Annotated in this window: 102 protein-coding genes, 1 pseudogene and 2 riboswitches (1 of these 105 cut by a window edge); of the genes and pseudogenes, 33 read left to right on the top strand and 70 right to left on the bottom strand. The window is 69.4% G+C overall.

The features are described from left to right. Positions 1–586, top strand: the 3' end of a protein-coding gene (locus K7G19_RS16015) for an AAA family ATPase (RefSeq protein WP_226108093.1). It extends 3,488 nt beyond the left edge of the window; the window shows 586 of its 4,074 coding nt (coding positions 3,489–4,074); its start codon lies beyond the left edge, outside the window; it ends in the stop codon at positions 584–586. Positions 587–957: 371 nt separating this feature from the next. Beyond that, positions 958–2,280: an MFS family transporter gene (locus tag K7G19_RS16010; protein ID WP_149317186.1), complete on the top strand. Its 1,323-nt coding sequence runs from the start codon at positions 958–960 to the stop codon at positions 2,278–2,280. A gap of 99 nt (positions 2,281–2,379) precedes the next feature. Here the strand turns inward: K7G19_RS16010 and K7G19_RS16005 are convergent, their stop codons facing one another. The 6 genes from K7G19_RS16005 to K7G19_RS15980 all read right to left on the bottom strand — a co-directional run bounded on the left by K7G19_RS16005 (position 2,380) and on the right by K7G19_RS15980 (position 11,301). Beyond that, entirely contained in the window at positions 2,380–4,581 is a 2,202-nt protein-coding gene (locus K7G19_RS16005; protein WP_226108091.1) for a TonB-dependent receptor, read from the bottom strand. 197 nt (positions 4,582–4,778) lie between these two features. Next, on the bottom strand, positions 4,779–5,108 hold the full coding sequence (locus tag K7G19_RS16000; protein ID WP_149317188.1) for a four-helix bundle copper-binding protein: 330 nt from the start codon (positions 5,106–5,108) through the stop codon (positions 4,779–4,781). 175 nt (positions 5,109–5,283) lie between these two features. Further along, complete coding sequence (locus K7G19_RS15995) at positions 5,284–6,939, bottom strand: tannase/feruloyl esterase family alpha/beta hydrolase (RefSeq protein WP_226108090.1); 1,656 nt, start codon at positions 6,937–6,939, stop codon at positions 5,284–5,286. Between the two features lie 32 nt (positions 6,940–6,971). Continuing rightward, entirely contained in the window at positions 6,972–9,113 is a 2,142-nt protein-coding gene (locus K7G19_RS15990) for an alpha/beta hydrolase domain-containing protein (protein ID WP_226108185.1), read from the bottom strand. Between the two features lie 161 nt (positions 9,114–9,274). Then, positions 9,275–10,504, bottom strand: a complete 1,230-nt coding sequence (locus K7G19_RS15985) for a CaiB/BaiF CoA-transferase family protein (protein ID WP_150082791.1) — start codon at positions 10,502–10,504, stop codon at positions 9,275–9,277. 23 nt (positions 10,505–10,527) lie between these two features. Beyond that, positions 10,528–11,301, bottom strand: a complete 774-nt coding sequence (locus K7G19_RS15980) for an enoyl-CoA hydratase/isomerase family protein (RefSeq protein WP_226108089.1) — start codon at positions 11,299–11,301, stop codon at positions 10,528–10,530. Between the two features lie 224 nt (positions 11,302–11,525). On the opposite strand from K7G19_RS15980, the gene K7G19_RS15975 reads away from it, so the two are divergent. After that, complete coding sequence (locus K7G19_RS15975) at positions 11,526–12,503, top strand: LysR family transcriptional regulator (RefSeq protein ID WP_226108088.1); 978 nt, start codon at positions 11,526–11,528, stop codon at positions 12,501–12,503. 10 nt (positions 12,504–12,513) lie between these two features. Here the strand turns inward: K7G19_RS15975 and K7G19_RS15970 are convergent, their stop codons facing one another. From K7G19_RS15970 to K7G19_RS15960, 3 genes are all read right to left on the bottom strand, one after another. Beyond that, a complete protein-coding gene (locus K7G19_RS15970) occupies positions 12,514–13,497 on the bottom strand; it encodes a tripartite tricarboxylate transporter substrate binding protein (protein ID WP_223819537.1) in 984 nt (327 codons plus the stop codon). 176 nt (positions 13,498–13,673) lie between these two features. Then, positions 13,674–14,807, bottom strand: coding sequence for an acyl-CoA dehydrogenase family protein (locus K7G19_RS15965; protein WP_226108087.1), 1,134 nt, complete (start codon positions 14,805–14,807; stop codon positions 13,674–13,676). Beyond that, positions 14,804–15,955: an acyl-CoA dehydrogenase family protein gene (locus K7G19_RS15960; protein WP_150082787.1), complete on the bottom strand. Its 1,152-nt coding sequence runs from the start codon at positions 15,953–15,955 to the stop codon at positions 14,804–14,806. The genes K7G19_RS15965 and K7G19_RS15960 overlap by 4 nt, the downstream gene beginning before the upstream one ends. A gap of 336 nt (positions 15,956–16,291) precedes the next feature. On the opposite strand from K7G19_RS15960, the gene K7G19_RS15955 reads away from it, so the two are divergent. Further along, positions 16,292–17,251 carry a tripartite tricarboxylate transporter substrate binding protein gene (locus tag K7G19_RS15955; RefSeq protein ID WP_226108183.1) on the top strand — a complete coding sequence of 320 codons (960 nt, stop codon included), beginning with the start codon at positions 16,292–16,294 and terminating at the stop codon, positions 17,249–17,251. A gap of 134 nt (positions 17,252–17,385) precedes the next feature. Here the strand turns inward: K7G19_RS15955 and K7G19_RS15950 are convergent, their stop codons facing one another. Further along, positions 17,386–18,204: an aminotransferase class IV family protein gene (locus tag K7G19_RS15950; protein WP_226108086.1), complete on the bottom strand. Its 819-nt coding sequence runs from the start codon at positions 18,202–18,204 to the stop codon at positions 17,386–17,388. A 225-nt stretch (positions 18,205–18,429) separates the two neighbouring features. On the opposite strand from K7G19_RS15950, the gene K7G19_RS15945 reads away from it, so the two are divergent. Continuing rightward, complete coding sequence (locus K7G19_RS15945) at positions 18,430–18,735, top strand: zf-TFIIB domain-containing protein (protein WP_149317196.1); 306 nt, start codon at positions 18,430–18,432, stop codon at positions 18,733–18,735. 251 nt (positions 18,736–18,986) lie between these two features. Here K7G19_RS15945 and K7G19_RS15940 read toward each other — a convergent pair whose 3' ends face one another. The 5 genes from K7G19_RS15940 to K7G19_RS15920 all read right to left on the bottom strand — a co-directional run bounded on the left by K7G19_RS15940 (position 18,987) and on the right by K7G19_RS15920 (position 26,352). After that, on the bottom strand, positions 18,987–20,423 hold the full coding sequence (locus K7G19_RS15940; RefSeq protein ID WP_226108085.1) for an ABC transporter ATP-binding protein: 1,437 nt from the start codon (positions 20,421–20,423) through the stop codon (positions 18,987–18,989). Further along, positions 20,420–21,256, bottom strand: coding sequence for an ABC transporter permease (locus K7G19_RS15935; RefSeq protein WP_370639553.1), 837 nt, complete (start codon positions 21,254–21,256; stop codon positions 20,420–20,422). The genes K7G19_RS15940 and K7G19_RS15935 overlap by 4 nt, the downstream gene beginning before the upstream one ends. Beyond that, positions 21,253–22,122, bottom strand: coding sequence for an ABC transporter permease (locus K7G19_RS15930; RefSeq protein WP_226108181.1), 870 nt, complete (start codon positions 22,120–22,122; stop codon positions 21,253–21,255). The genes K7G19_RS15935 and K7G19_RS15930 overlap by 4 nt, the downstream gene beginning before the upstream one ends. Before the next feature lie 185 nt (positions 22,123–22,307). Further along, on the bottom strand, positions 22,308–23,882 hold the full coding sequence (locus K7G19_RS15925) for an ABC transporter substrate-binding protein (protein ID WP_226108084.1): 1,575 nt from the start codon (positions 23,880–23,882) through the stop codon (positions 22,308–22,310). Between the two features lie 232 nt (positions 23,883–24,114). After that, positions 24,115–26,352 carry a TonB-dependent siderophore receptor gene (locus K7G19_RS15920; protein ID WP_370639552.1) on the bottom strand — a complete coding sequence of 746 codons (2,238 nt, stop codon included), beginning with the start codon at positions 26,350–26,352 and terminating at the stop codon, positions 24,115–24,117. Positions 26,353–26,529: 177 nt separating this feature from the next. Here K7G19_RS15920 and K7G19_RS15915 point away from each other — a divergent pair, with 177 nt between their 5' ends. After that, a complete protein-coding gene (locus K7G19_RS15915) occupies positions 26,530–26,940 on the top strand; it encodes a Fur family transcriptional regulator (RefSeq protein ID WP_149317200.1) in 411 nt (136 codons plus the stop codon). 138 nt (positions 26,941–27,078) lie between these two features. Here the strand turns inward: K7G19_RS15915 and K7G19_RS15910 are convergent, their stop codons facing one another. The 6 genes from K7G19_RS15910 to K7G19_RS15885 form a co-directional block, all read right to left on the bottom strand. Further along, a complete protein-coding gene (locus K7G19_RS15910) occupies positions 27,079–27,819 on the bottom strand; it encodes a GntR family transcriptional regulator (protein ID WP_149317201.1) in 741 nt (246 codons plus the stop codon). A 265-nt stretch (positions 27,820–28,084) separates the two neighbouring features. After that, positions 28,085–29,083, bottom strand: coding sequence for a tripartite tricarboxylate transporter substrate binding protein (locus tag K7G19_RS15905; protein WP_149317202.1), 999 nt, complete (start codon positions 29,081–29,083; stop codon positions 28,085–28,087). Between the two features lie 115 nt (positions 29,084–29,198). Continuing rightward, positions 29,199–30,410 (bottom strand): Ldh family oxidoreductase, encoded by a 1,212-nt coding sequence (locus tag K7G19_RS15900; protein WP_226108080.1) that lies wholly within the window; start codon positions 30,408–30,410, stop codon positions 29,199–29,201. Then, positions 30,407–31,345, bottom strand: a complete 939-nt coding sequence (locus tag K7G19_RS15895; RefSeq protein WP_226108078.1) for a hydroxyacid dehydrogenase — start codon at positions 31,343–31,345, stop codon at positions 30,407–30,409. The genes K7G19_RS15900 and K7G19_RS15895 overlap by 4 nt, the downstream gene beginning before the upstream one ends. Beyond that, the gene (locus K7G19_RS15890; protein WP_149317205.1) at positions 31,345–32,520 is read right to left on the bottom strand and encodes a UxaA family hydrolase; all 1,176 of its coding nucleotides are present in this window, start codon (positions 32,518–32,520) and stop codon (positions 31,345–31,347) included. The genes K7G19_RS15895 and K7G19_RS15890 overlap by 1 nt, the downstream gene beginning before the upstream one ends. Positions 32,521–32,644: 124 nt before the next feature. Further along, positions 32,645–32,926 carry a UxaA family hydrolase gene (locus K7G19_RS15885; RefSeq protein ID WP_006575911.1) on the bottom strand — a complete coding sequence of 94 codons (282 nt, stop codon included), beginning with the start codon at positions 32,924–32,926 and terminating at the stop codon, positions 32,645–32,647. 284 nt (positions 32,927–33,210) lie between these two features. Here K7G19_RS15885 and K7G19_RS15880 point away from each other — a divergent pair, with 284 nt between their 5' ends. The 3 genes from K7G19_RS15880 to K7G19_RS15870 all read left to right on the top strand — a co-directional run bounded on the left by K7G19_RS15880 (position 33,211) and on the right by K7G19_RS15870 (position 36,187). Then, positions 33,211–33,948, top strand: coding sequence for a GDSL-type esterase/lipase family protein (locus tag K7G19_RS15880; protein WP_187829128.1), 738 nt, complete (start codon positions 33,211–33,213; stop codon positions 33,946–33,948). Positions 33,949–34,227: 279 nt separating this feature from the next. Then, positions 34,228–35,184, top strand: coding sequence for a helix-turn-helix domain-containing protein (locus K7G19_RS15875; protein WP_226108076.1), 957 nt, complete (start codon positions 34,228–34,230; stop codon positions 35,182–35,184). 256 nt (positions 35,185–35,440) lie between these two features. Beyond that, a complete protein-coding gene (locus tag K7G19_RS15870) occupies positions 35,441–36,187 on the top strand; it encodes a dienelactone hydrolase family protein (RefSeq protein WP_226108074.1) in 747 nt (248 codons plus the stop codon). 92 nt (positions 36,188–36,279) lie between these two features. Here K7G19_RS15870 and K7G19_RS24970 read toward each other — a convergent pair whose 3' ends face one another. The 3 genes from K7G19_RS24970 to K7G19_RS15860 form a co-directional block, all read right to left on the bottom strand. After that, complete coding sequence (locus K7G19_RS24970) at positions 36,280–36,411, bottom strand: hypothetical protein (protein ID WP_255650794.1); 132 nt, start codon at positions 36,409–36,411, stop codon at positions 36,280–36,282. Between the two features lie 257 nt (positions 36,412–36,668). Continuing rightward, positions 36,669–37,733, bottom strand: coding sequence for a copper resistance protein B (locus K7G19_RS15865; protein ID WP_226108072.1), 1,065 nt, complete (start codon positions 37,731–37,733; stop codon positions 36,669–36,671). A gap of 47 nt (positions 37,734–37,780) precedes the next feature. Beyond that, positions 37,781–39,751: a copper resistance system multicopper oxidase gene (locus K7G19_RS15860; RefSeq protein WP_226108071.1), complete on the bottom strand. Its 1,971-nt coding sequence runs from the start codon at positions 39,749–39,751 to the stop codon at positions 37,781–37,783. A 451-nt stretch (positions 39,752–40,202) separates the two neighbouring features. Between K7G19_RS15860 and K7G19_RS15855 the strand changes: the two genes are divergently transcribed. After that, positions 40,203–40,889 (top strand): heavy metal response regulator transcription factor, encoded by a 687-nt coding sequence (locus K7G19_RS15855; RefSeq protein WP_149317211.1) that lies wholly within the window; start codon positions 40,203–40,205, stop codon positions 40,887–40,889. After that, positions 40,889–42,337, top strand: a complete 1,449-nt coding sequence (locus K7G19_RS15850) for a heavy metal sensor histidine kinase (RefSeq protein ID WP_226108070.1) — start codon at positions 40,889–40,891, stop codon at positions 42,335–42,337. The genes K7G19_RS15855 and K7G19_RS15850 overlap by 1 nt, the downstream gene beginning before the upstream one ends. 129 nt (positions 42,338–42,466) lie before the next feature. Here the strand turns inward: K7G19_RS15850 and glmS are convergent, their stop codons facing one another. Both glmS and glmU read right to left on the bottom strand, forming a co-directional pair. Beyond that, the gene (glmS, locus tag K7G19_RS15845) at positions 42,467–44,305 is read right to left on the bottom strand and encodes a glutamine--fructose-6-phosphate transaminase (isomerizing) (RefSeq protein ID WP_149317213.1); all 1,839 of its coding nucleotides are present in this window, start codon (positions 44,303–44,305) and stop codon (positions 42,467–42,469) included. Between the two features lie 125 nt (positions 44,306–44,430). Beyond that, positions 44,431–45,804: a bifunctional UDP-N-acetylglucosamine diphosphorylase/glucosamine-1-phosphate N-acetyltransferase GlmU gene (gene glmU, locus K7G19_RS15840; RefSeq protein ID WP_149317214.1), complete on the bottom strand. Its 1,374-nt coding sequence runs from the start codon at positions 45,802–45,804 to the stop codon at positions 44,431–44,433. 290 nt (positions 45,805–46,094) lie between these two features. On the opposite strand from glmU, the gene K7G19_RS15835 reads away from it, so the two are divergent. Beyond that, the gene (locus K7G19_RS15835) at positions 46,095–46,991 is read left to right on the top strand and encodes a DUF6279 family lipoprotein (protein WP_150082773.1); all 897 of its coding nucleotides are present in this window, start codon (positions 46,095–46,097) and stop codon (positions 46,989–46,991) included. Positions 46,992–47,134: 143 nt separating this feature from the next. Here K7G19_RS15835 and ttcA read toward each other — a convergent pair whose 3' ends face one another. From ttcA to K7G19_RS15820, 3 genes are all read right to left on the bottom strand, one after another. Continuing rightward, positions 47,135–48,112 carry a tRNA 2-thiocytidine(32) synthetase TtcA gene (ttcA, locus tag K7G19_RS15830; protein ID WP_226108069.1) on the bottom strand — a complete coding sequence of 326 codons (978 nt, stop codon included), beginning with the start codon at positions 48,110–48,112 and terminating at the stop codon, positions 47,135–47,137. A gap of 161 nt (positions 48,113–48,273) precedes the next feature. Then, positions 48,274–48,666, bottom strand: a complete 393-nt coding sequence (locus K7G19_RS15825; protein ID WP_006575896.1) for a dihydroneopterin aldolase — start codon at positions 48,664–48,666, stop codon at positions 48,274–48,276. 109 nt (positions 48,667–48,775) lie between these two features. Continuing rightward, positions 48,776–49,621: an SDR family oxidoreductase gene (locus tag K7G19_RS15820; RefSeq protein ID WP_149317217.1), complete on the bottom strand. Its 846-nt coding sequence runs from the start codon at positions 49,619–49,621 to the stop codon at positions 48,776–48,778. Between the two features lie 15 nt (positions 49,622–49,636). Between K7G19_RS15820 and K7G19_RS15815 the strand changes: the two genes are divergently transcribed. Beyond that, the gene (locus tag K7G19_RS15815) at positions 49,637–50,833 is read left to right on the top strand and encodes a class I SAM-dependent methyltransferase (protein ID WP_226108068.1); all 1,197 of its coding nucleotides are present in this window, start codon (positions 49,637–49,639) and stop codon (positions 50,831–50,833) included. 15 nt (positions 50,834–50,848) lie between these two features. Further along, positions 50,849–51,043, top strand: coding sequence for a DUF2905 domain-containing protein (locus tag K7G19_RS15810; protein WP_053820940.1), 195 nt, complete (start codon positions 50,849–50,851; stop codon positions 51,041–51,043). Here K7G19_RS15810 and K7G19_RS15805 read toward each other — a convergent pair. The 6 genes from K7G19_RS15805 to K7G19_RS15780 form a co-directional block, all read right to left on the bottom strand. After that, positions 51,038–53,164 carry a hypothetical protein gene (locus K7G19_RS15805; RefSeq protein ID WP_226108067.1) on the bottom strand — a complete coding sequence of 709 codons (2,127 nt, stop codon included), beginning with the start codon at positions 53,162–53,164 and terminating at the stop codon, positions 51,038–51,040. The two genes, K7G19_RS15810 and K7G19_RS15805, sit on opposite strands and share 6 nt — an antisense overlap. 46 nt (positions 53,165–53,210) lie before the next feature. Beyond that, complete coding sequence (locus K7G19_RS15800; protein ID WP_226108066.1) at positions 53,211–55,511, bottom strand: hypothetical protein; 2,301 nt, start codon at positions 55,509–55,511, stop codon at positions 53,211–53,213. A gap of 283 nt (positions 55,512–55,794) precedes the next feature. Further along, entirely contained in the window at positions 55,795–57,039 is a 1,245-nt protein-coding gene (locus tag K7G19_RS15795) for a multifunctional CCA addition/repair protein (RefSeq protein WP_226108065.1), read from the bottom strand. A 25-nt stretch (positions 57,040–57,064) separates the two neighbouring features. Next, complete coding sequence (locus K7G19_RS15790) at positions 57,065–57,754, bottom strand: glutathione S-transferase family protein (RefSeq protein ID WP_226108063.1); 690 nt, start codon at positions 57,752–57,754, stop codon at positions 57,065–57,067. A 186-nt stretch (positions 57,755–57,940) separates the two neighbouring features. Further along, positions 57,941–58,963, bottom strand: a complete 1,023-nt coding sequence (locus K7G19_RS15785; protein WP_150082767.1) for a complex I NDUFA9 subunit family protein — start codon at positions 58,961–58,963, stop codon at positions 57,941–57,943. A 138-nt stretch (positions 58,964–59,101) separates the two neighbouring features. Then, the gene (locus K7G19_RS15780) at positions 59,102–61,072 is read right to left on the bottom strand and encodes a lytic transglycosylase domain-containing protein (protein ID WP_149317224.1); all 1,971 of its coding nucleotides are present in this window, start codon (positions 61,070–61,072) and stop codon (positions 59,102–59,104) included. Between the two features lie 149 nt (positions 61,073–61,221). Between K7G19_RS15780 and K7G19_RS15775 the strand changes: the two genes are divergently transcribed. Further along, positions 61,222–61,854 carry a 5-formyltetrahydrofolate cyclo-ligase gene (locus tag K7G19_RS15775; RefSeq protein ID WP_226108061.1) on the top strand — a complete coding sequence of 211 codons (633 nt, stop codon included), beginning with the start codon at positions 61,222–61,224 and terminating at the stop codon, positions 61,852–61,854. Positions 61,855–61,966: 112 nt separating this feature from the next. On the opposite strand, the gene K7G19_RS15770 is transcribed toward K7G19_RS15775, so the two are convergent. From K7G19_RS15770 to ahcY, 4 genes are all read right to left on the bottom strand, one after another. Beyond that, entirely contained in the window at positions 61,967–62,737 is a 771-nt protein-coding gene (locus tag K7G19_RS15770; RefSeq protein WP_226108059.1) for a Mut7-C ubiquitin/RNAse domain-containing protein, read from the bottom strand. Between the two features lie 58 nt (positions 62,738–62,795). Further along, the gene (metF, locus tag K7G19_RS15765) at positions 62,796–63,626 is read right to left on the bottom strand and encodes a methylenetetrahydrofolate reductase [NAD(P)H] (protein ID WP_149317227.1); all 831 of its coding nucleotides are present in this window, start codon (positions 63,624–63,626) and stop codon (positions 62,796–62,798) included. Between the two features lie 49 nt (positions 63,627–63,675). After that, positions 63,676–64,029: a phage holin family protein gene (locus K7G19_RS15760; RefSeq protein WP_150082763.1), complete on the bottom strand. Its 354-nt coding sequence runs from the start codon at positions 64,027–64,029 to the stop codon at positions 63,676–63,678. Between the two features lie 162 nt (positions 64,030–64,191). Then, complete coding sequence (gene ahcY, locus K7G19_RS15755; RefSeq protein ID WP_149317229.1) at positions 64,192–65,610, bottom strand: adenosylhomocysteinase; 1,419 nt, start codon at positions 65,608–65,610, stop codon at positions 64,192–64,194. A gap of 121 nt (positions 65,611–65,731) precedes the next feature. Further along, positions 65,732–65,826: riboswitch (S-adenosyl-L-homocysteine riboswitch) on the bottom strand. A 119-nt stretch (positions 65,827–65,945) separates the two neighbouring features. On the opposite strand from ahcY, the gene thiD reads away from it, so the two are divergent. After that, positions 65,946–66,785: a bifunctional hydroxymethylpyrimidine kinase/phosphomethylpyrimidine kinase gene (thiD, locus tag K7G19_RS15750; RefSeq protein ID WP_226108057.1), complete on the top strand. Its 840-nt coding sequence runs from the start codon at positions 65,946–65,948 to the stop codon at positions 66,783–66,785. A 114-nt stretch (positions 66,786–66,899) separates the two neighbouring features. Here thiD and K7G19_RS15745 read toward each other — a convergent pair whose 3' ends face one another. Genes K7G19_RS15745 through K7G19_RS15730 form a run of 4 tightly spaced genes read right to left on the bottom strand, consistent with a single transcriptional unit; the run spans position 66,900 to position 70,070 of the window. Further along, entirely contained in the window at positions 66,900–67,340 is a 441-nt protein-coding gene (locus K7G19_RS15745; protein ID WP_370639562.1) for a PaaI family thioesterase, read from the bottom strand. Between the two features lie 28 nt (positions 67,341–67,368). Continuing rightward, on the bottom strand, positions 67,369–67,581 hold the full coding sequence (locus K7G19_RS15740; protein WP_006580124.1) for an acetyl-CoA carboxylase biotin carboxyl carrier protein subunit: 213 nt from the start codon (positions 67,579–67,581) through the stop codon (positions 67,369–67,371). 15 nt (positions 67,582–67,596) lie between these two features. After that, positions 67,597–69,027, bottom strand: a complete 1,431-nt coding sequence (locus K7G19_RS15735; protein ID WP_226108055.1) for an acetyl/propionyl/methylcrotonyl-CoA carboxylase subunit alpha — start codon at positions 69,025–69,027, stop codon at positions 67,597–67,599. Further along, positions 69,024–70,070, bottom strand: coding sequence for an acetate--CoA ligase family protein (locus tag K7G19_RS15730; RefSeq protein WP_226108053.1), 1,047 nt, complete (start codon positions 70,068–70,070; stop codon positions 69,024–69,026). Before K7G19_RS15730 ends, K7G19_RS15735 begins: the two co-directional genes overlap by 4 nt. 67 nt (positions 70,071–70,137) lie before the next feature. Here K7G19_RS15730 and K7G19_RS15725 point away from each other — a divergent pair. Next, positions 70,138–70,557: pseudogene (locus K7G19_RS15725) on the top strand (helix-turn-helix domain-containing protein); the annotation flags it as partial. Between the two features lie 39 nt (positions 70,558–70,596). On the opposite strand, the gene K7G19_RS15720 reads toward K7G19_RS15725, so the two are convergent. The 7 genes from K7G19_RS15720 to thiC form a co-directional block, all read right to left on the bottom strand. Then, positions 70,597–70,926, bottom strand: a complete 330-nt coding sequence (locus tag K7G19_RS15720) for a nucleotidyl transferase AbiEii/AbiGii toxin family protein (protein WP_255650792.1) — start codon at positions 70,924–70,926, stop codon at positions 70,597–70,599. After that, positions 70,919–71,677 carry a type IV toxin-antitoxin system AbiEi family antitoxin domain-containing protein gene (locus K7G19_RS15715; protein ID WP_149317236.1) on the bottom strand — a complete coding sequence of 253 codons (759 nt, stop codon included), beginning with the start codon at positions 71,675–71,677 and terminating at the stop codon, positions 70,919–70,921. Before K7G19_RS15715 ends, K7G19_RS15720 begins: the two co-directional genes overlap by 8 nt. 166 nt (positions 71,678–71,843) lie before the next feature. Then, positions 71,844–73,013, bottom strand: a complete 1,170-nt coding sequence (locus K7G19_RS15710; protein ID WP_226108049.1) for a thiamine phosphate synthase — start codon at positions 73,011–73,013, stop codon at positions 71,844–71,846. After that, positions 73,010–73,837 (bottom strand): thiazole synthase, encoded by an 828-nt coding sequence (locus K7G19_RS15705; RefSeq protein WP_149317238.1) that lies wholly within the window; start codon positions 73,835–73,837, stop codon positions 73,010–73,012. Before K7G19_RS15705 ends, K7G19_RS15710 begins: the two co-directional genes overlap by 4 nt. Positions 73,838–73,841: 4 nt before the next feature. Next, a complete protein-coding gene (gene thiS / locus K7G19_RS15700; RefSeq protein ID WP_006579970.1) occupies positions 73,842–74,039 on the bottom strand; it encodes a sulfur carrier protein ThiS in 198 nt (65 codons plus the stop codon). 178 nt (positions 74,040–74,217) lie between these two features. Then, positions 74,218–75,420 (bottom strand): FAD-dependent oxidoreductase, encoded by a 1,203-nt coding sequence (locus K7G19_RS15695; RefSeq protein ID WP_226108047.1) that lies wholly within the window; start codon positions 75,418–75,420, stop codon positions 74,218–74,220. Positions 75,421–75,577: 157 nt separating this feature from the next. Then, positions 75,578–77,476 carry a phosphomethylpyrimidine synthase ThiC gene (gene thiC, locus K7G19_RS15690; RefSeq protein WP_149317240.1) on the bottom strand — a complete coding sequence of 633 codons (1,899 nt, stop codon included), beginning with the start codon at positions 77,474–77,476 and terminating at the stop codon, positions 75,578–75,580. Positions 77,477–77,580: 104 nt separating this feature from the next. Then, positions 77,581–77,682: riboswitch (TPP riboswitch) on the bottom strand. 317 nt (positions 77,683–77,999) lie between these two features. Here thiC and K7G19_RS15685 point away from each other — a divergent pair. Then, entirely contained in the window at positions 78,000–79,667 is a 1,668-nt protein-coding gene (locus tag K7G19_RS15685) for an acyl-CoA dehydrogenase family protein (RefSeq protein WP_226108045.1), read from the top strand. A 21-nt stretch (positions 79,668–79,688) separates the two neighbouring features. Here K7G19_RS15685 and K7G19_RS15680 read toward each other — a convergent pair whose 3' ends face one another. From K7G19_RS15680 to K7G19_RS15670, 3 genes are all read right to left on the bottom strand, one after another. Continuing rightward, positions 79,689–80,150, bottom strand: coding sequence for a hypothetical protein (locus K7G19_RS15680; RefSeq protein WP_226108043.1), 462 nt, complete (start codon positions 80,148–80,150; stop codon positions 79,689–79,691). Between the two features lie 136 nt (positions 80,151–80,286). Next, a complete protein-coding gene (locus tag K7G19_RS15675) occupies positions 80,287–81,846 on the bottom strand; it encodes a GMC family oxidoreductase (protein WP_226108041.1) in 1,560 nt (519 codons plus the stop codon). Between the two features lie 281 nt (positions 81,847–82,127). After that, on the bottom strand, positions 82,128–83,081 hold the full coding sequence (locus K7G19_RS15670) for a Kdo hydroxylase family protein (RefSeq protein WP_226108039.1): 954 nt from the start codon (positions 83,079–83,081) through the stop codon (positions 82,128–82,130). Positions 83,082–83,310: 229 nt separating this feature from the next. Between K7G19_RS15670 and K7G19_RS15665 the strand changes: the two genes are divergently transcribed. Together K7G19_RS15665 and K7G19_RS15660 are read left to right on the top strand one after the other, a co-directional pair. Beyond that, positions 83,311–83,865, top strand: a complete 555-nt coding sequence (locus tag K7G19_RS15665; protein WP_226108037.1) for an Hsp20/alpha crystallin family protein — start codon at positions 83,311–83,313, stop codon at positions 83,863–83,865. Between the two features lie 31 nt (positions 83,866–83,896). After that, complete coding sequence (locus K7G19_RS15660; RefSeq protein ID WP_149317246.1) at positions 83,897–84,325, top strand: Hsp20/alpha crystallin family protein; 429 nt, start codon at positions 83,897–83,899, stop codon at positions 84,323–84,325. A gap of 87 nt (positions 84,326–84,412) precedes the next feature. On the opposite strand, the gene metK is transcribed toward K7G19_RS15660, so the two are convergent. Continuing rightward, positions 84,413–85,576: a methionine adenosyltransferase gene (gene metK / locus K7G19_RS15655; protein ID WP_226108034.1), complete on the bottom strand. Its 1,164-nt coding sequence runs from the start codon at positions 85,574–85,576 to the stop codon at positions 84,413–84,415. A gap of 27 nt (positions 85,577–85,603) precedes the next feature. On the opposite strand from metK, the gene K7G19_RS15650 reads away from it, so the two are divergent. The 6 genes from K7G19_RS15650 to K7G19_RS15625 all read left to right on the top strand — a co-directional run bounded on the left by K7G19_RS15650 (position 85,604) and on the right by K7G19_RS15625 (position 90,528). After that, positions 85,604–85,825, top strand: coding sequence for a hypothetical protein (locus K7G19_RS15650; RefSeq protein ID WP_149317247.1), 222 nt, complete (start codon positions 85,604–85,606; stop codon positions 85,823–85,825). 38 nt (positions 85,826–85,863) lie between these two features. Beyond that, on the top strand, positions 85,864–86,718 hold the full coding sequence (locus K7G19_RS15645) for a lysophospholipid acyltransferase family protein (protein WP_226108032.1): 855 nt from the start codon (positions 85,864–85,866) through the stop codon (positions 86,716–86,718). A 9-nt stretch (positions 86,719–86,727) separates the two neighbouring features. Next, complete coding sequence (locus K7G19_RS15640) at positions 86,728–87,705, top strand: lysophospholipid acyltransferase family protein (protein ID WP_226108030.1); 978 nt, start codon at positions 86,728–86,730, stop codon at positions 87,703–87,705. After that, on the top strand, positions 87,702–88,595 hold the full coding sequence (locus K7G19_RS15635; protein WP_226108028.1) for a lipid A biosynthesis lauroyl acyltransferase: 894 nt from the start codon (positions 87,702–87,704) through the stop codon (positions 88,593–88,595). The genes K7G19_RS15640 and K7G19_RS15635 overlap by 4 nt, the downstream gene beginning before the upstream one ends. Positions 88,596–88,702: 107 nt before the next feature. Next, positions 88,703–89,575, top strand: a complete 873-nt coding sequence (gene dapF, locus K7G19_RS15630) for a diaminopimelate epimerase (RefSeq protein ID WP_226108026.1) — start codon at positions 88,703–88,705, stop codon at positions 89,573–89,575. 134 nt (positions 89,576–89,709) lie between these two features. Beyond that, positions 89,710–90,528, top strand: coding sequence for a polyphosphate kinase 2 family protein (locus K7G19_RS15625; RefSeq protein WP_226108024.1), 819 nt, complete (start codon positions 89,710–89,712; stop codon positions 90,526–90,528). Between the two features lie 123 nt (positions 90,529–90,651). Here K7G19_RS15625 and pyrE read toward each other — a convergent pair whose 3' ends face one another. Further along, complete coding sequence (gene pyrE, locus K7G19_RS15620; protein WP_149317253.1) at positions 90,652–91,335, bottom strand: orotate phosphoribosyltransferase; 684 nt, start codon at positions 91,333–91,335, stop codon at positions 90,652–90,654. A gap of 28 nt (positions 91,336–91,363) precedes the next feature. Between pyrE and K7G19_RS15615 the strand changes: the two genes are divergently transcribed. Then, positions 91,364–92,140, top strand: coding sequence for an exodeoxyribonuclease III (locus tag K7G19_RS15615; protein WP_053820911.1), 777 nt, complete (start codon positions 91,364–91,366; stop codon positions 92,138–92,140). 102 nt (positions 92,141–92,242) lie between these two features. Then, positions 92,243–93,190 (top strand): N-acetyl-gamma-glutamyl-phosphate reductase, encoded by a 948-nt coding sequence (gene argC / locus K7G19_RS15610; protein ID WP_149317255.1) that lies wholly within the window; start codon positions 92,243–92,245, stop codon positions 93,188–93,190. 153 nt (positions 93,191–93,343) lie between these two features. On the opposite strand, the gene K7G19_RS15605 is transcribed toward argC, so the two are convergent. Continuing rightward, the gene (locus K7G19_RS15605) at positions 93,344–94,324 is read right to left on the bottom strand and encodes a M48 family metallopeptidase (protein ID WP_223819532.1); all 981 of its coding nucleotides are present in this window, start codon (positions 94,322–94,324) and stop codon (positions 93,344–93,346) included. 147 nt (positions 94,325–94,471) lie between these two features. On the opposite strand from K7G19_RS15605, the gene K7G19_RS15600 reads away from it, so the two are divergent. Then, a complete protein-coding gene (locus tag K7G19_RS15600; protein WP_226108022.1) occupies positions 94,472–95,803 on the top strand; it encodes a muropeptide transporter in 1,332 nt (443 codons plus the stop codon). Positions 95,804–95,880: 77 nt separating this feature from the next. On the opposite strand, the gene K7G19_RS15595 is transcribed toward K7G19_RS15600, so the two are convergent. The 6 genes from K7G19_RS15595 to argB form a co-directional block, all read right to left on the bottom strand. Further along, entirely contained in the window at positions 95,881–96,705 is an 825-nt protein-coding gene (locus K7G19_RS15595; RefSeq protein ID WP_149317256.1) for an acyl-CoA thioesterase II, read from the bottom strand. A gap of 261 nt (positions 96,706–96,966) precedes the next feature. Beyond that, a complete protein-coding gene (gene metW / locus K7G19_RS15590; RefSeq protein ID WP_006577582.1) occupies positions 96,967–97,590 on the bottom strand; it encodes a methionine biosynthesis protein MetW in 624 nt (207 codons plus the stop codon). Then, on the bottom strand, positions 97,587–98,816 hold the full coding sequence (locus K7G19_RS15585) for a homoserine O-acetyltransferase (RefSeq protein WP_149317257.1): 1,230 nt from the start codon (positions 98,814–98,816) through the stop codon (positions 97,587–97,589). The genes metW and K7G19_RS15585 overlap by 4 nt, the downstream gene beginning before the upstream one ends. Before the next feature lie 356 nt (positions 98,817–99,172). Beyond that, positions 99,173–99,847, bottom strand: coding sequence for a nucleoid occlusion factor SlmA (slmA, locus tag K7G19_RS15580; protein WP_149317258.1), 675 nt, complete (start codon positions 99,845–99,847; stop codon positions 99,173–99,175). Then, on the bottom strand, positions 99,844–100,935 hold the full coding sequence (locus K7G19_RS15575; RefSeq protein WP_226108020.1) for a pyrimidine 5'-nucleotidase: 1,092 nt from the start codon (positions 100,933–100,935) through the stop codon (positions 99,844–99,846). Before K7G19_RS15575 ends, slmA begins: the two co-directional genes overlap by 4 nt. A 53-nt stretch (positions 100,936–100,988) precedes the next feature. After that, a complete protein-coding gene (gene argB / locus K7G19_RS15570; protein ID WP_226108018.1) occupies positions 100,989–101,906 on the bottom strand; it encodes an acetylglutamate kinase in 918 nt (305 codons plus the stop codon). 199 nt (positions 101,907–102,105) lie between these two features. Between argB and K7G19_RS15565 the strand changes: the two genes are divergently transcribed. Continuing rightward, complete coding sequence (locus K7G19_RS15565) at positions 102,106–102,351, top strand: cysteine-rich CWC family protein (RefSeq protein ID WP_226108017.1); 246 nt, start codon at positions 102,106–102,108, stop codon at positions 102,349–102,351. Between the two features lie 109 nt (positions 102,352–102,460). On the opposite strand, the gene K7G19_RS15560 is transcribed toward K7G19_RS15565, so the two are convergent. Beyond that, entirely contained in the window at positions 102,461–102,967 is a 507-nt protein-coding gene (locus K7G19_RS15560) for a DMT family transporter (protein ID WP_149317261.1), read from the bottom strand. A gap of 100 nt (positions 102,968–103,067) precedes the next feature. On the opposite strand from K7G19_RS15560, the gene K7G19_RS15555 reads away from it, so the two are divergent. Then, positions 103,068–104,003, top strand: coding sequence for a LysR family transcriptional regulator (locus K7G19_RS15555; protein WP_149317262.1), 936 nt, complete (start codon positions 103,068–103,070; stop codon positions 104,001–104,003). A 362-nt stretch (positions 104,004–104,365) separates the two neighbouring features. On the opposite strand, the gene K7G19_RS15550 is transcribed toward K7G19_RS15555, so the two are convergent. Continuing rightward, positions 104,366–104,836 carry a copper chaperone PCu(A)C gene (locus K7G19_RS15550; RefSeq protein ID WP_149317263.1) on the bottom strand — a complete coding sequence of 157 codons (471 nt, stop codon included), beginning with the start codon at positions 104,834–104,836 and terminating at the stop codon, positions 104,366–104,368. Positions 104,837–105,125: 289 nt separating this feature from the next. Here K7G19_RS15550 and K7G19_RS15545 point away from each other — a divergent pair, with 289 nt between their 5' ends. Both K7G19_RS15545 and K7G19_RS15540 read left to right on the top strand, forming a co-directional pair. Further along, positions 105,126–106,505, top strand: a complete 1,380-nt coding sequence (locus K7G19_RS15545; RefSeq protein WP_226108016.1) for an ATP-binding protein — start codon at positions 105,126–105,128, stop codon at positions 106,503–106,505. Then, positions 106,502–107,125 (top strand): response regulator transcription factor, encoded by a 624-nt coding sequence (locus K7G19_RS15540; RefSeq protein ID WP_187829130.1) that lies wholly within the window; start codon positions 106,502–106,504, stop codon positions 107,123–107,125. The genes K7G19_RS15545 and K7G19_RS15540 overlap by 4 nt, the downstream gene beginning before the upstream one ends. 226 nt (positions 107,126–107,351) lie before the next feature. Here K7G19_RS15540 and K7G19_RS15535 read toward each other — a convergent pair whose 3' ends face one another. From K7G19_RS15535 to K7G19_RS15510, 6 genes are all read right to left on the bottom strand, one after another. Further along, positions 107,352–107,684, bottom strand: a complete 333-nt coding sequence (locus K7G19_RS15535; protein WP_149317265.1) for a hypothetical protein — start codon at positions 107,682–107,684, stop codon at positions 107,352–107,354. Between the two features lie 133 nt (positions 107,685–107,817). Continuing rightward, the gene (locus K7G19_RS15530) at positions 107,818–108,021 is read right to left on the bottom strand and encodes a CsbD family protein (protein ID WP_023264984.1); all 204 of its coding nucleotides are present in this window, start codon (positions 108,019–108,021) and stop codon (positions 107,818–107,820) included. Between the two features lie 118 nt (positions 108,022–108,139). Then, positions 108,140–108,724, bottom strand: coding sequence for a hypothetical protein (locus tag K7G19_RS15525; RefSeq protein ID WP_226108015.1), 585 nt, complete (start codon positions 108,722–108,724; stop codon positions 108,140–108,142). 256 nt (positions 108,725–108,980) lie between these two features. After that, positions 108,981–110,312, bottom strand: a complete 1,332-nt coding sequence (gene hslU / locus K7G19_RS15520; protein ID WP_149317266.1) for an ATP-dependent protease ATPase subunit HslU — start codon at positions 110,310–110,312, stop codon at positions 108,981–108,983. 115 nt (positions 110,313–110,427) lie between these two features. After that, entirely contained in the window at positions 110,428–110,964 is a 537-nt protein-coding gene (hslV, locus tag K7G19_RS15515; protein WP_053820902.1) for an ATP-dependent protease subunit HslV, read from the bottom strand. A gap of 282 nt (positions 110,965–111,246) precedes the next feature. After that, complete coding sequence (locus tag K7G19_RS15510) at positions 111,247–112,233, bottom strand: tripartite tricarboxylate transporter substrate-binding protein (RefSeq protein ID WP_149317267.1); 987 nt, start codon at positions 112,231–112,233, stop codon at positions 111,247–111,249. Positions 112,234–112,467 lie beyond the last annotated feature (234 nt).

The following is a 112,467-nucleotide window of genomic DNA, read 5'->3' as shown; positions in this document are numbered from 1 at the left end:
CGATTTCACGCTGCGCCGCGACGACGAGCGGCGCGCGCAGGCCAGCGACCTGATCGCGCGCATCGACCGGCAGCAGGCCGCCGCGCACACCTGGCAGGTGCTCAACGAACTGATCGGTTCGGCCGACGGCAAGAAATTCCGCAACCATGCCCAGCAGATGACGCTGGACATCCTGCTCGGCTACGCCAACCGGCACCTGGCCACGCTGTCGCGCCGCTACCGGCTCGAACGCGTGCGCCAGAGCCTGGCGCTGCTGGTGATCGACCAGGACATGGCCGACGAGGCCCGCTCGGTGCATTCGCTGTCCGGCGGCGAGTCGTTCCTGGTGTCGCTCGCGCTCGCGCTGGGGCTGGCATCGCTGTCCTCGCATCGCGTGCGGGTCGAATCGCTGTTCATCGACGAGGGCTTCGGCAGCCTCGACGCGGACACGCTGCGCGTCGCCATGGACGCGCTCGACAGCCTGCAGGCCCAGGGCCGCAAGGTCGGCGTGATCTCGCACGTGCACGAGATGACCGAGCGCATCGGCACGCGCATCGAGGTGCGCAGGCTCTCGGGCGGACAGAGCCGGGTCATGGTGGGCTCGTAGCGGTGTAGCGGGGCCCTGCCCTTTACCCTCTCCCCCGGCCCTCTCCCGCGCGCGGGAGAAGGCCGGGGGAGAGGGCCGGCGCCCGCCCTTGCGCAGACGCTCCACCAGACACTGTGTTCGCGATCCCGAACAATCGCGCGCCATCCCGCGCCATGCCTGGGCTCGCCATCGCCCCTTTCCGACGGCCGCACCGCCGTGCCGTGCAGGATCACGCCCTAGGGGTTACCCTTATACCGCCCTGCCGTCCGCCCGTCAGCTCCCTGGCCGCGGGCGGCCTCTGTTGCAGCGGCGGTGCCCCGCCGCGCGCTTCGCCCGACGCCGGCGCACGCGTGTCCACGCCTGAGCGCCGGCGTCCTACTCAGCGATCTCCCATGACAGAACTGACCAGCACCACCATTCCGGCCGGCAAGACGGACCATGACCGGGAACATGACAGCCGCCGCCGCGTGTTCGCGATCGTCGCCGCGTCGTCCGGCAATCTCGTCGAATGGTTCGACTTCTATATCTACGCGTTCTGCGCGATCTATTTCGCGCACTCCTTCTTCCCGCAGTCCGATCCCACCGTGCAGCTGCTCAATACCGCGGGCGTATTCGCCGCGGGCTTTCTGATGCGGCCGATCGGCGGCTGGGTGTTCGGCCGCATCGCCGACCGCCACGGGCGCAAGAGTTCGCTGCTGATCTCGGTGGTGATGATGTGCACCGGCTCGCTGATGATCGCCTGCCTGCCGACCTACGACAGCATCGGCATGTGGGCGCCCGCCCTGCTGCTGCTGGCGCGCCTGCTGCAGGGCCTGTCGGTCGGCGGGGAATACGGCACCACCGCCACCTACATGAGCGAGGTCGCGCTCAAGGGCCGGCGCGGCTTCTTCTCGTCGTTTCAGTACGTGACGCTGATCGGCGGCCAGTTGCTGGCGGTGCTGGTGGTCGTCGTGCTGCAGCAGCTGTACACCGAGCAGGAGCTCAGGACCTGGGCCTGGCGCATTCCCTTCGTGATCGGCGCGATCACCGCGGTGGTGGCGCTGCTGCTGCGCCGTACGCTGCATGAAACGTCCAGCGCCGACACGCGCAACACCAAGGACGCCGGCAGCGTGGTCGCGCTGCTGCGCGACCACAAGGCGGCCTTCTTCACCGTGCTTGGCTACACCGCCGGCGGCTCGCTGATCTTCTATACGTTCACCACCTACATGCAGAAGTACCTGGTGAACACCGCCGGCATGCCGATCAAGACCGCCAGCTACGTGATGACGGGCGCGCTGTTCGTCTACATGTGCATGCAGCCCGTGTTCGGCGCGCTGTCGGACCGCATCGGCCGGCGTACCAACATGATGCTGTTCGGCGCGCTCGGCGCGCTGATCACGGTGCCGGTGCTGACCGCGCTGCATACCATCACCAATCCGGCGGTCGCCTTCGTGCTGATCACGCTGTCGATGGCGGTGGTCAGCCTCTATACGTCGATCAGCGGCATCGTCAAGGCCGAGATGTTCCCGCCCGAAGTGCGCGCGCTCGGCGTGGGCCTGGCCTATGCGATCGCCAACGCCATCTTCGGCGGCTCGGCGGAATACGTCGCGCTCGGCCTGAAGTCGGTCGGCCACGAGTCCGCCTTCTACTGGTACGTGACCGCGATGATGGTGGTGGCCTTCCTGGTCAGCCTGCGGCTGCCGCGCCAGGCCAAGTACCTGCATCACGAACACTGAGCAGGCCGTCGCCCCGGCGGCACGGCGGCGACCCCGCGGCCTGCCGGGCCGCTGGGGTGCCCCGCGGGAACGGCGTCGCGCTGGCTGCGCGCCGCCGCTTCAGAAGCGATATTGCAGCCCGGCGTAGATGGCCCGCCCGCTGCCCGGGTAGAACACCGCGGTGTTCGCGCTGCGCGCGTCGGCCACCGTGCCGAAGTCGCTGACATAGCGCTTGTCGCCCAGATTGCGGGCATCGACGAACAGCGTCACGCCGCCGCCGAAGCGGTAGGACGCCTGCAGGCCGAACAGCGCGTAGCCCGGCGCGCGCATCGTATTGGCATAGTCGACCCAGGCGCCGCTCGGCACCCAGTCGAGCGTGCCGGCAATGCGCCAGCGCTCGCCCACGCCGTAGGTCAGCGTGGTACGCAGGACATGCTCCGGCACGCCGGCGATGCGGTTGTTGCCGTAGCGCCGGTCGTTGTCGAAGCGGAAATCGCTGTAATTCCATAGCTGCGCCACGTTGAGGCGATCGCCCGGGGTCAGCACGCCGCGCAGCAGGTCGGCATCGACGCCCAGCTCCACGCCCTGCAGCGTGGTGCGGCCGGCGTTGAACGTCGAGGCCGGGATGTCGGGGCCGGTGGCGAACTGCAGCATCTGCTCGCGCACCAGCGAGCGGTAGGCGGCGACATCCCAGCCGAAGCGCTCGCGCCGCCCCCGCGTGCCGATCTCCAGCGTCCAGCCGCGCTGCACCGCCAGCGCCACGAAGCGCTGGGCGCTGCCGATGGTCTGCAGCAGATCCGAAAAGTCCGGCACGTCGGCGCTGCGCGTGATATCGACGAAGGCCTGCACCTCGGGGACCGGTTCCCACAGCACGCCGATCTTGGGGTTGATGCCGCTGAAGGTATCGCGGTCGGACTTGGCCACCGGATTGGCCGCCAGGCCACCGTGGTCGGTATAGCGCCGCTCGGCGCGATAAGCCTTGGCCCCGGCCATCAGCGCCACCGTGGGCAGCAGATACAGCCGGTTTTCCAGATACGCCTCGTAGTTGGCCGCCTGCTGGCGTGCGTTCAGCGTCTGCGCGCCCCGGCTTCCGCCCTGGTTCAGGTAGTGGCGGGAATCGCCGGTGCCGCCGAAGAAACGGCCGCCGACGATCAGCTCGTTGCGCATGCCGCCGACGCTGCCGCGCCCGGTATAGCGCGGCGCGAAGCCATAGGTCCAGCTGTCCTGGTCGATCACCTGGAAGATCGGGTGATGCAGGTCCTTGTGGATCACCCAGCTGCGCAGGTCCAGCTGCTGCCCTTCCCCCAGCCGGATGGTCGTCACGTTGGCCAGGCGCTCGGTGCGCGTGTCGCGGGCCTGATCGAGCGCCAGCGCGCCGGCCGAGGCGCGGCGAGGCTGGTTCAGGGCGTCGGCCAGCGACAGCGTGCCCGGCAGGTCCTGGTCGACCACATAGACGCCGAGATAGAAGCGCGTCTCGACATCCGGGCTGAGGCGATAGCCGAAGTTGGCATTGAACTGCTGGTACTGGCCGCGCTGGTGCTCGCGATAGCCGTCGGCGCGATTGACGCTCAGGTTGGCGAGGAAATCGAAGGCGCCGAACTGGCGCGACACCTGCGCGCCGGCGCGGGCGGTGCCGAAGCTGCCACCCTCGAGCCGCAGCTGGTTCGGCGCCGGCGCGGTCAGCGCGGCGGGCGTGGTGAAATTGATCGCGCCGCCCAGCGTGGTGCTGCCATAGGCCAGGCCGTTGCCGCCCTTGTACACCTCGGTGGCCTGCAGCGCGAGCGGATCGATCTGATAGAAGTCGCCGCTGCCGTCGGCGAAGTTGGTCGGCACGCCGTCCTGCAGCACGTCGATGCCGCGGACGTGATAGCCACGCGCGATGCCCGAGCCGCGAATCGACAGCCGCAGCTCCTGGCCATAGCGCTCCTGTACGTAGACGCCCGGCGTGTCCTTCAGGACATCGCGCACATTGCTGGCATAGCTGTCCGCATGGGACTGCGCATCGACGAAGCCGACCGAGCCGACGGTGCCGAACAGCGTGGCGCGCTGCCGGACCACCGCCGGCACCGTCGGCGAGCCGGGAGCGGCCGCCGTGACGGTCGCGGTGGGCAGCGTGACGGTGCCGTCGGGCGCCCCGTCAGTGGCGCCGCCGGTGGCGCGGTCGGTGGCGCGGTCGGCGGGACCGTCAGTGGCCCGGTCGGCCGTCTGCGCCAGCAGCGGGAATGTCCACGCCAGCGACGCCGCCGTCAGCGCCGCGGAAACGGCATGGGATGCGCGGTAGCGCGAGGTCGGTCCAGGGCAAGGCGGAGCGGCGCGGGGCATGAGGTTCTGACGGAATGGCGAGTCGCGGACGCGAAACCGGTGCGCGACGATATACCGCCACGCGCCGGTGCACTATGTGACACAGTGCCGCATCATGGGTGACATCGGCCATCGCTCCACTCCCTGGCGGCAGGTTCCGCCGGCTCTGCAAGGTCCCGCAGCCCCGCAAACCGCAAACCGCAAACGGCAAGCCGCCGTCACGCCGCCATCTGCCGGCACGCCTGCGCGCAATCGCGGCAGGCCTGTGCGCATTGCTGGCAATGCTGGGCCTGATGGCGCGCGCACTCCTCGGCGCAGCGCTCGCAGATCTGCGCGCACAGCGTACATAGCTGGCGCGAATGCTCGCTGCCGCGCGACATATAGGCCACCGAAAGTTCGCAAATGCCGGCACAGTCCAGGTCCAGCCGGATGCACTCGGTCATCTTCTGCACATCGTGTTCCTGCAGGCAGGACGCCGCACAGTGACGGCAGGCCTGCGCGCAGCGCGTGCAGGCATCGATACAGGCTTGATATTGCTCGTGAGGCATGACATCCCTCCTCGGTCGGTCGACGCCGGATCGGCGCCAGCCGACATGCAGCAAGGCGCGGACCACGGCGGCGGGGCGTTGTCGACCCCGCCGGTCGCGATCCGTGCCTTGTCCCGGCCCGGAACGGTCTTACATGCCTTGCAACTTCTGCCTCCCTTCCAGCGGACGCTGCCCGCTAGCGGCACGTGAAATTGGCCGCATCGTCGGTGCTGCCGCTGCCCTGATAGACCGCCTTGCGCGGATACGGGCACAGCGGCCGGGTGCGCGTCACGGCGCCGCCGCTGACCGCGGAAGCGACGATGCGCTCCGGCGCCGTCCCGCGCGTGACCCAGGCATCGAGCGCCTCCAGGATGTCATGCTGCGCATCGACCACCGGCGCCGGCGTATCGCCGTTGCCGAACTGCGTGGTACCCGGCCCGCCCGAGCAGTGCCCCATGCCGGGCACCATGAAGAGCCGGAAGAACGCGTCGGTGGCGGCTTGGGAGCCCTGCGCCGCCTTGACGCGATCGTAGTAGGCGATGGTATCGACCGCGTTGACCACCGGGTCCTGCCAGCCGTTGTAGACCAGCAGCTTGCCGCCGCCGGCCTTGAAGGCCGATAGATCGGCGTTGGTCTGATCGACCATCGTGCCGACCTTGGCGTCGGCATAGGCCAGGTCGCGATCGAAATCGAAGGTCCACCAGTTCCATTGCGGATTGTCGAAGACCCAGTAGCGCCAGAAATCGGCGCGCGTGGGCTCGGTCGTGCCCCAGTAGGAGTTCCAGCCTACCGGTGCGCCGGCCACCGTGAACAGCGCCTCGCTGGTCTTTGGCCAGCCGGGATAGACCTGCTCCCCGGTGCGCGGATTGCGCGGCCCTGCGTACATGGCCTTCAGCGCCGACACCTGTTCGGCGGTCAGGCAATTGTCCGCATCGGCGCCGCTGCATTGCAGCGTTGCCGGATCGAAGCCGCATTGCCGCGGATCGTCGACCACGCCGTCGGTGACGCCATCGTCGGCATCGCAGGCCGCCACCGCGGCGCGCGTCACCATCGTCAGCTTGGCCGCCGGGATGATTGGCGACAGATTGTCGTTGGGACGGTGGTTGGCGAGGAATTGCCACAGGAAGCCGGCATTGAGCCGCACCCGGTTGTTGCCCGGCGCGCCGGCGATGATGCCGTCGAAATCGTCCGGATAGCGCTGCGCCTCGGCATAGCCCTGGTGGCCGCCGGTCGAGCAGCCGTAGAAGTACGCGCGCTCGATGCCGCGCGCGTGCATGTCGGCGACCAGCCGTTTGCTCGGCACCGTGATGGCATGGATCGAGCGCGTGCCCCAGTCGACGATCTTCTCCGGATGGTTGACGCCGAACAGCATGTCGTTCGGATTGGCCGACTGGTGGCCGGTATCGCCGCCGACGGTGGCGTAGCCGCGCGCGAGCCCCATCGCCATCGCACGGTAGCCCAGCGCCGGGCTGTAGCCGCCATTGCCGGTCACCAGCAGCTTGCCGTTCCATTGCGCGGCGGCCGGAATCCACACTTCGAAGCGGATCTCCGAATCGCTGCTGGGCCGCGCCACCGCCTGCACGCGGCAGAAGGCGGGCACGGTCAGCGTGGTGCCGGCATTGGGCGAGAAGCTGCCGGCGGCGACCTCGGTGGCCGACTGCACGGCGGCGCCGTCGAGCACCGCTGCCGCCATCTGCGCGCACGATCTGGGCTGCGGATTGCCGGCCTGCGGCGGCTCAGGCGGCTCAGGCGGCGGATCGTCGCCCCCGCCGCAGGCAGCCAGCGTCACGGCCGCCGCGGCTGCCGCGGCCAGCGCGGCCGCATGGACACGCCAGGGTCCTGGCTTGGTCATGATGTCTCTCCTTCCGTTGCGCCGGTGCCGCTTCACGGCAGCACCGGATTGGCCTGGGCGCGCGCGATCGCGCGCTGTGCGTCGGCGGGCAGCAGGAAGCGCTGCGACACCAGCGCGTCGGCGGCCGTGCGCAGCTTCGCCAGATAGCCGGCCTGGTCGCCATACAGCGCCTCCAGCGAGGGCCGCTGGTCGCCGGCCGCGGTGCGCGCGGCCTCGGTCTTGTGGAAGGGGATGTAGCTGCCGCCCAGATTGACGAGATCGACGATGCCGGGCGTGGCCACGTAGTTGAACTCGAGGCTGGTGCCGACCGGCGCCTGCACGTCGAGCGCGCGGATGCCCGCCTTCGCCAGGCCGGTGGTGGGATCGAGCTGCGGCACCAGGATCGCGTAGTCGCGGCCCAGATAGGCGGGCGGCAGCACGGTCGCAATGCCGGACTCGTCCTGCGGCCGGTACTGCGGGCCGTAGTCGAGCAGCGGGAAGCCGTTGTAGCGGCCGAGGTACTGGAAGTCGGGGATCGGCACCGTTCCGCTCGGGCCGGCGAAACCGACACCCTTGATCACCGGCACCTGCAACTGGTCGGGCCGCACCAGCGTGCCGTCGGCGATGCGCGGCACCTGGCTGTCCGGCGGCGCGATGTCGCGCGCGACCCAGTCCTCCAGCGCGATGAACAGCGCGCGGAAGGTATCGGCGAAGTCGATCATCGAGCCGGCCGGATAGACCGTCTGCGCGGGGTTGTAGTTGATCTGCGCGGAGCGGCCGCCGTGCTGCGTGCTGGCGTAGTAGTAGATGCGCGCATTGTCCGGCTGCTTCAGGTCGGTGAAACCGTAGGCGTCGGTCAGCACCGGCGAGCCCTGCAGCTGCCAGAACTCGGTGCCCGACAGGCCGAGGAAGAAGCGCGGGCAGGTCCGCGTCTCGCTGCAGCGCTTCATCACGCCGCCGGTGCGGCCCGCGACCGCGTCCTCGTAGTCGGCCGCCAGCCCGCGCGGCGCGGTCTGGCCGAAGGCGCGATGGTCGGTGCGCAGGCCACCGCCGCCGCCCGGCACCGCGAAGCGCGTGTTGATATTGGTCTGGCGCGCGGCCACATGCGCGAAGATGCCGTCGAACACCTTGCCGCCGTCCAGCGCCGCGTTGAAGCCCAGATGCAGGAAGGTCTTCATCGCATTGCCCGACTGCGAGGTGCCCTGCCCGATCGCGTAGCGGATCGCGCCGGCGATCGGATTGGGCGTGCCGGCCGCGTCGGCGCTGCGATGGCGGAAGAAGGTCACCGTGTCGCGCAGCGCCGCCAGGCCCACGCCCATCACCTTCGGATCCTTGGCCACGTAGGTGATCTCGTACAGATAGCCGGGCTGGAAGCCGTCCTTCAGGCAGACCTTGCTGCCGTCGGGCTTGCCGGGAAACGGCGCGCCGCCGGGGCCGCAGTCGGCGAACTTCCATTCCGACGGCGCGATCGGCACGCGCGGATCGGTCTCGTTGACGCGGCGCGTCAGCGTGTAGCCGGGCTGGGTATTGTCGAGGCTGGCCGGCGCGTAGGGAATCATCGAGCCGTTGAAGACGCCGCCGGGCAGGCTCATGGTCGAGGTCGCCACGCTGGGCACCAGCTCCGCGGCGTATGGGCCGGTGATGCTGCTGCCGTCCTTGTTGCGCGCCACCGGCACGCTAAGCGTCAGCCGCGCCGGCGAGCTCTTGGGCACGTCGCCCTGCCACGCCGCGTACAGGAACACATAGCCGCGCTCGAAATAGACCGCATCGCCCGGCACCGCGGCCGGGTTCGGCATGGTCAGGATATTGCCGCGATTGGGGGCGTCATAGCGCAGCACGCCGCCGGCCTTGCCGATGTCCTTCGGCTTGAGCATCACGAACTCGGTGGTGTACTCGACCATGCCGCGCGCATTGACCGGCGCGAGCTCGAGGTCCTGGATCACCGCGTTGCGCGGGTCCTTCGGATCGACCTCGCCGTGCAGCGAGCCGGTCAGCTTCTCGTAGGCGCCGACGCTGCCGAAGCTGCCGGGAAAGTCCTCGCGCGCGGAAATCGTCAGCGTGATCGCCGGGGTCGCCGCCTGCCCGCCGCCTCCGGGCGGGCCGCCGGTCGACGGACCGCCATCGTCGTCGCTGCCGCAACCGGCCAGCAGCGTTGCCGCGGCGACCGCGGTCACCGCAGCCAACCGCCATCCCATCGCCCGCGCCGTGCCGACGCGGCGAGCGTGCCTGATCTCCATGTCTTCTCCTGCCCTGGTGGTTCTTCTTCGGGTCGCTTGTCTTCACGCCCACTGACGGAGCGTTGGCGCCAAGTCTAGGAAGCGAATTGATTCAGGAGAAATGGATAATCTCGATGGATTCAGCGGGGTTTTGGCTTAATGGGCTCCAGCAGCGCGGCGATCCGCTCCGGCGCGACGCCGGCCTCGCGCAACACCTCCTCGGTATGCTCGCCCAGCGATGGCGCGGGCCGGCGGATCGCGGTCGGCGTGCGGGCAAAGCGCGTGGTCGGGCGGACCTGGCGGATCGGCCCGACCGCCGGATGCACCGATTCCTCGAACAGTCCCACCGCCGACAGATGCGGATGGCCCGGCAGGTCCTCGAGCCGGTAGATCGGCGTGGCGGGAATATCGAGCCGCTCGCACAGCGCCATCCATTGCGCGGTGGTCCGCAGCGGCGCCAGCTCGGCCAGATGGCCGTACAGCGCCTTGATGTTCGCGTTGCGCTCGCGCCGGCTGGCGATCTGATAGCGCTCGCCCAGGTCGTCGCGTCCGAGGTCGTGGAAGAACGCCTTCCAGTGCCGTTCGGTATAGGGCAGCATGCTGATCCAGCCATCGGCGGTGCGCACCGGCTTGCGGCCGCCTTCGAGCAGGCGCGCATAGCCTGCCTTGGCGGTAGAAGACGGGAACATCATGCCGCCCATGTGCTCGGTCAGCACGAAGGCCGCCATCGTCTCCAGCATCGGCACCTCGACGTACTGGCCCTCGCCGTGCCGCTCGCGCCGGAACAGCGCGGCCAGCACCGCGTTGGCCACCGCGAGCCCGGTGGTCTTGTCGGCGATCAGGCTGGGCAGGTAGTCGGGCTCGGCACCGGCCGCGCTCGCCGCGCCGACGAAGCCGCAGGCCGCCTGGATGATGTCGTCGAACGCGGGCTTGTCGCGGTCCGGACCGTCCTGGCCGAAACCGGGCGCGGCGCAATAGACGATATCGGGCCGCAGGCGCGCGACCGCGTCGTAGCCGAAGCCCAGCCGTTCGATCGCGCCGATCCGCATGTTGTGGACCAGCACGTCGCAGGTCGGGATCAGTGCGCGCAGCGCGGCCGCGCCCTGCTCGTCCTTCAGGTCCAGCACCACCGAGCGCTTGTTGCGGTTCAGCGCGAGGAAGATCGAGCTCATGCCCGCGTGCTCGACCACGCCATTGGCGCGCATCAGGTCGCCCTCTGGCGCCTCGATCTTGATCACGTCGGCGCCCATGTCGGCCAGCACCTGCGTGCCCATCGGCCCCAGCACCACCGACGACAGGTCCAGTACCCGCACGCCGTCCAGCGGCCCCGCCACGGCGGTCTTGCCGCCGCTCTGCTTGTGTTCGTTCACTGACGCACTCCTGTGATGCCGCATCAGCGGCGCTGGAAATTGGGTAGGCGGCGCTCGGCCATCGCGGCCACGCCTTCGCGGAAATCTTCGGTCGGGAACTGCGTCAGCTGGACCTGCAGCTCGTGCCGGTTGATCTCGGCGACGCGGTCGGCAAGTCCGGCGCGCAGCGTGGCGCGCGTGCTTTCGACGGCCAGCGGCGCAGACAGCGCGATTTCGCAGGCGAGCGCGTGGGCGCGAGCCCGCACGTCGGCCTGTTCGACCAGCTCGTCGGCCAGCCCCATCTCGACCGCGGTCGCGCCGTCGATGCGGCGGCCGGTGTAGAACAGCAGCGCCGCACGCTGCTCGCCGATCAGCCGCGGCAACGTCAGGCTCAGGCCGAAGCCCGGATGGAAGCCCAGCCGGTTGAAATTGACGCTGAAGCGCGCCTCGCGGCAGGTCACGCGAAAGTCCGCGACCAGGGCCAGCCCCACGCCGGCACCGATCGCCGCGCCATGCACCGCCGCCACGATCGGCTTGCGCGTGCGGAACAGCCGCATCGCCTGCCGGTAGAACGGGCTGGGATCGCGCCGGATCGACGGATCGCTGGCGCCGAAGTCGGCGCCGGCGCAGAACGACTTGCCGTCGGCCGCGAGCACGATGGCGCGGCAATCGTCGTCGCGATCGAGCTGTTCGAGGGCATCGGCGAGCGCCGCCATGCAATCGGCGTCGACATGGTTATGGGGCGGGCGCTGCAGCACCACGTGCGCGACGTGGTCCTGCGGCATCCGGAGCAGCGAGACAGGGGATGAAGTATCCATGGCGGTAGAAGGTCGGTGGTGGTAGCGGTGACAGAAGCAGCGGCGCGAACAAGCGGCGTAAATGGGCGGCGTGGGAAATTGCCGATGGATCGCCGGGAGCCGCGCCCGGATAATGGAGCCCGTGTGTCCGGCACCTCGCCGGACGGATTCATCGGCCAATCGAAAGCGGGCGCCGGCATCTGGCCGGCAACACCCGCTCACCAGGAGCGCAACGCGAATCGACGATGCATAGCGGAGACCATCGAGAGGGCGAGCCGACGCCCGCCAACGACCGGCGGCGGCTGCCGCTGGCCGAACTGCGGCACAAGGACCTGAACCTGCTGGTCGTGCTGGCCGCGCTGCTGGAGAGCCGCAGCGTCAGCGAGGCGGCGCGGCGGCTCGACAGCAGCCAGCCGTCGACCAGCCGCATGCTGGAGCGGCTGCGCGAGGAGTTCGGCGATCCGCTGCTGATCAAGAGCGCGGCCAGGATGCTGCCGACGCGCCGCGCGCAGGAATTGCAGCAGGCGCTCGACGCCGCGCTGCGCACCATCGAGAGCATCTACACGCAGAGCGAGCGCTACGATCCCGCGCAGGAGACCGGCTCCTACGCGATCGGCATCAACGACTCGCTGCAGGCGCTGATCGCCCCGGCCTTCCTGGCCCGGCTGCGCGAGGTCGCGCCGCGCGCGCGGGTGCGCATGCATCCGGTGCCGATGCCCAGCGGACTGAGCGCGATGACCAGCGGCGCGATCGACGTGATGGTGGCCTTCTATCCGGTCGAATCCGAGGCGCTGCGTTCCGAGCTGCTGTTCTCGGCGCCGTTCGGCTGCCTGTGCGATGCCGGCAATGCCCATCTCGGCAACACGGCGGGCGCGGCCGAACTGGCGCCGCTGCCCTGCCTGGACATCTCGCAGTTCGGCGTGGTCACGCGCATGGTCGACCGCTACTTCGCCAAGCACGGCGAGCAGCGCCATATCGCCTGCACGATGACCAGCTATCTGGCCGTCGCCGACGCGATCACCGGTACCGACATGTATGCGATGGTGCCGCGCTATCTGGCGCCGGTACTGTGCCGGCATCCGGGCGTGCGCTTCATTCCGATCGACGACCCGGCGCTGGCCATTCCGGTCCATCTGTGCTGGCACAACAATGTCCATACCCATCCCTTCGTCTCCCTGCTGCGCGCGCTGCTGACCGAGGTCGCGCGCGGCCTGCCGGTGTAGCTTCACGCCATCATTCCGGCTGGATGCCGGCCGCCTGCGCCACGCGCCGGAAGCGCGCGATTTCGGCCTGGTGGAAGGAGCGCATGGTCTGCGGGGGATAGGGCATCGGGTCGCTGCCCTTGGTCGCCAGGAAGGCGGTCGACTCGGGCGTCTTCAGGATCGACTGCATCGCGGTCGCGAGCTTGCCGGCGATGTCGTCCGGCGTCTGCGCCCGCACGTAGAACGACACCCAGCTGTACTGCACGTAATCGGGATAGCCGAGCTCGCGCACGGACGGCACCTCGGGCAGTTCGTGATGGCGCTTCTCCCCGGATACCGCCAGCGCGCGCACCTTGCCCTGCCGGATCAGCGTCAGCGCGCCGCTGGTGTCGACCACCGCCAGATCGAGCTGCCTGCCGATGATGTCGGTCATGATCTGCGCCTGGCCCTTGTAGGGAATATTGACCAGCTTGATGCCGGCCAGATTGCCGAACCAGGCGGCCGCGAGCCGGTAGCCCGCCGAATAGGTGCCCACGCTGAGCGGCTTGGCCTTGCCCGCGGCGACCACATCGGCCAGCGTCTTCCAGGGCGAATCGATCGGCACGAGGAAGACATTCATGTTTCGGCTCAGGCCCGCGATCGGACGCAGATCGGCCAGCGGATCGTAGGGCAGGTTCTTCAGCACGATCGGATTGACCGACAGCGGCGAATTGCTCGCCAGCAGGATCGTGTAGCCGTCGGCCGGCGCGTTCTTCAACGCCTGGATGCCGATCACGCCGTTGGCGCCGGGGCGGTTCTCGACCACCACCGGCTGGCCCAGCGCGCGGCCGAGCGCTTCGCCGTAGTAGCGGGCCGACGAATCGGAGCCGCTGCCCGCGGTGAACGGCACGATGATCCGCAGCGGCCGCGAAGGAAACTCGCTGGCCGATTCGGCGGCGGCAATGCCGCTCGCGACGGCGCTGGTGAAGGCGGCGCTGGCCAGCAGCAGCGCCCGAAACAAACCCGGTACTCGCATCGATGTCTCCTGTCGTGGGAGGGCTCGTTTGCCCTTGTTATCCCTGTGTTCCTGCGCGATACGCCGCGCACGTGGTGGTCACGCACGTGGTGGTCACGCACGTGGTGGTCGCGCGCGCGGTGGTCACGTGCACGGTGGTCACGTGTACGTGGCCGCGTGCGTGCACGCCACGCGCCTCAGGCGGCCTGCGGCGCGGTGACCCGCGGCCAAAGCGCGGCGCCGCCCTCGCGGATCGCGCGCGTGCCGATCTCGCGCGCCCAGTGCGCCTCGCTGCCGTACTCGGCGCGCCAGCTCCATAGCCGACGGGTGGACCAGTGCAGCGAGTGCTCGTGCGTGAAACCGATCGCGCCATGGACCTGGTGCGCGATCGCGGCGGCGCGGCCGGCGGCATTGCCGCAGATCACCTTGGCCACCATCGCCTGGCTGTCCCAGCCGGGCGCGCGCATCGCCGCGCAGGCGCTGGCCACCGCCATGCGCGCCGCCACCACTTCGTTGGCCAGCATCGCCAGTTGCTGCTGGATCGCCTGGAACTTGGCGATCGGGCGGCCGAACTGGATGCGCTCGGTGGCGTATTGCACGGTCTGGTTCAGCACGCGCTCGAGCACGCCGGCGATCTGGATCGAACGCATCAGCGCGCCGAGCGGGGAAGGTGACGAGGGCTGCGACGTTGCCGCGCCGGCGCCAAGCATCGCCTCGTCGGCCGGGCTCTCGACCACCACCGCGGCGGCGGCCGGCGCGTCGTCGAAGCGCAGCCGGTCGCGCGGTTCGCCGGCCAGATTGGCGCCGGTCTCGATGCGGCAGCCGGCGGTCGGCACCAGCAGCCATACCGCACGTCCGAACGGCTGCCGGTCCACCGCACGCACCACCACATGGCGCACGTGCCGGCCCCAGGGCACGTCCACCGTGCCATCGAGACGCCAGCCTTCGGCGCTCGAGCGCGCCACCGCCCGCTCCGACTCGGTGCCGGCGTGCGCGGCCAGTGCCATCGGTCCGTCCGGCATCGCGATGCCCAGGCGCGCCAGCACCCATCCGCACGCGGCGGTATCGACGAAGGGAACCGGCGCCAGCGTGCGGCTGGCCGCCAGCAGCGCCGGCAGGCCCTGCTGCCAGTCGGCCGCGGCGCCGCCGTCGTCCTCGCCGGCGAACAGCCGCGTCAGGCCGCTGTCCTCGACGGTGCGCCACAGGTCCGCCTGCCATTCGCCGCGCTCGGCCGCTTCCAGCTGCGCGGTGGTCACTTCGTTGCCGAACAGCCGTTGTGCGCTGTCGGCCAGCATCTGCTCGAGTTCGAGCTCCAGTTCGCGTTCGTTCATCGGACCCCCAGGCCTCTCGCAATGATTCCCCGCAGGATTTCGCGCGTGCCGCCCCGCAGGGAGAACGAGGGCACGGTCTGGGTCAGATGGCAATGGGTGGCGACGAAGGGCGAGCCGTCCGGCCGCAGCTCGTGGCCGAACAGCTGGTGCGCGACCTCGGGAATGCGCTGCTCGAACAGCGCGCCGAGATCCTTGACGTTGGCCGCCGCCAGCTGCGGGTTCTCGCCGCGATGAAGCATCGCCGCGATGCCGCGCGACATCTGCCGCAGATTGCTCAGCTCGGCCACCAGGTAGCCGAGCTCGACCGCGTGCCGCGCGTCGTCGGCATCGGCGTGATCCACCATCTCGGCCAGCAGCGCATAGCTGCTCAGATAGCGCTCCGGGCCGCTGCGCTCGAAGGTCAGCTCGGCGGTGACCTGCGCCCAGCCCTGCCCCGGCTCGCCGATCACCATGCGGTCGGGCACGAAGACGTTGTCGAACACCACTTCGTTGAAATGCTCCTCGCCGGCCAGATTGCGGATCGGCCGCACCTGCAGCCCTTCGGAGCGCATGTCGATCAGCAGCTGCGACAGGCCCTTGTGCTTGTCGTCGGCGCTGCGGTCGGTGCGCACCAGCGCGATCATGTAGTGCGAGCGATGCGCATTCGAGGTCCACAGCTTGGTGCCGTTGACGACCCAGCCGCCGTCGACGCGATCGCCGCGCGTGCGGATCGATGCCAGGTCCGAGCCCGAATCGGGTTCGCTCATGCCGATGCAGAAGCGCACCTCGCCGCGCGTGATGCGGGGCACGATCTCGTGCGCCACTTCCGGGTCCGCGTAGCGCATCAGCAGCGGACCGCTCTGCCGCTCGGCGACCCAGTGGCCGCCCACCGGCGCGCCCGCCGCCAGCAGTTCCTCCAGCACGACATAGCGCTCCAGCATCGAGCGCTCCTGTCCGCCGAAGGCCTTCGGCCACGTCATGCCGATCCACCCCTTGGCGCCCAGCGCGAGGCTGAACGCGGGGTCATAGCCGGACCAGCTCTGCGCGCGCTTCTGCGGCGGCCGGTCGCCGACGGTGTCGGCGAGAAAGGCGCGCACCTGCGCCCGCAATGGCGCCAGGTCCCCATCGGGCTGCGCCGGTCGAATCACGATCTGGCTGGCCGTGTCCATTTCCCCTCCTGTCGATTGGTGTGCTGCGTTCGTCGATGCAGCGATGGGAGGCAGCTTAGCGACGCGGACAGGGGCCGCCCATCGCGGCGGCGGCATAACAAAAATCCGGTGGGCCCTTGTGCACGCCCGCGCGTTCGCAAGCGGAGAAGCGTTCCATACGTCCCGCGCATAAGCGATATGTCCGCGGGACAGTTGCCCTCGCTGCCGCTCGGCGCTTAGGCTGTGGCCTGGTTCGACAGGGCGGGGTCACACCGTCCGCAAGGAGACAGAGCGATGCGTGATGATTCGATGAACAAATGGACCGTTGCGCGGCTGGTGTCGCTGGCCACGGGCTCGATGGCCGTGCTGGCGATGCTGTTGCCCTCGCCGGCGCGGGCCGCCGATGCGGCGGCCGATGCCGCCGGCTATCCCGCCAAGCCGGTCAAGATCGTGGTGTCCTTCCCGCCCGGCACCGGTTCGGACAGCACCGCGCGCTTCCTCGCGCAGAAGCTCGAGGCGCGCTTCGGCCAGCCCTTCGTGGTCGAGAACCGGCCGGGCGCCAACAGCTTCATCGCGGCGCAGGCGGTGGCGCGCGCGGACCCGGACGGTTACACGCTGTTCGTCGCCAGCAACTCGCCGATGGCGACCAACGCGGTGCAGTTCAAATCGCTGCCCTACGATCCGGTCAAGGACTTCGCGCCGGTGGCGCGGCTCTATTACGGCGCGATGGTGCTGTCGGTGCCGGCCAGTTCGCCGTACCGCACGGTGCAGGACCTGATCCGCGACGGCAAGGCGCGGCCGGGGAAGCTGAGCTACGGCTCGGGCTCGGCCTCGTACCAGATCGCCACCGAGCTGTTCCTGAAGCAGGCCGGCGTCAAGGCGGTGGCGATTCCGTACAAGGGCGCGGCACCGGCGGTGGCGGACCTCGCCGGCGGCCAGGTCGACTTCGCGCTGTCGGACTACACCGCCGCGGCGGCGCTGGCGCAGACCGGCAAGACGCGCATCCTGGCGGTCACCGGCGACAAGCGGCTGGACGTGCAGCCCAATGTGCCGACGCTGCAGGAACTAGGCTTCAAGGACTACTACATGATCAACTGGGTCTCGCTGTTCGCGCCGGCCCATACGCCCAAGCCGATCGTCGACAAGCTCAGCCGCGCCGCGGTCGAGATCTTCAACAGCAAGGAGGCCGCGGAGTTCATCGGCCGCACCAACGGCCAGATCTTCGCCGGCGGCGCCGAGGTGCTGCGCAAGTTCCAGCTCGACGAGATCAAGCGCTGGTCGGCGGCCGCCACGCTGGCGGGGATTCCGAAGCAGTGAGCCGATGCATTGAGCTGAGGCATTGAGCCGGTGCATTGGACCGGCGCATTGAACAAGGGCGTCGGCGGAGCGGTGAGCCGGAGCAGTGTGGCTGCTGCAACGGCCCGAGGCACAGGCCGAAGCGGTGAGACGCCTCACGGCGCCACCGCGTACTCCATCTCGTAGGCCCGATGCAGCAGCGCGACGAATTCCGGCGCAGCGGCGATCGGCACCTCGCCGATGCGCCGTACCGGCACGCCGGGCGTCCATGAGTTCATCACGACCGCGCCGCCGAGCGAAGGCAGGTCGGCGAGCCTGACCTCGCGCGTGCGCTGCGCGATGCCGAGGCGGTCCAGCTGACGCCGAAGGATGCCCATGGTGGTGCCGGTCAGCATCCGCGCTTCCGGCCACACCACCGCCTCGCCATCCCAGAACGCGAGGTTCCAGATGGTGCCCTCGCTGAGCCGCCCCTGGCGGTCGACGAAGGCCGCATCGTCGAAGCCCTGTTCGACGGCCTGCCGCAGGTAGTACGTCTTGGCGATTTCGCCGACGTGCTTGATGCCGGGAAGCACCCGCTCATGCTCGACCGTATCCAGCGCGAGCGGTCCTGTCGGCCCGGACGAAGGCGGCCCGGTCCGGATCAGCAATCGGGGCGCGCCGATGCCGCGCGCCGTGAATTCCCCTTCCGGCGAATACACCGTCGCCGTCAACGACAGATCGGCGGGGCTCGCCCGCAGCGCCGCCCGCAAGCGGTCCCGCACCGCTTCGTCGGACAGCGCCGTGCCGAACAGCGCCATCGATGCCGCTCGCAGGCGGGACAGATGCAGGTCCAGGCCGCGAATCCGGCCGCTTCGCACCTGCATGGCGGTGAAGTGGGCATAACCGGCGAAGGCAAGCGGCGCCAGGTCCGCCGCCGAGGCGGGCCGGCCGTCGAGGTGGGCAATGTGTGACTTCGATTTCGATTCGGCTGACATGCCGCGCTCCTGTATGTGATCGTCAAGCAGCGCAAACTATCGCCCAGCGGCCGGGCCTTCCGGAAACGAAAAGTTCTGTACGAATCATCAAGCCGAACTTGAAGATTCAGATGAGCCCCATACGGCCCGTCAAGCGGGCAGCGGGAATCCGTGCTGCCGAACCAAGCCGCCGGGCGACGGTCTGACAGGCGTTAGCCGTTGAACACGCAATCAAGGAGAGCTGCGATGCAATGTCCCGTCTGTACCGAGACCACGCTGGTGATGGCCGAACGCCAGGGCGTCGAGATCGACTACTGCCCGAAATGCCGCGGCGTGTGGCTCGATCGCGGCGAGCTCGACAAGATCCTGGAGCGTGCCGCGGCCGAACAGGCGCCGGTCGCGCAGGCGCCCCAGGCCGCCGCGCCGCAACGGCCGGTCGATCCGCGCGGCTACGACCGCGGTTATGACCAGCGCGGCTACCGCGACGACGATCGCTACCGCGAGCAGAAGCACTATCGCAAGAAGAGCATCTGGCACGAGATCTTCGATTGACCGGCTTCGAGTGACCGGCTTCGAGTAACCGGCTTCGAGTAACCGGCTTCGAGTGACCGGCTTCGATCGCCCGCTTCGAATGACCGCGTAGATCGACCCGCTTCGATCGACCGCTTCGATCGACCGCTTCGATCGACCGCTTCGACCGACCGCTTCGACCGACCGCTTCGATCGACGATCCTCGACGCAGATGTGACCGCACGGCGCCCCTCGGGGCGCCGTATTCGTCAAGACGCGCGTCGGAATGCCCGTCAGAACGCCAGCGTGCGCGCCGCCACGTTGGCGGCGAGATCGGGATCGTGCGTGACCAGCATCAGCGCGCAGTCCGACTCCTGCGCCGCCTCGACGATCAGGTCGATGGTATTGCGCTGCGTGACCGGATCGAGCCGCGAGGTCGGCTCGTCGGCGAACAGGAAGGCGGGCCGCAGCAGCAGCGCGCGCAGCAAGGCGAAGCGCTGCAGTTCGCCGCCGGACACCGCGCCCGGCAACCGTTCCAGCAGATCGGGGGAAAGTCCGAGCCGTTCCATCCAGGGCCGCAGCGGCGCGCGTTCGAGCCGGTGCAGCGCGATCAGGTCGTGCAGCGCGCGGCCCAGCGGTACGTGCGGCGCGAACGCGCCGGCCGGGTCCTGGTAGAGCTTCTGGTAGCGAACCCGCGCGATGCCGTCGGCCCGGCGCACGCTGCCGCGATCCGGCCGCGCAAGGCCGAGCAGCACATTGCCCAGCGTCGATTTGCCGCTGCCGCTCGGTCCGGTGACCGCCACGCGTTCGCCGGCGTGCAGCGTCAGGTCGAGTCCGTCGAACAGCAGATGGTCGCCGAAACGCTTGCTCAGGCCGCTGGCGCGCAGCACTTCACCACCCGTGGCAGGCATCGCCCGGCGCGGCCATGCCGCGGGCTCGGCGGCGATCAGCGCGCGCGTGTACTCGTGCGACGGCGCGCCCAGCAACGCGTGGGTCTGGCCGCGCTCGACCACGCGGCCATCGAGCATCACCATCGTGTCGCCGCCCAGCGCCCGCGCCACGCCGATATCGTGCGTGATGGTCAGCACCGCGCAGCCCTGCTCCAGCGCCGCGCGCAGGCGCGCCACCAGGTCGTCGCGCCAGATCCGGTCCAGGCCCTTGGTCGGTTCGTCGACGATCAGGATCGGCGCATCGCCGGCCCGGGTGATCGCGAACGCCGCGCGCTGCGCCATGCCGCCGGACAAGGCGGTCGGCCAGGCACGCGCGGCGTGCCCCAGCCCGACCGCACGCAGCGCCTGCGCGGCGTGGTGCGCGGCGCGCTGCCGCGATTCGCCGGCGACCCAGCGATAGGTCTCCGCCAATTGCGCATCGACGCGCATCAGCGGGTCCAGCGCGAACCACGGCTCCTGCGGCAGCAGCGCCAGCTCGCGGCCCCATAGCGGCCGGCGCGCGCGCATGTCGTTGGCCTCGCAATCCCAGCCGTGCCCGGCAAGGCGGCCGCTCGCGCGCAGGCCCGGCGGCAGCGAACCCATCACCGCATGGGCCAGCAGGCTCTTGCCCGAACCGGTCTCGCCCAGCAGCGTCAGCGCGCGGCCGGCCTGCAGCTCGAACGACACCGGCTGCAGCAGCACGCCGTCGGCGCTGGCGACCGACAGGTCCCGCACGCCGAGCAGGCGGCCGACGCGCTCGCCATGCAGGTCCTCGATGACGAGGTCGTTGCGCGCGTTCATGGCGACACCCCCGCACGCGGGCGTTCGTTCAGCAGCGCCAGCGCGTGGATGGCGATCGCCAGCACCGCGATCGGGCTGGCGATCGCCCACGGCGCCTCCGCCGCATACGGCAGCAGCTCGGTCATCATCAGGCCGAGCTCGGCCATCGGCGGCTGCACGCCCATGCCGACGAAGCCCATCGCGGCCAGCGCCAGCACCGCCGCGCCGAGGCCGAAGCTGCTCAGCGTGCCGAGCACCGGCGCCAGCTCCGGCAGCAGGTGCCGGCGCGCGATATGGAGCGGACCGAAGCCGAGCAGGCGCGCGGCCTCCACATGGTGGCTGCGCAGCACGATCTGCGCGCTCGCCCGCGCGACGCGGAAATACTCGACCCACAGCACCAGCGACAGCCCCAGATACAGCGGCCACATCGCGCCCGGCGCCAGCGCCGCCAGCAGCAGCACCAGCAGCAAACCCGGCAGCGCCAGCACCGCGTCGGCCAGTGCACCGGCCACGCGATCGGCCCAGCCGCCGCGCCACGCGGCAAACAGGCCCAGCAGCGTGCCGGGCAGCGCGGCCGACAGCACGCACAGCAGCGCGAGGCCAAGCGACAGCCGCGTGGCATGCGCGGTGCGGGCCAGCACGCTGCGGCCCAGATGGTCGGTGCCCAGCGGCTCGGCCATCGTCGGCGCCTGCAGCACGGCGTACAGGTCCTGCTCGAAGGGCTGGCGCGGCGCGGCCAACGGGCCGGCGATGGCGAACAGGGCCAGCAGCACGATCAGCAGCAAGGCGATGCGCCGGCGCGGCGTGGCGACCGTCAATGCGCCCTTCCAGGTCGGGCTTGCCATCTCGCTCATCGCCCGACCCTCGCGCGCAGCCGCGGATCGATCGCCATGCAGGCCAGGTCGACCGCGGCGTTCAAGGCGACGAACAGCAGGCCCATCGTCAGCGCGGTGCCCTGGATCATCGGCACATCGCGGCCGAAGATCGCGTGCACCAGCGCATGGCCGATGCCGGGCCAGGCGAACAGCGTCTCGACCACCACCACGCCCTCGAGCAGATAGACCAGCTGCACGCCCAGATAGGCGACCACCGGCACCGCGGCATTGCGCACCCCGTGCCGCGCCATCGCGACGCGGTCCGACAGGCCCTTGGTGCGGGCGAACAACCAGTACGGCGCGGCCACCACGCCGGCCATCGCATCGCGCGCGACGCGCATCGCGGTGGCGGCCAGGCCCAGTCCCAGCGTCAGCGCCGGCGCGACCCAGCTGCCGTGTTCGCCGTGGCCACCGGCGGGCAGCCAGTCGAGTTCGACCGCGAAGGCCAGCACCAGCAGGATGCCCAGCACGAACGGCGGCAGCGCGCGCAGCAGCACCGACAGCGCCAGCGTGGCGCGATCGGTGTGGCCGCCGGCGTGCCTGCCGGCGGCAAAGCCCAGCGGCAGCGCGATCAGCGTCGACACGGCCAGCGCGGCGAGCGCCAGCCACAGCGTGTGGCCGAGCTGATGCGCGATCTCGGCGGCGACCGGCGCGCCGGTCACGGTCGAGGTGCCCAGGTCCAGATGCAGCAGCCGCGACCACCACGCCAGCAGGCCGTCGAGCCAGGGGCCGTCGAGCGCCAGTTCCGCGCGCACCGCATCGGCGGCCTGTGCGGTCACCATGTCGTAGCCATAGCGGCCGGCGGCGATGCGGAAGGCCATGTCGCCCGGCAGCAGCCGCATCATCAGGAAGCTGAGGCTGCCGACCAGCGCGGCGACGACCGCGGCCTGCAGGCCGCGTTGCAGCAGCACGCGGGCGATCAGCCGTGCGGCGGGGTTGGCCCGCGGTGGGCGCTGCGCATCGCGCGATGCCGATACGGATTCGCCGACGCTTGCCGCGGCGAGTCGGGTGGCCTGGGGGTTCGGTGGCGTCATCGGGTCCATTGCAAGTCGGTGAGCCGGTAGCTGCGTTCGAAGGGGTCGATCGACACGCCGGCCAGCTGCGGGCTGGCAGCCAGCGTCTGCTGGTACCAGAGCACCGGCACCAGCGGCAGGCCGTCATGCAGCGCGCCGGCGATCTGCTCGCGCAGCGCCTGCGCACGCGCGGCGTCGGCGGTCGACGACATCGCGGCCAGGGCTCGCGTCAGCGTCGGCGACGACCAGCCCATCGCGCCCCAATCGCCGCCGCGCTTGTCACCGCCCTCGCCGCCGCTCTTATCGCCGCTCTTGCCGCCGCCCTTATCGCCGTCCTTATCGCCGCCCTTATCGCCTTCCTCGCCGGCCTTCCCCTCCGCCGCGCCGAAGTCCTGCGCGATCGCGCCGAACGCATCGGGCACCGCGCCATAGTTGCGCGCGATCAGGCCCATCTCCAGCGAGCCGTCGCGATGGCCAAGCGGAATCTCGCTGGAGTTGCCCACCGCCACGCGGATCTGCACGCCGACCAGGCGCAGCTGCTCCTGGATCGCGGCGGCGATCACCGGCAGTTCGGGACGATCGGGGAAGGTCTGCAGCGTCAGCGCGAAACGCTTGCCGTCGCGCGCGAGCACGCCGTCGGTGCCGCGCCGCCAGCCGAGTTCGGCGAGCAGCGCACGGGCGCGTACGGGATCGTGGGCGAGCGCGGGCAGATCGGCGCGATGCCAGCCGGCCAGCGTCGGCGGAAACAGTTGCGTGGCGGCGAGCGACGGCTCGCGCAGCACCGCCTGCGCGATGCCGCGCCGATCCAGCGCCAGCGACAGCGCTTGCCGCGCGCGCGGGTCGGCGAGCAGCGGATGGCCGGCGTTGAGCTTCAGGGCGGTGGTGCGCGGAATCGGCTGCTGGTGCACGCGCACCGCGTCGCCGCGCCGCAGCCGCGCTACGCTGCCCGGGTCGAGGCCGTAGGCCAGCTCGGCCTGGCCGGCCTCGGCCATCAGGGCCCGCATCTCCGCGCGGCCGACCGCCAGATAGCTGGCGCGGCGCACCGCCGGGGCCGGCCCCTGCCAGCCATCGAAGGCCGCCACCGAGAAGCGCTGCGGCGGCTCCAGCGTGACGATGCGGTACGGCCCCGAGCCGACGATCGCGCGCACGGCGCCATCGGCGCCAAAGGACGCGGGCGCGAGGATCTGCGTGCTGCTGTGCGACAGCAGGGCCGGCAGGGCCGGAAACGGCCGGCGCAGGCGGATCCGGACTACCGCGCCGGACTTCGCATCGGTCGCGGCATCGGACACTGCATCGATCGCGGCGATCGGCGCCTGGCCCAGTACGCCGGCCGGATGCAGGGCGCGTCGCAGCGCGTTCACGACGTCCGTGGCGCGCACCGGCGAGCCGTCATGAAAGCGCGCGCCCTCGCGCAGTGCAATGCGCCATGCGAGCCCGTCGCCGGACACCTGCCAGCGCGATGCCAGCCCGGCGATGGGCCGCGCCTGCGCGTCATAGTCGACCAGCGTCTCGGCGACCTGCATGCGGGCGAACAGATAGCCGCCGCGCAGCGGGTCCAGGCTCGACAGCTCCCACGGGCCGATCACGCGCACGGTGCGGTCGGCCGCAGTCTTCGTGGCCGAGCCAGAGCCAGAGCCAGAGCCTGAGCCTGAGCCTGAGCCTGAGCGCGAGCCAGAGCCAGAGCCCGTGCCGGCGCCTTGCGCCAGCGCTGGCGACAGCAGCGCGGCCGCGCCGGCGCCCAGCAGCCGGCGGCGGCGTGGCGAACGCGGTGAACCGGGTGGCGTCGATTCGATCGGGAGCATCGCAGCAGGCCGTCGCATCGCGTCAATAGCTCAGCCGCAGCCCGAGCCGCACCGTGCGCCCTGCCCCGGGCGCGATCCACAGCGCGCTGTAGGAGCTGGCGTAGTAGTCGCGGTCGAACAGGTTGTGCACGTTCAGCGTCAGCCGGGCCTGCTTGCTGAGCTGCCAGTAGGCGAGCAGATCGACCAGCGTGTACGACGGCAGCGTGAAGCTGTCGGCGGCATCGCCCGAGCGTTTGCCGATGTAGCGCACGCCGGCGCCGACACCATAGCGTTGGCCCCACGGCGCCGCATCCTCGTAGACCGCGAGCGCGCTGGCGCTGGTGCGCGGGATATTGCGCAGCGGCGTGCCGGCCGGCAGCCGGGTATCGGCGGTGATCTCGGCATCGGTCAGCGCCACGCTGCCCGACACGCGCCAATGCTGGCCGACGCGGCCGGCCACATCGAGTTCGAGGCCGCGGCTGCGCGCTTCGCCGGCGGTGGTCGAGAACGAGGGATCGGCCGGATCGGCGGTCAGCACATTGCGCTTGTGGATCGAGAACGCACTCAGCGTCGCGCCGAGGCGGCGATCGTCGGTCTCGAACTTCAGGCCGGCCTCGACGGCGCGGCCGCGCTCGGGCGTAAAGGGCTCGCCGGCGGCGCTGCTGCCGGGATTGGGACGGAACGAGCGGCTGGCATTGGCGAACAGCGTCACGTTGTTGCTGGCCAGGTAGGCCAGGCCAAGGCGCGGCGACACCGCGGTCTGGTCCTGCTCGACGCGGGTGCCGCGCAGGCGGTTGTCCAGCGTCTGGCGATACGAGTCGACCCGCAGCCCGCCAAGCACGCGCCAGCGCTCGCCGATGGCGATCTGGTCCTGCGCGTACAGGCCGATATTGGTCTGCCGCTCGTGCGTATCGGTGTTCGGCAGCAGCGGCGGCGGCGCCGACCCGTAGACCGGCTCGTAGATGTCGATCGGGTACGGCATCGCGGCGGTCGGATTGCCGCGCAACTGCACCTGGCTGCTGCTGAAGCGATAGGCGTCGAAGCCCACCAGCAGCGTGTGCGACAGCGGCCCGGTGTCGATGCGGCCGGTCAGGTCGGCCTGCAGCGCGGTGTCGTCGGACTGGTAGTCGCGGTATCGGCGCTGGCGCCGCAGCGTGCGATCGTCGGCGGCCAGCGCGAACGGCTCGGTCGAATACCCTTCCAGCGAACCGCCGCGATAGGCCAGCGACAGCCGGCCCTTCCAGCCCGGCGAGAACTGGTGCTCGATGCCGAGCTGATGCGACTGACTGTCGAGGCGAATGTCGCCATCGCTCGGTTCGCCGAGGAAGGTCTTGCGGCCCACCGCATCGAGCCGGCCGTCGACCGCGACGATGCCGCGGTCCAGCGGCGTCGAGAAGCGCTGCCATTCGCCGGCGTACTGGATCACCGTATCGGCGCCCAGCGTCCACGTCAGCGAGGGCGCCAGCAGATAGCGCTGGCTGTCGACGAAGGCGCGCTGGCTGCCCTGATGGTCGCCCACCACGATCAGCCGGCCGGCGACGTTCTCGCCCAGCGGTCCGGTGATATCGGCCGCGGCACGGTAGCGGTCGCGGTTGCCGACCTCCAGCTCGTAGTTCTGCGCCGGCTTGAACTGCGGCTGCTTGGTGACCAGGTTCAGCGTGCCGCCCGGCTCGCCGCTGCCATACAGCGACGAGGTCGGACCCTTCACCACTTCGACGCGCTCGATGGTGGCGACGTCGCGCGGCGCGGTGAAGCCGCGATTGGCGACGAAGCCGTTGACCAGATAGCCGGTGCCGGTGTTCTCGTTGCCGGCAAAGCCCCGCACCGCGAAGTTGTCCCACAGTCCGCCGAAGCTGTCCTGGCGCGCGATGCCGCTGACGTAGTCAAAGGTCTGCTCCAGCCGCGTCGCGCCGATATCGTCGATCATCGCGCGCGGCACAACGCGCACCGCCTGCGGCACCTCGCGCAGCGGCGTGTCGGTGCGGGTCGCGCCGCTGGCCTCGTCGAGGTTGTACGATGCGGCGCCGGAGGTGACCACCGCGACCTCGGGCAGCATGGCTTCCTCGCGCTCGGCGGCATTGGCGGTCTCGGCGGACTCGGCGAGCGCCGGGACGGCGAACAGACCGGCGGCGAACACGGCGGCGGCAAGAGGCGGCAGCGAGTGCGCCGCGCGCAATGGTCGCGCACTCAGAGGCGCCGGCGGGGCTGCAGACAGGGCTGCGGGCAGGCGCGCAAGCAGACGCGCGTGCAGCCGCGCGGGCGATGAAGTCGGCGTGGACATGATGGACGAAGGGTGAACAACGACGCGCGACCACCGCGACCGCCATGCCGCGCCGCGTGCGCGAGCAGGCAAGGGAAGCCGCAAGCATGGCAATAAGCGGCGACAATACGGTCTGCGGTGACGCTGCCGAGCGACGGCGCGCCTTATTGAGAACGAATTTTCATTATCATTCTAGCTATGGAACGCATGACCCGTCAACGCGAGGCCGTGCTGGGCGCGCTGCGCGAGGCCGCCCGGCCGTTGAGCCCTGCCGAGATCCTGGCCGCCGCGCAGCGCACGGTGCCGACGCTCGGACTCGCGACGGTCTACCGCAATATCCGCGCCATGCTGCAGGAAGGCGGCCTGGTGGCGGTGCCGCTGCCGGGCCAGGCCGACCGCTACGAGGTCGCGGCCGCGCCCGACGCGGTCGTGCACAAGCACTACTTCCAGTGCCTGACCTGCGACCGCGTGTTTCCGCTGGAAGGGTGCCCCGGGCACCTGGAAGAGATCACGCCGCCCGGCTTCGTGGTCGAGCAGCACGAGCTGACGCTGCGCGGCCGCTGCATCGAATGCGCGACGAAGAAGACGGGCAAGCGCCGGACGAACTGAGCGGCAGGAAAAGGCGTTGTCCCCGTGAAGGCGGGGACCCGGCGGCTTGCAGGGTCGGAGTCGCTGAATGCCCGCGGGCGCGGGAACGACGTGGTGGTGTGTTGACGCCTGCTGCGGCTGCTGCGGCCGCCGCGCCTGCTACGGCTGCGAGATCGCGAACTCGTGCGCGGTGGTGTCGAGCCGCGAGACGCGACGCTCGACGCGCCGGTCGTGATAGGACGAGGCGATCCGCGTGATCTGCAGCAGCGGGCCGCCCACCGGCACCTCCAGCAGCCGATGGTCGTCCTCGTCGGCCAGCACTGCGCGCAGGCGCTCCTCGGTGCGGATCACGTTGATCCCGAAGGCGTCCTGATAGAAGTTGTACAGCGTGTTGGGCCGCTCGCGCAGCATGGTCTCGGTCAGCCCTTCGAACAGCGCCTCGGGCACCGTGATCGCATCGGTCATCACCGGCCTGCCGTCCAGCGACAGCACGTTGGTGAAATGGAAGACCCGCTCGCCCGGCGCGATGCCCAGCGCCAGCGCCTCCTCCTTGCTGGCCTTGCCGCGCCGGAATTTGGCCAGCCGCACGCTGGGAAAGGCCCGATGCCCGTCCTCGCGCACCACGCGGAAGAAGCGGAAGAAATGGTCCTCCTGGCGGTGGGTCGCGACGAAGGTGCCGCGCCCCTGATGGCGGATCATGATGTTCTCCGCCACCAGTTCGTCGATCGCCTTGCGCAGCGTGCCGATCGACACGCCGAAGCGCTCCACCAGCCGGCGTTCGGCCGGAATCGCCTCGCCCGGCTTCCACTCGCCCGCGGCGAGCGCGGCCAGGATGGCCCGCTTGACGTCCTTGTACAGCACGCCGCCGATTGCCGCGCCTGCTTCGAATTCTGCGCCCACCTTCAACGATCTCCCTGGACGGATGGATTGGCACGATGCCGGTTCCGCGCCGCCGCTGCTTGCCCGGCGGCGCTGGATCGGAACGTCTATATAACATGGATGACTGCCGTCACCCGCCCCCCCGCCGTGTTGAAAATCGCTTCGAACGCCTGGGCCGGGCCCTTCGGTTCGGTGCCCGCGCTCGCACGCCCGCGCGTCGCCCCCTGCGATCAACGCCTGCGGTCGGCGCATACGGCCGGAGCAGGCGATCGACGCTCGAATCGACCTACTCGGCCCGGATGCCCTTCTGGTCGATCAGCTTGGCCCAGCGCGCGACCTCGCCCTGGAAGTAGTCGGTAAAGGGCGCGCTCGCCTGCGGCGCGGGCGAGAAACCGGCGGCCACGATACGGTCGCGCACCGACTTGATCTCGACCATCTTCGCCACCGCCGTGCCGACCTTGTCGATCACCGGCTTGGGCGTGCCGGCCGGCATCATCAGGCCGGTCCAGTTCTCGACCAGCAGGTCGGGAAAGCCGACCTCGCCGACCGTGGGCACATCCGGCAGCAGCGGATGGCGCTCGCGCGTGGTCACCGCCAGCGCGCGCAGCTTGCCGCCCTTGACGTAGGCCAGCGACTCGGGGAAGTTGGAGAACACCACGTCGATCTGCCCGCCGATCAGGTCGGTCATCGACGGTGCACCACCCTTGTACGGCACGTGCGTCAATTTGGTGCCGGTCAGGCTCTCGAACAGTGCAAGCGTCAGGTGCGGCGGCGTGCCGTTGCCGCTCGAGCCCGCATTGAGCTTGCCCTTGCGCGCGGCCTCGACCAGGTCCTTCATCGAATGGATCGGCGAATTGGCCGGCACCACCACGGTCATCGGCGACGAGGCGATGCGCGCCACCGGCACCAGGTCCTTCTGCATATTGAACGGCAGCTTCGGAAACAGCGTGACGTTGGAGGCGTGCGTCAGCGTGACGGCCAGCCAGGTATAGCCGTCCGCCGGGGCCTTGGCCACCTGGTCGGCGCCGATATTGGCATTGCCGCCCGGCTTGTTGTCGATGACGATCGGCTTGCCCCACTCCTCCGACAGCTGATGGCCGACCATGCGCGCCATGATGTCGGTCAGGCCGCCGGGCGCGAACGGCACCACATAGCGGATCGGCTTGCTCGGATAGTCGGCGGGACCCTGGGCCGCCGCGGGCGCGGTGACAGCAACGACGGCGGACAATGCAACGGACAACGCGGCCACATGCCGCAGCATGGAGCGAATCAACAGGCGATGCATGGTTTGTCTCCTTTGTTTGCCGCCATCCGTACTTTGCGGACCTCGGCTTGTGGGGCGGCCCCTGGGGGCATCGCCTGGACGACGCTGCCCCGGGGCCGGCATGAGCTGACGCTTGCTAGGCCGGACTACCCTCCCCGGCCAGCGCCTCCAGTTCGGCCAGCAGCGCGGCGGGCACGGCGATGCCCTCGCTGCTGGCGCGTCGTTGCGATGCCTCGCGGCGCGCGCCCGGCAGGCGCGTGCCCGGGTCGGCCAACATCGCCGCCAGCAGCGCCTCGACGCGATCGTGATAGACCTGCTCGCCGCTGAAGGCGGCGGGGTCCAGCACCAGGAAGACCTGGCCGATGCGCGGCCGGCCGCCGGCATCCTCGAAGAAGGAATCGGCCTCGGCGCCGAACTGCGCCCCGGCCAGCGACACCACCAGCAGCTCGACCAGCAGCGCGAGCATCGCGCCCTTGACGCCGCCCGCAGGCAGCATCGAGCCGCGCAGCGCGGCCTTCGCGTCGGTGGTCGGCTCCCCGGCCTCGTCGAGCGCCCAGCCCAGCGGAATCGGCTGGCCGGCCTTGGCGGCGACCATGATCTTGCCGCGCGCGACCTCGGACAGCGACAGGTCGATCACCACCGGCGCGGCGCCGCGTCGCGGAAACACCGCGGCGATCGGATTGGTGCCGAACAGCGGCTTGCGTCCGCCCCAGGCCGGCATCGCCGCCGGCGAGTTGCCCAGCGCGATGCCGATCATGCCGGCGGCGGCGACGGGCTCCAGATGGGAGGCCGCGGCGCCGAAGTGATGGCTGTTGGTGACCGCGGCCACGCAGACGCCGAGCTCGCGCGCGCGGGCGATCGCGTGCTCGATCGCCATCGCACAGGCCGGGAAGGCGAAGCCGCATTGGGCGTCGACCAGCAGCGCGGCACGCTGTTGTCGGCCCTGTCCGCCCTGTCCGCCCTGTCCGCCCTGTCTCTCCGGCTCGCCGGGCGTGCGCAGTACCGGTACCGCCGCGCCATCGACGCGATCGCGCCGCAGATGCGCGACATACATCGGCACCCGGGACACGCCGTGCGAGGCGAGGCCGACGGCATCGGCGCGCACCAGCGCGGCGGCAGTGGCTTCGGCCTGCAGCGCGCTCGCGCCGGCGCGGCGCAGCGCGGCTTCGGCCAAACGCGTCAGGCGTGCGGCATCGACCGTGCTGGCGTTGGCGCTTGCGTTGGCGTTGCCGCTTGCGTTGGCGTTTGCGGTGGCGCTTGCGTTGGCCCCGGAATTGGCGCCGGCATCGGCGCCCGGATTGACGCGTGCGTTGCCGCTTGCGTTGGCGCTCGTATTGGCAGCGCTCATGCAGTCCCCTCCTCCAGCGCCTGCCGCACCTGCTGCGCGATCAGCATCGACACGCGCGCATTGGCTTCGCGCGTGACTCCGCCGATATGCGGCGTCAACACCAGATTGGGCACGCCCTCCAGCGGCGAGCCGGCCGGCAGCGGCTCGCGCTCGAACACGTCGAGCGCGGCGCCAGCCAGATGGCCCTCGCGCAGCGCCGCAGCCAACGCGCCCTCGTCGACCACGCCGCCGCGCGCGGTGTTGACCAGCACCGCGCCCGGCCGCATCGCGGCGAGCCGCCGCGCGTCGAGCAGATGCCGGGTCGCCGGCACCAGCGGCACGTGCAGGCTGACCGCATCGGCTTCCGCGAGCAGCGCATCGAGGCCGCGCGGCGCGACGCCGCTGCGTTGCCAGACCGGATCGTCATCGCGCAGCATCGGATCTTGCGCAACCACGCGCATGCCGAAGGCCTGGGCGAGCGCCGCGGTCTGCCGGCCGATATCGCCGAAGCCGATCAGGCCCAGCGTCTTGCCCAGCGCCTCGCGTCCCTCCGAAAGACGCGCGCGCGGCCATTTGCCCTGCATCACCTCGCCGCTGCCCTGATACGCGCCGCGCAGCAGCATCGCCACCGTGGTGACCACGTACTCGGCGACCGAACGCGCATTGGCGCCGGTGGCCGGGATCACGCGGATGCCGCGCGCCTTGCACGATTCGACATCGATGTTGTCCAGGCCGACGCCGAGCCGCCCCACCACGCGCAGGCGCGGCGCGCCGTCGAGCAGCGCCACATCGACCTGCGTACGGTTGCGCACGATCAGCGCGTCCGCCGAAGGCAGCGCCGCCAGCAGCTCGGCGCGCCGATCGACCCAGTCGGGCTCGTAGCGCAGTTCGAACCCGGGCGTCAGCGCGGCCACCGCGTCCGGGTCCATGAACTCGCTGATGCAGATCCGCTTCATCAGGCCGACTCGTGGATGCGGGTCAGCACGAACTCGCGGTGGCCCAGCGCCTCGGCCGCGGTCCAGCGGCCGTTGGCGGTCGCCAGCATGCACTCGAGCAGCTTGTCGCCGGTCTGGTCCAGGTTCAGCTCGCGCTGCAGCAGGCCGGAGCAATCGACGTCCATGTGCTCGCTCATCAGGCGCACGGTGCGCGGGTTCGCGCACAGCTTGATCACCGGCACGATCGGGTTGCCGATCACGTTGCCCTGCCCGGTCGGGAAGAAATGCACGACGAAGCCGGATGCCGCGCACAGCGTCACCATCTCGGCCGCGGCCGACGACGAGTCCATGAACCACAGGCCGGGATGGGTCGGCTCCTCGGCCTTGTCGAGCACGCCGTCGACCGTGCATTTCTTGCCGATCTTCTGGATGTTGCCGAGCGCCTTCTCCTCGATCGTGGTCAGGCCGCCCGCGATATTGCCCTTGGTCGGCTGCGATTCCGACAGATCGGTGGTCTTCCAGCGGTCGATCATGGCCTGATAGCGCTCGAACATCGCCATGAACTGGTGGCGCACCTCGTCGTTGGCGCAGCGTGCGGCGACGATATGCTCGCCGCCGGTCAGCTCCGAGGTTTCGCCAAACACCAGCGTGGTGCCGAGCGGATGCAGCTTGTCGAAGGCATTGCCGACGGTCGGATTGGCGCCGCAGCCCGACGTCGTATCCGACTCGCCGCACTTGGTCGACACCCACAGGTCGGCGATCGGGCATTCGACGCGATGCAGCGCGGTGGCGTACTGCACGAATTCCTTGGCGGCCTTCGATGCGCGCTTGATGGTCTCGTGGTCGCCGTGGCCCTCGATGCCGAAGCCGACCACCGGCTTGCCCGTCTTCGCGATGCCGTCGACCACGCGCTTGGTCCAGCCGTCCTCGATGCCGATCACCACCACGGCGGCGACGTTCGGATTGCTGCCCGCGCCGATCAGCGTGCGGAAATGCAGATCCAGGTCCGGACCGAACTGCAGCCGGCCATAGGGATGGGGAATCGCCATCGTGCCCTTGATCGCATGCGCGACCGCCTCGGCGGCGGCGTTGGACAGGTCGTCCAGCGGCAGGATGATGACGTGGTTGCGGACGCCGACCCGGCCGTTGTCGCGGCGGTAGCCCCAGAAGGTGGTGTTTTGATCGATGATGGACATGGCGTGGTGTTCGGTTCTCGAATGACTGGAATCGCCTCGATGGGCTGCGATGGCTGCAAGAGCGGCGATGGCGGGGATGGCTGGACCGAAAGGCTTTTCCTCACGGACTGCCGGGCGGCGCCGCTTACCAGCGCTTGGTCTTGATGTTGTGCACGTGAGCGTGCTCGCCGGCCTTGATCGGCGCGACCACCTTGCCGATGTCGACGCCGTACTTGTAGACCGTGTCGTTCGGCGCCATGTCGCGCAGCGCCACCTTGTGACCGATCGGAATCGGCTGGCGCGCGGTCACCGTGATGGTGCGGTCCTCGTCCATGATCCAGGCGTTCAGCTCGGTGCCGGCCTCGATCCCTTCCACCACGGCCACGGCCACCGTGTCCTTGGCGTCGTGCAATACGACGTGAATCATCGTTGTGTCTCCTCTGTGGGTTGGTGCGTGCATCGGATCATAGGTGGTCAAATCATAAAGGTCAACCGACTCATCTATATGAATTAGATGTATATCGATGTGCACTTCAGGCGTCTTGGCGTGCCAACGTAACCCGCCTTTGAAATGAGAAGCGTTTGCTGTCGCACGGACGAGAGCCCATGGGCCGTCCGAAGATCGGCTTTCGCGGAGCTTTCCATGGCCGCGGCCGCCCGGTGCCGAAGGGAGATCGGCCGCCCAGCCTCCGCTCATCGGGAGAGTCGGCCATGCGTCCGATCAGACTGCTGTTGGTGGCGTCGCTGCTGCTGAACCTGGCGTTCGTCAGCGCCACCGTGATGGCGATCCACCGCCTCGGCGGCATCGGCTATCTCGCCTTCAAGCTCAAGCACCGCGACGACGGCTCCGGCTACAGCGCCGGACGGCTGCAGCATCTGCGCTCGCTCGATGCCGCGCTGCCCGCCGGCAAGATCGTCTTCGTCGGCGACTCGATCACCGAAGCCGGGGAATGGGGCGAGTTTCTCGGCCACCACGATGTGGTCAATCGCGGCATCGGCGGCGATTCGACGGCACGCATCCTCGATCGCATCGAGTCGGTGGCAAAGACGCGGCCGTCCAAGCTGTTCCTGATGGCGGGCATCAACGATCTCGGCGCGTTCGACGAGCGCGAGGTGTTCGACCGCTATCGGCAGATCGTCGACACGGTCAGGCGCGTGTCGCCCGGCACGCGGATCTATCTGCAGAGCACGCTGCCGGTCAATCGCGAGGTACGCGACACCGGCCGCGACAATGGCCGCGTCGCGCAGTTCAATGCGCTGCTGGCCGGGCTGGCGGCCAGCGACGATCGGGTCGAATGGATCGATGTCGCCCGCGCGCTGGCGGACCGGGACGGCAACCTGGATCGCGCCTATACCTATGACGGCGTGCATCTGAACGGCGAGGGCTATGCGCGCTGGAAGGCCGTGATCCTGCCGTATCTGCACGGCACCAGCGTCGCGACGCGGTAGGGGCGTGGCGACGCGGTGGGGGCGTGATCACGCGATAGAGGCGTGACGACGCAGTCGGTACGTCGAGACGCGATAGGAGCGTGGCGCGCGATCGAGGCGTAACGACACGATGGCGTGCGACCACGCGTTTGGGCGCGACGACGCGATCGGGTGTGACGACGTGATTGGGCGCGACGACGCGATCGGGTGTGACGACGTGATTGGGCGCGACGACGCGATTGGGTGTGACGACGTGATCGGGCGCGACGACGCGAATGGGTGTGACGACGCGAATGGGTCGTGCGGCTGCCGGAAGCAATCCGCGGCCCTGTCGTGGGCAACGCCCCCGCCCCCGGCTTCTGGTATGTTCGGCGTCATCGCTTGCGCGAGCCATCACTCGTCGCCTGTCCTCCGCCTGCGTACCGCCTTCCCGACCACGCCGCCATGTTCCAGGTGATCGCCCCTTGCCCCGCGTTGGCGCCCTACGTCAACGGCTACTGGTTCGTTCAGGACCTGGAGGGCGTGTACGAAGGGCAGCCCATCGAGACCTGCCCTTACCCGGGCGCGGTGCTGTCGGTGAACTTCGGCCGTCCCAATGCGATGGAGGGCGGGCCCACGGTCCCCAAAGTCTCGCTGCTGGGCTTCCAGTCGAACAGCCGTCGCTGGCGCTCGTGGTCGGACACGTATTTCGTCATGGCGATGCTCAGCGGCATTGGGCTGGCGCGGCTGTTCCCCGGCATTGGCGCGGAATGCAAGGATCGCCTGATGGACCTTGCCGCCTATCTGGGCGATGGAAGGGCCTGCTCGCTTGCGGCCGACCTCAGCGCCGCCTGGGCGCCGCGCCGGATCGCCGGCCAACTGGACGCCTGGCTGCTGCGGCGCCTCGACGCCACCCGCGCGCCGATCGAGCTGCCGACGCTCGCCGCGGCCCACGCGCTGTTGCGCCAAGGCCAGCAGGTGCAGGACATCGCCCGGCTGACCGCCGTCAATCGGCGCCAACTGCATCGATGGTTCGAGCGGCATCTCGGCGTCGGCCCCAAGCAGCTGATGGACCTGGAACGGCTGCAGTCGAGCATCCAGGCCGTGCAACGCGGCGATGGGGACGCGCTGTCCGGCTACAGCGACCAGGCGCACCAGATCCGCAACTGGCGGCGGCGGCTGGCCCAGACGCCGGGCGGCTACGCCCGCGGCGGGCCTTCGCCACTGGCCGAATACTTCGGCCGGCAACCGGGAGAGGGCCCGGCCTTCTATCTCTGACGGGGCGAGGTCGAAGCGTCGCGAACGGTCCCAAGCCGTCCCAATCCGTCCCAATCCGTCCCAATCCGTCCCAATCCGTCCCAAGCCGTCCCAAGCCGTCCCAAGCCGTCTCCGGCCGTCCCAAGTCCCAAGTCCCAAGTCCCAAGTCCCAAGTCCCGAGTCGTCCCAGGCGGTCCAGGCGGTTCAACACGGTCCCAAACGTTCAATACGGCGCGTCCGCGCCGCGGCATCCTGCGGCACTCGACAGGAGGGACGTATGGACGTTGAAGAGATTGCGCTGGAACGAACGCTCGTCGACTACACCGACGGCGCGACAACCTTCGAGGGTTACGTGGCCCGGCCCGCCGGCCTCGGGCCATCCGCGCCATGCGTGCTGCTGGCCCACGAGTGGAGCGGCCTGAGCGAGCCCATCAAGCGCAGCGCCGACCGGCTCGCCGCATTGGGCTACGTCTGCTTCGCCGCCGACGTCTATGGCAAGGGCGTGCGCGGCGACCCGATGGGCGACAACTCGCATCTGATGAATCCGATGCTGGCCGACCGTGCCCTGTTGCAGCGGCGGCTGCTGGCGGGACTCGATGCCGCCACGGCGCTTCCCGGCGTCGACCCGCGCCGCATCGCCGCGGTCGGCTACTGCTTCGGTGGCTTGTGCGCGCTGGACCTGGCACGCGCGGCGCCGCCGAACCTGGTCGCCGCCATCAGCATCCACGGCGTTCTGCAGCCGCCACGGATCGGCCCGCAGCGGCCAATCTCCGCGAGCGTCCTGCTGCTGCACGGCTGGGAAGACCCGGTCGCGCCGCCAGCCGATGTGCTGGCCATTGCCAGGGAACTGACCGACGCGGGAGCGGACTGGCAGTTGCACGCCTACGGCCACGCCCGCCACGCCTTCACCTTCGCCGGCGCGAATTTCCCCGAGCGCGGCATCGTCCATGACCCGCGGGCCGACAGGCGCTCCTGGGCCGCGATGAAGGCGTTCCTGGCGGAGCAGCTGGGGGCGAAAGGCTAGCGGCGACGGCAGGTGTCTTCTTGCCGCCCGCAAAAAAAAAAGCAGGCGGCGAAGCCCTCCGGGCATTCGCCGCCGCATCCTCCCGCACTGCCTTACTTCTGTTGCTGCTGCTTGCGCTCGCGCTGTTGGCCGCCTTGCTGCTGCTGGCCGCCCTTGCTTTGCTGCTGTTGTTGCTGCTGCTTGCTGCCGCTCTTCTGGCCTTGGCCTTGCTGTTGCTGAGTCATGATGGTCTCCGGATGTGCGGACAAGACGTCCGGACTCGAACCGATGCATCGAGCGTGCCAGCGCGCCGATCGGGCGTGATACCGGCGTGGGGAGACCTATCGTGCGCAGCGTAGGCGTCATCCGCTTCGGTAAGGCAGTCGATGTCGCAGAATCTGCACGAGGTATTGTCAATGCTGCAAACGGAACCTCTACCGGACCTGTTCGGCGGACCTGTCGGGGCCGCGCAGCAGGCCGCGGACCGTTGTCGGCGAGCGGCTCAGAACCAGACGCGCACGCCGGCGACAAAGCGCGTCTCGCCGCTGCGGCCGCCGGAGGCGCGCACCATGTCGGCGGTATTGCCGAACGTCTGGTAGCGCTCGACGCCGATGTACGGCGCGAACTGGCGGCTGAACTCGTAGCGTAGCCGCACGCCAACCGCGCCGTTGGACAGGCCGCTGCCGACACCGACCTCGCGGTCGTTCTTGCCGTAGAAATTGGCCTCGACGCGCGGCTGCAGGATCAGGCGCTGCGTGACCAGCAGCTCGTACTCGGCGGACAGCCGCAGCGCCGTCCGCCCTTCGGTGCCGAGGTAGCCGGTGGCGTCGAGCTCGAACCAGTAGGGCGCCAGCCCCTGCACGCCGAATGCGAGCCAGTTGCGTGCGGGGCGACCGTGGCCGGCGTCGTTGCGGATGCCGAGCTGCGTGTCCCAATAGCTGGCGACGGCGTGGCCCCACAGCAGTTCGGTGCGGGCCTCGTGGACCTTGCCGCGCTCGACCTCGCCCTCGGCCTTGATGACCAGCCGGTCATAGGTGCCGCCGAACCAGGCCTGCGCCTCGTAGGCGGCCGCGTTGGTGTCGCTGCCGCGCGCCCATTCGAGGCGGTCCACCAGTACCGAGCCGAACAGGTGCTCGTCGGCCATATGCAGCTGCCGATGGGGACCGAGCGCGTACTGCCCGACGCCGAGGCGATGGCCGCCGGAATAGGCGTGCGGATCGCGGGCATCGGGCGGCGCGCTGCCGCCCTGCATCTTCATGTCGCCGTGGTCCATTGCCGGCTTCGCGGCGCTGCCGTGCTGATGCTGCTGATGCTCCTGGTGTTGCTGATGCTCCCGGTGCTGCTGGTCTTGCTGATACTCCTGGTGCTGCTGGTCCTGTCGGTGCTGCTGGTCCTGTCGGTGCTGCTGGTCTTGCTGATGCTCCTGGTGCTGCGGGTGCTGCGGGTGCTGCTGGTGCTGCTGATGCTGCTGGTGGTCACCGTGATCGTGCTGGTGCGGCTGCTGCCCCCAAGCAGCCCCGATGCCGGCGGCTGCCAGCAGGATGGCAAGAAGTATGTTCGATGGCATGGCTCGGGCCCCGTGCGTCTTGGAATTTGGATGGAACATCGGGCCAGTCAGGCCACCAGCACTTCGCGGAACATGCCTGCGTCCATATGCATCATCAGATGGCAATGCCAGGCCCAGCGGCCGAGCGCATCGGCCGTGACGAGGAAGCTGATGCGCTGGGCCGGCTGCACCGGAATCGTGTGCCGCCGCGCCTGGAAGGAGCCGTCCGGCGCCTCCAGCTCGCTCCACATGCCGTGCAGATGCATCGGGTGGGTCATCATCGTGTCGTTATGCAGGATCACGCGCAGCCGCTCGCCGTGGCGGAAATGGACCGGCGTGGACTTGCCGAACTCCAGGCCGTCGAAGGACCAGGTGTAGCGCTCCATATTGCCGGTCAGGTGCAGTTCCACTTCCCTGTTCGGCCCGCGCGGGTCCATCGGACCGCCGACCGTGCGCATGTCGGCCAGCGTCAGCACGCGGCGTCCGTTGTTGCGCAGCCCGATGCCGGGGTCGTCGAGGTTGGTCCGTGCCATGTCGACCCGCATATCGGTGCTCGGGCCGTATTCGGTGCGCGCGTGGCGGGCGGTCCTGCTGGGGATCTTCAGCGAGCCGTTTGCCGGCGCCGTCGGCATGGCGTGCTGGCCGTGGTCCATCGCCATGCCGCCGTGGTGCATGCCGTGCGCCCCGTGCGTGTCGTGCATGCTGTACATGCCATGCGTGCCGTGCGTACCATGCGCGCCATGCGTGCTGTGCATGCCGCGCTCGCTGTTCGTCCCGTGCGTGCCATGCATGGCGCCGTGGTTGTGCCCGCCGCCATGGCTCATCCCAGCCATCCCAGCCATCCCAGCCATCCCAGCCATCCCACCCGCCCCCATGTCGCCCATCATGTCCGTCATGGTCAGCCACTGGGCCTTGTCCAGCGCGGGCACGGCGGCCTGCAGCCCCTCGCGCGTCGCCAGCGTGCCGCGCGCGTAGCCGGTGCGGTCCATCGACTGCGAGAAGATCGTGTAGGCCTCGTCGCGCGGCTCGACCAGGACATCGCAGGTCTCGCCGGGACCGAAGCGGAATTCGTCGACCGTCACCGGCTCGATGTTCTGGCCGTCGACCTGCACGACCTTGAGCTTCAACCCCGGAATGCGCACGTCATAGAAGGTATTGCCGCTGCCATTGATGAAGCGCAGCCGAACCTTGTCGCCCGGCTTGAACAGGCCCGTCCAGTTGCCGGCCGGCGTCACGCCATTGGTCAGGTAGGTCAGCGTATGCGCGGACAGGTCGGCCAGATCGGTGGGGCTCATCCGCATCTGGTTCCACATGCGGCGCTTGTCGACGGCGGCCTTGATGCCGTCGTTGGCGACATCGCGGAAGAAGTCGACGACAGTGGGCTGGTTGTAGTTGTAGTAGTCGCTCTGGGTCTTGAGCTTGGACAGCACGCGCATGCCGTCCTCGTCGGTCCAGTCGGACAGCAGCACGGTATGGTCGCGGTCCGCGCGGATCGGATCGTCGTCGCCGTCGATGATCAGGCCGCCGTAGACGCCGGTCATCTCCTGGAAGCCCGAGTGCGAGTGGTACCAGTAGCTGCCGCTCTGCACGACCTTGAAGCGGTAGGTGAAGGTCTCGCCCGGCGCGATGCCGGGGAAGCTGATGCCGGGCACGCCGTCCATCTCGAACGGCAGGATGATGCCGTGCCAGTGAATCGAGGTCGGCTCGCGCAGGCGGTTGGTCACGCGGATGGTCACCGTATCGCCCTTGCGCCAGCGCAGCGTCGGGCCCGGCAGCATGCCGTTGATGGTGTGGGCGATGGCGGGCTTGCCGGTGAAGTTGACGACCGCCTCTTCGATGAACAGGTCGAACTCGGTGCCGGTCAGTACCGGCGCGCTGCCGCTGCCCGCCCGCCCCGGACGGTCCGCGTGCTGCGCCCATGCCGCGCCGGGCACGCCGGACAGTGCACCGAGCACGCCGCCCGCGACCAGCCCTTGCACGAAGCGCCGGCGGGACAGATGAGGCGGCAGGGCCAGGGTGGTTGGGGCAATGCGGGGCATGGAGGCGGTCCTTGTGGTCTATCGGCGATCGGCGTCTGTGATCGGCGTCTGTGATCGGCGTCTGTGATCGGCGTCTGTGATCGGCGTCGACCACCCGCGTCGACGATCGCACGATCGGCGTCGGAGACGCTTCAATCGGTAATCGTCAATCGCAAATGGCCTCGGCAGGATAAGGACCAGGCAGTAACCAACCAATTACCCCGACATTACATTCCGGTAAGGTTGGCGTCATGTTGGGCCGCCTCGTCCTACACTATCGCGACGGTTGCGCCAGGCGCCGATGGCCGGCGGCGCGCGAAGGGCACAGCCCACAGCGAGACGGGGAAGACAGGAAGCCGAAGCCCGACGCGCGGCACAGGAAGCGGGAAGCGGGAAGCGGGAAGCGGGAAGCGGGAAGCGGGAAGCGGGAAACGGGAAACGGGAAGCAGAGAGTAGCAAGCAGGAAGCGCCGATGAAATTGCTGGTAGTCGAAGACGAGGCCAAGACCGGGGAATACCTGCGGCAGGGGCTGACTGAGGCGGGGTTCGTGGTGGACCTGGCCGCCAACGGCCTGGATGGCCAGCATCTGGCCATGACCGAGCCGTACGACCTGATCGTGCTCGACGTGATGCTGCCCGACGTCGACGGCTGGCGCATCGTGCAGACGCTGCGGGCCGCCGACAACCGGGTCCCGGTGCTGTTCCTGACGGCGCGCGACAGCGTGGCCGATCGCGTCAAGGGCCTGGAGCTCGGCGCCGACGACTATCTGGTCAAACCCTTTGCCTTTGCCGAGTTGCTGGCGCGCGTCCGCACGCTGCTGCGCCGCGGCGCCACGCAAGTAGCGCTGGACCGCATCCAGATCGCCGACCTGGTGCTCGACCTGGCCCGCCGCCGCGCCACCCGCGCCGGCCGCCGCATCGTGCTGACCAACAAGGAATTCTCGCTGCTCGAACTGCTGGCGCGCCGGCGGGGCGAGGTGCTGCCGCGCTCGCTGATCGCCTCGCAGGTCTGGGACATGAACTTCGACAGCGACAGCAATGTGATCGACGTCGCCATCCGCCGCCTGCGCGCCAAGATCGACGACGACTTCGACATCAAGCTGATCCAGACGGTGCGCGGCATGGGCTACGTGCTCGAGAACCCGGAGGACGGCGACTGATGCCGCGCCTCTCGCTGACGGCCCGGCTGACCGCGCTGTTCTCGCTGACCTCCGCCTGCGTGCTGCTGGGCCTGGGTTGGCTGATCTTCTGGGCGATGGACCGGCACTTCGCCGATCAGGACTACGCGCTGCTCGGGGACAATCTGCGCATGGTCGAACGGATCGTGGCGACGGGCCCGTCCGACGGCATCGCGGCGCGGCTGGCCGACGCGCAGAAGCACCACGGCGGCCTGCTGATCCATGTGCAAGGCAAGCGAGGCGAGCCGCTGTTTGCGAGCCCCGGCTTCGATTTCGGCGCGGCGCTCGAGGCGGCGGCGCGGACGGATGCGGGGGCGCGCCTCGATGCGGACGGCGCGGCCGGTGCGAACGCTGCGGACGGTGCCGATGGCGCGGACGGCTCGCAGGGCAATGGGCTCGAATGGCGGCAGAACGGCCAGCTGTATCGCGGCATGGTCCGCACGGTGCGCGATCCGGGCACGGGAGAGCCGCTGCGCATGCTGGTCGGCATGGACACAGAGATCCACGATCACTTCATTCACGCGTTCCGCCAGTCGCTGGTGTTCTATATCGCGCTGGCCGCGCTGGCCAGCGGCGTGCTCGGCTGGTGGGCGGCGCGCCGCGGGCTGTCGCCGCTGCGCACGATGGCCTCGCGCGCGCAGACCGTGACCGGCAGCAAGCTGTACGAGCGGATGCCCGTCGAAGCGGTGCCGGTCGAAATGGCGGACCTGGCGGCGAACCTGAACGCGATGCTGGCGCGGCTGCAGGACGATTTCCGCCGGCTGTCCGAATTCTCGTCCGACTTGGCGCACGAGCTGCGCACGCCGATCACCAACCTGATGACGCAGACCCAGGTCGCGCTGTCGCAGCCACGCGATGCCGGCAATTACCGCGACATCCTGGCGTCGAACGCCGAGGAACTGCAGCGCCTCGCCCGCATGGTGTCCGACATGCTGTACCTGGCCAAGATGGAACACGGGCTCGATCTGCCGAACACCGAGGCGATCCGCATCGCCGACGAGGTGCGGGCGCTGTTCGATTTCTACGAGGCGCTGGCCGAGGACAAGGCGGTGCGACTGGATCTGCGGGGCGACGGCCGCATCCAGGGCGACCGGCTGATGCTGCGGCGGGCGCTGAGCAATCTGATTTCGAATGCGCTGCGCTATACGCCGCCTGGCGGCACGATCGTCGTCGACGTGGCGGACGCCGGAGAACACGTCGAGGTCGCGGTGGAGAACGACGGCGCCGGGATCGACCCGAGCCTGCTGCCCTCGATCTTCGATCGCTTCTCGCGTGGGGACAAGTCCCGCACGAGGCCGGAGTCGGACAGCGTGGGGTTGGGGCTGTCGATCACCAGGGCCATCATGCTGGCGCACGGCGGGGATATCGCGGTGCGGTCCGAGCGGGGGAAGACGCGGTTTGCGTTGCGGTTTCCGAAGCGGATGGAGTGATGGGTCGAGGACTGACCGAGGGCTGACCGAGGACCGACCGCCGCGGACCAGCTGACGGGCAAAGAAAAAGGGCGCTGCGGCCGGTGCCGCAGCGCCCTTTTTGCTGAGGGCAACGCCTTGCCGATTTCCTTATTCCACCGTCACCGACTTCGCCAGATTGCGCGGCTTGTCGACGTCGGTACCACGCGCGCACGCGGTGTGATACGCCAGCAATTGCAGCGGCACCACATGCAGGATCGGCGACAGGTCGCCGTAGTGCTCGGGCAGGCGGATCACCTGGATGCCGTCGGTCGACGTAATGTGCGTGTCCGCGTCGGCGAACACATAAAGCCGGCCGCCGCGGGCACGCACTTCCTGGATGTTCGACTTCAGCTTTTCCAGCAGCGCGTCGTTCGGCGCCACCGTGACCACCGGCATCGCCTCGGTCACCAGCGCCAGCGGCCCGTGCTTGAGCTCGCCGGCCGGATAGGCCTCGGCGTGGATGTACGAGATTTCCTTCAGCTTCAGCGCGCCTTCCAGCGCGATCGGATAGTGCAGGCCGCGGCCGAGGAACAGCGCGTTCTCGCGGCGGGCGAAGTCCTCCGACCAGGCGATGATCTGCGGCTCCAGCGCCAGCACGCCGTGCAGCGCGGCCGGCAGGTGGCGCAGGTTCGCCAGCGCCCTGGCCTGGCTTTCCTCCGACAGCGTGCCGCGCAGCTTGGCCAGCGCCAGCGTCAGCATGTACAGCGCGGCCAGCTGCGTGGTGAAGGCCTTGGTCGAGGCGACGCCGATCTCGGTGCCCGCGCGCGTGATGAAGCGCAGCTCGGTTTCGCGGACCATCGCGCTGCTGGCGACGTTGCAGATGCACAGCGTGTGCTCGTGGCCCAGGCCCTTGGCATGGCGCAGCGCGGCCAGCGTGTCGGCGGTCTCGCCCGATTGCGAGATCACGACCACCAGCTGGCGCGGATTGGGTACCGTTTCGCGGTAGCGGTATTCGCTGGCGACCTCGACCTGGGTCGGGATGCGGGCGATCGCTTCGAGCCAGTACTTGGCGGTGCAGCCCGAGTAGTAGCTGGTGCCGCAGGCCAGGATCAGCACGCTGTCGATATTGGCGAACACCTGCGCGGCGCGTTCGCCGAACTGGCTCGGCTCGATGCTTTCGATGCCCTCGAGCGTGTCGGCCAGCGCGCGCGGCTGCTCGAAGATTTCCTTCTGCATGAAATGCCGGTACGGGCCGAGATCGACGGCCGCCGCATGGGCTTCGACCACGCGCACTTCGCGCTCGACCGGCTCGTCGTTGACGTCGTGGATCGTGATCGCGTCGCGGCGCACCTCGACCACGTCGCCCTCTTCCAGATAGATCACGCGGTTGGCGGTGCCGGCGACGGCCAGCGCGTCGGAGGCGAGGAAGGCCTCGCCTTCGCCGAGCGCCGCGACCAGCGGCGAGCCGGCGCGCGCGCCGACCACGCAGTCGGGCTGGTCCTTGGCGACCACGGCGATCGCATAGGCGCCGTGCAGGCGCTTGGTGATCGCCCGCACCGAGGCGAACAGGTCGCCGCGCGTGGCGCTGCTCGGATAGGTGTAGGCCTGGTGCACCAGATGGGCGACCACTTCGGTATCGGTCTGCGAATCGAAGCCGTAGCCGGCGGCGCGCAATTCGTCGCGCAGCGGCTCGTAGTTCTCGATGATGCCGTTGTGCACCAGCGCGATGGTCTCGCCGGAGAAGTGCGGGTGGGCGTTGATGGTGTCGGGCTTGCCGTGCGTGGCCCAGCGCGTGTGGGCCACGCCGATCGTGCCGGACAGGCCGGAGCCGCGCGTCTGCTCGTCCAGGTCCGCCACCCGCGACACGGTGCGGGCGCGCTCGAGCGTGTCCTCGCGGACCACTGCCACGCCGCACGAGTCATAGCCGCGGTATTCCAGGCGGCGCAGGCCTTCGATCAGAACCGGAACGATATTGCGCGTCGAAACCGCGCCGACGATGCCACACATGTTGCTCTCCCTGGGTGCCGCGGCTCGTGACCGCCTGCGTTGATGCTTTGTTCGATGTCCTGGCTGGCGGGCGCTTGTGCCGCCCGCCCCGGGCCTTGCGCGCCGGCCAGCGCGGTGCGCCTATCTTACTTCGTGCCCTGCCTGGGCTGCTTGACCGGCCGCTGCCAGCCGGGGATGGTCGTCTGCTTGGCGCGCGACAGCGTCAGCTGGTCGGCCGGCGCTTCCTTGGTCAGCGTGGTGCCGGCGCCCAGCGTCGCGCCGCGGCGTACCGTGACGGGCGCGACCAGCTGCGAGTCCGAGCCGATGAAGACGTCGTCCTCGATCACCGTGCGGTGCTTGTTGACGCCGTCGTAGTTGCAGGTGATGGTGCCGGCGCCGATGTTGACGCGCGAGCCGACCGTGGCGTCGCCGACGTAGGCAAGATGGTTGGCCTTGCTGTGCGCGGCGATCTGGCTGTTCTTGACCTCGACGAAGTTGCCGATATGGACGTCCTCGCCCAGTTCGGTGCCGGGACGCAGCCGGGCATAGGGCCCGATCCGGCCGTCCGCGCCGACCTGCGCCTGCTCCAGATGGCAGAAGGCCAGCACGCGTGCCCCGGAACCGATGCGGCTATCCCGGATCACACAGTGAGGACCGATCTGCACGCCGTCTTCCAGGTGAACCCGTCCCTCGAACACGCATCCCACGTCGATCGTGACGTCTCGGCCACATGTCAGTTCGCCCCGGATATCGATCCGGGCCGGGTCGAGCACGGTCACGCCGGCTTCCAGCAGGCGCATCGCCTGGTTGCGCTGGTGCAGGCGTTCGAGTTCGGCCAGTTGCACCTTGCTGTTGACGCCCAGCGTCTCCCACAGCGCGCCCGGCTGGGCGGACACGACCTCGACGCCATCGGCGACCGCGCGCTCGACGGTATCGGTGAGGTAGTACTCACCCTGCGCGTTATCGTTGCGCAGCGTGGACAGCCACTCGGTCAGCTTCGCGGTCGGGCAGACCACGATGCCGGTATTGATCTCGCGGATCGCGCGCTCGGCTTCGCTGGCGTCCTTCTGCTCGACGATGCGGGCGATGCTGCCGGCGGCGTCGCGCACGATACGGCCGTAGCCGGTCGGATCGTCCATCTCGACGGTCAGGATGCCGAAGCGGTCCTGCCCGGCGGCTTCCACCAGACGGGCCAGCGTGTCGGCCCGGGTCAGCGGCACGTCGCCGTACAGCACCAGCGTCGGCTGGGCCGGATCGAGCAGCGGCAGCGCCTGCATCACCGCATGGCCGGTTCCGAGCTGTTGGGCCTGCAGCGCGAAGGCGACATCGGGCGCGGCGACCGCGGCCTGTACCCGCTCGGCGCCATGGCCCACGACCACCACCAGCCGCGTCGGCGACAGCGTACGCGCGGTATCGATCACATGAGCAAGCAGCGGCCGGCCGGCCAGCGGATGCAGCACCTTCGGCAAATCGGAATGCATCCGTTTGCCCATGCCGGCGGCGAGAATGACGATGTTCACGAGGAGGTTCCTAAGTGAGTGCGCCCGAATTGACATCCGGATCGGAAAGACGCGCGACCAGCCCCGACGTGACAGCGGGGCGTTGGCGCAACTGGCGGACGGTGGGCCGTTCATCGGCCTCATCCCGCCATGGACGGAGCCATGCGGAAGCCGTCGCCGGCACCCCGCCATCGTCCGCAAACCGTTGCCAGACCTTGCCTGGCGGGCGGCGGAGAGCTGCCGTTGGCGCGTCCGGCGATTCTAGCATGGGGGGTATCCGCCGCTTGACGGCTGTTGCGCAAATTCACAATGTGCGGTGGCGCGAACTGATCGCGGCGGGGATGCTGGTATTGCTGACCGCCTGCAATGCGATGAAGCTCGGCTACCAGCAGGGCGACCACCTGGCCTACTGGTGGATCGACAACTATGTCGACGTCACCGACGACCAGGAGCCGCAGACCCGGGATGCGATCGCCCGCTTCTTCGCCTGGCACCGGCGCGAGCAGCTGCCCGAGATCGCCGCCTTGCTGCAACGCGCCAAGAGCGAGGTGCAAGGGCCGGTGACCGAGGCCCAGCTGGAGCGCGTGCGCGACGATACGCAACGGATGGCCCGCGTCGCCTTCGACCATGCGATCCCGGATGTCGCCGATCTGCTGTTGACACTGACGCCGGACCAGATCAAGCGGATGGAGCGCAAGTTCGCCGACGGCAACGAGAAGTACCGCAGGAAATTCCTGCGCGGCAGCCCCGACGATCGCCTCGAGGCCCGTTACGACAAGGTGATGGAGTGGGCCACGCTGATCTACGGGCGCTTCTCGCGCGAGCAGCAGGACGCGATCCGCGCCGCGCTCCGCCCGGTGGTCGACAACGCCGAGTCGCGCTTCGGCGAACGGGTGAAACGCCAGCAGGCCTGGATGGCGCTGGTCCGGCAGGTCCAGGCGGAACACCCGCCCAAGGCCCGCGTGATCGCGCTGCTGCAGCGCTTCGGCGACCAGTGGCAGGCGCCGCCGACGCGCGAGCGCCGCGTCAGCTACGAGGCCAATACCGAGGCCGGACTGACGGTGGCGGCGCAGATCGCCAACATGACCACGCCGGAGCAGAAGCGCCACGCGGTCGAGCGCTTCCAGAAGTGGATCGAGGATACGCAGTCGCTGATGCGCGAGGCGCCGCGGCAGCCGGCCACGGTGCCGTCGCGCGCGGCCAACTGAGGCGGCGCCGAAGGAAAGCCGAAGGAAAGCCGAAGGAGAGCGGAAGGCGAGCTCAGAGAGCCCGCAGGAGCCCGAAGGCGCGCTGAACGAACCGGTGCTGGACCGCCGAAGCCTGAACGAACCGGTGCCGAGTCCCCGAGGCCTTATTCCGCCGCCGACGCGGCCGCCGCAGTGGTGGCCACCGCCGCGCCCTCGGCCTGCGCGCCCCGCCCCCCCGGCCTCTCGAAGCGGACGAATTCCATCCGGTTCTCGGCGCTGCCGCCGGCGAACACCAGCGGCTGCTGCGAGAAGGTCGAGTCGCCGAACAGCGAGGCCTCGTCGACCTTGGCCAGCCCGGTCGCCAGGCCGTTGAAGTCGAACAGCTCGGTATCGGCCAGGTGCGACGGCACCACGTTCTTCAGCGCCGAGAAGATATTGTCGATGCGGCCCGGATTCTGCCGCTCCCACTCGAGCAGCATTTCCTTGACCTTCTTGCGCTGCAGGTTCTCCTGCGAGCCGCACAGATTGCAGGGGATGATCGGGAATTCCATCGCGCGCGCATAGGCGGCAATGTCCTTCTCCGAGCAATAGGCCAGCGGGCGGATCACGATGTGCTGGCCGTCGTCGGTGGCCAGCTTCGGCGGCATCGCCTTCATCTTGCCGCCGAAGAACATGTTCAGGAAGAAGGTCTGGACGATGTCGTCGCGATGGTGGCCCAGCGCGATCTTGTTGGCGCCCAGCTCCTTCGCGGTCCGGTAGATCACGCCCCGGCGCAGCCGCGAACACAGCGAGCAGGTGGTCTTGCCCTCCGGCACCTTCTCCTTGACGATCGAATAGGTGTCGGCCTCGACGATCACGTACTGCACGCCGATATTGTCGAGGTAGCGCGGCAGCACGTCCTCGGGGAAGCCCGGCTGCTTCTGATCGAGATTCATCGCGATCAGCTTGAAGTCGATCGGCGCGCGCTTCTGCAGCGCCATCAGCACCGACAGCATCGTGTACGAGTCCTTGCCGCCCGACAGGCAGACCAGCACCGTATCGCCGTCCTCGATCATCTTGAAGTCGCCGATCGCGCGGCCGGTCTGCGACTGCAGATAGGTCTCGAGGCGGTAGAAGTTCCTGGAGTGGGTGGTTTCGGTCATGGCGGGAGGGAAGGCAACGGGCGGGGCGCCGTTCGGGCGCAATCGAACCGGGTATTTTAGCGGAGCGCCCCAGGGGCTGCATCAAGTGCCGGGGGCATCACGAAGACGCGCGACCCAGCGGCAAGCCTGGCGCCCGGCTCGACGGCGGGCCGATCGCCGGCCTAGCTCTTGATATGAAACACCTCGACCCCGACCGAATCGCAATCCGGATACACGTCGGGCTTCTCGGTCGACACCCGCACCGCGCGCACCTTGGGGTGGCGCAGCATCGCGCGGGCAACGTCGTCGCACAGGGTCTCCTGCAGGTGGACGTGGCCCAGCGCCATGCGCTCGGCGACGGTATTGCGCATGAAGTCGTAGTCGACGACCTCGTGCAGCTTGTCGTCGTGCGGCGTGCTTTCCGCCAGCGGCACGTACAGGTCGATATTGATCAGCACGCGCTGTTCGCCCTTCTTCTCGAACTCGTGCACGCCAATGTTGATCTGCACTTCGTAGTTGCGCAGGAACATGCGGCGGCAGTCTTGCAGGCTGGGATGGGAAAGAGCGGCGGACATGGCGGCGTGGGAGAGAAAGGGGAGACGGGGGAGAGAAGGGAGCCGGAAATCGGGAATCTGGAACCGGCAAAGGCCGCCGATGGTACAGGCGGCCGCGGCTCCAGGGAAGTCATTCGGTCAGGAACATCACGTCGCGCGCCAGCGGCATCAGGTGCTGGCCGCCGTCCACGTACAGCGTAGTGCCGGTGACCGCGCGGGCCTCGGCGAGATAGGCCACGGCCTGGGCGATATCGTCGGGCGTCGACGACTGGCCCAGCGGCGTCATCCGGTGCGCGCGCTTGAAGCCGCCGCCGGACTGGTCGCCCGACACCAGCGTGATGCCCGGCGCCACGCCGACCACGCGCAGGCGCGGCGCCAGCGCCTGGGCCAGCTGCATCGTCGCCGTCTGCAGCGCGGCCTTGGACAGCGTGTACGAGAGGAAGTCCGGGTTCAGGTTGTCGAGCTTCTGATCCAGCAGGTTGATCACCACGCCGCGCGCATCGTCCGGCAGCGCCCGGTGCAACTCGCGCGACAGCAGCAGCGGCGCGGCGACATTGGTGCGCATATGCGTATCGAGCGAGCCGTAGGAGAAGCTGGTGGCGACGTCGTACTGGAACAGCGAGGCGTTGTTGACCAGGCAGGTCGGCGTGCCGAGGGCGGCGGTGCAGGCGGCGATCAGCCCGCCGGTCGCCGCCTCGTCGGCCAGGTCCGCCTGCAGCACCGCGGCGCGGCGGCCGAGCGCGCGGATCTGTCCGGCGACCTCCTCGGCCTCGTCACGCGAGCGATGGCAGTGCACCGCGATATCCCAGCCGCGCGCCGCCAGTTCCAGCGCGATCGCGCGGCCGATGCGGCGGGCGCCGCCCGTCACGAGCGCAATGCCGCGGCTGGGGCCGGGCGCGACCGCCTGCGTCGACGAGGCCGAGGACGAGGCCGTCGTCGAACCGGGCGCGGCGTCGGAAGAAGTGAAATCTGGCATTGCTACAATCGCGGGATGCAGAAAACCGGTAGTTTACCCCTTCCCTCCGCGGACGCGCTCGATGCCTCCACGGCATTGGCCGCGCGCATCGGCGAGGCGATCGACGCCGCGCAAGGCTGGCTCGGCTTCGACCGCTACATGGCGATGGCGCTCTACACGCCCGGGCTCGGGTACTACAGCGGCGGCGCGGCCAAGTTCGGCCGCGACGTGCGCGACGGCAGCGACTTCATCACCGCCCCCGAACTGACGCCGTTCTTCGCCCGTACGCTGGCGCGCCAGCTGGCGCAATGGCTCGAGCAGGGCCTGGACGAGGTGATGGAATTCGGCGCCGGCACGGGCCGGCTGGCGGCGGATCTGCTGCTGGCGCTCGAAACCGAGGGCCGGCTGCCCTCGCGCTACTGGATCGTCGAACTGTCCGGCGAGCTGCGCGCCCGCCAGCAGGCCACGCTGGCCGCGCGCGCCCCGCATCTGGCCGCCCGGGTGCAGTGGCTCGACGCCCTGCCCGCGCGCTTCGCGGGCGTGGCGATCGGCAACGAGGTCCTCGACGCGATGCCGGTACGGCTCTACGCGCGGGTTGGCGGTGTCTGGCATGAGCGCGGGGTCGCGCGCAGCGATGTCGGCGAGCATGGCAACGATGCGCGCTTCCGCTTCGCCGACCGGCCGCTTGGCGCGGCCGACGTGCCCGCCGCCGTCGCCGCGATTCCGGGCGACCACGACATCGTCACCGAGACCCATGCCGAGGCCGAGGGCTTCGTCCGCTCGCTCGGCGCAATGCTGTCGCGCGGCGCGGCGCTGCTGATCGACTACGGCTTTCCGGCCAGCGAGTACTACCATCCGCAGCGCACCGGCGGCACGCTGATGTGCCATTACCGCCATCACGCCCACCCCGATCCGTTCCTCTATCCGGGGCTGCAGGACATCACGGCCCACGTCAACTTCAGCGGCATCGCGCAGGCGGCGGTGGACGCGGGCCTGGAGGTTGCGGGCTTCGCCTCGCAGGCGCGCCTGCTGATGAATGCCGGCATCACCGAACTGCTGATGTCGCTGGACCCCAACGATGCCCGCAGCTTCCTGCCGGCCGCCAACGCGGTGCAGAAGCTGCTGTCCGAAGCCGAAATGGGCGAGTTGTTCAAGGCCATCGCGCTGACGCGCGGCCTGGGCGACAGCGTGCCGATCGGCTTTGCCGCGGGCGACCGCAGCCACACCCTGTAGCCACGGAACGCCCCCATGCTGCGCTGGACACTGACCATCTTCCTCTCCGTGATCATCCTGTCGTCCGCGCTGCCGTGGCTGCAAAAGATCGGACTGGGCCGCCTGCCGGGCGACGTGCGTTTCCGGCTGTTCGGCCGCGAATGGGTGCTGCCGTTCGCGTCGACCGTGCTGCTGTCGCTGATCGCGCTGCTGGTCGGCCGGCTGCTATGACGGTGCGCCGGGTGCCGGCGGCAGGTCCATCGGCGGCACCCCGTCGTACAGCGTAGTCAGCGCCGTCAGCGCCCTCAGCCCCTCGGGCCACGGCCCGCCATCCGCTTCCGACAACGCGATCTGCAATTCCCTGAGCGCGTGCAGCGGCGAACCGCGATACGCCGGCGGCAAGCGCCGCACCGCCTCCACCAGCGCCTGCCATATTCCCGGCCACGTCTCTCGCGGGCGCCCCGCCACGGAGCCACGCGCCAGTTCCGACAGCACGCTGGCGCGCCGAGCGGCCGGCAGGCCGGCGGCGCGCTCGAGCAACAGCAGCCAAGCATCGGCGTGGTCGATCGCCGCGGCTGCCACCAGCCGCCGCTGCTCAAGGGCCGGCGGCTGCGGGGCAATCGTCCGCAGCAAGGCCGCCCATGCCGGTGCCCGCTCCGCCGGGCCGAGGATCACCCCGGTCAGCCGCCAAAGCGCCAGCCAGGGTTGCTCGCGGTGATCGGCGGAAAGGCGTGGCAGCAAGGCGGCCAGGCGCGGCACCGCGCGCGCCGCCATCCCCGGCGATAGCCGACGCAACTGATCGCAGGCCCGTTGCAGCTCGCGGTTCAAGGCAGCGGGCGGCAACTGCGCCAACAGGTCCAGATAGCCCTCCCAGTGGCGCTCGCACTGGTCCGGAAAGGCGGCGCAGAACGCGTACAGCAGCGGCGCGCGTCCTGCCGGCGGCAACCGTGCGGCGGCGTCGGTCATCGCGTTCCAGCGCGCATCGGGATAGGGTCCGCTCAATTCCGCCAGCGCGGCGGCCAGGGCCTGCAGCGGCCCCGCGCGATGGTCGATCGGCAGCGCGTCGACGGCATGCCCGAACAGCCCGGACCAGGCGTCGCGCCTGGCCTCATGGGGCAGCAGACCGAGCGAGGAAGCATGCGACGCGATCAGGACCGCGCATCTCGGCGGTGCCAGCCTGCCCGCCTCCGCCCACAGGTCGCCCCACAGACGCGGCGCCACACAGACGCCGGGCGCCGCCTTGCAGACGATCGCGAGCCAATGGGCCCGCGCCGCCGCATCGGTACACGCGTGCTGCCCCTCGGTCCACAGGCGGTTGCTGCATTCCAGCACCTGCTCGCGCGACGATCCGGCATGGCTCCACGCGGCGACCCGGCTCAGCACCTGAAGCCGGCTCTCGCCAGGCAGATCCCGCAGCGCCTCCCATACCCACTGCCGCAGCTGGGCCGACAGGTCGATGTCGTCGGCATGCAGCCACGCCGGCCCCGCTGCGTCCGCCAGCGCACACAGCACGGCAGTGCGCTGTGCCATGGCGGCCGCGCCTTCCTGCTGCGCCAATGCCGGGTAGGCCGATTGCACGGTGGCCAGCAGCTCGACCGGGGCCCTGCCGAGCGAACGTACCGCCCAACACATCGCCGTGATCAACGGCGCAACCTGCGCGCCCGGCACCGCCATGGCGCGCTGCAGGCATGCCGGCAACGCGGCGGCCGCCTCCTGCGTCAAGCGGGGAAATTCGGTGCAAAGGGCCAGCAGCGCCGTGGACTGCTGCGGCGGCGGCAGTCCGCACACCAGCTGCAACAGCGATCCCTGCAGCGAGCGCAGGTGCCGCGTCATCTCCACGTGGTCGACGATGCGTTGGCGCGTGGCCAGGTGCGCCAACTTGCCGCAGCACGACAGCAATGCGCACAGCGGGCGCTGGCGCAGGTCGGCCGGCAGCGTCGCGACCGCCTCGATCATCGGACCGCACGCCCTCGCGCCCACGAACGGGTGCATCGACGCCAGGCGTTCGGCCAGTGCGGCCATATGGCCGGCGCGGAGGTTCGGCGCAATGACGCCTTGATCGATTTCCCGCAGCGCAGCCTGCAAGGTCGACAGATTGGACACGCGGCCGATGCACCAGTCGATCCTTGCCGACTGGATCATGGACGCGAGTGCTACCCGCGTGCGCCGGTCGGTCTGCGCCATCCCGCAAAGGGGGCGATGGTCCAGATGGCCGGCGACATGCCGCAACAGATCGGTTGTCAGTTCGTGCCATGTGGCGCGCGTCTGCCTGCCCGGTCCGCCCGGCTCGCGTTGCCCCGTCGGCCCGGTTTGCCCAGGAGCCGCGGTCGGCGCGAACGCCTGGTGCGTCATGAAGCCAGCATCGATTTGCCGAAGCATGGTGCCTCCGTGAAACGGCTCAGGGCCAGGTCTCGTCGATCCGCTCGCGCTTCGGCGCGATGGCCCGCATCGCTACCGGATACCGCGGCCGCTTCAATACACGGCGCACCAGCGCGGATTCCGCAAAGGGAGCGAGAGGGTGGAACCCGGCCGGTATGTCGTCGGGCGCCACGCCGCGCAGCAGCGCGACGAAGTGCGAGCGGGCCGCCAGGCGGATGCCGTGGGGCAGCTCGCCCAGCAAGCGCGCCAGCGATGGCAGCGGCGCTCCGCGATAGTGCGTCGGCAATTCCCGTACCGCGCGCACCAGTTCCATCCATGCCGTCACGCGTTCGCTGGCATGCCAGGCCATGGGGCCCTGCGCGCCGGCGCAACGCGCCAGCCGGGCCAGCACCTCGCCCTGCAGCGCGGCGGGCAGATCGCGTACCTGCATCAGGACCCATTCGCACCGTCCGGCGTCGGCATTCCAGGTCGCACCGAGCAGGCATTGCTGGCGGGCAACGGGCGGCTGTCCGGCCAGCAATTCGGCGAGCGTGTCCCACGCGCGTCGATGCCCTTCCGGGTCGAACTCGAACACCCGATGCACACGCCGCAACAACATCTGCCACGGCGCATGCCGCTGCGCGGGCGGCAGGGCCGGCACCGATCGGGCGATGTCCCACCACGCCGGGGCCCGCTGCGCATGCGGCGCGAGTTGGGCAATCCAGTCGGCCAGTTGGGTCAGTACCCCGGCCCGCTCTTCCATCGGCAGGCGCGTCATGATGATCCGGTGGCACGGCGCCCAGAACCGCTCCACGTTGCCGATTTCGATGCATGCGAGCAATACCTTGACCTGCGACGCCGCCGGCAGCGGGCGCAGCGCGTCGAGCAGGCGCTGCCAGCGAGGGTCCTCCATGTCCGCCTCGTCGGTCAGCAAGGCATCGGCCAGTTCCGCCAGCGGCCCGGCCCGCGACGCCGCCGGTACCGCGACGATCCGCTCGTGGAGCGCGTGCCAGCGGGCCTCGCGGTCGGCCGCCTCGACCGGCACCGCGACGCCGCGCGCCAGCATGGCGAGCACCGGGCCTTGCCCGTCCGGCGGCAGCGTTGCTGCCGCGTCGAACAGGCGGTCCCAGGCATCCGGTGGCTCCGCCCATCCGTGATGGGCGGCCAGTGCGCCGAGCCAGCGCGTCCACCGCGCCGGATCGGCGGCGAAACGCTGGCCCGCGTTCCACAGCAGGGGCCAGCGCTGCGCGGCGCTGTCGCTGAGCCGCTGCGACCCGGGTCCGGCAAGGGCGACCATCACGTCGAGCGCGGGACCGGGGGGCAAGGCCCGCGCGGCCTCCAGCAGATCGCACCACAGTCGATGCGCTGCCGGCTCGTCCCGGACATAACCCGCTTCCCACTGAACGTCGAGCGTATCCGCGAGGCCGGCCAGCACGGCAGCCTGCTCGCTCCATGAGGGCTCGCCGTCGGGCGTCTGCAGTCGAGCACGGGCCTGCAGGAACTGCTGCACGCGCTCGTCGGCGCGCGTTGCGCGGACGAACGGAAAACGCCGCAGTATCTGCGCCAGCACGGCACCGCGGTCGGGCATGGGCAGCTGCAGCGCCTCATCGATCCACTCGTCGACATCCGGCATCGCGTCCTGCGTCAGCGAGGCGATACGCAGGCATGCGATCAGCGGCTCGGCGCGCTGCGCGGGCGGCAGGTGCTCCACCGCCAGCAACAGCGGCAAGGCGCCGCGTGGATGGCAAACCAGTTCCTCGCAACGAGCCAGGCCGTGCATGACGCCGACCACGGGCCGTGCCCGCAGCGGGGCAGGCAGCCGCGCAATGCCTTCGAGCAGGACATCGCGTGCGGCCGCGACCATGCCGCCATCCAGCCTCGGCAGGCGTTCGGCCAGCGCACACAGCGCGTTCGCCCGGTTGGCATCGGACAGCAGCGGGTCGCGCAGCGCTCGCACGGTGTACCTGAGCGTCGACAGGCTCGACACGCAGGCGATGCGCCAGCCGACGCGGGCCGTCACGGTGCACGATGCCAGCGCCTGATGCGTGCGCTTGTGGGTCAGGCGCAGCGCCTCGAGCGCCTGCCATGGCAGGAAGCTGCCGACATGGGCGACGAGTTCCGCGGGCAGGCGATGCCAGCCGGTGTTGGTCTGCGCATCGGGCCCGGCATCGGCGTTGGCATCGGCGTTGGCACCGACACCGGCATTGGCGCTGGCATGGGAGTTGGCAGGGAGACCGACATTGGCATCGGCATGGACATCGGCGGTTGCCTGGGCGCCGGATTCGTTCGATGCCGAAGGAATCGGACAGGCGGGGATATACGGAGCGATGGGATCTGGCATGGCGTATGACCTCGGAGAGGACAACGCCGACGCGTGGCTGCCGTGCCCGGTGGGGGTCCGCCATGATGAAGGGACGATGCACTGGGAGGGCAGGCGTCGGCGACGATCGGCTCGAATGCCAGACGGCGGGCCAAGGGACCCCGCATTCGAGCGAGGCGCCATTGTGTTGGCCTCGCCGGACGCTCTCTTTCGATTTGCAGCGGCAGCTTGCTGCCACGGCCGCGCCTGCAGGGCCGCCTGTGGCTTTGTGTGGGCCGCGCGTCAGGCCCCGGCCGGCAGCGCGTCAGGCCCCGGCTTGCCCCAGCACGCCTGCCACCGCGGCGACGCGTGCCTGGTGCACGCGCTCGCGGATCAGCTCGACCTGCCCCGCGCATTCGCGCGCGATGGCGCCGGCATCGACGCCGGCGGCGGCCTCGCGAGCGGCCAGCAGGCGCGCCGGTTGCGGATAGTCGCGCTGTTCGAAGCCGAGCCGGCCGCGCGCGTCGGCCTCGCAGGCCTGCAGGGCCTCGGCGAAGCGCTCGGGCTTGCGCAGCGCGTCGCAGCGCTCCAGCAGCCGCGTCACCGCCGCGGCGCCGAATTCGCCGGATCGATGGATATTGCCGTGCTCGCGCGCGACCAGCACGGCGAGGTCGCGGCAATCGGTCGGCACGCGCAGCCGCTTGCAGACTCCTTCGAGCAGCGCCACGCTGCGCTGCTCGTGGCCGATATGGCGCGGCAGCACGTCGGCGGGCGTGGTGCCCTTGCCCAGGTCATGGACCAGCGCGGCGAAGCGCACGGTCAGCGGCGCCTGCATCGCGGCGGCGGTATCGATGACCATCATCACGTGGACGCCGGTATCGACCTCGGGGTGATACTCGGCGCGCTGCGGCACGCCCCACAGCCGGTCCAGTTCCGGCATCAGCCGCGCCAGCGCGCCGCACTCGCGCAGGACCTCGAACATCCGCGACGGGCGCGCCTCCATCAGCCCGCGCGCCAGTTCCTGCCAGACCCGCTCGGCGACCAGCGCATCGACCTCGCCGCTGTCCACCATCGACCGCATCAGCGCCAGCGTCTCCGGCGCGACGGTGAACTCGGGCAGGCGCGCCGCGAAGCGCGCCAGCCGCAGGATGCGCACCGGGTCCTCGGCAAAGGCGGGCGACACGTGGCGGAACACCCGGGCAGCCAGATCGCGCTGGCCGCCGTGCGGATCGATCACCGGGCCGACCAGTTCGCCGTGCTCGTCGACCTCCTGGGCCATCGCATTGATGGTCAGGTCGCGCCGGATCAGGTCGTCCTCCAGCGTGACGTCGGGCGAGCAATAGAAGGCAAAGCCCTTGTAGCCGGCGGCGGTCTTGCGTTCGGTGCGCGCCAGCGCGTATTCCTCGCGCGTGCGCGGATGCAGGAAGACCGGGAAGTCCTTGCCGACCGGCTTGAAGCCGGCCGCCTCCATCTGCGCCGGGGTCGCGCCGACGACCACGTAGTCGCGGTCCTGGCTGGGCGTGCCCAGCAGCTGGTCGCGGATGGCGCCGCCGACGGCGTAGATCTGCATGAAGCTCCTTCCCCGGTCCGGTCCTTCAGTGATGGACCACGACCGCGTCGTCGCGATCCGGCGCGACGCGATACGGCTCGTCCGGCGCGAGGAAATCGCGCTCCTCACGGGCGGCGGCGATCCAGCGCTGCAGCGCCGGCAGTTCCAGCACCAGGTCCGCGTAGGCCTTGGCCGGTTCCGGCAGATGGACGCCGTAGGTCGCGAAGCGGCACACCACCGGCGCATAGTAGGCATCGGCAATCGAGAACGCGCCGAACAGGAAGGGGCCGGCCTGGCCGAAGCGCTCGCGCGCCTGCTGCCACAGCTGCACGATGCGGTCGATATCGCGCTGCACCGCGACGTTCCAGCCCATGCCGGGCAGCATCGCGCTCAGGTTCATCGGCATCTGGCTGCGCAGATTGCCGAAGCCCGCATGCATCTCGGCGCAGATCGAACGCGCGAACGCGCGCGCGGCCGGCTCCTGCGGCCACAGCTGCCTGTCGGGGAAGCGCTCGGCCAGGTATTCGACCACCGCCAGCGAGTCCCACACCACGATATCGCCGTCGATCAGCGCCGGCACCTTGTTGGCCGGCGCATAGCGGCCGATCTCCTCGGCGAAGCCCGGCGTAAACAGGCGCACCGGCACTTCCTCGAACGGAATGCCGGCATGCGACATCAGCAGCCAGGGACGCAACGACCAGGAGGAATAGTTCTTGTTGCCGATGACGAGCTTCATTTGCGAGTCCTTCGAGAGGGAGAGAGCGAGGCGCGCACGGTGGATGGCATGCCGGGGAGACGGCTCGGCGCGCCACTCTGCGCTTCAGGCCGAACATTGTAGCCAGCGGCTCCGGACCGGACCAAACGAATTGGACTCGCAAGCGGTGTCAATCCGGGTCACATAGGCGGCGCGCCAACGTGTTCCTCACCGCCGATGCACGCTCGAGCGCAGCGCCTCCAGCCGGGTCTCCCGGCCGCCCGACAGCGCCTCGGTCATCACCGCCTCCAGGCTGGTCGGATGTACGCCCAGCTCCGGCGCCATGGGGCCGCTCAGCACATTGTCCAGACGCATCGAATCGAGGTTGTCGCGCGACATCACCGGGCCGCCCGGCATGTGTTCCAGCACGGCCGCCTGCAGGCGCGCCAGCGCATCGGGCAGCGCCAGCACCGGCCGCGGATGGCCCGACGCCTCGCCAGCGAAGCGCACCAGTTCCTCCAGCGTATAGACCTGCGGGCCGCCCAGCTCGTAGCAGCGGCCAATGGTGGCCGGGGTCGCCATCGCATTGACCATCGCCTGCGCGACGTCCTGCACGTAGACCGGCTGGAAGCGCGCCTGCGCGCAGGCCAGCGGCACCACCGGCGCGAGCCGCTGCATGCTGGCGAACAGATTGAGGAAATGGTCGTCGGGGCCGAACACCACCGAGGGGCGGAAGACCGTCCAGTCGAGCCCGCTCTCGCGCACCGCGCGCTCGCCGTCGCCCTTGCTGCGCAGATACATCGACGGGCCAGCGCTGTCGGCGCCGAGCGCGCTCATATGCAGCAGCCGGCGAACGCCGGTGCGCCGCATCGAGTCGATCAGCCGGCGCGGCAGCTCGACATGGGCCGCAGCAAATCCGGGCCCGTAAGGATCGCCGCGCCCGCCGTGCAGCACGCCGACCAGATTGACGACGATGCCCTCGATGCCCAGCGAACCGATCGCGCTGTCGAGCGCCGCCTCGTCGGTGACATCGAGCACCACGATCTCTACCCGCGGCAGGGCCAGCAGATCGCGCGCATTGTCCTCGTTGCGGGTTGCCACCACGATCCGCTCGGGGTCCATCGGCGGGATCACCACCGTCGCGTGCTCGAGCGGCGCGTTGCTGTGGTTGGCCACGCCCGACAGGCGCGCGACCAGATGACTGCCGATAAAGCCGGAACCGCCGATCACCAGTACATTGCTCGTCAGCATGATGTCCTCCGTGGCACGGTGGCCGCGGCACGGCTGCCGCGGCGGGTTTCGACCCAGCGTTCGCGCTGCGTTCGACCTGCTTTCGGTTCAGGCCGGACACAGCGGCGGACATCGCGCGAGCGCGCCTTCAGCGCACCATCAGGGCAGGCTGGTGGTGGTCACCTGCGACGGCACCACGGTGCCCAGCCGCGCCTTCAGCGACTGCGGATGTCCGTGCATCAATGCAGCATAGTACGTGGCGTTGGAGAGCACATTCTTGACGTAGGTTCGCGTCTCCGTGAACGGAATGGTCTCGGCGAAGATCGCGCCCTCGACCGGCCGCGACAGGCTGGTGCGCCAGCTCTTGGGCCGGCCCGGGCCGGCGTTGTAGGCCGCCGAGGCCAGCGTCTGCGAGCTGTCCAGGTCGGTCAGCACCATGCTCATGTAGCTGGTGCCGAGCAGGATGTTGACGTTCGGATCGCTCATCATCGACGGCGTGAAGTCCGTCATGCCGATCTTGCGGGCGACGTACTTGGCGGTGGCGGGCATCACCTGCATCAGGCCGTGCGCGCCGGCGGACGAGCGCGCGTTCATGATGAAGCGCGACTCCTGCCGGATGATGCCGTAGGCCCAGGCCATGTCCAGGCCGGCCTCGTCGGTGGCGCGCTGCATGATGTCGCGGAACGGCATCAGGAAGCGCAGCGAGAAGTCGTGCTGCGCCTGCGTGCGGTCGGCGGTGTTGACGGTGCGGTCCAGCAGCGAGATGCGGCGCGCGTACTCGGCCGCGGCCAGCAGCTCGCGGTCGCTCATGCCGCGCAGTTCCCAGTTCCACTCGCGGTTGCCCTCGAAGCGCAGGTCCATGTCGTAGAACGCCTTGGCGCGCTGGAAGCCGGGGCGCGTGCGCATCGCCATGGCCTCGGCATCGCTGACCTGGGTACGCGGCGGCAGCGTGATGCGCTGGCCCAGCTCCTCGCTGGCCAGCTGGCCGTAGAAATGGAAGCCGCTGGCGATGGCCTGGTACTGCTGGCGGGCCTCGTCGTTGCGGCCCGCTTCGGCCAGCGACCGGCCCAGCCAGTAGGTCCAGGCCGGATCCTTGGTGCGCAATTCGGGGCGCATCGATTCGATCGCCAGGCGCACCAGCTTCCAGTCACCCTGGCGCAGCGCCGCGCGCACGCGCCATTCCTGCGTCTCGGTCGACAGCCACTGGTTGCCGCCCAGCTCGACCTGGCGGCGGAAGTAGCCGGCCGCGTCGGGCAGCAGCTTCTTGGCGGCGAACTGGCCGACCACGCCCCAGCCCGCGCCCTGCTCGTCGCGCGACAGGCTGCCGGAGCTGGCGGTCAGGTAGGCGGCGGCCTGGGCCGGATCGTTGCGCGCCATCTTGACCACCGTGGCCAGCGTATCGCCGTCGACGGCGCCGTCCGGCACGGTGGCGGCGATGCGCCCGGCCAGCGTGGTGTAGTTCTGCTCCAGCGCCGTGCGGGCCTGGAAGGCGACGTCCGCGCGGGTGATCTGGCGGCTCTGGTACAGATAGCCGATCAGGTCGACGCAGCCCTCGCCATAGTTCTTCGGCTCGGTCAGCAGCGCGCGCGCCTCGACGGCGACGTTCTGCCCCTTGAGCGCGCGCGACAGCAGCGCATAGCACTCGACCTGGGTATCGTCCTTCAGCACGAACTGCGGATACTGCGCGTCGAAGTTGGCCCAGTCGCGCCGCTTGCCGAGCACCAGCAGCCAGTCGTTGCGCATGCGGTCGGCGATCGCCTCGCCCTGGTAGCGCTGCAGGAACGCGCGCACCTCGTCGTCCGGCGCGTCGATGCGCGCCAGGCCGCTGGCGTCGAACAGCTGCGGCTTGATGCGGAAGTATTCGACGTACGACGGCACCGGGTAGTCGACCAGCGTGGCCGAGATCGCATAGGCGCGCGCCACGTCGTTCTTGCGGGCGGCCTCGCGCAGCGCGCGGAAGGCGTCGTCCGGATTGCTCGGGATCATCGCCGATGCGGCGCCCTGCCCGTTCGACGATACCGTGCGCTTCTGCGCGGCGGCCGGCGTTGCCAGCAGCGTCCAGCTCAATGCGGTGGCGATCGCCGTCAATGCGAACTGTCCCGCACGCTGCCGATATACTCCCTTGCGCATCCTGTCTTTCCTTGTTGTGGCGGCCCGGCCGGCCCTCCATGTGGCTGCCGAACCGCTTGAAAACCAATAGTCCGCGGACATTATCACACGCACTTCTCACCGGCCGACGCTGGACTAACGCCCCGCTTCGGCCCGTATTTCTTCCGCTCATGGCCAACGCACCGACCGGTCCGCTCGATCCCTCGCCAACGTCCCCGCCACCGTCGTCGCCGTCCGGCGATCCGGCGGCCGATCCCGCCGCGGAGCGCCGGGCGCTGCGCGCCGCGCTGCTGCAGCGTCGCGCCAGCCTGCCGCAGCGCGAGCAGCTGGACGCGCGCATCGAGGCCGAGCTGGCCGCGCTGCTCGACTGGCTGCCGGTGCGTTGCCTGGGGTTCTACTGGCCGATCCAGCAGGAGTTCGACGCGCGCGCCCTGGTGGCGCGCTGGCTGGCGGGCGCCCCGGGGCGCGACGCCGCGCTGCCGGCGGTCAGCCGCCCGGGCGTGCCGCTGGACTTCCATCGCTGGACGCCCGACACGCCGATGCGCGAAGGCCGCTACGGCATCCCGGTGCCCGACGGCACGCCGGCGGTGACGCCCGACGCGCTGCTGATTCCCTGTGTCGGTTTCAGCCCTGAGAAGTTCCGCCTGGGCTACGGCGGCGGCTTCTACGACCGCACGCTGGCCGCGCTGCCGGCCAGGCCGGTCGCGATCGGCATCGGCTACGAAGGCTGCCGGATCGCGCTGGCGCCGGCCGCGCATGACATCCCGATGGACTGGATGGTGACCGAGGCCGGGCGCTTCTAGGGTCCCCGCCTGCCTACCTTCGGGTCGTCCCCGCGAATGCGGTGGGCCAGTGGCCTTTGAAGACGCTGGATTCCCGCTTTCGCGGCAACGACAGCATGGCCGGTCGGCCTCGTCAGCCATCCGCGGGCGCGGACGCCGTGCCCTCCGGCAGCATCAGCGAATCGACCAGCGCCCGCATCCGGCGCCAGTGCGAGCCTTCCCAGAACACCCGCCGGCAGGCCTCGCAGGTCGAGAAGCGCTCGTGCCGCTCCAGCACGGCGGGCGGCACGCGCCCGGCCACCTCGTCGCTCGACGCGGCGCACAGCGGCACATTGCAGCTCAGGCACAGCGAAAACGGCCGCGCCTGCCGGCGCAGGTCCAGCCGCGCGAAGATCTCGCGCAGCTGCGCCTGGGGCTTGAGCGCGCGCACGTAGCAGCCATGCGTGATGCTGCCGCGCTTGAGCAGCTCGCGGTCGCGCGTCAGCACGATGCGGCCCTCGCGCGCGGCGATGGCCTCGATCTCGCGGTCGTCGAAGTGGTTGTCGTAGAGGGTGTCGTAGCCGGTCAGCCGCAGCAAGGCGGCCAGCCCGCCCAGATGGGCGTCGGCGACGAAGCGGGTGACCCGCAGCGGCGCGGGCCGTACCCGCAGCAGCGGCGTGACGTCGAGCGCCTCGAAGGTCGGGTAGACCGAGACCCGGTCGCCGTCGGCCAGCACGCGGTCGAAGCCGCACGACTGGCCATTGACCAGGATCAGCTCGACCTCGGTGTGCGGCACCCCGAGCGCCTCGATCATGTGCTTGACCGTGGCCGCGCGGGCGCACGGACAGGACCAGTCCCGTCCGCGCATCGCCGGGGGAAGGAAATCGTTCAGCTCCTCGTAGAAGCGGAACGTGGCGGTAACCATGCGGCACAGTATGCCATCGGCGCCCTGCACCGCATGGCCGCCGTCGCGGCGCCGCGCCTTACAGCTTCAGCCGCTGCCAGATCGCCTTGGTGGCGCCCGCCGCGTTCAGCGTGTAGAAATGCAGCCCCGGCACCCCGCCAGCCAGCAGCCGCTCGCACAGCGCGGTGACGACGTCGAGCCCGAAGGCGCGGATCGCCTCGCGATCGTCGCCAAAGCTCTCCAGCCGCTTGGCGACCCAGCGCGGCACCTCGGCGCCGCACATCTCGGAGAAGCGCATCAGCTGCGAGTAGTTGGTGATCGGCATGATGCCGGGCACGATCGGCACGTCCACGCCCATCGCGCGCACGTCGTCGACGAAGCGGAAGTACGCGTCGGCGTTGAAGAAGTACTGGGTGATCGCCGAATCGGCGCCGGCCTTGACCTTGCGCACGAAGTTCTCGAGATCGTGCCGCGGCGAGCGCGCCTGCGGGTGGTACTCCGGATAGGCGGCCACCTCGATCTGGAACCAGTCGCCGGTCTCGGCGCGGATGAACTCGACCAGCTCGTTGGCGTAGCGGAATTCGCCGATCTCGCCCATGCCGGACGGCATGTCGCCGCGCAGCGCGACGATATGGCGGATGCCGTTGTCGCGGTATGTGCGCAGGATCTCGCGGATGCCCTCGCGCGTGGAGCCGACACAGGACAGGTGCGGCGCGGCGTCGATGCCGTCGCGCTGGATCTCCAGCACGGCGTCGAGCGTGCCCTGCTGCGTGGTGCCGCCGGCGCCGAAGGTCACCGAGATGTATTTGGGCCCCAGCGGGGCCAGCTGTGCGCGGGTATTGCGCAGCTTTTCCCGGCCCTCGGGCGTCTTGGGCGGAAAAAACTCGAAGCTGTAGTAGCGGTCTTGCATGATGGTGGCGCCGCCGCCGAGGCGGCGCTGGGAAGGGGAGTGCCCGGCGTCAGGCCACTTCGCGATCGCGCAGCAGCAGGCCGGCCAGCAGGGTCGAGATCACGCTGTACAGTAGCGAACCGAGCAGCGCGGTCCAGAAGCCCGACACGGTGAAGCCCGACAGCAGATTGCCGACGAACAGGAACAGCAGCGCGTTGATCACGAAGATGAACAGGCCCAGCGTCAGCAGCGTGACCGGCAGCGTCAGCAGCACCAGGATCGGCCGGATCAGCGTATTGATGATGGCCAGCACCGCCGCCGCGATCATCGCCGAGCCGAAGCCCCGCACTTCGATGCCGTCGACCACCGCGCTGATCGCGAACAGCGTCAGGGCGTTGATGATCCATACCGCCAGCAATCTCATGGCAACTCCTTGTCGGTTGGTTTGCTCCCGCTCCCGCTGGCGGGAGAGGGGCCGGGGGAGGGGGCCCGGGCGGCGGTCGTCATGTTCGCTGTCTTGCCGATGCCTGGCGCCGCTGCCCGCTTCCCAACCCTCTCCCGCGTGCGGGAGAGGGAGAAAACCACGTCAATAACGGTAGTGATCCGCCTTGTACGGGCCTTCCTTCGGCACGCCGATATACGCGGCCTGCTGGTCGGTCAGCTCGGTCAGCTGCGCGTTCAGCTTCTTCAGCTGCAGGCGCGCGACCTTCTCGTCCAGGTGCTTGGGCAGCGTGTAGACGCCGACCGGGTACTTGCCGCTATCGCGCTCCTGCCACAGCTCGATCTGCGCCAGCGTCTGGTTGGCGAACGAGCTGCTCATCACGTACGACGGGTGGCCGGTCGCGCAGCCCAGATTCACCAGGCGGCCCTTGGCCAGGATGATCAGCTTCTTGCCGTCGGGGAAGATGACGTGGTCGACCTGCGGCTTGATCTCGTCCCACTGGTACTTCTCCAGCGAGGCGATGTCGATCTCGTTGTCGAAGTGGCCGATATTGCAGACGATCGCCTGGTCCTTCATCTTGACCATGTGGTCGTGGGTGATCACATGGTAGTTGCCGGTGCAGGTCACGAAGATGTCGGCCTTGTCGGCGGCGTATTCCATCGTCACCACGCGGTAGCCTTCCATCGCGGCCTGCAGCGCGCAGATCGGGTCGACCTCGGTGACCCACACCTGCGCCGACAGCGCGCGCAGCGCCTGGGCGCTGCCCTTGCCGACGTCGCCGTAGCCGCACACCACCGCGACCTTGCCCGCGATCATCACGTCGGTGGCGCGCTTGATGCCGTCCACCAGCGATTCGCGGCAGCCGTACAGGTTGTCGAACTTGCTCTTGGTGACCGAGTCGTTGACGTTGATCGCCGGGAAGCGCAGCTCGCCCTTCTGGGCCATCTGGTACAGGCGGTGCACGCCGGTGGTGGTTTCCTCGGTGACGCCGCGGATCGCTTCCAGGTTGCGGCTGTACCAGCCCGGATCCTGCGCCAGCTTTTCCTTGATCGCGGCGAACAGGTAGGTCTCTTCCTCGCTGCCCGGCTTGGCGATCACCGACGGATCGCGCTCGGCGCGTGCGCCCAGGTGCAGCAGCAGCGTGGCATCGCCGCCATCGTCCAGGATCATGTTCGGCGTGCCGCCGTCGGCCCAGTCGAAGATGCGGTGGGTGAAGTCCCAGTATTCCTTCAGCGATTCGCCCTTGAAGGCGAACACCGGCGTGCCCGAGGCGGCGATCGCGGCGGCGGCGTGGTCCTGCGTCGAATAAATGTTGCACGAGGCCCAGCGCACGTCGGCGCCGAGCGCCTTCAGCGTCTCGATCAGCACCGCGGTCTGGATGGTCATGTGCAGGGAGCCGGCGATGCGGGCGCCCTTGAGCGGCTGGCTGGCGGCGAATTCCTCGCGGATGGCCATCAGGCCGGGCATTTCGGTTTCGGCGATGGCGATTTCCTTGCGGCCCCAGCCGGCCAGGCCGATGTCGGCCACCAGGAAATCGTTCTTCAGATCGGTCACAGCGTTCATGTTTCACTCCGTCGAAGAGTGGGACGCCGGTGACGAAAGAGGGGACGGGTCCGGGACGGCTGCGGGCCCAGGGACTGGGTGCAGCGTGCGGATAGGTCGACTCGCCACCGTGCGAACCACGGTTCAGCGAGCGCCGTTGAAGACATTCCGAGCCTGGCGGATGGCAGAATGCGGGGTTGGGCCCGCGCGCCGTCCGTTGCAACGCTCCTCGGAGTGGCGGTATTGTACCTGCCCTGCGCGGCGACGGTGTGCCGCTCTCCGAATTCTTTTCGGCCGGTCCGGACCCGCTCGGCAACCCGCCGCCGGCCCTCCCGGACCTCGCCTTTCGACTCGCTATGACCGCCTTTCCCCCGCGTACCCTGACCATCGCCGGCTCCGACTCCGGCGGCGGCGCCGGCATCCAGGCCGACCTGAAGACCTTCGCCGCGCTCGGCTGCTACGGCATGAGCGCGATCACCGCGATCACGGCGCAGAACACGCTCGGCGTGACCGGCGTGCATGCGATTCCGGCGGAGATGGTGGCGGCGCAGATCGACGCGGTGGCCACCGATATCGGTATCGACGCCGCCAAGACCGGCATGCTGGGCACGGCGGCGATCGTCGAGGCGGTCGCCGCGGCGGTCGATCGCCACGGCCTGCGCAAGCTGGTGGTCGATCCGGTGATGGTCGCCACCTCGGGCGCCACGCTGTCGGACGACGCCACCGCGCAGGCGATGGTGCGGCTGCTGTTCCCGCGCGCGCTGCTTGTCACGCCCAACCTGCCCGAGGCCTCCTATCTGCTGGGCCGGCCGGTCACGCGCCGCGCCGACATGGAGCGCGCCGCGCGGGAGCTGATCGAACTGGGGTGCCAGGCGGTGCTGCTCAAGGGCGGGCATCTGGCGGAAACCGGCGAGCAAGGGGGCGAGCAAGGCAGCCTGGACGACCTGCTGATGAGCGCCGACGGCAGCGTGCGCGTGTTCAGCCATCCGCGCATCGCTACCCGCAACCTGCACGGCACCGGCTGCACGCTGGCCGCCGCGATCGCCTCGCAGCTGGCGCGCGGCGACGCGCTGGAGCAGGCGGTCGGCACCGCGCTGGATTTCGTCGCCGAAGCCATCGCGGCTGGCGCGGACCTGCGGCTAGGGGCCGGCAACGGCCCGCTGAACCACGGCTTCGCGCCGCGGGTATTGGGGTGATGAGAGTATTGCCGGGCGCTGCATTGCGCTCTCCCCTGGCCCTTTCCCCTTGCCCTCCCCCGCTTGCGGAAGAGGGCAAGGGCGCCTCGACAGCCGACGCGGCTGATCGCCCCGTCAGTTCCCCCCGGCCGCCAGCGGCACCAGCTTGAACGCTGCCCGCGCCACGCACACCACGTTGCCGGCCGCGTCCTTGACCTCGCCGTCGCAGAACGCGATCCGTGCGCCGCGCCGCATGCAGCGGGCCTCGAAGGTCAGCTCGCCGCGCGCGGCGGCCAGGAAGTGGGTCGACATGTCGATCGTGATCACGCCGGTCTCCAGCGGCGCATGCGAGCGCGCCGCGCCGCTGAGCGTGAAGTCCAGCACCGCCATCAGCGTGCCGCCATGCACGTCGCCACGGCTGTTGACCAGGGCCGGATGCGCCGGCAGCCGCGTCCGGCACAGCCCGTCCTCGATATGGACGGGCTGCAGGCCCAGATGCCGCATCAGCGGGACGTCGATGCCGAAATAGGGCTTTTCGGCCGTGCCCGGCGAAACGGGAACGATTTGCGGGACGATTTGCGCGCTGCTTTCCAAAACCACTTCCTTACTCGAGTTCGATCACGACCTGGCCCTCGGCGACCGCATCGCCGGGTTGCACCAGGATGGCCTTGACGACGCCGGCCTGCTCGGACTCGAGCGGGATTTCCATCTTCATCGACTCGATGGTCATCACGGCATCGCCGGCCGCAATGGTAGCGCCAACTTGCACGTCGACGGCGCAGACATGGCCGGCGACGGCCGCTTCGATTTGCTTCATGGGGAACTCCGGGGATCAGGTTGTCAGGGTGGAGGCGGGCGCCGGCGAAGCGCCGGGTGCCCTGGTTTCTGCCATCGCTTCGCCGGCCAGCACGCGCTGCGCGAGGCCGGTATCGATGCGCCCGGCGATGAAATCGTCGTCGGCGAGCACCCGCTGGATAAAGGGAATATTGGTCTTGACGCCCTCGATGGCGAAGGCGTCCAGCGCCGCGCGCAACCGCGAAATGGCCTGCGCGCGATCGGCGCCGGTGGCGATCACCTTGGCCAGCATCGGGTCGTAGTAGGAGGTGACACGGCCGCCCTCGGCATAGCCGGTCTCGACGCGCACGCCCTCGCCCACCGGCGGCCGATACACCGTCAGCGGCCCGGGCGACGGCAGGAAGCGCACCGGGTCCTCGGCATAGACCCGCGCCTCGATCGCATGGCCGCGCAGCCGGAGCGGCGCCGGCAGCACCGCCTCGATCGGCTCGCCGCGCGCCAGCCGCAACTGCGCCGCGACGATGTCGATGCCGGTGACCTGCTCGGTGACCGCATGCTCGACCTGCAGGCGCGTATTGAGCTCGAGAAAGACGAAGCCGGTCGCCGGCGTGTACAGCATCTCGACGGTGCCGATCACGTCGTAGCCGAGCGCCGCCAGCAGCGTGGCCAGGCGCCTTGCCATCGCGTCGATCTCGTCGGCCGGCACGTTGGGCGCGCGCGCCTCCTCGATGACCTTCTGGTGGCGCCGCTGCACCGAGCAGTCGCGCTCGCCGAGCACGCGCACGCCGCCATAGCGGTCGGCCAGCACCTGGAACTCGATATGGCGCGGGCGCTCGATCAGCTTCTCCAGATACAGCTCGGCCTGGCCGAAGCTGCGCTGCGCGACCGAGCGCGCGCGCTGCCATGCCGCGGCCAGTTCGCTCTCGTCGCGCGCCGGCAGCATGCCGATGCCACCGCCGCCGCCGGCCGGCTTGATCAGCACCGGATAGCCGATGCGCGCGGCGGCCCTGGCGACCACGTCCGGATCGTCGGACAGCACGGCGCTGCTCGGCGTCATCGGCATGCCGTGGGTCGCCATCAGCGCGCGCGCCTCGGTCTTGTGGCCGAGCCGGCGGATCCAGCGCGACGACGGACCGATGAAACACAGCCCCGCCGCCTCGACGCGCTCGGCGAAGCCGGCGTTCTCCGACAGGAAGCCGTAGCCCGGATGCACGCCGTCGGCGCCATGCTCGCGCGCGATCCGCAGCAGCGCGTCCTGGTTCAGATAGCTCTGCAGCGGCGGTGCCTCGCCCAGCCGCACGCGCACCGTGGCCTGCTGCAGGTAGGGCGCTTCGGCATCGGCGTCCGAATAGACCGCGATCGACTCGATGCCCTGCGCGTTCAGCGCGCGCAGGATGCGCGCGGCTACCGCGCCGCGGTTCGCGACCAGCACGCGGCGCAGCGGACGGATCTGCAATTTGGGGGTCATCGCGGCACCTCGCCATCGGCAACGCGCCGCACGACCACGGCGTCGACGATCACCGGGGCGGCGTCGCCGCGCGGCACGATCACCGGATTGGCATCGACCGACTCGGCTTCAAGTCCGGCTTCAAGTCCGGCTTCAAGTCCGGCTTCAAGTCCGGCTTCATGTCCGGCTTCAAGTCCGGCCTCACGTCCGGCCCCGCTGCCGGCGAACCAGTCGCCCAGCGTCACCAGCATCGCCGCGAGCCGCTCGACATCGACGGCCGGCATGCCGCGCACCGCGCCGAACGCGCGGGCGATATGCAGGCGCGCGATGGCGTCGCGCGCCTGCGCGGCGGAGAACGGCGCGGGCAGGAACTGCACGTCGTCCAGCGCCTCGACCAGCACGCCGCCCTGACCGATCATCACGACCGGCCCGTAGACCGGATCGCGATGCGCGCCGACCGCGAGTTCGAACGCCCCCTTGTGCTGACGCGCGATCAGCACGCCGCCATGCTCGACGCCCCGCTCGGCGGCCAGCTTGGCCAATCTGGCATCGAGCTCGTCGAAGGCGGCCAGCGCGCGCTCCTCGCTGTCGAGGCCCAGGCGCACCAGCCCGTATTCGGACTTGTGCGTGATCGACGCCGACACGCCCTTGGCGACCACCGGCAAACCCAGCTCCGCAACGGCGCGCCGCACCTGCTCGCGGTCGCGGCACAGGCGATGGGCGACCGCTGGCAACCCGGCCGCGGCCAGTTGTGAAAGGCTTTGTACTTCGTCGAGCGTGGTGGTGGCGAACGTAGCGGCACCGCTCGAGGAAGCCGGCACTGCCGGTGATGCTGCCGATACCGCTGGCGCCGCTGATGCCGGTGATGCCGCTGATGCCGCTGATGCCGGTGATGCCGCTGATGCCGGTACCGCCCCCGGCGCCGCCAGCACCGCGGCACGCGCCTGCACATGGCGCGACAGCAGCCCCAACGCGCGCATGGCCGCGCGCTCGCTGTCGAACACCGGCACGCCATGCCGGCGGAAGGCCTGCGCGACCCACTCCTGATTGGCGCTGACCACCACCGGCACGCCGCTGGCCGCGGCAAAGCGCCCGGTCTGCGCGGAGAAGTCGTCGAAGTCGTACGGCGCGGTCCCCCGCCACCTGGCCGAACGGCCGTGGCCGGGCAACATCCGCCAGCTACGGCAGAAGATCGAAGAAGCGCTGGTGTTCTGCGACGGCGGCCGCCTGCGCGTGGCCGACTTCGCCCGCGGCGACGAGAGCGCGGCGGCGTCAGCGGCCTTGGCCACCGATGCAGCGCCGCACCCGCTGGCGAGAAGCTATGCCGAACACGAGTGGGAAGACGACCCGCGCGGCGAGACCCCGGCGCCCGTTTCGAGTCCCCCTGCCTCCCGCCCCTCCGCCCTGCGGGAACTGGCCTACGAAGCCGCACTCAAGGCCATCGCCGAACATGGCGGCAACAAGAAGCGCGCCGCACAGGCGCTGGGGATTTCGCGCTCGCATCTGTACACGCTGCTGGCGCGGGGGGCGGGGGGCGGAAGCGACCGTTAGCGCGCCAGGCCCGAGGTCATCGGCCGGTCCTGCGCCGATTCACCGTCCGTGCGCCGCGAGTCCCGCCTCCAGCAATTCCAGCTGCCTCGCAAACTCGGCGGGGCGCCGCTCGCGGAACGTTGTGCGCAGGCGGAGCGCCGCGGCGCGTTGCGCGATGGCGGTGAGCTCGAGTTGGATGGCGCGTATTGCGTCCTCTCTCGGCACGTCGCGCGGAAGGTAAACCACGTCGATGTCCACGGAGAGGCGAGGCATGTCGCGAACGAACAGGTTGATTGCGGTGCCACCTTTCATGGCGAACGGATCGCCGGAAAAAACGATGGGCGCAACGGCAAGCAGGAGGCGGACGGTATCGGCGTAGGCGTTATCCATGGGGCTTCAGGCTGAGCAACGTGCCGTCGTCGAGACGGCCGATCCATCGCTTGTTGCTGCCTGAGCGCACCGGGTACTGTGCCAGCAGGGCATCGACATCGACCAGTTCGGTCTCTCGAGCCCACGTCAGGAAAAGCCGAACGGCCTTGACGCTGGTACAGCACGATAGCAATTGTCCGAGCAGGTCCTTGCGAGGGGAACGTAAAACGTCGAAGACGTTACGCGCCTCCTCCAGACTTTGCTTAACACCGGCTTCGTAAAGCATCTCAAGTGCCGCACGTTCCGGGGCGGCGACGCGCACGCCCTCCGACATGCCGGGCGGCGTTACCACTGTTCGCTCCGCCAGCCCCGCATCTGGCCAGTCGAACAAACGGGCATGCACATAGCGCGCCGGATGCCGTTCCGTGAACCAGCCCGGAAGCGCAAAACGAGTGTCGCCCCAAAGCACCAGGGTTTCGCGGCTGCCGAGGTTGTGTCGCATCCCCTGCCAGGCGAGCGCCGTCCTGCCACCGGCATGAAAGCCGGGCACCTGCTTCTGCAGGAAGCGAAGGGCGCCTTCGATGCCGAAGTCGTCGTTGGGAAAGGCGTAGACGCCTTGGGCGAGACGAACCAGCCAGCCGCCGTCCGCATATCGCGCGGCAAGCTGCGGCGACACGCCGAATTGGCGCAGCGTCGCGAGGTCGAATGGCGCCCCGCGGTGCAGGCCGGTCTGCAGGCGTTTGATTATCTGGTAGCGGGAAACTTCAACCATGGTTGAAGAATAGCACCAGATCTAATCAAGGAAGGCGCAAGAGGATTGGATTCCGCTCCGTCCGTCGACTCTTGGTTTATTTTTACCGCAGGATCTAATCAACCGGCGTAGGCGACAGCGCTTTCCGGGCGATGGAATCGCCCGGAATACAACGCCGGTCCTGCCCTCAGTCCGCCTCCCCAAACGCCGCCATCAGCCGCGCCACCGCCGCCGGCACGTCGGCGGCCTCGGTGATCGCGCGCACCACGGCCGCGCTGCCGACGCCGGCTTCCAGTACTTGCGGCAAATTGCTCGCGTCGACGCCGCCGATGCCGACCAGCGCCGGTACCTGCTCACGCATCAGGCGGGCATAGGCATAGAAGCGTCCCAGCCCTTGCGGCTGGGTCGGCATCACCTTGGTGGTGGTCGGAAAGATGGCGCCGAGCGCCAGGTAGCTGGGGCGCAGCGGCGCGACGCGCAGCATCTCGGCGTAGCCGTGCGTCGAAACGCCGAGCCGCAGGCCGGAGGCGCGCAGCGCGTCGAGGTCGGCTTCGTCCAGGTCTTCCTGGCCGAGGTGGATGCCGTAGATGCCGCTGCCCGCGCTGTCGTTGCCGTGCGCGGCGTGGTAGTCCAGCGCGGCGCGCCAATGGTCGTTGATGAAGAGCCGGCTGCGGCTGCCGCGCGCGGCCAGCGCCGAGCGGGCGATCTGCTCGCGCACCGCGGCCGCGTCGTCGGACTTGAAGCGCAGCTGCACGGTCGGGACGCCGAGCGGCACCAGCCGTTCGATCCAGTCGGCGGTCGGCACCACGGCGTAGAGGCCCAGGCGCGCCGGGCATGGCACGAACGGTTCGGCCGACTGCTCCGGCGCGACCAGCGCGGCGTGCCGCACGCGCGGGAAGCGGGAAAACGCGGCGGGCCAGTCGAGCGTGCCGGGCTGCCAGGCGCGCGCCAGGCACAGCGCATCGTGCGCGGGGAAATGCAGCGCCAGCGTGGCCAGCAGCGTCGCGACGAAAGCGGGCGATTGCGCGGCATCGCCGTTGGCATCGGCCTGCGTGGCAAACACCCAGGTCCCCATCGGCGAGCGCACCGTGTCGATCCACTGGCCGCCCTCGCGCTCGGTCTGGATCAGCATCGCGCCGCGCGCGGCGACCCGGTCGATCGTCGCGGCATCTACCTCGCCGTCGGCCAACAGCAGGTCGGCCTGGCCCAGCGGCTCGGCGGCATCGGCCGTCAGCGCGTCCTGCAGCCGCCAGGCGCGCCAGCCGCGGTCGGCCACGCCGAAGGTCTCGCCATGGCGCGCGACCAGCGCGGATTGCAGCGCCGTATCGACCGGCATCGGCGTCGGTTGGCGTGTCATGCGTGCTCCTGTGCGTGCCAGAACGGCATGCCGACCACCGGCGTGCTGGCCTGCGCGATCTCGCGCTCGGGCATCGGTCCGGCCAGATAGGCCAGGCGCCCCGCCTCGACCGCCCGTGCGAAGGCACGCGCCATCTCGATCGGATACGCGGCCTGGGCCACGGCGGTGTTGAGCAGCACGCCGTCGTAGCCCCATTCGAGCACCTGCGCCGCATGCGAGGGCAGGCCCAGGCCCGCGTCGACGATCAGCGGCGTGTCCGGCAGGCGATCGCGCAGCACCCGCATCGCGTGCGGATTGACAGCGCCCTTGCCGGTGCCGATCGGCGCGGCCCACGGCATCAGCGCCTGGCAGCCGGCGTCGAGCAGGCGGCGGCACAGCACCAGATCCTCGGTGCAATACGGCAGCACCTTGAAGCCTTCCTTGATCAGCGTCTCGGCCACGGCCGGCAGGTTCAGCGTGTCGGGCTGCAGCGTGTAGTCGTCGCCGACCAGCTCCAGCTTGATCCAGTCGGTCTCGAACACCTCGCGCGCCATCATCGCGGTGGTGATCGCCTCCTGCGCCGCCATGCAGCCGGCGGTATTGGGCAGCACCGGCACCTGCATCGACTTGAGCATCTGCCAGAAGGCCTGGCCGCCCTCGCCGTCGCCGACCGCGCCCTGGCGGCGCAGCGCGACCGTCAGCATGGCCGGCCGTGCAGCCTCGACCGCCGATTGCAGCGTCGCCGGCGACGGATAGCGCGCCGTGCCGAGCAGCAGCCGCGAGGAAAACGATTCGCCGTAGAGCACGAAGGGATCGCGCACGGCATCCTGGGTCGGGAAGGTCATGGGATCAGCCTCCGGTAACGGGTTGCACGAGATCGATGCGGTCGCCGGCGGACAGCGGCGTATCCGCATGGGCGGCGCGCGGCACGAAGCGGCCGTTGAGCGCGGCGGCGAACGGTGGCGGGATCTGCGCCGCGGCCACCGCGTCGGCCAGCGTGGCCGGCGCGTTCAGCGCAAGCGGCTTGCCATTGAGCAGGATTTCCATGGTGTTCAGCGCGTGTGTCATCAGTTGGGACGAGCTTGGCCGGGCGACGCTCGCAGGCGAAAGCCGTGCGCGGTTGCGTCGGATTCGGCGGCGCGCGATGGCGTCGCGCGGCAGGGCGTCAACGCTGGCATCGATGCGGCCATCAACGCAGGCCTCGGTGTGGGCATCGTTGCGGCCATCAATGCAGCACCGCGTTGCCATGCACGGGCGCGATCATGCCGGGCCAGCGGGCCGAAGCCGGCACCGCATGGGCGGCGGGATCGCCGTCGGCCAGTGCGCGCACGACCTCGCAGGCCGCCTCCACCACCGCCGGCGCGATCAGGAAGCCGTGCCGGTACAGGCCATTGAGGCGCACCACGCGCGCCTGCTCGTCGACCCGTACCGCCGGCAGATGATCGGGACGCGTGGGCCGGCGCTGCACGTTCAGCTCCAGCACGCGCGCCTCGCCGAAGGCCGGATGCAGCGAATACGCAGCCGACAACAGCTCCAGTGCGGAGCGCACGCTCATCGGCGAGTCGTCCTCGCTTTCCAGTTCGGTGGCGCCGATCACGTACAGGTGGTTCGGCTTGGGCGCGATATAGATCGGATAGCGCGGATGCAGCAGCCGTACCGGCCGGTGCAGCGAGACCTCGGGCGCGAACACCCGTACCACCTCGCCGCGCAGGCCGCGCAGGCCCGGCATCCCGCCCCCGCCGCCTCCAATAGCGCCCTCGGCGGGCCACGCGGCCCGCGCGCCCAGGCCGCGGCAATCCAGCACCACGCGCGCGTCGATGCCAAGCCGCGGCAGGTCGCGCTCGTCGATCTCGCCCGCTTCCCAGACGCAATGCACGCCGGCGGAGACCGCGCAGGCCAGCAGCGCGCGCAGCGTGCCGCGGTTGTCCAGCTGGCCCTCGCGCTCGAGCAGCAGCCCTTGCTGGAAGCGCCCGGCCAGCGCCGGTTCGAGCGACGCGATGCCGGCCGCGTCGAGCCGGCGCAGCCGTTCGGCCACCAGTTCCGGCGGCGACACGGCGCGAATGCGGCTGGTAAACAGCGGCATCTCGCCGCGGTCGTGGGCGTGCCAGACCACCAGCGTGCCGTCCTGCTGGAAGAAGACCGGGTCGACCGCGGTGGGCTCGTCCGCCTGTTCGGCGTTCAATTCGGCCACCCATGCGCGCCACAGGTCCACGCTGGCGATGCCCAGCTCGACGATGCGGCGCTCGCTGATGGCCGATTCGGCCAGCGGCGCCAGCATCGCGGCGGCGACATGGGCGGCCGCGCCCGCGCCGTCGGGACCGGCGCGTTCGACCAGGGCCACGCGCAGGCCACCGCGGACCAGGCGCCAGGCGGCCAGGCGTCCGGCCAGGCCGGCGCCGAGAATGGCGACGTCAAACTGCTGTTTCATGGGGTGTATTGTGCCAGCCCGGCCATGGGGAGCCGGGGAACGTCAGGGCGGAGCGGGAAACGGCCGTCGCCCCGCGCGCGCGGAGCCCAGCGCCCCTGCCCCTCGTGGAGAGCCAGCTCGCTGGTTCCCGCCTTCGCGGGAACGACGGCCCCGTCCCTTACGAGTAGATCTTGCCGCCCTGCCGGACGAACTCGATCGACTTCTCCTGCATGCCGCGCTCGGCCTCGTCGGCGCCCGCCTCCTTCAGCGACGCGGCGTAGTCGCGCACGTCCTGCGTGATCTTCATCGAGCAGAACTTCGGACCGCACATCGAGCAGAAGTGGGCGATCTTGGCGCCCTCGGCCGGCAGCGTCGCATCGTGGAACGAACGCGCGCGCTCCGGATCGAGACCCAGGTTGAACTGGTCTTCCCAGCGGAACTCGAAGCGCGCCTTCGACAGCGCGTTGTCGCGCAGCTGCGCGCCCGGCCAGCCCTTGGCCAGATCGGCGGCATGCGCGGCGATCTTGTAGGTGATGATGCCCTCGCGCACGTCTTCCTTGTCCGGCAGGCCCAGGTGCTCCTTCGGCGTGACGTAGCACAGCATCGCCGTGCCCATCCAGCCGATATTGGCCGCGCCGATGCCGCTGGTGATGTGGTCGTAGCCGGGGGCGATGTCGGTGACCAGCGGTCCGAGCGTGTAGAACGGGGCCTCGTAGCAGTGCTTGAGCTCCTCGTCCATGTTGGCCTGGATGCGTTGCAGCGGCACGTGGCCCGGGCCTTCGATCATTACCTGCACGTCGTGCTTCCACGCCTTGGCGGTCAGCTCGCCCAGCGTGCGCAGTTCGCCGAACTGCGCCTCGTCGTTCGAGTCGGCGATGCAGCCCGGACGCAGGCCGTCGCCGAGGCTGAACGACACGTCGTAGGCCTTCATGATTTCGCAGATCTCGTCGAAGTGCGTGTACAGGAAGTTTTCCTTGTGGTGGGCCAGGCACCATTTGGCCATGATCGAGCCGCCGCGCGAGACGATGCCCGTCACGCGGTCGGCGGTCAGCGGCACATAGCGCAGCAGCACGCCGGCGTGGATCGTGAAGTAGTCCACGCCCTGCTCGGCCTGCTCGATCAGCGTGTCGCGGAACATCTCCCAGGTCAGGTCCTCGGCGATGCCGCCGGTCTTGTCCAGCGCCTGGTAGATCGGCACCGTGCCGATCGGCACCGGCGAATTGCGCAGGATCCATTCGCGCGTCTCATGGATATGCTTGCCGGTGGACAGGTCCATGATGGTGTCGGCGCCCCAGCGGATCGACCAGACCATCTTCTCGACTTCCTCGGCCAGCGAAGAGGTCACCGCCGAATTGCCCAGGTTGCCGTTGATCTTCACGCGGAAATTGCGGCCGATGATCATCGGCTCGAGTTCCGTGTGGTTGATGTTGGCGGGGATGATCGCGCGGCCGGCGGCCACTTCCTGGCGCACGAATTCCGGCGTGATGTCCTCCGGCCGCAGCGGCAGGCCGGCGCCCAGCGCATTGCCGGGATGCTGGCGCAGCAGCGCCTTGTACTCGGGCTTGTCGTACAGCGCCTGCAGGTTCAGCGATTCGCGCAGAGCGATGTACTCCATCTCGGGCGTGACGATGCCGCGCCGGGCGTAGTGCATCTGCGTGACATTGGCGCCGGCCTTGGCGCGGCGCGGATTGGTCAGCTGCGCGAAACGCAGGTGCGCGGTGGCCGGATCGTTGGCCCGCGCGCGGCCGTACTCGGACGACAGGCCCGGCAGCACCTCGGTATCGCCGCGTTCCTCGATCCATTTGGCCCGCACCGGCGGCAGACCGGCCTTCAGGTCGATGCGCACGTCCGGGTCGCTGTACGGGCCCGAGGTGTCGTAGACCGGGATCGGCGGGTTCGGCATCTCGCCGTGCTCGGTGCGCGTGGCGGTCTGCAGGATGGTGCGCATCGGCACGCGGATGTCCGGACGGCTGCCGGTCAGATAGGTCTTGGTCGAAGCGGGGTAGGCGAACTTCTGGTCGAGATCGCTTTCGAGCGATTCGAAGGATGCGGCGGGGGCGGCGTGATTGCGGGCCATGGATATCGTCCTCTCTCTTTGGGGGATGGACGAAACCAGGAGTCCTGTGAGCATGTCCCTCGGGGACCATGCTGGCGCGGCTGGAATGCGCGCCGGCGGGAACTGCGGTCTTCAGTGAAACTTCCCACGCCGGTACTAACCGGATCGGGTTCGAAGGGACTCTCTCAGCCGCGCGGCCAATCCGCACGGCACCCCTGTTTCATCCAACGGGGCCAATTTAAGCACAAGGGGACTGGCTGCGCCAGCCTTGTTTCATTCGGACTGTGGTGCGCTGCGGTATCGGATCGGCCCGTTGGCGTGACGCCCGGGCCGCCTGCGTCCGCCGCAGCCGGCGGCTCGCGCGTTGCTCTACCATGCAGACAGCGTGCTTGCGCACGCGCGCCGGGCCGGCGACGATTGGTCGCCGACGATTGGCCGCCGACGATTGGCCGCCGACGGATCCGGCGCCAACGATCGCAGGCCGCCAACGATTGCAACGGTAACGGCATGGGCAGAGACAGGACCGTCCGCCACAGGAGACACCATGAGCACCAGCGACGCCGCCACCCACCGCGTCTTCAACCAGGTCCCCGACCTGGCGCACCACAATCCGTTCGCCATCGACACCGCGCTCGGCGCCGCGCTCGAACGCCTCGGCGGCGGCTGGCATGCCGGCGAACTGCGCGAGTTCGGCGCGACGCTGGGCCAGCCGGAGGTCCAGGCGTGGGCCGACCAGGCCAATCGCCATCCGCCCGAACTGCATACTCACAGCCGCACCGGCGAACGGATCGACCAGGTCCGCTTCGACCCGAGCTGGCATGCGCTGCTGTCGCTGCTGCGCAGCCACCAGCTGCACGCGCTGCCGTTCGCACAGCCACGTCCCGGCGCCTGGGCCGCGCGCACCGCCGGCTACTTCCTGCAGGCGCAGCTCGAATCGGGCTCGCTGTGCCCGGCGACGATGACCTTCGCCAGCATCCCTGTGCTGCAGAAGGAGGCCGCGCTGTTCAGCGAACTGGCGCCGCGGCTGTACGCCACCGCGCACGATCCCGAGGACCTGCCCTGGCGCGACAAGCGCGCGGTAATGATCGGCATGGGCATGACGGAGAAGCAGGGAGGCTCGGACGTGCGCGCCAACACCACGGTGGCGCGACCGGTGCGCGGCGAGGGTCGCGGCGCCGAGTACGCGCTGACCGGCCACAAGTGGTTCTTCTCCGCGCCGATGTGCGACGCGCATCTGGTGGTGGCCCGCATGGGCGCCGAGGACGGACCGCTGTCGTGCTTCTTCGTGCCGCGCTTTCGCGACGACGGCAGCCGCAACGCGATCCAGATCCAGCGGCTCAAGGACAAGCTCGGCAACCGCTCCAACGCCAGCAGCGAGGTCGAATTCCGCGGCGCCAGCGGCATCCTGATCGGCGAGGAAGGCCGCGGCATTCCGACCATCATCGAGATGGCCACCAATACCCGGCTCGATTGCGTGATCGGCAGCGCGGCGCTGCTGCGAACCGCGCTGGTGCAGTCGATCCACCATGCGCGCCATCGCAGCGCCTTCGGCAAGCGGCTTGCCGATCAGCCGTTGATGCGCAATGTGCTGGCCGATCTCGCGCTCGAGAGCGAGGCCGCGACGCTGCTGATGATGGAGCTCGCGCATGCGTTCGAGCATGCCGCTACCGACCCGCTGGCCGGCGCATGGAAACGCATCGTGACGCCCGCCGCCAAGTTCTGGATCTGCAAGCGCGCGATTGAGGCCACCGGCGAGGCAATGGAGGTCTGGGGCGGCAACGGCTACGTCGAGGAGGGGCCGATGGCGCGGCTCTACCGCGAGGCGCCGGTCAATTCGATCTGGGAAGGGTCGGGCAACATCATGTGCCTGGACGTGCTGCGCGCGATCCAGCGCAGTCCCGACGATGCGCTGCGGCTGCTGCAGGATCTCGGCCAGCGCGCCGGCGGGCATGCCGCGGTGCGTGCCGAACTCGCTTCGCTGCAGGCGATGCTGCGCGCCGCGCTGGAAGAGCAGGAGACCTGCGCGCGCCGTTTCGCCCAGGGCCTGGTGCTGACCGCGCAGGCGGCGCTGATGCTCGCGCATGCCGATGCCGACAGCGCCGAGCGCTTCGTCGCCAGCCGCCTGGAACGGCAGCATGGGCGCGTGTTCGGCACGCTCGACGGCAGCGCCGCGCAGCTGGGACGGCTGATCGAGCGGGCCTGGCCGGCTTGATTGCAGGCGTTGCGCTCAGGACTACTCGTTGGACTCGCTGTCGCGCAGCAGGCGCCGGCATTCATCCAGACAGGATAGGCAGCAGGTGCCGCACCACAGGCCCGTGGCCGCGATGATCATTGCCACGCCCGGGTTGAGCGATCGCGGGTCGCCGCGGACCAGCACAACGGCGCCCGCCAGGCCGATCGGCAGCGACATCGCCGTGGCCATGACCACGGTCGCCAGCGCGCGATGATGGCGCGTCAAGGACCCGAGGGCGATCCAGACACGCCGCAATCCATCAGCGCCAGGATCGGGGGCGTGGTTGCCGTCGCTTTCGATCCAGTCGATGCGATGGGACGGAAGCAGGGCCGTGGTGGTGGTGGCGGCGGTGGCGGTGCTGGCGGGCGGCTGGCGATGGGGCGTGTCCACGTGGGGCCAGCCGGCATGCGAGACCGCGGCCCTGCTTGTCCTTGTGTATTGCACGGTGGCTCTCCCTTCCATGGTGGGCCCACAGGGTAAGGCTTCCGCCCGGCCGCGCGGGCCAAGCGGGCCGCTGCGCCTGTACCGGCGTACCGAAAAGGGAAAGGAATGCGGCAATTGCTGGAAAAACCGGCGGCCGCCTTTCGCAGGGCGCCGCTCAGGCGCGCGCCAGCAAGGTCTCCAGCGCACGCAGCCGTACCCGCGGACCATGGCGGATCAGGTCGTGCGCGCGCTCGCCGATCATGATCGCCGGCGCATCGGCATCGCCGCCGGCCAGCGTCGGCATGATCGACGCATCGGCCACGCGCAGCGCCTCGACCCCACGCACGCGCAATTGCGGATCGACCACCGACAGCGCATCGATGCCCATCCGGCAGGTGCCGGCCGGCCGCTCCGCGCCTTCCGCATGGGCGCGGACCAGCGCGTCGATGGCCGCGTCGTCATCGGGATCGGCGCGCACCCCGCCGCAATACAGCGCCTTGCCGCCGAACGCGGCCAGCGGCGGCTGCGCGAGGATGCGCCGCACCAGCGCCACGCCCGCGATCAGGTCGCGCACGTCCTGCGCATCGCCGAGCAGGCCGGCCTCGACCAGCGGCCGCCGCTGCGGGTCGCCGCCCGCCAGCCGCAACCGTCCGCGGCTGCGCGGACGCAGCAGCAGCACGCGGCAGCCGTAGCTCTGGCCATGCCCGTCCCCATCGCCGCGCGCATGGCCCGGCCCGACCACGAAGCGCAGTTGCAGATCGGGTTCGGAGAGTTCAGGCTGGCTCCTGAGCAGCGCGCCCGCGCTGACGGGCTCCGCCTGCGCCAGCGTGTTGCGCCGCCCGCCGAGTCCGGCCCCATGCCGCAGCCAGTGCCACGCCGCGGCGAGCGACCTGCCGATCGACGAATCGCCGCCGAGAAAACGCGGCCCGAACGATTGCCGCAGCGACGGCGGCGTCGGCCCGCGCTTGTGCAGCAGCATGCCGACCGGTTGCTGCAGATTCAAACCCACGCCCGGCAGATGCTGCACGACGCCGATGCCGTGCTCGCGCAGATGATCGGCGGGCCCGATACCGGAGACCATCAGCAGTTGCGGCGAGCCGATCGCGCCGGCGGCGAGCACCACCTCGCGCCGCGCGCGCAACTGGACGAGCCGGCCGTGGCGCAGCGCCTGCACGCCGACCGCGCGGCGGCCTTCGAAGAGAATGCGCTGCGCCTGCATGCCGTGCAGGACCTGCAGGTTGCCGCCGACGCCGCGATGCAGATAGGCACGCGCCGCGCTCCACGGCTCGCCGCGATGGCGCGCGCTCTGGAACCAGCCGACGCCCTCCTGCCGGGGGCCATTGAAGTCGTCGTTGCGCGGGTGGCCGGCATGGGCGGCCGACTCGACGAAGTAGCGGGCCAGCGGCGAAGGCGCGGAGGGATCGCCGACATGCAGCGGACCGTTGCCGCCATGCCAGGGGTCATCGTCGCGCCCCATCACGCGGGTATTGCATTCGGCGCGGCGAAAGCACGGCAGCACGTCGTCCCAGGACCAGCCGTCGCAGCCGGCCTCGGCCCAGCCGTCGTAGTCGGATGGCGCGCCACGCAGATAGGGACCCCAGTCCGGCGCGTCATCGTCGGGCCAGGCGGCCTCGAGCAGGGCGATCGATTCGCTGCCGCTGTCGGCGAGCCTGCCGGCCAGCGCGCACGCCGCCGCGCCGCCCCCGATCACGATGTAATCGAAACTGGTGTCCATTTGTCCCCTCGCACGATGGCAAGTCGGCGCGCCGCTTGCTTCGCGCATCGGGCCGCCACGCAGGGCCGGCGGACGGGGCGCGAACGCGGTCTATGCTGCCCAGTGTAGGCGCTTTGTCGAGGGGCAGAAGGAGAACGCGGAGGGGCCGGTCGAGCCCGGCGAAAACGCGGGGGAAACGCGGCGAACGCGCGGCGGAAATGGCGGGAATGCCGGGAAAAGGCGGGGGGAATGGCAGGAAAAAGTAGGCAGGACGCGCGCGCGCCCCGCCCTTGCGGCCGGTATTACGCCTTCAGCATCGGCTTGCCCAGCATCCGCGACAGCACCGCTTCCGGCGAGTGCGTGTGGTCCGAGATCGCGCGCGGATCGAGGTAGTAGGTCTGCTCCATCATCGCGCGGCCGCGCATCGCGGCGTGCAGCACCTGATCGCTGAAGACGATCCAGGTCGAACCCGGCGGGAAGTGGAATTCCTGCTGCGGTACCTTGGCCTGGTAGTCCAGGTCGGCCTTGGCCATGTCGTGCAGCTGCAGCATGCGGTGGTCGTATTCCGAGCGCTCGCGCTTGGTGATATGCAGCTGCTTCATCAGCCAGGCCTGTCCCGGCCACATGCCCTTGGTGCGCGGCACGAAGCGCTGGGCGAAATCGGCGAAGGGCTCGCCGACGCGCCACACCCGCGGCGCCTGCGGATCGATGTTGTGGAAGACGCGCAGCAGGCGCTTGCCCAGCATCGGATTGGACGGGAACGAGTCCACGTGCAGCCGCGTATCGTCCTTGCGCCAGCTGACCGGGCGCCCGGCGATTTCGCTGGGCCGCAGCGAGGTGCCGGCGCGCTCCAGATGCGGGCCGTATTCGGGGAACAGCGCCAGCACCAGCCGCTCGCTGTATTCGGCATAGCGCCGGATCAGCGCGTACAGGTCGGCGAGATCCTGGGGGCTGCCCACGGCGCCGCGCACCGCGGTGTCGTTGGCGCGCAGGTTGATGTTCTTGGACTTGCCATCCGACCAGCGGCTGTCGAGGAAGCGCTCCTCGCCCGGTTCGAAGCGGAAATGCAGGTCGGGGAAGTACAGCACCGCGCCCTGCTCGAGCTCGCGGCGCAGGCCCGCGGCCGTTTCGGCGCGCAGCTGCGGCGCCCAGTCGGTATAGGGCTGCGGGCGGATCAGGTCGAGCCCGCCGGCAGCGGCGGACGGCGCCGCGCCGGTCGAAGGCGCGACGGGAGGGACAGCGGTTTGAACGGACATGGGATTCCTCGGCATGCTGGCGTGTGCCACGCCTGATGGCGCGATTCTACCGCCGCGCCACGGCACGCTTGGCGCGCCAGCGTCGCGCCATGTTTTCGGCTCTTGAAGCGACGTCGTCCGACACTACATTCGTGACGAAGCGCGCCGGCCAGCGCCGGCACGCGGGGGGCCGGCCGCGCCGGTCCGAATACGAGTCGCTAGGAGTAGCAAGGAGCAAGGAGGTAATGCCATGTACGCATCGTTGCTGAGTTCTCCGGGCAGCCTGTTTGCCGAGTTCGACCGGCTGCAGCGCGAACTGCAACAGTTCCTCTCGACGCCGAGCAGCATCCGCGCGGTGGCGCGCGGCGCGTTTCCTGCCGTCAACATCGGCATGACGCCGTCCAGCGTCGAGGTCTATGCCTTCGCGCCGGGTATCGATCCGTCCACGCTCGACGTCAGCGTCGACCGCGGCCTGCTGACCATCGCCGGCCAGCGCAGCGCGCAGATGCAGGGCACGCAGCCACAGACCGCGCAGAGCGGGCAGACCGACCCGTCGGCCAGTCAGCAGGCCGGCCAGCAGGGCCAGTCGGCCTCGGGCTCGGGCTCGGGCTCGGGCTCTTCAAGGCTGGGCGAGGACACCAACGTCTATGTGCGGGAGCGCTTCAACGGCAGCTTCCGGCGCGTGATTTCGCTGCCGGAGGACGTCGATACCGCCCGGATCGACGCCACCTATCGCGACGGGCTGCTGCGGATCTCGATCGCTCGCCAGGAATCGGCCCAGCCGCGCCGGATCACCGTGAACTGACCCGATGATTGCACCGAGCAGGAGGTTCATCATGAACGATCAAGCCGTCACCCGGACCGACCAGGACCGGAACCTGAACGTGAACGCGAACGTCGGCGGGAAGAACGACAACGGCAATGCGGCCGCCAACGCGACGCTGTTGCCGCGCGTGGACGTGACCGAGGATTCGACCGGCATCACGCTGCTGGCGGACCTGCCGGGCGTGTCGCGCGACACGCTGCAGGTGCGCGCCGACCGCGACAGCCTGACCATCGAGGGCGAGATTCGCCAGGAGATGCCCGAAGGGCTGGAGCCGGTCTATGCCGAGGTGCAGATCGCCCGCTACAAGCGCGTCTTCACGCTGAGCCGCGAGCTGGACAGCAGCGCGATCTCGGCGGTGCTGAAGGACGGCGTGCTGAATCTGCGGATTCCGAAGCAGGCCGAAGCGCAGCCGCGTCGGATCGAAGTGAAGGTAGGGTGAGAGTGAGGGCGGCGGTGGCCTTTGGGCCGCCGCTGCCCTCCCCGGCCCCTCTCCCGCGGGCGGGAGAGGGGAGAACACCAGGAAGGATTACAGCCCGGCCGCCGCGCGCAGTGCCGCGGCCTTGTCGGTGGCTTCCCACGGGAATTCCGGCTCCTCGCGGCCGAAGTGGCCGTAGGCGGCGGTCTTCTCGTAGATCGGTCGCAGCAGGTCCAGCATCTGCACGATGCCCTTGGGCCGCAGGTCGAAGTGCTCCATCACCAGTTTGGCGATCGCCTCGTCCGAGATCTTGCCGGTGCCTTCGGTGTAGACCGTCACGTTGATCGGGCGCGCCACGCCGATCGCGTAGCTGACCTGCACCTGGCACTGGCGCGCCAGGCCCGCGGCCACCACGTTCTTGGCCACATAGCGGGCCGCGTAGGCCGCCGAGCGGTCGACCTTGGACGGGTCCTTGCCCGAGAACGCGCCGCCGCCGTGCGGCGCCGCGCCGCCATAGGTGTCGACGATGATCTTGCGGCCGGTCAGGCCGCAGTCGCCCTGCGGGCCGCCGATGACGAAGCGGCCGGTCGGGTTCACCAGGTACTTGGTGTCCTTGAGCATCTCGGGCGGCAGCACCGGCTTGATGATCTCCTCGATCACCGCCTCGCGGATCTGCGCCTGGGTGATGTCCGGCGCGTGCTGGGTCGACAGCACCACGGTGTCGACGCTGTGCGGACGGCCGTCGACATAGCGCACGGTGACCTGCGACTTGGCGTCCGGACGCAGCCAGGGCAGGCGGCCGTCGCGGCGCAGCTGCGACTGGCGCTCGACCAGGCGGTGCGAGTAGTAGATCGGGAACGGCATCAGTTCCGGGGTCTCGTCGCAGGCATAGCCGAACATCAGGCCCTGGTCGCCGGCGCCCTGGTTCAGATAATCGTCCGAGGCACGGTCGACGCCCTGCGCGATATCGGGCGATTGCTTGTCGTAGGCCACCAGCACGGCGCAGCCCTTGTAATCGATGCCGTAATCGGTGTTGTCGTAGCCGATGCGCTTGATGGTTTCGCGCGCGACCTGGATATAGTCGACGTTGGCCGTGGTGGTGATTTCCCCGGCCAATACCACCAGCCCGGTATTGCACAGGGTTTCGGCGGCGACGCGCGCGTATTTGTCCTGGGCCAGGATGGCGTCCAGGACGGCGTCGGAAATCTGGTCGGCGACCTTGTCGGGATGGCCTTCGGAGACGGATTCCGAAGTAAAGAGGAAGTCGTTTGCCACGAACTTTTTCTCCAGGTTAGCTATTGCGTGCCAACCATGTTCAGTCCGGGCGGCGACGCTTTAGCGGTATTTTCAGCACGTCCTGATGAGACGGTATCGCCCCGCAAGTTGTCAGTTAACTCGGCGATGCGCGGTATTATACGCGCCTGCGCGGCGCCGCACACGCGCCGCCGCAACGGTGTGCCGAGGCCATCGGCGCTCGCCGAGGCGATCGGCGGCGGCCGCGAAACAATAACCGCGGAAGAATGAACCACGCCGGCCCGGGGCCGGCCCCTTGTTGGGACTCCATGACCTTCCTGTTCTGGCTGATTGCCCGCTTGCCGCTGGCATGGCTGCAAGCCATTGGCGGCGTGCTCGGCCTGCTGGCCGCGCGCCTGCCGGGCCGCTACGGCAGGCGACTCACCGAGAATTTCCGCCAGGCCTATCCCGACGCCACCGACCAGATGCTGGCCGAGGCGGCGCGCTCCACCGGCCGGATGGTGATGGAGATGCCGTACTTCTGGAGCCGCAGGACGCTGAAGGCGCGGCTGGCCGGGTTCTCCGAACACACCTGGCCGGAGCTCGACCGGCTGCTGGGCAAGGGCAACGGGCTGATCATGCTGGTCCCCCATCTCGGTTGCTTCGAAGTACTGCCGCAGGCGTACGCGCTGCGCCACAAGGTGACCGCGCTGTACAAGCCGCCGCACCAGCCATGGCTGCGCGACTGGATCGAGCGCATGCGCACCCGGCCCAATCTGGTGATGGCGGCGGCCACGCCGCGCGGCGTGCGCACGCTGGTCAAGGCGCTCAAGCGCGGCGAGTCGATCGGCATCCTGCCCGACCAGGTGCCCAAGGGCGGCGAAGGGGTATGGGCGCCGTTCTTCGGCAAGCCCGCGTACACCATGACGCTGGTGCAGCGGCTGCAGCAACTGACCGGCGCGCCGATCGCGATGGTCTTCGCCGAGCGCACCGCGCAAGGCGCCACCTATATCGCCCACATGCGGGTGCTGGAAGACAGGCTGCCGGACGATCCCGTCGAGGCAGCCACCGTGCTCAACCGCACGGTCGAATCGCTGGTCGCCGAAGCGCCGACGCAATACCTGTGGGGCTACAACCGTTACAAGCACCCGGCGGGTGCGGAGCTCCCGCCCCAAGCCGCGTGACAGACTCCCATGACTTACCTGTTCTGGCTGATTTCCCGCCTGCCGCTGGCCTGGTTGCAGGCCATCGGCGGCGCGCTGGGCCTGCTGGCAGCCAAGTGGCCGGGCCGCTACGGGACGCGCCTGACCGAGAACTTCCGCCACGCCTTTCCTGACGCCACCGACGAGATGGTGAACGAGGCCGCCCGCTCGATGGGACGCATGATCCTGGAGATGCCCTATTTCTGGACCCGGCACACCATCAAGGCGAAGCTGTACGACTTCAACGAGGTAGTCTGGCCGGCGTTGGACCGACTGCAGGACCAGGGACGCGGCGTGATCGTGCTGACGCCGCACCTGGGCTGCTTCGAGGTATTGCCGCAGTCGTATGCGATGCGCCGGCCCGTCACGGTGCTGTTCAAGCCGCCGCACCAGCCCTGGCTGCGCGACTGGGTCGAACGCATGCGCAACCGCCCCAACATGACCAGCGCGCCGGCCAATCCGCGCGGCGTGCGCATGCTGGTCAAGGCGCTCAAGCGCAAGGAGGCCATCGGCATCCTGCCCGACCAGGTGCCGATCGGCGGCGAGGGCACGTGGGCGCCGTTCTTCGGCCGTCCCGCGTACACGATGACGCTGGTGCAGCGGCTGCAGCAATGGAGCGGCGCGCCGGTCGCCATCGTTGCCTCGATCCGTCTGCCGCGCGGCGGCGGCTATCGTGCCTTTCTGCGTGTGATCGAAGAGCCGCTGCCCGAGGATCCGGCCGCCGCCGCCGCCGTGATCAACGGCGTGGTGGAGGAGCTGGTACGGCTGGCACCGACCCAGTACCTGTGGGGCTACAACCGCTACAAGCACCCGGCCGGCGCGGAATTGCCGCCGCCGTGGCCGCCCGAGGCGCCCGCGCCATCCACGCCGCCCGCCCCGCCAGCATTGGGCGCCACCACGGCCGCCACGGCGGCCGGGGCGGCCGACCTGTCCGCCACGGAACCGACTTCCCCGACTTCGCATCCATGAGCCGTCTTTTCACCTGGCTGGGCATCGGTCTGCTGACCGTGCTCGGCAAGCTGCCCTACCCCCTGGTCGCCCGCTTCGGCGAAGGGCTCGGCAGCCTGCTGTACCTGTTTCCCAGCGGCCGCCGCGAGGTGGTCCGCGCCAACCTGCGCCTGGCCTTCCCCGACAAGTCCGAGGCCGAGATCGCCGAGCTGTCGCGCCAGTCGTTCCGCTCGGTGTTCCGCAGCTTCGCCGAGCGCGGCATCTTCTGGACCGGCAGCGAGACACAGATGCGCCGCTGGGTGCAGATCGACGACCAGGCCAACCTGGTCGCGCTCGACGGCGAGCCGCACATCCTGGTCACGCTGCACCTGTCCGGCGTCGAGGCCGGCGCGATCCGGCTGACGATCTACCTGCGCGACCACGTGGGCCGCTCGGGCGCGTCGCTCTACACCAAGCAGAAGAATGCGCTGTTCGACGGCTTCCTGAAGCAGGCCCGCGGCCGCTTCGGCGCCAACATGATTGCGCGCAACGACAGCGTGCGCGACATCATCCGCTGCCTGAAGAAGGGCGAGGCGCTGCAGCTGATCTCCGACATGGACTTCGGCGAGCGCGACTCGGAATTCGTGCCCTTCTTCGGCGCGCAGGCGCTGACGCTGACCTCGGTGTCGCGGCTGGCGCGGCTGACCGGCGCCAAGGTCGTGCCGATCTATACCGAGCAGCTGCCAGACTATCGCGGCTATGTGCTGCGCATCCTGCCCGCCTGGGACAACTATCCGGGCGAGAGCGTGACCGAGGACACGCGGCGGATGAACGCCTTCTTCGAGGACTGCATCCGCCCGCGCATCGCCGAGTACTACTGGGTGCACAAACGCTTCAAGCATCGCCCGCCCGGCGAACCCGAGATATATTGACGTTCGGCCGACATTGCGGCGGCCGCAAACCCAGAACACCGACACCGGCCGCCCGCGGCCTTCCGGCTTCCGGTCCTGACCGGTCCCGGCTTTTCCCGAACCGCGCCATGAAAATCCAGTTCACCAAGATGCACGGCGCCGGCAACGACTTCGTCGTGCTGGACGGCATCCACCAGACCCTGAACCTGAGCACCGAGCAATGGCGCGCGCTGGCGAGCCGGCATTTCGGCGTGGGTGCGGACCAGATCCTGATCGTCGAGAAGCCGACCCGGCCCGATGTCGACTTCCGCTACCGGATCTTCAACGCCGACGGCGGCGAGGTCGAGCACTGCGGCAACGGCGCGCGCTGCTTCGTCCGGTTCGTCACCGACCACGGCCTGACCGACAAGCGCTCGGTCCGCGTCGAGGTGATGAACGGCGTCATCACGCTGACGCTGAACGACGACGGCCAGGTCACGGTCGACATGGGCGCGCCCGAGTTCGAGCCGGCGCGGATCCCGTTCCTGCCCGAGGGGCTGCCGACGCGCACCGAGGGCGGCGACACGCTGTACGGCATCGAAACCAATGGCCGCACCGTGTGGATTTCGGCGGTGTCGATGGGCAATCCGCATGCGGTGCAGGTGGTCGACGACACCGAGCGCTTCCCGGTGCGCGAGGACGGCCCGGTAATCGAGCACCATGCCGCCTTCCCGAAGCGGGTCAATGCCGGCTTCATGCAGGTGGTCGACCGCAATACGATCCGGCTGCGCGTGTTCGAGCGCGGCTCCGGCGAGACGCTGGCCTGCGGCACCGGCGCCTGCGCGGCCGTGGTCGCCGGCATCCGGCGCGGCCTGCTCGACTCGCCGGTCAAGGTGCATACGCATGGCGGCGACCTGAGCATCGCCTGGGACGGCGACGGGACCCCGGTGCGGATGACCGGTCCGGCCACCACGGTATTCGAAGGCTCGATCGAGCTGGACGCGTTGCAGCCGCGCGGCTGATTCCAGCGATTTGGTGGCACGCGCCCGGACGTTCTCAGCTGCCGGACCTGCCCCAGCTGCCCGACCTCCCCCAAGCTGCCCGACCTGCCCCAGTGACCCTGCCGGACCCCCGGCGCCAACGCGGAGTAGCGCCCATGCCAGTCACGCCGCTCGATCCCTACCGCATCGCCAACGGCAAGGGCTTTCGCCTGGACCGCTTCGATGCGGGCGCCAAGCCCTTCTCCAGCGGCGACAAGACCAGCGACCGGGCCCGCCTGACCGAGCTGTCGACGCATCTGGACGAGCAGCAGGACATCTTCTACGCCGAGCAGTCGCGCAAGCTGCTGGTGATCCTGCAGGGCATGGATACCAGCGGCAAGGATGGCACGGTGCGCGGCGTGTTCCGCAGCTTCGATCCGCTGGGGCTGCGCGTGGTCGGCTTCAAGGCGCCGACCTCGGAGGAGAAGGCGCGCGACTACCTGTGGCGCGTCCACGCCCAGGTGCCGCGCGCCGGCGAGATCGCGGTGTTCAACCGCAGCCACTACGAGGACGTGCTGATCACGCGCGTGCATGGCTGGATCGACGCGGCCGAGTGCGAGCGCCGCTACCGGCAGATCCGCCACTTCGAAAGCCTGCTGGTCGAGACCGGCACCACGCTGGTCAAGTGCTTCCTGCATATTTCGAAGGACGAGCAGAAGTCCCGGCTCGAGGCGCGGCTCGCCGATCCGCAGAAGCACTGGAAGTTCGATCCCAACGACCTGGCCGAGCGCCGGCACTGGGACGCCTATATGGACGCCTACCAGGACGCGATCGCCGCGACGGCGACGCCGGAGGCGCCCTGGCACGTGATTCCGGCCGATTCGAAGACGCACCGCAATCTGATGGTCGCGGAGATCCTGCGCGAGACCTTCGCGCGGCTCAAGCCGGCCTATCCGCCGTCCGCGCCGGGGCTGGACAAGCTGAAGGTCGAGTAGTCGTCGAGTCGTCGAAGTCGAGCGGGGGAAGCAAGGATTGGGGCCCGACGGGCGCGGGGCCCGCAGCCCCGAGGGCCGAAGGCCTTGCGGGGGCTTGACGAGGCCCGCCCCGCAGGCCCGAGTTCAAACGCCGTAGCGCTGCCGGTAGGCCGCCACCGCGTCGCGCGAGGCGCCCAGCGCCGGGTCCTGCGCGGCGTCCAGATACGCCAGCAGGTCAGCCAGCGAGGCGATCGCGATCACCGGCACGCCGAATTCGCGCTGCACGTCCTGCACCGCGGAATGCGCGCCGATCTGCTCGGCGGTGCCGCTTTTCTCCATCCGGTCCAGCGCGATCAGCACCGCGGCCGGCTCGGCGCCGGCAGCCCGGATCATCTGCACCGATTCGCGCACCGAGGTGCCGGCCGAGATCACGTCGTCGACGATCACCACCTTGCCCTGCAGCTTCGCGCCGACCAGCGTGCCGCCCTCGCCGTGGTCCTTGGCTTCCTTGCGGTTGTAGGCGAAGCCGACGTTGCGGCCCATGCCCGCCAGCGCCACCGCGGTGGCCGACGCCAGCGTGATGCCCTTGTAGGCGGGCCCGAACAGCATGTCGAATGCGACACCCGAGGCCAGCAGGGTTTTCGCATAGAATTGCGCCACCTGGCCCAGCGTGGCGCCCTCGTTGAACAGCCCCGCGTTGAAGAAATACGGCGATTTGCGTCCCGCCTTGGTGACGAATTCGCCGAAGGACAGCACGCCCGCGTCCAGCGCGAAGCGGATGAAGGTCTGGCTGAGGTCGTCCGCCGCCGGCGTGGTTTGCTGCGTCATCTTTTCTCTCTTCAAAAAATTTCCCGAGATGTTACGGATTATCAGTGCCAACCTCAACGGCATCCGCTCGGCGGCCAAGAAAGGCTTCTTCGACTGGATGGGCAAGCAGGACGCCGACATGGTCTGCGTGCAGGAGCTCAAGGCGCAGGCCGCCGACATGACCGAGGCCTTCCTGGCGCCGCACGGCTATCACGGCTACTTCCACTACGCCGAGAAGAAGGGCTACAGCGGCGTCGGCCTGTACACCCGCCACAAGCCCGAGCGCGTCATCACCGGCTTCGGCAACGCCGAGTTCGACAGCGAAGGCCGCTATGTCGAAGTGCAGTATCCGCATCTGGCCGTGATCTCGGTCTACGTGCCGTCGGGCTCCAGCTCCGAGGAACGGCAACTGGCCAAGTACCGCTTCATGGAGGCCTTCCTGCCCCATCTGCTGCAGCTCAAGGCCAGCGGGCGCGAGATCGTGCTGTGCGGCGACGTCAACATCGCGCACAAGGAAATCGACATCAAGAACTGGAAGGGCAACCTGAAGAACTCCGGCTTCCTGCCCGAGGAACGTGCCTGGATCGGCGAGCTGTTCGACGTGCACGGCTATGTCGACGTGTTCCGCAAGCTGGACCCGCGGCCCGAGCAATACACCTGGTGGAGCAACCGCGGCCAGGCCTACGCGAAGAACGTCGGCTGGCGCATCGACTATCACCTGGCCACGCCGAAGATCGCCGATACCGCCAAGGCGTGCTCGATCTACAAGGACGAGAAGTTCAGCGACCACGCGCCGCTGTCGATCGACTACGACTTCCCGCTGTAACGGCAACGCCCGGACGCAGGCCGCCGGGGCGGATTGCCGCTGCGGTGCCCGGGCATCCTCGTTACAATGCACCCCTCACCCGTATTACCAAGCGAGTCCACCATGGCATTCAAAGTGTTCGTCGACGGCCAGGAAGGCACCACCGGCCTCCGGCTGCTCGATTATCTGTCCGGCCGTTCCGATGTCGAACTGCTGCGCATCGCGGAAGACAAGCGCAAGGATCCGGCCGAGCGAGCACGCTTCCTGAACGCCGCCGACGTGGCCTTCCTGTGCCTGCCGGACGTGGCCTCGCGCGAGGCGGTGTCGTTGGTGACCAATCCGAATACCTGCGTGATCGACGCCAGCACGGCGTTCCGCACCGCCGACAACTGGGCCTACGGCCTGCCGGAGCTGGTGCGCGGCCAGCGCGAGAAGATCCGCGCCAGCAAGCGCATCGCCGTGCCGGGCTGCCACGCCAGCGCCTTCGTGCTGGCCGTGCGTCCGCTGGTCGATGCCGGCGTGATGCAGCCCGACTACCCGGTCACCGCGTTCTCGCTGACCGGCTACAGCGGCGGCGGCAAGAAGATGATTGCGGACTTCGAGGCGGGCGGCAATCCGAAGCTCGACAGCCCGCGCGCCTATGCGCTGGGGCTCGAGCACAAGCATCTGCCCGAGATGCGCGTGCAGACCGGCCTCGCGCAGGCGCCGATCTTCAGCCCGATCGTCGGCAAGTTCTACAAGGGCCTGGCCGTCACGGTGCCGGTGTTCCCGGATCGCCTCGCGCGCAAGGTCACGCCGGAGCAGATCGCCGAGATCTACCGCAAGCACTACGAGGGCGAGCAGTTCGTCCGCGTGATGCCCGCCGCCAGCGACGAGCACCTGGACAATGGCTTCTTCGACGTGCAAGCCAACAACGACACCAATCGCGTGGATCTGTTCGTGTTCGGCTCGGCCGACCGCATCGTGCTGATCGCGCGGCTGGACAACCTCGGCAAGGGCGCGGCCGGCGCCGCGGTGCAATGCATGAACGTGCATATCGGCGCGGATGAGGCGACCGGGCTGACCGCCTGACCCTTTCGCTTTCCTGCCTCACCGATGCAAACGGCCCCGATTCGGGGCCGTTTGTGTTTGTACCGGGTTTTTGCGCCGTTCATGCGCCGTTTATGCGCCGTTTATGCCCGGTTTGTCCCCGGGCTTCCGGCAAGTCTGCCGGGCGCCGGCGCGCTACCGCTTGAGCGGCTGCTGCTTGTCCTCGTCGCCGCGATCGACCGGCGCGTTGGCCAGCCCCCCCATATTGGTTCGATACGCGGGCAACCGCTCGACCGTGGTGCCGATCGCCCGCGCGTACAGCGGCAGCACCTCGGGCATGTGCCGCTGCAGCTCGGCGATGCGCGACTGGCCCGACGGGTGCGTGGAGAGGAAATCCATGCTGGCGCCGGCCGCCGACGACTGCGACACCTTGCCCATCTTCTGCCACAGCGTCACCGCGGCGCGCGGATCGTAGCCCGCGCGCGCCGCGATATCCATGCCGACCAGGTCGGCCTCGGTCTCGTCCGAGCGCGAGAACTTCAGCGTCAGCAGATGCGCGCCGGTGCCCAGCGCCAGATTGCCCAGATTGCCGAAGCCGAACAGCTGCGAAATCACGTTGGCGCCGAGGTTGGTGATCTCGGCCTTGGCGGCGCGCTCGCGGGCATGCTCCTGCAGCGCGTGGGCGATCTCGTGGCCGATCACCATCGCCAGCTCGTCGTCGGTGGGCTTGATCTGGTCCAGAAAGCCGGTATAGACCGCGATCTTGCCGCCGGGCATGCAGAAGGCGTTGACCTGCTTGGCCTTGATCAGATTGACCTCCCACTTCCAGCCCTTGGCGCGGTCGTTCCAGCGGGCGGCCTGCGGCAGGATGCGTTCCGAGATCGTGCGCAGGCGCGCCAGGCGCGGATCGTTCGACGGCGCCAGCGCGCCCTTGGCGCGCGCCTCCTGCTTGATCTGCTCGTACTCCTGCGCGGCCTGCTGCTCGATCGCCTCGGCCGGCACCAGCTGGCTGACCGCGCCGCCGCCGCGCTGCACATTGACGCCGTCGGACTGCGCCAGCACAGCGGGCGCGCCGAGCAGCGCCACGGCGCCGAGCACGGCCAGCGTCAGCCGGCGCAGCGGCGCGACGAGGGCAAGCGAACGCGATGAGGGAACGGCAACGGAGGGAGCGGACATGGCCAGACGCAAGGGAAGGGGCATTGTTTCAACAGAATGCGACAGACATCACGAAGGCTGATGCAATAATACACGGCGCCCGATCGCCACCCAGGGCCCTCCAGGCGCTCCAACCGCCTGCTGCGCCCGGCCCCTGCCCCCGCCTTCATGACCTTCCAAGACTATCTCGATATTTTCCGCAATCGCCGCATCGGCGCGATGCTGACGCTGGGCTTCGCCTCGGGGCTGCCGCTGGCGCTGACCTCGGGCACGCTGCAGGCCTGGATGACGGTCGAAGGGCTGGACATCAAGACCATCGGCTTCTTCTCGCTGGTCGGCCAGGCCTACATCTTCAAGTTCCTGTGGGCGCCGCTGATGGACCGCTACACGCCGCCGCTGCTGGACCGGCGGCGCGGCTGGCTGCTGCTGACGCAGATCGGCCTGGTGCTCGGCATCGCCGGCATGGCCTTCTGCCCGCCGCGCGAGGCGCTGTGGCTGCTGGCGGGGCTGGCCACGCTGGTGGCCTTCCTGTCGGCCTCGCAGGACATCGTGTTCGACGCCTACAGCACCGACGTGCTGCGGCCCGCCGAGCGCGGCGCCGGCGCGGCGGTCAAGGTGCTCGGCTACCGGCTGGCGATGCTGGTATCGGGCGGCCTGGCGCTGTGGCTGGCGGACCGCGTGCTGGGCTGGCAGCAGATGTACCTGCTGATGGCCGCGCTGATGGCGGTCGGCCTGCTGACGCTGCCGTGGGCGCCGCGCGCCGAGTCGCCGCCGCGCGCGCCGCGCTCGCTGGAGGAGGCGGTGGTCGGTCCGCTGCGCGACTTCTTCGGACGCACCGGCGCGTGGTGGCTGCTGGGCCTGATCGTGCTGTACAAGCTCGGCGACGCCTTCGCCGGCAGCCTGTCGACCACCTTCCTGATCCGCGGCGTGGGCTTTTCCGCCGGCGAGGTCGGGCTCGTCAACAAGACGCTGGGCCTGGCGGCCACCATCATCGGCGCGCTGTTCGGCGGCACGCTGATGGTCAGGCTGGGCCTGTACCGCTCGCTGATGCTGTTCGGCGTGCTGCAGGCCGTGTCGAACTTCGGCTACTGGCTGCTGGCGGTGACGCCGGCCCATCTGTGGTCGATGGGCGCGACCATCGCGGTCGAGAACCTGTGCGGGGGCATGGGCACCGCGGCCTTCGTCGCGCTGCTGATGGCGCTGTGCAACCGCTCGTTCTCGGCGACGCAGTACGCGCTGCTGTCGGCGCTGGCCTCGGTCGGGCGCGTCTATGTCGGACCGACCTCGGGCTATCTGGTCGAATCGTTCGGCTGGGCGCCGTTCTACCTGGGCACGGTGGTCGTGGCGCTGCCGGGGCTGCTGCTGCTGCGCGCCATGCGCGGAACGGTGGAGCGCTACGAGAGCCAGACGCGTACGCCGCGCGACGAGTCCGGCGCCGTTTCGGCCGTTCCGCTCCCGGCAGATGGCCGGGCACAGGGCAAGGGCGTTCGCGAGGGTTGATGCCAGGGTAGGCAACCGCCCTGCCCTCTCTCCCTCCCGCAAGCGGGAGAGGGCTGGGGAGAGGGCAGCCGGCGCGTCTACTGCTTGTAGTAGACGATCTGATGCGAGCTGGCCAGCAGCTCGCCGTCCGGGCTCCACAGTTGCGCGCTCTGGTCGAAGAAGCCCTGCCGGAACACCTGCGCCCGCGCGCTGCCCAGCGCGTGGCGATCGCCCAGCGCCGCCAGCGTGGCGGCATCCGCGTGGAAATAGGTCGTCAGCGAGACCGTGCCGGCCGGCACGAAGCCGGCGCGCTTGAGGAAGATGCGCGGATAGAAGCTGTCGCACCAGGCCGCGATCGACGCATAGTCGGGCGTGCGGGCCGGGTGGTCGCGCAGCCAGAACTGGGTCAGGCTGTCCGGATGCTCGGTGCCGGGCTCGGCCGCGGGCTTGGCGCCCCGCACCGGGCGCATCTCGTAGGACTTGAACCAGCGCACCGGCGCGAAGCCGGTCGGCAGCGGCGCGATGGCGTCGGCCGGCGGCACGTCGGGAAAGACAGCCTCGCCGCAGCCCCAGGTGTCGCGCCGCACGGCGAACACCGCGCTGGCGGTAGTCGCCACCTCGCCGTTCTGTACCAGTTCCAGCGACCAGTGCTGGGTCGAGCGGTTGGTGCGCGCGGGCCGCGCCTCGATCGTGAACGGACCCTCGGCGATCGGTCCGGCGAAATTGACGGTCAGCGCGATCGGATCGCCGAGCCGCTGCGGATGCTGCAGCGCCGCCTGCAGCAGCGTCGCCGCCGTGATGCCGCCGTACGGCCCGATCATGTTCCAGTACGACTCGGTGGTGCGGCCGGTAAAGCGGTGCTCGCCGGCGGGGGTCAACGCAATCGCGTCGTCGAAGGGATGCAGCTCGGATGTCGCGGACATGGGGCCTCGCCGAAAAGCGAACGATCGTTCGGAATTTCCGTACGGTAGTCGTCCGGGTGGCCGCTCGTCAAGTGCCGGCCGCCCCCTCCGAAGCCATCCCGGGCCGAACAGACTCGGCCGGGGAGTCAGGCGAGCAGTCAGGCGCGCAGTCAGGCGAGGAGTCAGGCGAGGAGTCAGGCGAGCAGTCAGGCGAGCAGTCAGGCCGATGAGTCAGGCCGAAGTAGCCAGGGCGGCTCGTCAGACCGTCCCCCGGACCGGCCCTCAGGCCGAACAGACCCGATACACCGCCAGGCTGCCGCGCCAGTTGACGCCCCAGTTCACCGTGATGCCCTCGTGCATCACCACGCGATCGAGGATGCGCAGCCCGACCTTGGGCGCCAGCGCCTCGAAGTCGCTGATGGTCAGCACGCGCACGTTGGGCGTGTCGTACCACTGGTAGGGCAGCGACTCGGACACCGGCATGCGGCCGCGGAACACCGACAGCCGGTGCGGCCAGTAGCCGAAGTTCGGGAACGACACGATGCACTCGCGGCCGACGCGCAGCGTGTCGCGCAGCACCTGCGCGGTGTTGTGGATCGTCTGCAGCGTCTGCGACAGGATCACGGTGTCGAAGCTCTTGTCCTCGAACAGCGCGAGTCCGCCCTCCAGGTTCTGCTGGATGACATGCACGCCCTTCTGCGCGCACGCCAGCACGCCCTCGTCGCGGATCTCGATGCCGTAGGCCTGCACGTCGAGCTCGTCCTGCAGCACGCGCAGCAGGCTGCCGTCGCCGCAGCCCAGATCGAGCACGGTCGCATTCGGTTCGATCCAGCGCGCGATCGCGCGAAAATCCGGCCGCCGTGCCAGCACGCCGTTGGCCGCTTCGGTGATGGACTTGGCATTCATGCGCCGATCTCCCGGGCAATGCGTTCGTAATAGGCGCGCATCAGGTTGTGGTAACGCGGATCGTCGAGCAGGAAGGCGTCGTGGCCATGCGGGGCATCGATCTCGGCGTAGCTGACCGGCCGCTTGTTGTCGAGCAGCGCCTTGACCAGCTCGCGGCTGCGGCTCGGCGCAAAACGCCAGTCGGTGGTGAAGCTGGCGACGAGGAAACTGGCCTTCGTATGCGCCACGGCGCGGGTCAGGTCGCCGCCGAACGTCAGCGCCGGATCGAAGTAGTCGAGCGCGCGCGTGATCAGCAGATAGGTATTGGCGTCGAAATACTCGGCGAACTTGTCGCCCTGGTAGCGCAGGTAGCTCTCGACCTGGAACTCGACATCGAACGAGAAGCGGATGTCCTCGGCCTTGAGCTCGCGGCCGAATTTCGCCGCCATGTCCTCGTCGGACAGGTAGGTGATATGGCCGATCATCCGGGCCACGCGCAAGCCGCGCTTGGGCTTGACGCCATGCGCGTAGTAGTTGCCGCCGTGGAAGTCGGGGTCGGACAGGATCGCGCTGCGCGCGACCTCGTTGAAGGCGATGTTCTGCGCCGACAGCTTCGGCGTCGAGGCCACCACGATGCAATGGCGCAGCCGATCGGGATACATCAGGCTCCAGGCCAGCGCCTGCATGCCACCGAGGCTGCCGCCCATCACCGCGGCGAACTGCTCGATGCCGAAGGCGTCGGCCACGCGCGCCTGCGCATTGACCCAGTCCTCGACCGTGACCACCGGGAAGGTGGCGCCGAAGGGCTGGCCGGTGGCCGGGTTCAGGCTCATCGGACCGGTCGAGCCGAAGCACGAGCCCAGGTTGTTGATGCCGATCACGAAGAAGCGGTCGGTATCGAGCGGCTTGCCGGGGCCGACCATGTTGTCCCACCAGCCCACGTCGCGCGGATCGTGCGCGTAGACGCCCGCCACGTGGTGCGAGGCGTTCAGCGCGTGGCACACCAGCACGGCGTTGGTGCGCGCGGCATTGAGCGTGCCGTAGGTCTCGACCATCAGGTCGTAGTCGGCCAGCGACGAGCCGTTGCGCAGCGGCAGCGGCTCGGCGAAATGCATGCGCTGCGGCGTCACGATGCCGACCGAATCGGACGGCAGCGGCAGCGCGGCGCTGGAGGCGGCGGAATCTGCGGAAACGGCGGCGGGAGCGGCCGGTTCCGTCTTTACGGACGGCGAGGCAACGTCAGTCATGTAGGCGGCCCGTGTGCGACGGGCATGAAAAAACCCGACCGGTCTTGCGTTTGGAATCACGCAGCCAAGTCGGGTTGTTGTCGCGCCGGATGCTTCGCTGTCCGCCGCCGGTGGCGTTGTCCCTGAAAATGCGTTCCTGTCGAATCGCGAATCGGAGAGGGGCGCCGACCAACCTCTTTAGCCGCATTTATAGTGGCAAGGAATTTCCCTCGCCGCGCGCCCGCAAGCCAGTCATCAAATCGGCGCGACCGGCAGATTATAGAGCAAAGCGATAGACATCAGCAGAAGACGCGCGCGGCAACGGGATATCGACGGTCGCAGCCGGGCTACGCGGGATCGCACGGGATCGGACGGGATCAGCCCAGCAGCACGCGCAGCTGCGCATCGATCTGCCCCGCCGGCAGCTTGCGAAAGCCGCTCTTGGCATAGCGATGCCAGTGCCCCTGCACCGTGGCGACGATCAGCGCGGCGCGTGCCGATACGTCGGCGTCGGCGGGAAACGCGGCCTGCGTCGCGGCGACCTTCAGGCATTGGCGGATCGACGCCTCGATCCGGTCCACCAGCTGGTTGATGCGTTCCTGCAGGCGTTCATGCTCGCCGACCAGCGCCTCGCCGGTCAGCACGCGCGTCATGCCGGGATTCTTCTCGGCGAACGACAGCAGCATCCGCACGATCGCCTGTACCTGGCGCAGCCCGTGTTCCTCCTGCGCGGTGATCTGGTTGATCAGCCCGAACACGGTCTGCTCGATAAAGGCGATCAGGCCCTCGAACATCTGCGCCTTGCTGGCGAAATGCCGGTACAGCGCGGCCTCGGAAACGCCGAGGCGGGCTGCCAGCGCCGCGGTCGTGATGCGTTCGGAGCGCGGGTGCTCGAGCATGCCGGCCAGCGTCTGCAGGATCTGCACGCGCCGCTCGCCGGGACGCGGGCGCTTGCGCGCGACCACGGCCTCGGCAGCGCCGCCGCCCTCGCCCTGCTGGCCGCGCTCGTCCGCGTTCGCGGCCGGTGCTGCTGCCTCGTTGCTCTGCGTCATGACCCGTTTCTCCGCATTCGTCGATGGAGTTGATGCACCGATTGTACTTTTATGTCCACATAGCCCGGCCGGTGCACCATGCGGGCCCGGTTCGGGGTCCGGTTTGGGGTCCGGTTTGGGGTCCGGTTTGGGGTCCGGTTTGGCGTCCGATCGGGGGTCCGATCGGGGGACCAATTGCGGGCCCAATCGCGCGTTGCCGTGGCGGCTGCGCTGCCGGCCGCGTCAGGGCCTGCATGGCTGCCAGCCGGCTGCGTTTCGGGCGAGAGCCGCGGCCCGGGCGTCTGGTTCTCGGCAGCGACCAGCGTCACCGCCTCCTGCCGGGCCGCGCGGTCCGCGTCGCGGTCGTGCGGATGGCGCTCGGCCTCGGCGCGCAACGCCGCCTGCTGCGCGGCATCGCGGGCCGCGCCTGCGGGCACGTCATGCGGCCGGCTCGGCGTCATCGAACGCAGATAGCCGGTGATCCACGCGGTGCGTATCCCCAGGCCAGCATAGCGCTTCAGGTGCGAGACCGTGTCCTCGACCAGCACGGCACGGCCGGGCGCGATCCGCAGCCGGGCCAGCAGGCGGCGCAGCATGCGCCGATCGGGCTTGGGCCGCAGATCGCCATGGACCCACATCTGCTCGATGGCGATCACGCGCTCGAAGCAGTGCGCGATGCCGGCCACCCGCATCACCGCGCGCGCATAGTCCTGCGGCGCGTTGGTCAGCAGCACCTTGCGGCCGGGCAGGCGGCGCAGCTGGGCCGCAAGGCCGCGGCGCACGCGCACCATCTGCGCGATATCGGGGAATTCGTGCGCGGCGCGCAGGAAGTCGGCCGGGTCGACGCCGTGATGGCGGATCATGCCGAGCAGCGTCGCGCCATAGCGCTTCCAGTAGTCGACCCGCACGCGGCTGGCGGTGGTCTCGTCGCAGGCGAGCACGCGCGCCACGTAGGCCGTCATCGCGGCATTGATCGCCGGGAAGATCGCGTGCGAGGCGTCGTGCAGCGTGTTGTCGAGGTCGAACAGCCAGACCGTGTCGCCGGCGTTGTTGCCGGCCGGGCGATGCCGCAGGCGGAGAGGGGAGCGGCGGGAGGCGTGGGAAGGCACGAGGGGAAGGCGCCGCGCCGCCGCAGCGGCCGCGGGCGCCTGGTTGCGGTACGTCAGTGCGAGCGGATCATGGTGCCGAACGCCTGTTCGGTCAGGATTTCCAGCAGCAGCGAATGTTCGATGCGGCCATCGATGATGTGCACCGAGTTCACGCCGCTCTTGGCGGCGTCCAGCGCCGACGAGATCTTCGGCAGCATGCCGCCCGAGATGGTGCCGTCGGCGAACAGCTCCTCGATCTCGCGCGCCGACAGGTCGGTCAGCAGATTGCCCTTCTTGTCCATCACGCCCGGGATGTTGGTCATCATCACCAGCTTCTCGGCCTTCAGGATCTCGGCCATCTTGCCGGCCACCACGTCGGCGTTGATGTTGTAGGCCTGGCCGTCGTCGGAGAAGCCGATCGGCGAGATCACCGGGATGAAGGCGTCGTCCTGCAGCGCCTTGACCACGGCCGGGTTGATCGCCTCGATGTCGCCGACATAGCCGATATCGATGAACGCGCCCGGATTCTCGCGGTCCGGCATCTTCAGCCGCTTGGCGCGGATCAGGCCGCCGTCCTTGCCGGTCAGGCCGACCGCCTGGCCGCCGTACTGGTTGATCAGCATCACGATGTCCTGCTGGACCTCGCCGCCGAGCACCCACTCGACCACTTCCATGGTCTCTTCGTCGGTCACGCGCATGCCCTGGATGAAGGTGCCGACCTTGCCGACCTTCTTCAGCGCCTCGTCGATCTGCGGGCCGCCGCCGTGCACCACCACCGGGTTCATGCCGACCAGCTTCAGCAGGATCACGTCGCGCGCGAAGCCATGCTTGAGCGTCTCTTCGGTCATCGCATTGCCGCCGTACTTGACCACGATGGTCTTGCCATGGAACTTGCGGATGTAGGGCAGCGCCTCGGCGAGGATCTCGGCCTTGAGGGCGGGGGCGATGGCGGCCACTGCGGTTGCGGTGGGCCCGGAGGTATCGGAGGTCATGGCAATCCGTGAAAATCGACAGGTATCATGGCAACGCGGCGCATCCGGCGCCCCGCGGCAGGCGCCCGAATTTTACAAGAAACGGGGTGCCGCGCTAGCGACAGGGCCGACCGGAGCCTGCGCAGGGCGCGAACGGTGCGTCCGACGGCCCATCGGCCGTTCTTTTCATGCAACAACCACGCCAACGGAAACCACTGCGATGCCAGGCAAAGGCGGGGGCCGTGCGGCCTCGGGCACCGATCCTGCTGCCGTGCTGACCGGCCAGTTGCGCCCCGTCGAGCAATGCGCGGCCTGCGGGACGCGCTTCGTCTGCGGCCATGCCGCGGGCCTGCCGCACTGCTGGTGCGCGACGATGCCGCTGCTGCCGGCGCGGCTGATCGTGCCGGGGCAGCACTGCCTGTGCCCGGATTGCCTGCGGGCTCGGCAGGCGCAAGCCGGAGCGTGAGCCGGTCAGCGACTCCCTAGTTCGATCGGACCGTTGTCTCAAGGCCAAGCAGGCGCGGGCCGCAGTGCAAGCCGGTCAGCGATCCGGCTTTCCCATCGGTCCTGCCGTCTCAATCCAGCGCCGCGCCCACGCGCGCCGGTCCGCTCCACTGCATCGCCACTACCCCCAGCACGATCAGCAGCGCGCCGCCGAGCCGCGGCGCCGTCAGCTCCCGCACCGGGAAGCCGGCAAGGCCCGCATGGTCCATCCATAGCGAGGCCAGCATCTGGCCGGCCACCACCGCCGCGATGAAGCCGCTGGCCCCGAGCCGCGGCGCCAGCATCAGCGCGGCGGTCAGATAGAACACGCCGACCGCGCCGCCGATCCACATCCACGACGGCCCGCTCGCCCAGCCGGCGCCGGGCGGGCCGACGCGCAGGGCCAGCATCAGCACCACCACCACCGCCAGGCTGACCAGCAGCGACACCAGCGTCGCCCACAGCGGATGGCCGAGCGCGCGGCCCAGCGCGGCATTGGCGCCCGCCTGCAGCGGGATCATCGCGCCGGCGAGCGCGGCGATCAGCACCGGCAGCGCGGCCGCCAGGACCGGACCGACGGGATGAGACGAAGACAGCATGCGCGGACCTCCTCTGTTCGTTCGAAAAAGAGACCGCGCCAGTCTGCCCCTACGCCGGATGGATTTCCAATTCTGGTTTCTAACGTTTAATATTCGCCGGATGAATAATCTGCGCAACGTCGACCTGAACCTGCTGGTCGTGCTCGAAGCCCTGCTGGCCGAGCGTCATATCTCGCGCGCCGCGCTGCGGCTGCATCTGAGCCAGCCGGCGGTCAGCCACGCACTGGCTCGCCTGCGCCAGTTGCTGGACGACCCCCTGCTGGTGCGCGGCCAGGGCGGCCTGGTGCTGACCGCGCGGGCGCACGAGCTGTCCGGTCCGCTGGCCGAGGCGCTGGCGCAGGTGCGCATCCTGCTGGGCCCGTCGGGCTTCCAGCCGGCCACGGCCCGCCGCACCTTCCGTCTGGCGATGTCGGACTACGGCGCGATGGTGGTGCTGCCGAACCTGCTGCGCGCGGTCCGCAAGGCGGCGCCGGGCATCGAGCTGGTGGTGACGCAGGGCAGCCGCGAAGCGATGTCGGCGCAGGTGGCCGACGGCGAGGTCGATCTGGCGCTGGGCGTGTTCGTCTATCAGCCGGAAGGCGTGCGCATGGCCGCGCTGTTCGAGGAACAGTACGGCTGCGCGGTCGATGCCGCGACGGTGCGCGACCATGGCCGGCTGGACCAGGTCGCCTACCTGGCCCGCTCGCACGTGCTGGTGGCCGCCCACAGCGAGAAGGTCGACCCGATCGACGCGGCCATCGCCAAGCACGGCGGGCGCCGCAAGATCGCCTGCGTGGTGCCGCACTGGAGCGTCGCGCCGGCGCTGATCGCCGGCACCAACCTGGTCCTGACCACGGCCCGGCGCAGCCTGGCGGCGCTGGAGGACGATCCGCGCTTCGCAGTGTTCGAGCCGCCGTTCGCGTTTCCGGGCTTTACCTTCAGCGCGATCTGGCACGAGCGCAACGACGCCGATCCGGGGCATGCGTGGCTGCGGGAGCGGCTGCTGGCGGTCGGCGCGGGCCAGGGGCTGGACGAGGCGATCAGCCTGCGCGGTTGATCCGCGCGGTTGATCTGCGCGGTTGATCTGCGCGGTTGATCTGCGCGGTTGATCTGCGCGGTTGATCTGCGCCGTTGATTTGCGCCGTTGAACAGCGCGATCGAGCGGCGCGACTGAAGCGAGTGAGCGGCGCGGATTAGCGGCGCGACCGAGCGCCCCGACTGAGCGACCCGATTGACCGACCCGACTGACCGACCCGACCGAGCGCCCCGACTGAGCGACCCGATTGACCGACCCGACTGAGCGCCCCGACTGAGCGCCCCGACTGAGCGACCCGACTGAGCGGCGCGGATCGGCCGCGGCGGATCGTCCGGTTGCTTGCCCCGGCGATCCGCGCCCTCGCGTTTCAGAGAGCCAGTGTTTCAGTGCTTGTGGTTCGCCGCCGCGCCACCGCCGTGCGCGGGCGCGGTCAGGCCGCGCACTTCGGCCTCGACGCGCTGCTCGATCAGCTTGCCGCCCTGCTCGAACTTCAGCGTGACGGGCACCTTGTCGCCCGCATTCAGCGGCGCCTTCAAACCGAGCAGCATCACGTGGTAGCCGCCGGGCTTGAGCTCGACGTCCTCCATCTTCGGCAACGGCAGCGCGTCGAGCGCGCGCATCCGCATCACGTTGCCTTCCATCTTCATCTCGTGCACCTCGGCGGTCGCGGCCACCGGCGTCGACACGCCGACCAGGCGCGCGTCCTTGTGCGCGTGCAGCGTCATGAAGACGCCGGTGGCGGTCTGCGCCGGCACGGTGCCGCGCGCCCAGGCATTGCGGATGTCGACCTGGGCGAACGCAGAGGTGGAAATCAGCGCGCAGCATGCGGCGGCGGCGAACAGCTTGGCTTGCATCTCTATCCTTTCTCGGTGCAATTCATTCAAACGAGGCGGTCCAGCGGAGGCGGGAAGTCCGGGTAAATGCGTCCATGCAAATGCGTCCGCAAAAGCCTCGGCGCAAGAACGTCCGCGTAAGAACGCGATTAGACCATGAACCGCCGCAGGCGCCAGGGCCGGTGCGCGAGACCCGGCACGCGGGCCCATGCGGCGCAATCCGCCAGTCTGGCAGTGCCGCCCGGCGTGACCAATGCGGCATGGTGTCGCACAACACAGCCGCACGCGGCGCCATTGCTACACTCGCGGCATGACGACGACCGCCCACGCTGCCGCATCTGCCGCCAGATCTGCCGCCCCATCCGCCGGCGATCCCATCCGCGCGCAAGGCCTCGGCGCAGACAGCCTGCTGAGCCTGCGCCGGGTGTACTGGCTGCGCTGGGCCATCCTCGGCGGACAGGCGCTGCTGCTGGTCTGCGCCGAGACGCTGGCCGGGCTGCAGCTGCCCTACCGGCCGCTGCTGACGATCTTCGCGCTGCAGGCCGTCTTCAATCTGCTGACCGCCTGGCGGCTGCGTCAGCATGCGCGCGCCGGCTCGGTGCCGGGCGACGCCGAGCTGATGGGACAGTTGCTGGTCGACCTGACCGCGCTGTCGGCGATCCTGTTCTTCACCGGTGGCGCCACCAACCCGTTCGTCTCGTTCTATCTGCCGGGACTGGCGCTGGCGGCCGCAATCGTGCCGTGGCGGCAGGTGGTCGCGCTGGCGCTGTACGCGCTCGCCTGCTATTCGCTGATGCTGTTCGAATACGTGCCCCTGCACCTGCACAACCCGGACAACGCGGTGGTCTACCACCTGGTCGGCATGTGGCTGAACTTCGTCGCGAGCGCGGTGATGATCGCGCTGTTCGTCGCGCGGCTGTCGGGCGTGCTGCGCGAGCGCGAGGCGCAGCTCGCCGACGCGCGCGAGCGGCTGCTGCGCGAGGCGCGGGTCGAGTCGCTGAACGCGCAGGCGGCGACGGTCGCCCACGAGATCGGCACGCCGCTGGCGACGCTGGCCGTGATTGCCGGCGAGCTGCGCGCCGACGCCGCCGACCCCGCCCGCGGCGGCACCGCGATCCGCGATTACCTGCCCGACCTGCATACGGTCGAGCAGCAGCTGACGCTATGCCGCGGCATCCTCGCGCGCTTGCGCGAAGCGAACCGCGCCAGCGCCCTGCAGCCGGTCGGGCATTGGCTGCCCGCCTTCGCCGACGGCTGGCAGTTGCGCCATCCGCAGGCGCGCATCGAGACGATGATCGCCGCGGAGGCGGCCGACGTGCCGATCGAGCCGGCGCGGACCGGGCAGATGCTGACGATCCTGCTCGACAACGCCGCCCGCAGCCAGCAGACCGCCGGGCGCGGCGACCTGCCCCTGCGCCTGTCGATCACGATGGAACCGCGCAGCGCGCCGCGCGAACTGCTGCTGCGCGTGATCGACCATGGCGCCGGCATGCCCGCCGCGCTGCGCGCGCGGCTGGGCGAGACGCCGGTGGCGAGCACGCATGGCGGCCAGGGCATCGGCGCCTATCTGGCGCAAAGCGTCGCGCGCCAGATGGGCGGGCGGCTGCTTTGGCAGGACCGTCCCGAAGGCGGCACCGTGGCGGAGCTGCGGCTGCCGGCAACCCCCGATTCCTCGGAGCATGCGGCATGACTCTACCGTCGAACGTTTCCCTCTCCCCTGCCGTTGCCACCGGCAACGACACCGGCGCGCCCTTCCTGGTGATCGACGACGACCCGGTGTTCTCCGACACGCTGGCACGCGCGCTGACCCGCCGCGGCTTCGCGGTCGAGGTCGCGCACAACCGCCAGCAGGCGCTGGCGCTGGCCGAGAGGACCGCGTTCCGCTATGTCACGCTGGATTTGCATCTGGCCGCGGGGCCCCAGGCCGGCGTGACCGCGCCGGCAGACTCGGGGCTGCAGCTGGTGGCGCCGCTGCGCGCGATGCTGCCGCGCTCGCGCATCCTGGTGCTGACCGGCTACGCCAGCATCGCCACCGCGGTGGCGGCGGTCAAACAGGGGGCGGACGAATATCTGGCCAAGCCGGCCAACGTCGATTCGATCCTCGCGGCGCTCAAGTCTGGCATCTCGGAAGAGGCGGCCGAGGCCGCGCTGGAGGATCCGCTGCCGTTGTCGGTGCCGCGGCTGGAGTGGGAGCATATCCAGCGCGTGCTGGCCGAACACGGCGGCAACATCTCGGCGACCGCGCGGGCGCTGAACATGCATCGGCGCACGCTGCAACGCAAGCTCGCCAAGCGGCCGGTTTCGCGGTAGGGATTCGATGGGCGACGTTGCGCACGAGGTCGTTGTGCGCGTCCTAGTGCGCGGCGTTGGGCGCGTCCTGGTGCGCGGCGTTGGGCGCGGCGTTGGGCGCGTCCTGGTGCGCGGCGTTGGGCGTGTCGTTGGGCATCAAACGGACGCAAGAAAAAAGGGCCTGCGATCGCAGGCCCTTCTCCTTTCCTGCATCTTCATCGCCTCGCGGCCATCGCCGCGCGGCGGCTCACAGGCGCAGTTGCACGTAGTCCCAGCCGAGGTCGTCGCCGCCGTTGACCGCACCGCCGTTGTCCGCGCGATTGGCGAGGCCGGTCGGACCCGCCGTGCCGCCATTCGCGCTCGTGCTGACCCGCAGCGCATCGAATGCATGCCGGTTCGAGCGGGCGCCGTACTCGGCGGACTCGCTGACGAACACCGCACGCGAAACCCTGACCTTGCCGTCGCCCGTGGCCGCATCGATGCGCGTGGCTTCGCTGCGGTCCGGCACGGCGCACAGGAACGCTGTCGCCCCGGCCAGCCCGGCCAGTACGCCCGCCGACATCAAACCGATATGCTTCATTCTGGACCTCCTGCTTGCGGCCAACCTGCAGCCCAACGAGGCGCAAGCATCTCATCGTCGCGGCGGCCGTGCCAGCCTGCTTACCAACGCTTACCTGGCTTACCAGCGGTCAACGGATGTCACGAGACGGCCATTACCAGCGCGTGTCGCGCTCCCATTCGCGCATTTCCTCCTCGGCGCGCTCCTTGGTGTAGCCATAGCGCTCCTGGATCTTGCCGGCGAGCTGATCGCGCTTGCCGTTGATCTGCGTGAGGTCGTCATCGGTGAGCTGGCCCCACTTCTCCTTGACCTTGCCCTTGGCCTGCTCCCATTTCCCTTCGATCTGATCCCAGTTCATGATCTGCTCCTCGATCTCGATTGATAGGTTCGATACGTTCGCGTGGTGCTTCGCCCGATACGGCTTCGCTTGATAGGGCGATGTTCAGCCGGCCGCGTCGGCCGCGGCCGGCCGTTCATCAGCGGTTGTACTTCGCCTTGACGTCGGCCTCGCAGCGATCCTTGGCGTCGCCCGACATCGCGTCGCACTTCTCCTTGTCCGCCTTGTAGGCGGCGTCGCTGGTGTCCTTGCGAGCCTCGCGGCGCGCCTCGGCCACATCGGTACGCGTGCCGCCGCCGGCGGCCGCGCGGGTCGTCTTGGCCTCGCCCAGCGCCTTCTCATGCGCCGTCTTGGCTTCCTTCACGCAGACGTCCTTGTCGTTGCCCTTCTTGTCGTCGCAGCGTTCCTTCGCGACTTCGTACTCGCGGTCGGCCTTGACCTTCAGCACCTTGGCCCGGGCAGCCTCGGTGCCGTCGCGGCGGGCTTCGGCCTCGGCCTTCGCCACGTCGCGGTCGCGCTTGGCCTCGGCCTCGCAGACATCCTCGGCGTTGTCCTTCATGGCGTCACAACGGGTCTTCGCATTCTTGTAGTCGGCGTCGGCCCGCGAGACGGCGGCGTCATAGTCGGCGCGGGCGCCGGACGGCGCGCTCTGCGCCAGCGCAAACCCTGCCGGTGCGGCAATCATCATCGAACACACTGCAGCAGACAGCCATTTCTTCATCATGTCGCGCTCCTGTCGTCATCAAACGGTCAGAGGTCGCAAGGCCCGACGCTGGCGTCCGCCTTGCTGTCTCGTCGTATATGAAGGTTATGTGGCGAGCGCTTTTCCAAGCAGGCGGGGGCTTCCGAAAGCCGAGTAAGACGATTCCCACATGAGATGGACGGGTCACTGCAGCGCGACAGGGTCGAAAAAAATGCGCCTTCTCATCGCTGAGAAGGCGCACTTCGGGGAGGCGCTTTCGGGACGGGATCGCGGACGCCTACAGCACGTAGCGCGACAGGTCCTCGTTGGTCGACAGGTCGCCCAGCCGTTCGTCGACATAGGCGGCGTCGATGGTCACGGTCTCGCCGCTCGAGCGGGTGGCGTGGAACGACAGATCCTCGAGCAGGCGCTCCATCACCGTGTACAGCCGGCGCGCGCCAATGTTCTCGACCTTCTCGTTGACCGAGTGGGCGATCTCGGCCAGGCGGCGGATGCCGTCCGGCGCGAACACCAGCTCGACCTGCTCGGTCGCCAGCAGCGCCTGGTACTGCTTGGTCAGGCTGGCGTCGGTCTGCGTCAGGATCGCCTCGAAGTCGGCCACCGACAGCGATTCGAGCTCGACGCGGATCGGGAAGCGGCCCTGCAGCTCGGGGATCAGATCGCTCGGCTTGGACAGGTGGAACGCGCCCGAGGCGATGAACAGGATATGGTCGGTCCGGATCATGCCGTACTTGGTGCTGACCGTGGTGCCCTCGACCAGCGGCAGCAGGTCGCGCTGCACGCCCTGGCGCGACACCTCGCCACCGCCCAGTTCGCTGCGGCTGGCGATCTTGTCGATCTCGTCGAGGAACACGATGCCGTTCTGCTCGACGTTGGCCAGCGCCTTGTGCTTCAGGTCCTCGTCATTGACCAGCTTGGCGGCTTCCTCGTCGATCAGCAGCTTGAACGCTTCCTTGACCTTCATCTTGCGGCGCAGCTTCTTGCCTTGCCCGAGGCCGGCGAACATGCTGCGCAGCTGCTCGGTCATGTCCTCCATGCCCGGCGGCCCCATGATGTCCAGGCTCGGCACCGCGGCCGCGACCTCCAGCTCCACTTCCTTGTCGTCGAGCTGGCCCTCGCGCAGCTTCTTCCGGAAGACCTGGCGGGTGTTGGAATCCTTTTCCTCGGGCTGGGCGAAACCGATGTCGCGCGGCGGCGGCAGCAGCACGTCGAGCAGGCGGTCCTCGGCGGCATCCTCTGCCTTGGTGCGCACCTTCTTCATCTCGGACTCGCGCGTCTGCTTGATCGCCATTTCGACCAGGTCGCGCACGATGGTGTCGACGTCGCGGCCGACATAGCCGACCTCGGTGAACTTGGTGGCCTCGATCTTGATGAAGGGCGCGTCGGCCAGCTTGGCCAGGCGCCGCGCGATCTCGGTCTTGCCGACGCCGGTCGGGCCGATCATCAGGATGTTCTTCGGCGTGATCTCTTGGCGCAGCGGGTCGGCCACCTGCTGGCGGCGCCAGCGGTTGCGCAGCGCCACCGCGACGGCCTTCTTGGCCTTGTTCTGGCCAATGATGTGTTTGTCGAGCTCGGAAACGATTTCCGACGGAGTCATGGTGTGGGACATGGGTCTCGGTATCCGGGTATCCGTTCAATGAAGGCCGGCCGGGGCGCCACTACCGCGCAATGGCGCGGTGGGACGCCTGGCGGGCGTCACGTGCGGGGAAGCGTGATCCGGACGCTCACTCGAGCGTCTCGATGACGAAATTGGTATTGGTGTAGATGCAGAGCTCGCCGGCGATGCGCAGCGATTTCTCGACCACGTCCTTGGGCGAGAGCTCGGTGTTCTCCATCAGCGCCTTGGCCGCCGATTGCGCATAGGCCCCGCCGGAGCCGATCGCCGCGATGCCGCCTTCGGGATCGAGCACGTCGCCGTTGCCGGTGATCACCAGCGTGGTGTCGCGGTCCGCGGTGATCAGCATCGCCTCGAGCCGGCGCAGCGCGCGGTCGGAACGCCAATCCTTGGCCAGATCGACCGCTGCGCGCGTCAGATTGCCCTGGTACTTCTCCAGCTTGGCCTCGAAGCGATCCAGCAGCGAGAACGCATCGGCAGTGCTGCCGGCGAAGCCCACCAGGACCTTGCCGTTGTAGATGCGGCGCACCTTGCGTGCGGTGCCCTTCATCACGATATTGCCGAGAGTGACCTGACCGTCACCGCCCAGGGCAACCTGGTTGCCGCGCCGGACGCTGACGATGGTAGTGCCGTGATACTGTTCCATGGTGGCTTCTGAGTTGGGTTCAGGCAGCTACTTGGCGGCGGCCTGACGGAATTCAAGGGCGGCAGCCGACGGTGCCCGGCGAGGCGCATCCGCCTCCCGCTCCGGCCGCGTCTCCCCAATATAGACGGCCGCCACGGCCCCTTTCCGCTCCCCCGCCCCCAAGGCACAGAGCTTTCCACCATGCAAAACAAAAGGCCACGCGTTGCCACGTGGCCTCGGTTGCCATTGCCGTCCGCCGCGCCGCGCTGAAGGCGGCGGCGAAGCGGTCAGCGTCGCGTCGACTCAGTCCGCATAGACGCCGGCCTTGCGAATCACCGGGGTCCACTTGTTGATTTCGTTGCCGAGGAAGGTCTTCAGCGACTCCGGCGTGGCGCGCTGGGCCGGCACCGCTTCGGCGCCCAGTTCGGCCATCTTGGCGCGGAAGCCCGGATCGGTCACCGACTTCTGCAGCGCAGCCGACAGCTTCTCGATCACCGGCTGCGGCGTGCCCTTCGGTGCGTACATCGCGTGCCAGATCTTGACCTCGATGTTCGACAAGCCCTGCTCGGCCGCGGTCGGGATGTCCTTGAACGCCTCGACGCGGCGCGGCTGCATCGCGGCATAGGGCTTGAGCGCATTGGCCTTCAGCTGGCCGGCGATGTTGGTGGTCTGGTCGCACATCAGGTTGACCTGGCCGCCCAGGATATCGGTCAGTGCCGGCGCGGTGCCCTTGTACGGCACCGTGGTCAGCTCGGTCTGGATCGCGCTTTGGAACAGCAGGCCGCACAGGTGCGAGGCCGAGCCGATGCCGGCGTTGGCGAGCGACAGCTTGCTGGCGTTGGCCTTGATGTACGGCAGCAGATCCTTCAGCGTGTTCGGCGGCAGGTTCTTGTTGCCGACCAGCACCATCGGCACGTCGGCGATTTCGCCGATGTACTCGAAGTCCTTCAGCGGATCGAAGCCCAGGTTGCGGTACAGCGCCGGGGCCGTCGACATGCCGATATGGTGGATCAGCACGGTGTGGCCATCGTTCTTCGACTGGGCCACCTTCTTCGCCCCGATCGTGCCGCCGGCGCCGCCGAGGTTCTCGATCACGATGGTCGCGCCCAGGTGCTTGGACATGACCTGCGCCAGCTCGCGCGCCACCTTGTCGGTCGGGCCGCCCGCGGCGAACGGCACCACGGCCGACACCGGCCGGCTGCCCGGGTAGTCCTGCGCCTGTACCACGCCAGGCAGACCCAGTGCGGCGGCCGCGAGGGCGGCGGCCACGGTTTTTGCAACGTGTTTCATTATTTCTCCTGATTTCCCCGACTTCCCGTCGTGCAGACTGCCATGCCGCCCAGCCACCGTGGCGGCGTGGGCCGCCTCACCGGAGGCCGCGGCTTGGAGCCGCCATGCTATCAACGGCGACTTACCCGAAATATCAGGAAATACCCGGGCTGAAGTGGGCCGGAAGTGGGCCCGAAGTGGGCCGATGTAGGGCCGATGTAGGGCCGAAGTGGGGGTCGACGCGAGGGCCGAAGC

The organism is Cupriavidus sp. DB3, assembly GCF_020418465.1.
GTDB lineage: Bacteria > Pseudomonadota > Gammaproteobacteria > Burkholderiales > Burkholderiaceae > Cupriavidus > Cupriavidus cauae.
This window is presented reverse-complemented; position numbering and strand designations above follow the sequence as displayed.

Excerpts from the sequence above, each read along its gene's own strand:
- K7G19_RS15885 (WP_006575911.1), bottom strand. The coding sequence starts at position 32,926 with ATGATTCACGTCGTATTGCACGACGCCAAGGACACGGTGGCCGTGGCC.
- K7G19_RS15715 (WP_149317236.1), bottom strand. The coding sequence starts at position 71,677 with ATGGTTGAAGTTTCCCGCTACCAGATAATCAAACGCCTGCAGACCGGC.
- K7G19_RS15525 (WP_226108015.1), bottom strand. The coding sequence starts at position 108,724 with ATGATGAAGAAATGGCTGTCTGCTGCAGTGTGTTCGATGATGATTGCC.
- K7G19_RS15815 (WP_226108068.1), top strand. The coding sequence starts at position 49,637 with ATGCAGAAAACCGGTAGTTTACCCCTTCCCTCCGCGGACGCGCTCGAT.
- K7G19_RS15785 (WP_150082767.1), bottom strand. The coding sequence starts at position 58,963 with ATGCTGACGAGCAATGTACTGGTGATCGGCGGTTCCGGCTTTATCGGC.
- thiS (WP_006579970.1), bottom strand. The coding sequence starts at position 74,039 with ATGGAAATCCTGCTCAATGGCAAGCCGCTTGCGCTGAACGCGCCGGCC.
- K7G19_RS15645 (WP_226108032.1), top strand. The coding sequence starts at position 85,864 with ATGACCTTCCTGTTCTGGCTGATTGCCCGCTTGCCGCTGGCATGGCTG.
- K7G19_RS15660 (WP_149317246.1), top strand. The coding sequence starts at position 83,897 with ATGAACGATCAAGCCGTCACCCGGACCGACCAGGACCGGAACCTGAAC.
- K7G19_RS15705 (WP_149317238.1), bottom strand. The coding sequence starts at position 73,837 with ATGACCTTCCCGACCCAGGATGCCGTGCGCGATCCCTTCGTGCTCTAC.
- K7G19_RS15710 (WP_226108049.1), bottom strand. The coding sequence starts at position 73,013 with ATGACACGCCAACCGACGCCGATGCCGGTCGATACGGCGCTGCAATCC.
- hslV (WP_053820902.1), bottom strand. The coding sequence starts at position 110,964 with ATGGAACAGTATCACGGCACTACCATCGTCAGCGTCCGGCGCGGCAAC.
- K7G19_RS15670 (WP_226108039.1), bottom strand. The coding sequence starts at position 83,081 with ATGTCCGTTCAAACCGCTGTCCCTCCCGTCGCGCCTTCGACCGGCGCG.
- glmS (WP_149317213.1), bottom strand. The coding sequence starts at position 44,305 with ATGTGTGGCATCGTCGGCGCGGTTTCGACGCGCAATATCGTTCCGGTT.
- K7G19_RS15735 (WP_226108055.1), bottom strand. The coding sequence starts at position 69,027 with ATGACCCCCAAATTGCAGATCCGTCCGCTGCGCCGCGTGCTGGTCGCG.
- K7G19_RS15880 (WP_187829128.1), top strand. The coding sequence starts at position 33,211 with ATGCGTCCGATCAGACTGCTGTTGGTGGCGTCGCTGCTGCTGAACCTG.
- K7G19_RS15950 (WP_226108086.1), bottom strand. The coding sequence starts at position 18,204 with ATGTCAGCCGAATCGAAATCGAAGTCACACATTGCCCACCTCGACGGC.
- argC (WP_149317255.1), top strand. The coding sequence starts at position 92,243 with ATGGCATTCAAAGTGTTCGTCGACGGCCAGGAAGGCACCACCGGCCTC.
- K7G19_RS15615 (WP_053820911.1), top strand. The coding sequence starts at position 91,364 with ATGTTACGGATTATCAGTGCCAACCTCAACGGCATCCGCTCGGCGGCC.
- K7G19_RS15605 (WP_223819532.1), bottom strand. The coding sequence starts at position 94,324 with ATGTCCGCTCCCTCCGTTGCCGTTCCCTCATCGCGTTCGCTTGCCCTC.
- K7G19_RS15675 (WP_226108041.1), bottom strand. The coding sequence starts at position 81,846 with ATGGACACCAGTTTCGATTACATCGTGATCGGGGGCGGCGCGGCGGCG.
- ahcY (WP_149317229.1), bottom strand. The coding sequence starts at position 65,610 with ATGAACGCTGTGACCGATCTGAAGAACGATTTCCTGGTGGCCGACATC.
- hslU (WP_149317266.1), bottom strand. The coding sequence starts at position 110,312 with ATGTCCCACACCATGACTCCGTCGGAAATCGTTTCCGAGCTCGACAAA.
- K7G19_RS15540 (WP_187829130.1), top strand. The coding sequence starts at position 106,502 with ATGACTCTACCGTCGAACGTTTCCCTCTCCCCTGCCGTTGCCACCGGC.
- K7G19_RS15980 (WP_226108089.1), bottom strand. The coding sequence starts at position 11,301 with ATGGATACTTCATCCCCTGTCTCGCTGCTCCGGATGCCGCAGGACCAC.
- K7G19_RS15810 (WP_053820940.1), top strand. The coding sequence starts at position 50,849 with ATGCTGCGCTGGACACTGACCATCTTCCTCTCCGTGATCATCCTGTCG.
- K7G19_RS15555 (WP_149317262.1), top strand. The coding sequence starts at position 103,068 with ATGAATAATCTGCGCAACGTCGACCTGAACCTGCTGGTCGTGCTCGAA.
- K7G19_RS15680 (WP_226108043.1), bottom strand. The coding sequence starts at position 80,150 with ATGGAAGGGAGAGCCACCGTGCAATACACAAGGACAAGCAGGGCCGCG.
- K7G19_RS15995 (WP_226108090.1), bottom strand. The coding sequence starts at position 6,939 with ATGACCAAGCCAGGACCCTGGCGTGTCCATGCGGCCGCGCTGGCCGCG.
- K7G19_RS15790 (WP_226108063.1), bottom strand. The coding sequence starts at position 57,754 with ATGAAGCTCGTCATCGGCAACAAGAACTATTCCTCCTGGTCGTTGCGT.
- K7G19_RS15775 (WP_226108061.1), top strand. The coding sequence starts at position 61,222 with ATGGCCAACGCACCGACCGGTCCGCTCGATCCCTCGCCAACGTCCCCG.
- K7G19_RS15635 (WP_226108028.1), top strand. The coding sequence starts at position 87,702 with ATGAGCCGTCTTTTCACCTGGCTGGGCATCGGTCTGCTGACCGTGCTC.
- K7G19_RS15920 (WP_370639552.1), bottom strand. The coding sequence starts at position 26,352 with ATGTCCACGCCGACTTCATCGCCCGCGCGGCTGCACGCGCGTCTGCTT.
- K7G19_RS15510 (WP_149317267.1), bottom strand. The coding sequence starts at position 112,233 with ATGAAACACGTTGCAAAAACCGTGGCCGCCGCCCTCGCGGCCGCCGCA.
- K7G19_RS24970 (WP_255650794.1), bottom strand. The coding sequence starts at position 36,411 with ATGACTCAGCAACAGCAAGGCCAAGGCCAGAAGAGCGGCAGCAAGCAG.
- K7G19_RS15960 (WP_150082787.1), bottom strand. The coding sequence starts at position 15,955 with ATGGACACGGCCAGCCAGATCGTGATTCGACCGGCGCAGCCCGATGGG.
- K7G19_RS15820 (WP_149317217.1), bottom strand. The coding sequence starts at position 49,621 with ATGCCAGATTTCACTTCTTCCGACGCCGCGCCCGGTTCGACGACGGCC.
- K7G19_RS15640 (WP_226108030.1), top strand. The coding sequence starts at position 86,728 with ATGACTTACCTGTTCTGGCTGATTTCCCGCCTGCCGCTGGCCTGGTTG.
- K7G19_RS15955 (WP_226108183.1), top strand. The coding sequence starts at position 16,292 with ATGGCCGTGCTGGCGATGCTGTTGCCCTCGCCGGCGCGGGCCGCCGAT.
- K7G19_RS15780 (WP_149317224.1), bottom strand. The coding sequence starts at position 61,072 with ATGCGCAAGGGAGTATATCGGCAGCGTGCGGGACAGTTCGCATTGACG.
- K7G19_RS15695 (WP_226108047.1), bottom strand. The coding sequence starts at position 75,420 with ATGAAACAGCAGTTTGACGTCGCCATTCTCGGCGCCGGCCTGGCCGGA.
- K7G19_RS15970 (WP_223819537.1), bottom strand. The coding sequence starts at position 13,497 with ATGCGAGTACCGGGTTTGTTTCGGGCGCTGCTGCTGGCCAGCGCCGCC.
- K7G19_RS15870 (WP_226108074.1), top strand. The coding sequence starts at position 35,441 with ATGGACGTTGAAGAGATTGCGCTGGAACGAACGCTCGTCGACTACACC.
- K7G19_RS15770 (WP_226108059.1), bottom strand. The coding sequence starts at position 62,737 with ATGGTTACCGCCACGTTCCGCTTCTACGAGGAGCTGAACGATTTCCTT.
- metF (WP_149317227.1), bottom strand. The coding sequence starts at position 63,626 with ATGCAAGACCGCTACTACAGCTTCGAGTTTTTTCCGCCCAAGACGCCC.
- K7G19_RS15895 (WP_226108078.1), bottom strand. The coding sequence starts at position 31,345 with ATGAAGCGGATCTGCATCAGCGAGTTCATGGACCCGGACGCGGTGGCC.
- K7G19_RS15855 (WP_149317211.1), top strand. The coding sequence starts at position 40,203 with ATGAAATTGCTGGTAGTCGAAGACGAGGCCAAGACCGGGGAATACCTG.
- K7G19_RS15935 (WP_370639553.1), bottom strand. The coding sequence starts at position 21,256 with ATGAGCGAGATGGCAAGCCCGACCTGGAAGGGCGCATTGACGGTCGCC.
- ttcA (WP_226108069.1), bottom strand. The coding sequence starts at position 48,112 with ATGACCGAAACCACCCACTCCAGGAACTTCTACCGCCTCGAGACCTAT.
- K7G19_RS15530 (WP_023264984.1), bottom strand. The coding sequence starts at position 108,021 with ATGAACTGGGATCAGATCGAAGGGAAATGGGAGCAGGCCAAGGGCAAG.
- K7G19_RS15940 (WP_226108085.1), bottom strand. The coding sequence starts at position 20,423 with ATGAACGCGCGCAACGACCTCGTCATCGAGGACCTGCATGGCGAGCGC.
- K7G19_RS15975 (WP_226108088.1), top strand. The coding sequence starts at position 11,526 with ATGCATAGCGGAGACCATCGAGAGGGCGAGCCGACGCCCGCCAACGAC.
- K7G19_RS15825 (WP_006575896.1), bottom strand. The coding sequence starts at position 48,666 with ATGTCCGCCGCTCTTTCCCATCCCAGCCTGCAAGACTGCCGCCGCATG.
- K7G19_RS15890 (WP_149317205.1), bottom strand. The coding sequence starts at position 32,520 with ATGTCCATCATCGATCAAAACACCACCTTCTGGGGCTACCGCCGCGAC.
- K7G19_RS16010 (WP_149317186.1), top strand. The coding sequence starts at position 958 with ATGACAGAACTGACCAGCACCACCATTCCGGCCGGCAAGACGGACCAT.
- K7G19_RS15535 (WP_149317265.1), bottom strand. The coding sequence starts at position 107,684 with ATGAAGCATATCGGTTTGATGTCGGCGGGCGTACTGGCCGGGCTGGCC.
- K7G19_RS15585 (WP_149317257.1), bottom strand. The coding sequence starts at position 98,816 with ATGACTGACGTTGCCTCGCCGTCCGTAAAGACGGAACCGGCCGCTCCC.
- K7G19_RS15565 (WP_226108017.1), top strand. The coding sequence starts at position 102,106 with ATGCCAGGCAAAGGCGGGGGCCGTGCGGCCTCGGGCACCGATCCTGCT.
- K7G19_RS15760 (WP_150082763.1), bottom strand. The coding sequence starts at position 64,029 with ATGAGATTGCTGGCGGTATGGATCATCAACGCCCTGACGCTGTTCGCG.
- K7G19_RS15905 (WP_149317202.1), bottom strand. The coding sequence starts at position 29,083 with ATGCATCGCCTGTTGATTCGCTCCATGCTGCGGCATGTGGCCGCGTTG.
- K7G19_RS16000 (WP_149317188.1), bottom strand. The coding sequence starts at position 5,108 with ATGCCTCACGAGCAATATCAAGCCTGTATCGATGCCTGCACGCGCTGC.
- K7G19_RS15805 (WP_226108067.1), bottom strand. The coding sequence starts at position 53,164 with ATGACGCACCAGGCGTTCGCGCCGACCGCGGCTCCTGGGCAAACCGGG.
- K7G19_RS15990 (WP_226108185.1), bottom strand. The coding sequence starts at position 9,113 with ATGGGATGGCGGTTGGCTGCGGTGACCGCGGTCGCCGCGGCAACGCTG.
- K7G19_RS15800 (WP_226108066.1), bottom strand. The coding sequence starts at position 55,511 with ATGCCAGATCCCATCGCTCCGTATATCCCCGCCTGTCCGATTCCTTCG.
- K7G19_RS15930 (WP_226108181.1), bottom strand. The coding sequence starts at position 22,122 with ATGATGCGGCTGCTGCCGGGCGACATGGCCTTCCGCATCGCCGCCGGC.
- K7G19_RS15595 (WP_149317256.1), bottom strand. The coding sequence starts at position 96,705 with ATGTCCGCGACATCCGAGCTGCATCCCTTCGACGACGCGATTGCGTTG.
- K7G19_RS15545 (WP_226108016.1), top strand. The coding sequence starts at position 105,126 with ATGACGACGACCGCCCACGCTGCCGCATCTGCCGCCAGATCTGCCGCC.
- K7G19_RS15625 (WP_226108024.1), top strand. The coding sequence starts at position 89,710 with ATGCCAGTCACGCCGCTCGATCCCTACCGCATCGCCAACGGCAAGGGC.
- K7G19_RS15965 (WP_226108087.1), bottom strand. The coding sequence starts at position 14,807 with ATGAACGAACGCGAACTGGAGCTCGAACTCGAGCAGATGCTGGCCGAC.
- K7G19_RS15685 (WP_226108045.1), top strand. The coding sequence starts at position 78,000 with ATGAGCACCAGCGACGCCGCCACCCACCGCGTCTTCAACCAGGTCCCC.
- slmA (WP_149317258.1), bottom strand. The coding sequence starts at position 99,847 with ATGACGCAGAGCAACGAGGCAGCAGCACCGGCCGCGAACGCGGACGAG.
- K7G19_RS15720 (WP_255650792.1), bottom strand. The coding sequence starts at position 70,926 with ATGGATAACGCCTACGCCGATACCGTCCGCCTCCTGCTTGCCGTTGCG.
- K7G19_RS15740 (WP_006580124.1), bottom strand. The coding sequence starts at position 67,581 with ATGAAGCAAATCGAAGCGGCCGTCGCCGGCCATGTCTGCGCCGTCGAC.
- argB (WP_226108018.1), bottom strand. The coding sequence starts at position 101,906 with ATGACCTCCGATACCTCCGGGCCCACCGCAACCGCAGTGGCCGCCATC.
- pyrE (WP_149317253.1), bottom strand. The coding sequence starts at position 91,335 with ATGACGCAGCAAACCACGCCGGCGGCGGACGACCTCAGCCAGACCTTC.
- K7G19_RS15560 (WP_149317261.1), bottom strand. The coding sequence starts at position 102,967 with ATGCTGTCTTCGTCTCATCCCGTCGGTCCGGTCCTGGCGGCCGCGCTG.
- K7G19_RS15795 (WP_226108065.1), bottom strand. The coding sequence starts at position 57,039 with ATGCAGATCTACGCCGTCGGCGGCGCCATCCGCGACCAGCTGCTGGGC.
- K7G19_RS15865 (WP_226108072.1), bottom strand. The coding sequence starts at position 37,733 with ATGCCATCGAACATACTTCTTGCCATCCTGCTGGCAGCCGCCGGCATC.
- K7G19_RS15600 (WP_226108022.1), top strand. The coding sequence starts at position 94,472 with ATGACCTTCCAAGACTATCTCGATATTTTCCGCAATCGCCGCATCGGC.
- K7G19_RS15860 (WP_226108071.1), bottom strand. The coding sequence starts at position 39,751 with ATGCCCCGCATTGCCCCAACCACCCTGGCCCTGCCGCCTCATCTGTCC.
- K7G19_RS15945 (WP_149317196.1), top strand. The coding sequence starts at position 18,430 with ATGCAATGTCCCGTCTGTACCGAGACCACGCTGGTGATGGCCGAACGC.
- dapF (WP_226108026.1), top strand. The coding sequence starts at position 88,703 with ATGAAAATCCAGTTCACCAAGATGCACGGCGCCGGCAACGACTTCGTC.
- K7G19_RS15915 (WP_149317200.1), top strand. The coding sequence starts at position 26,530 with ATGGAACGCATGACCCGTCAACGCGAGGCCGTGCTGGGCGCGCTGCGC.
- metW (WP_006577582.1), bottom strand. The coding sequence starts at position 97,590 with ATGAATGCCAAGTCCATCACCGAAGCGGCCAACGGCGTGCTGGCACGG.
- K7G19_RS15550 (WP_149317263.1), bottom strand. The coding sequence starts at position 104,836 with ATGCAAGCCAAGCTGTTCGCCGCCGCCGCATGCTGCGCGCTGATTTCC.
- K7G19_RS16005 (WP_226108091.1), bottom strand. The coding sequence starts at position 4,581 with ATGCCCCGCGCCGCTCCGCCTTGCCCTGGACCGACCTCGCGCTACCGC.
- thiC (WP_149317240.1), bottom strand. The coding sequence starts at position 77,476 with ATGGCCCGCAATCACGCCGCCCCCGCCGCATCCTTCGAATCGCTCGAA.
- K7G19_RS15665 (WP_226108037.1), top strand. The coding sequence starts at position 83,311 with ATGTACGCATCGTTGCTGAGTTCTCCGGGCAGCCTGTTTGCCGAGTTC.
- K7G19_RS15900 (WP_226108080.1), bottom strand. The coding sequence starts at position 30,410 with ATGAGCGCTGCCAATACGAGCGCCAACGCAAGCGGCAACGCACGCGTC.
- K7G19_RS15850 (WP_226108070.1), top strand. The coding sequence starts at position 40,889 with ATGCCGCGCCTCTCGCTGACGGCCCGGCTGACCGCGCTGTTCTCGCTG.
- thiD (WP_226108057.1), top strand. The coding sequence starts at position 65,946 with ATGACCGCCTTTCCCCCGCGTACCCTGACCATCGCCGGCTCCGACTCC.